The organism is Thiorhodovibrio winogradskyi (assembly GCF_036208045.1).
In the GTDB taxonomy this organism is placed as follows: domain Bacteria; phylum Pseudomonadota; class Gammaproteobacteria; order Chromatiales; family Chromatiaceae; genus Thiorhodovibrio; species Thiorhodovibrio winogradskyi.
Genome location: NZ_CP121472.1, coordinates 2,351,826 through 2,466,439, shown reverse-complemented (window position 1 = coordinate 2,466,439; position 114,614 = coordinate 2,351,826). Strand labels below are relative to the sequence as shown.

The following is a 114,614-nucleotide window of genomic DNA, read 5'->3' as shown; positions in this document are numbered from 1 at the left end:
GCTGATTCTGGTGGTCTCGGCGCTGTCGGCCTTGTTGTTTCACTGGCGCATTCTACCGCTTTTTGTGCGCGCCTTTGCCTGGGTGTTGCGCCACACCCTGGGCACCGGGGGCGCGCTTGGCCTAGCCACGGCGGCCAATGTCTTCATCGGCATGACCGAGGCGCCACTGCTGATCCGCCCCTACCTCAAGACGCTCTCACGCCCGGCGCTGTTCGCGCTCATGGTCAGCGGCATGGCCACCATCGCCGGCACCGTCATGCTGCTCTATGCCAGCATCTTGGGTGAATTGATCCCCAATGCCATGGGCCAGATTCTAACCGCCTCCTTAATGAGCGCGCCGGCGGCCCTGGTCATGGCCGGCATCATGCTGCCCGAAAGAACTTGCGACCAGGCCTTTGACGCGCGCATTGAGATCGAATCCGAGAGCGCCATGGATGCCATCACCCGTGGCACTTTGGCCGCCATTCCGCTGATGCTTAATGTGATGGCGCTGCTGATTGTGATGCTGGCGCTGGTCAGCCTGGCCAATGCGCTGCTGGGGCTGCTGCCGGAGCTGGCCGGCGCGCCCCTGAGCCTGGAGCGGCTGCTCGGCTGGCTGTTCGCGCCCATCGTCTGGCTGATTGGTATTCCCTGGGCGGAAGCCCAGAGTGCCGGCGCGCTCATGGGCACCAAAACAGTGCTCAATGAACTGATTGCCTATGTGCAGCTCTCGCAACTCCCGCCCGAGGCACTGAGCGAGCGCAGCCGCCTGATCATGCTCTATGCCTTGTGCGGTTTTGCCAACTTCGGCAGCCTGGGGATCATGATCGGCGGACTGGCAAGCATCGCCCCCGAGCGCCGCTCGGAGATCGTGGCCCTTGGGCTGAAATCCATCCTTGCCGGCACCCTGGCCACGCTGATGACTGGAGCCATTGCTGGACTGCTGCTTGTGTAAGATGAATCCCTAGTAACGCATCAGATGAAAAGCTTTTCCCTCCTCAAGACATCGCCCACACCTGTGCGCAGCCGGCTATTCCGCGATTTGCTGCTGCTGCTCGCCGTCACCCTGGGTATTTTGATTGGCGCCACTTCGCTGCTGATCAAGGACATGAAACACGACATTGCCGAGGCTCGCATTGAGGGCGCCAAGGCGCTGGTCCGCGATGAAGTCCGCGCGCTGCTCACGCCAGTACAGCAGCAACTGTTAATTATCCGCGACCGCCTGCGCAATGCGACCGCGCCACTGCCCCAAACCACCGCGGAGGCGCGTGCTCTGAATGCCCAACTGGTACCCTCGCTCAGTCATATTGCGCAAATTGCCGGCATTGTGTTCGCTAACGATCAAGGCGAAGAGTATTTCCTGCGCCGCGATGGCGAGGGCTGGCTGACACGCCTGCGCGGTCCAGGTCAAGATGCGGACTTTGCCTCCATTCACTGGAACCACCTGGACGAGCACAGTGAAAGCGAGCTGGTGCGGCTGGACTACGATCCGCGCAAGCGGCCCTGGTTCAAGGACGCACAAGAGCAACTCGAGCAAAGCCAGCTACTCGAACACAACCAAGGCGGTGATGACAATCTGGTCTGGAGCCCGCCCTATCGCTTCGAATCGCTCAACGAACCCGGGCTGACCGTCTCCAGCGCCTGGCGTGGCGGGGATACCCTGCTGGTTCTGGCCCTGGATGTGACCCTGGCACGGATTCTCGCCACCGTCGATGGTCTTGCGCTCGGATCGGGCACGGGATTTCTCTTCGACGGCCAGGGAGGTCTTTACACGGATTTTGAGTACCAAGAATCGCCCGGCCAATTACTCGACCAATCACTGGGCCAATCACTGGGCCAATCACTGGGCCAATCACGCCAAAGCCAGCAGGTTTTTTTCTCTGCCGAAACGCAACACGGCGGGCCGCTGCGCTTCAACGCCATTGCCGCCTGGCACGCCGCCGGGCAGCCGGATCAGCGCCTGGTCCGCTTCAGCAGTGGTGGGCGCGACTGGTGGGGCGGCTTTCTGCCACTCACCGGCAATACCGAGGGCGCCTGGATAGGTGTGGCAATCCCGGTCTCCGCCACCCTGGGCATGCTGCAAAGCCGCTGGTATATGCTGGCACTGACCGCCTTGGGAATTGTCGCACTGGGAGTCGGTCTGGCCGCCCTGCTGGTGCGTAAATACAGCCACCAGTTGCGCGAACTGCCCAAGCGTGGCATTAATCCGCGCGACCCGGAAGCCGACCTCCGCGCCCTCATCAGTCGCGGCGAGAACACCCATGTCGAGTTCAAGTCGACCATGCGGATGAACCTGCATACGGGCAAGGCGGGCAAGGAGATCGAACTCGCCTGGCTAAAAGGCGTCGCGGCCTTTCTGAATACCGAAGGCGGCCTGCTGTTGATTGGTATCGCCGATGACGGCGAGGTGCTTGGACTGGAGGCCGATGACTTTGCGAATGACGACAAATGCCGCCTGCATTTCAAAAACCTGGTCAACAGCCATCTGGGCGCCGAATACGCCCGCTTCCTACGACTGGAGCTCTACCGCATCGAGGACAAGACCATCGTCGCCGTGGAATGCGAGCCAGCCGACATGCCCACCTACCTACTCAACAAAGGATCAGAGTCCTTTCTCATCCGCAACGGCCCCTCGAATATCGAACTCCCCATCAGCAAGGCGCTCAATTACATCGCCGCACGATTTTGAAAAAAACACATTCTGTTCTGCAACCATGCCTTGACGGGGAAGCTTGGTTTATCAGCCTAGGGGCTGCGCGACCCTTGCGTGGTCACAGAAGCGGCAGCATGGATTCCGCTCCGCCCAGCCTCACGTGTGCCGCTTGGCAATCGTTCGCGACCAAGAACCTCATCGCCACGATTTCCCTGACACCCTTGCATGGTTCATGGCTATCGGGTGGTTTGGCGGCCCGTGCCAGCCGAGAACAGCGATGATCGCCGCTAACCAGCACGCAGTGCGAACTTGATGGCCTCGAGTCGCGCCAGGCGGATGGCCGCGCGAATCCTGGTCGGTTCGCTGGCGCGGGCGACGGCGCCGGTGTCAACGGCCGCGCAGGCTTGGGCGAGCCGCCGCCAGGTTCTGGCCTGGGGGTAGTCGCGCTCCTCGAAGCCGAGGCGACCGCGAAAGTCGGCCTCGCAGGCAATCAGCACGCGCTCGAAGCGTTCCGGGCGGCGAAACAGATCGGCGCCTTCGAAGACGCCGAGGATGGTGCTGGCGCGCAGTTCGTCGACCTTATGGATCTTGCCATGGTAGCGCGCGACCACTTGTGCCAGTTCCCGGAAGCGGGTCGGCACTGGCAGGCGTTGACAGACCTGCCCGAGCAGCTCCACGCCGCGCTCTTCATGGCCGTGGTGGCTGGGCAACACCTCGGGCGGCGTGGTGCCCTTGCCGAGGTCGTGACAGAGGGCGGCGAACCGCACCTCGGGCTCCTCGGACAGGCGCGCGGCTTGGTTGAGTACCATCATGACATGCACGCCAGTGTCGACTTCCGGATGCCATTGCTCGGGCTGGGGGACGCCCCAGAGACGGTCGAGTTCCGGGAGCAAAATTCTGAGTGCGCCGCAGTGGCGCAGTTCCTCGAAAAAACGCGCCGGCCGTGCCTCGCCCAGCGCCCGGCACAGCTCGGCCCAGACGCGGTCGGGAACCAGGGCGTCGACCTCGCCGGCGGCGACCATCTCGCGCATCAACTCGGCTGTCTCGGGTGCGAGGCGAAATCCGAGTGCGTCGAAGCGCGCGGCGAAACGGGCGACGCGCAGAATGCGCACCGGATCCTCGACAAAGGCCGGGGAGACATGGCGCAGCAGGCGGGCGTCCAGGTCGGCCCGACCGCCGAAAGGGTCGATGATGTGGCCATTGCTGTCCCGGGCCAGGGCATTGATGGTGAGATCGCGGCGCGCCAGATCCTCCTCGAGTGTCACCTCGGGGTCGGCATGGACCACAAAACCGTGATAGCCAGGCGCGCTCTTGCGCTCGGTGCGAGCAAGTGCGTATTCCTCTTTGGTCTCGGGATGCAAAAAGACCGGAAAATCCTTGCCGACCTGGGTGAACCCCTGGGCCAGCATAGTCGTCACATCGCTGCCGACGACCACGAAATCGCGCTCGCGCACCGGCAAGCCCAATAGGCCGTCGCGCACCGCGCCGCCGACCAGATAGGTGCGTGCGCCTGGGATCTGTTCGTCGGTTGTGCTCATCGGCATCCCGTCAGTGCCAGGGGTTGATTCCATGGCGTCCGGTCCCGGGCTCGGCAAGGCGCGCCGGTGCGCGTAGAATCGCGCCTGATCGCGACGCTAGGCTTGCGCGACATCTTTGTTGAGGGCATCTCCCTCGGGGCTAGACTCATGCTGAAAATCGCTCGCAATCTTGTCATTCTTGCTGTTCTGCTCTATGCGCTCTGGCCCTATGTCGCCGTCTTTCGTCTCAATAGCGCCTTGGCAGAGTTGGATGCCCGGGCGTCCACTCAGGCCCTGGCGCCCCTAGTCGATTTGCCAGCCATTCAGGCGCGCTACAAGAGCCGACTCGGCAACACAGTCGATGCCTGGCTGCCAAGGGGTGGAGACAGCGATGAGATGATCGGCTGGCTATCGACAAATCTCCAGCAGCTCGGCGACAGCGCGCTCGATCAGGCCATTACCCTCGATTGGGTGCGTGACAGCCTGCGCGAGGCCATGCTGCGCACGGCACCCGAGAAGCCGGATTCCTTGCTCGCCGCCGTCGATTTTGCCTTTTTCGAATCCTGGAACCGCTTTGTGGTTCGCATCGGTGAGTTGGGCGCGAATCCGACCCATCTGGTGCTGAGGCTTCAAGGTTACCGCTGGCAACTGACGGACATCGCGCGTTAGCCGCGACCGGCGTCACCCGCGCCAGATTACCCGCGTCAGATCAGGCGCGCTCAAACACCATCATGTAGTTCACCCCCATGTAAGGGGTGTAATGGAAGCTGCGATCAAAGGGATTGACGCGCACGCCAGTGCGGTCAAGCACCCGGAACTGGGGACCAAGACCGGTGATTACTTCCTTGGGTTTGACCAGCTTGCGATAGTGATGGGTTCCCTTGGGTAACCAGCGCAACACCCACTCGGCCCCGATGATGGCGGTCAGCCAGGCCACCAGGGTACGGTTGATGGTGGCCACCACCATGACGCCGCCAGGGCGCACCAGGCGCGCGCAGTGACCAAGGAACTCGGGCAGACGCTCGACGTGCTCGACCACCTCCATGTTCAGCACCAAATCGAATTGGGCGCGACTGGCGGAGAGCTCCTCGACCGTGGTCAGGCGGTAGTCGATATCCAGTTCGCTCCACTCGGCATGCAAGCGCGAGACATGGATGTTCTTCTCGGCGATGTCGATGCCCTGCACGCGTGCCCCCAGGCGAGCGACAGATTCACTGAGGATGCCGCCGCCGCAGCCGATGTCCAGCACCTTGAGCCCGGCGAAGGGCAGCTCGCCCCCGGCCGGACGGCCAAGCGCGGCACAGGCCTGCTGGCGGACATAGTCAGCGCGAAAGCTGTTGAGCCGATGCAAGGGCCAGAAGGGCCCCTGCTCGTCCCACCAACGGTGCGCCAGACTCTCGAAATGCGCGACCTCGCGCGGGTCGATACTAGGTGATTGCGGATTTTGGCTCGACATGGCGGTATTGCGCGCTCATAGATGGGGTGACGGACGGATGAAGAAAGCGGACGAAAGTACTGACCGGACGCGATGCAATGCAGGCTGATGATGGAAATAGCGGTTGGGGCTCTGACCTTATCGGTCAGCTAGACCATGGGAATCGCGCACTGCATCTTCAACCGGGCCCACGCCTGGCATGGGATCACCGGGCCTCCCTGAGTCGATATCAGGTTCGGGTTCAGATTCGGGGTCAGGTAGGGCATCACCTGGGCCAGGCTTATTCGGCCCGACTTCCGTTGGCCCAGCGTCAGTTGGCCCAGCGTCGGTTGGACCAGCCTCATGGCGCTCGGTATCATCCGTAAAGCCCGCCGCCAGCGACAGGATCTGCCGCATGATGGGTTGTTCATCCCACTCCCGTTCGCCAAGGGCGATCAAACGCAAGCGCCCGTCGGCATCCACCACGAAGGTGGTCGGCAAACCGCGCAGCGGCCAGGCCTGGGTGACCTTGCCGCCCGGGTCGAGCAACAGTGGAAAGCTGACTCCGAGGCTCTTGGCGAAATCGGCCACTGTGCCACCATCCTCATCGACATTGATGGCGAGGAAACGCACGCCCTTGTCGCGCAGCTCCTGCCAGGCGCGCTCCATGGCTGGCATCTCGGCGCGGCAGGGAGGACACCAGGTGGCCCAGAAGTTGACCAGAACTATCTCACCGCGCAGATCAGCGAGCGCGACCCGGGCGCCATCTGGCGTTTGTAATTCAAAGGCGGGCGCCAGGGGCGCCTCTGGCATAGGGTCAAGCAGATCACCCCGCGCCAAGGCGGTTAAAGGGATCATCACCAGTAGGGCGCTCATCAACCAGCCAAGCCTTGTCAGCGCGGGCCCCGGCTCCAGACCAAATGATCGGACCGAAGGGGCCGAAGAAATCCATCGGACATGGAAATAACAAGCCAACGTCTTGAAAGTCATGCATCAAACTCCAGCCAAGCTTCAGTGACCGGGCGCCAACGGGCACGCCTTGATCTTAAGGCCCTGGGCTCGCCCCCGGATCTGTTGATAGCGACAGTCTAACCCCTCTCCCACAACGGCAACAGGCCCAGGAGAATCGCCTCTAAGGATTTTCGCGAGGATTCCGCTTTCCAATTAGACTAAGCCTTGACGCCGGAGACTGGCCAGATCACAGACAATTTTCATGCTTCGGCATCCGCCAGGCACCACCATACCCGTTGCCCGATAAGGTCAAGCCTTGACTGATATCAGCTCCCAACCCGGTTTCAATTCCAGCGCGCCTCCTGAACCCGCGGACCAAAGGCCGCCCGCGCCCAAGGCAGCCAGGGCTGTGCGCCGCCACCGCACCCTCGGACTGCAGGCGCGCCTGACGTTGTTGTTCTTTGGCATCGCGCTCTTTGTCTCCGGCTTCACCACCCTGACACTGCTGCAAGTGGCGCGCGATCAGGTGCGCGACGATCTGCGCCAGCGATTGCTTGATCTCGCCCAGGTTGGCAGCCTAGGCATCGACGGCGAGCGCCATGCCGCCATCACCACCCAAGCCGGCATGCAGGCGCCAGAATATTTGCACATCAAAGCCATCCTGCAAGGCATCCGCGATTCGGCCGCCGACATCGGCGAAGTCTACAGCATGCGCCGCGGCCCCGATGGTGAGATTGAATTCGTGGTCGATGCCGAGGAAGATCCCGCCAATCTGGCCACGCTGGGCGAACTCTATGAGGAACCCGGCGAGGCGCTGGCCAAGCAGTTCGACACCCTGGAGGGCCCCCTGGTCGAGACCGACTTTTACACCGACCCATGGGGCACCTGGCTGTCCGGCTATGCACCCATCCGCGATCACGCCGGCACGCGGGTGGCGCTGCTCGGTATCGACATCTCCGCCGCCACCGTCCGCGCTTACGAACAACGCCTAGCCCTGATCGCCGGCGCTGTCTTTCTGCTGTCGGTACCGCTCGTGCTGCTGATCGGTTATCTGGTCGGTCGCGCCATCGCCCGCCCCATCGCCGAGCTTGAACGCGGCGTGGCGCGCGTGGGCGAAGGCGATCTCAGCGTGCGCATTGGCAGCGACCGCCCCGATGAAATCGGTCGCCTGGCGGACGCCTTCGACCGCATGGCCGACCGCCTGGCCGAGAGTCGCGCGCGCCGCACCGAGTTATTGAATAAATATCGCGGCCTGTTCGACAACGCGGTCGAGGGTATCTTTCAGACCACCGCCGATGGGCGCTTTGTGGCCGCCAACCCGGCACTGCTTGAGTTGCTCGGCTATCCGTCGCTGGAGACTTTGCAGGCGGAAGTGCGCAGCATCGCCACGGATGTCTATGTCGATCCGGGTGTGCGCGCCGAACTGATCAACCGCATGCGCAACGAGGGCCGGGTCGCCGCCATGGAGGTGGAGCTGAAAGGCCGTGACGGCCGCCCTTTCTGGGGCGAGATCAGCCTGCGCACCGGCCATGACCCCGACACCATCGAGGGCATGTTGATCGATGTGACCGCGCGCCGCGAGCGCCTCCAGAACGAGCAGGCGCGCCGGGCGGCCGAGGCGGCCAGCGCGGCCAAGAGCGGTTTTCTCGCCAACATGAGCCATGAAATCCGCACCCCGCTCAATGCCATCATGGGTCTGACCGACCTGCTGCTGCGCGGCGCGCTTGAATCCCGCCAGCAGGAATTCCTGACCAAGATCAAGCTTGCATCCAAAAGCCTGCTCGCGGTCATCAACGACATCCTCGACTTTTCCAAGATCGAGGCCGGCCATCTGGAGATTGAACAGACTGACTTCTCCCTGCACGAACTGATGGCCAACCTGAGCGAGATGTTCGCCTACCGCGCGCATGAGAAAGGCGTTGAGTTGATCGTTGCCATCGCGCCCGGCACCCCGACCGAACTCATCGGCGACCCGACACGCCTGAGTCAGATCCTGATCAACCTGACCGGCAATGCGCTGAAGTTCACCGAACAGGGCGAGGTGCAGATCACCGCCGATCTGGCGCCGGACGCAGCCTCGCCCAGCACTGGCGCTGGCACTGGCGCTAGCGAACAGGACGCCGTGCATCTGCGACTGCGGGTGCGCGACACCGGCCCCGGCATCGCACCCGAGCGCTTGGAAGCCATTTTCGAGGCCTTCGCCCAAGCCGATGGATCGGTGACCCGCCGTCACGGCGGCACCGGCCTGGGGCTGGCCATCTGCCGCCGACTCGCGCGCCTGATGGGCGGCGATGTCAGGGTCGAGAGCACCGCCGGGGAGGGCAGCACCTTTACCGCCACCGCCTGCCTGCGACGTCAGCCGAGCCGCGCAAGCATGCCGCCGCGCACGCCAACCGACCTGCGCGGTCTGCGCGTGCTGGTGGTGGAGGACAACGCCACCTCGCGCGAGATGCTGGTCGCCCAGATCGAGTCCTTTCAGATGCGGGCGATGGCGGTCGCCTCGGGCGAAGAAGCGCTCAGCGCGCTGGCTGATCCCGAGCAGCCCTTCGACCTGGTGCTGCTCGACTGGAAAATGCCGGGTCTCAATGGACTCGAGACCGCGGTGCGCATCCGCCAGGATCTCAAGCTGCCGCACACCCCCGTGGTGTGCATGATCTCGGCCTATGCGCGCGAGGATCTGCTGCAACAATCCGAGCGCTCGGTGCTCGATGCCTTTCTGCACAAACCGGTCAATCAGTCTTTTCTGTTCGACACCATTGTGTCGCTGTTCGGCCATCAAGACGCCGCCACCAGCACCCGTCCGACCCTGCTTGCCGAGGCTAGCGAGCGCCCGCCACCCGACCTCGGCGGTCAGCGCGTGCTGTTGGTGGAGGATATCGAAATGAACCGCCTGGTCGCGCTCGAGTGGCTGGAGGCCGCCAAGCTCGACACCGAGATTGCCGAGAATGGCCTGCAGGCACTCAACAAGGTTCGCGAGCACCACTACGACGCGGTGCTGATGGACATTCAGATGCCGGAACTCGACGGTCTGGAAGCCACCCGCCGCATCCGCGCCGAGTTCCCCGAGCGCCCTCTGCCCATCATCGCCATGACCGCCCATGCACTCAAGGGCGACATGGAGCGCTGCCTGGCCGCCGGCATGGACGACTATCTGAGCAAGCCAATTGATCCGGCACAATTGTTCAGCGTGCTCGAACGCTGGCTGGACACAAAGGGCGCGCCGCCGGCGGCATCACCGCCAATGACTGAGCAAGTGACCGATCAAGTGACCGATCACCCAGGATCCCTTCCCTCCTCCACCCAGCCGCGGTCAGTCGCCACAGCGGCACGGTCTCACTCAGCGACAAGCCCGGACGCTCCGGAACTCGACCAACACCCACTGCCGGGCATTGCACTCGAGGCCGGACTCGCGCGCGCCAACAACAACCGCAAGCTCTATCTAAAAATCCTGCGCAGCTTTTTCACCAGCAACGCCCAGGCCCTCGCCGAGATTACAGCCGCGCTTCAGGCTGGACAGAGCGAGGACGCGCGTCGGCGTATCCACAGCATCAAGGGCATGGCCGGAAACCTCGGGGCCGAGCCCTTGCATCAGGCGGCCCTGGCCTTGGAAACCGCCGTGGCCGCGCATCGGCGCGCGGCCCTTGACACCCCCGACTGGCGGATTTTCAGCGAACGACTCACCGAGGTAGTCGAGGGCGTGCGCCCGTTGATCAATCCGCCCAAGACTCAAACAGCGACTCCGACGTCGGCGACTCCTTCATCGGCAACCTTGGCACCAGCGACCGCAAGCCCGGAGCCGCTGCTCGACCCAGCCGCCGTTCGAATACTGCTGAGCCAACTGGCCAGGCAACTTGATGATGACCTAGGCGTCGCTGGCGAAACCCTCGAGGCCCTGCGCCCGACCCTGCTAACATATCCAGCAACCCAAGCCAGCGCCGGCAACCGCCACGCCCAGATCGCCGCCGCCATCGACGACTTCGAGATCGAAACCGCCATCGATCTGGTCCAGCAGTGTCTGGCCGAGCTGCCCGCGGCTGACAGCCACCAGACAAAGCCCTGACATAGGACATCGCACCCACCTCAGCATCCCATGAACAGCCCAGAACGCCGCCACAAGATTCTGATTGTTGACGACACCAAAGAGAACATCGAGCTGCTGATGGAACTCTTTCGCGGTGACTATCGTGTCAGCGCCGCCACCACGCCGGAGCGCGCGCTCAAACTCGCGCGCTCCGAGCCGCAGCCCGATCTGGTTCTGTTCGACATTCTGATGCCCGTGATGGATGGTTATCAGGTGTGTGCCGCCCTGAAAAACGACGAAACCACCAAGCGCATCCCGGTCATCTTCGTCACCGCGGTTTCCGAGGTCATGGATGCCGCCAAGGGCTTTGCCAGTGGCGCCGTGGATTACATTACCAAGCCCTTTCATCCGCCGGTGGTCAAGGCGCGGGTTGCCCTGCATCTGGATCTGAAAAACAAATACGATCTGCTCGAGACCTACGCCTTCATCGACGCTCTGACGGAAATCCCCAACCGCCGCCGCTTCGAACAGACCTTGGACGAGGAATGGCGCCGCGCCCAGCGCACCGGCCAGCCACTGTCACTGCTGTTGTTCGATGTCGACCACTTCAAGCCCTTCAACGATAACTACGGCCATGGCAAGGGTGATCAGTGTCTGCGCCAACTCGCGCACGCCGCCAGCAATGTCCTGCGGCGCTCGGGTGATTTCATCGCCCGCTACGGTGGCGAGGAATTCATGGTCATTCTGCCGCACGCGGATGCCGAACAGGCCACAGGCATCGCCCAGGACATCAGCGACGCGGTCGATGCCCTCGCCATTGTGCACGAGCATTCGCCAGTCGATGCCCATGTCACCATTAGCATCGGCCTGGTGACCCTGCACCCGCATCCGCCCGGTCAATCCTCGCTCACCAACGCCGCCTTGGTTGAACTGGCCGACCGCGCCCTGTACGCAGCCAAGGGCGCTGGCCGCCACCGCATCGAGCGGATCGACCCGGACGCATGAGCACAACCAAAGGCAAAGCCGTAAACAAAAGCGGTCCTCGCGCCGGCCCGGCCATCCCGTGGCTGGCTCCTCTGGCTACGATTGCGCTGCTTGGCATTGGCGGTGCGAGCTGGGCTGCGTCGCTGGCAGATGACTCGCACACATCAGATTCCAGGCGCACCCAAAGCGCCATCAAATCCCCAGCCCCCAAACTCACCGCCGATCAGGCCGCTGAGCGCGCCCGCGAGCAAACCGGCGGTCATGTCGTCAGCATTCGCCAGCATCCGGATGGCTACTGGGTGCGCATGTTGAGCGCTCGCGGCCAAGTGCGAGAGATCTGGGTACCGTCCGCCAATCGCTAAACGTAGGGAGTCCATCCGCCAGCCCGCCGGAGCGCTAATCCGCCATCCTCGCCCTACGCCAACGCCAAAACCGTTATATTGAGCGGTTTGCCGCCGCCCCAGACCGCCAGAGACATCGTGATCCCAGTCAACCTCATCGCTACTTTTCAAAATCAGTTCGATCTCAGAAGCTTCGAGCGCGGTATGCGTTACTTTCGCAATGGTCGCGTTCAGAGCCTGAACATCGACACCGAGCGCGGTACAGTCAATGGTCGAGTGCGGGGTTCCGGCAATCAGACCTATGTGACCCTGGTGCAGATCTCGGCGCCCAGCATCGGCGCCCTGGAACTCACTGGGCAATGCTCCTGCCCGGTTGGCCTCAACTGCAAGCACGTGGTGGCACTGCTGTTCGCGGCCGAAAAACGCCTGCGCGAGGGCGCGGCCAATGCCGATGAAGGACAAGCCGTTCTGCCCAGCCCAGCGGCCGCGCCGCTGCCACGCGAGCTGCTTAATTGGCTGGCTGGCGCCGAACAACTGCAGCAGCGCCTGAGCACGGATAACAGCTACTGCCTGCTGTTTCGGCTCGAACTCGCAACGGAGCAACATCGTCCGGCGCTGTTTTTGACAGCGGAAAAAACCCGCTGCTTGATCGACGGCGGTTTCGGCAAGCGCGAACCTTTTTCCCTGCTCGGGCGCTCGCAGGCAGGCTTCATCACCCCTGCCGATCATCGCATCATGGCCCTGACCGAGAGCGTCACCAGCACATCCAGCGGCCGACTCAATCGCCACCGCCTGCGCATTGCCGGTCCCGGCAGCGCCGATCTGCTGCGTCAACTTGCACTCAGCACGCGTGCCTACTGGGACTCTGGCTGTGAGTCCGGCGACCACCCCATGCAATGGCAGTCGCCACTGCGCGGCACCTTCCGTTGGGAGCTACAGGACGATGCCACCCTCGGCATCCGCCTCGACGGTGGCCCACCCGGCACCCTGGTGCTTCCCTGCGAACCGCCATGCTGGCTTGATCCGAGCAATGGCCACTGCGGTCTGCTCGAGACCGACCTCGACCCAGCCACCGCCACCCTGCTGGTGCAGGCACCCGCCGTGCCGAGCAGCGCCGCTGAGCCACTGCGCCAGCGCCTGAACGACCGTCTGCCCAATCTCAAGCTCCCGCAACCACCTGCGGTTGAGCGGCGCCGGGTCGAAGACCTCAAACCCGTGCCGATGCTCGAACTTTGGAGTGAGAACCGCGAGGTCGCGCGTGAACTGCGTCACTGGGGTATGCAGGAGCGTCCCACCTGGGTCGACGGCGCCTCTTTAAGCTTTCGCTACGGCAAACGGCTCATCCCCCATGATCTGCCGCATTCCGTGGTCGAGGAGGTGCGCGATGGCATAGTGGTGGAATGCCTGCGTGACCGCGAGCGCGAGCGCGATGCCATCATCGAACTGGGCATGCTCGGTTTCAGTTTTGAACACGAAACCCACGGTCGCCTGTCTCTGGATGAACCAGACCGCGACTGGCTGCAATTCGTGACCTACGATCTGCCCCGACTGCGCGAAAACGGCTGGGTCATCATCGTCAACCCCAGCTTCCGCTACCAACTCGCCGATGTCGAAGATTGGGAATTCCAGATCGAGGACGAGGCCCAGGATGCCTGGTTCAGCCTGTCGCTGGGCGTGGAGGTCGATGGTCAGCGCGTCGATCTGCTGCCGCTGCTGGTTGAGCTGATGCACAATTATCGCGACAGCTTCAGCGCCGCGGCCCTGGCCAACACGCCAGATGACACCAAGCTGCCGATCAAGCTCCCCGATGGGCGCTACGCCATGATGCCGCTCGCGCGCCTGCGTCCGCTGCTCACCACCCTGATTGAACTCTACGACGACAAACCGCTCGACAAAGACGGCCGCCTGCGCCTGGCGCACAGTCAGCGCGGCGAGCTGGCCCAGCTCGCGCAGGCGCTGCCGGACACGCGCTGGTCTGGTGCCGAGAAAGCCTTGGAATGGGGTCGACGGCTGCGGGACTTCGAGGGGATCGCGCCGGTCGAGCCACCGCCGGGACTGCATGCGGAGCTGCGCCCCTATCAGCGCAAGGGACTCGACTGGCTGCAATTTCTACGTGATTTTGAACTCGGCGGCGTGCTGGCCGATGACATGGGTCTGGGCAAGACCATCCAATGCCTGACTCATCTGCTGGTGGAGAAAAGCGCTGGCCGCGCCGACCGCCCCAGCCTGGTGGTTGCTCCCACCAGCCTGATGTTCAACTGGCGCCGCGAGGCCGAGCGTTTCACACCCGAGCTAAAGGTCCTGCTGCTGCAGGGCGCCGACAGGCGCGCGCGCTTTGCCGAGATTCCCGAGCACGACCTGATCCTGACCACCTATCCGCTGCTGCCGCGCGATTATCAGGAATTGGCCGCCCATCAATACCACCTGCTGATTCTTGACGAGGCACAGGCGGTGAAGAACCCGCGCAGCAAGGCGGCCGAGGCGGTGCGCATTATCAACGCTCGCCACCGATTGTGCCTGACCGGCACGCCACTGGAAAATCACCTGGGTGAACTCTGGGCGTTGATTGATTTCCTCATGCCCGGACTGCTTGGCGATGATCGGCGTTTCAAGCGGCTGTTTCGCAACCCCATCGAAAAATTCAACGACCAGCCGCGCGCGGAACAGCTGCGCCGGCGCATCGCGCCCTTCATGCTGCGGCGCACCAAGGAGGAAGTCGCCCCCGAGTTGCCGCCCAAGACCGAGATCCTGCGCGAGGTGCCTCTCGCCGGCGCCCAGCGCGATCTCTACGAGACCCTGCGCCTGGCCATGCACGAGCGAGTGCGCAAGGAGGTGGAGCGCAAGGGCCTGTCGCGCAGCGGCATTGTGATTCTCGATGCGCTGCTGAAACTACGACAGGTGTGTTGCGACCCGCGACTGTTATCGCTCGAGAGCGCCAGGAAAGTCAAGACATCGGCCAAGCTCGAGATGCTGCTGGAACTCCTCGCCGACCTGCGCGACGAGGGCCGGCGGATTCTGCTGTTCTCCCAGTTCGCCAGCATGCTCGATCTAATCGAGGGAGAGCTCGGAGCCCGCCACAAGATGCGCCCGGAGCAGGACTATGTGAAACTCACCGGCCGCACTCAACACCGGGATGTGCTGGTGGATCGTTTCCAATCCGGTGAGGTGCCGCTGTTTTTGATCAGCCTGAAAGCCGGCGGCAGCGGGCTCAACCTGACCGCCGCCGATACCGTGATCCACTACGATCCCTGGTGGAATCCGGCCGCGGAACGCCAGGCCACCGACCGTGCCCATCGCATCGGCCAGGATAAGCCAGTGTTCGTCTACAAGCTGCTGACCGAGGGCACCGTGGAGCAGAAAGTCGCCGAGCTGCAAGCGCGCAAACAGGCGCTGGCCGATGCCATGCTAACAGGCGGCGCCGGCGCCACCTCCAGCTTGAGTGCCTCGGACCTGGACATGCTGTTCGCGCCCATTGCCGAGGCGGAGAACTGAACGGGCTCCCGAGTCCGAACGAGAGTCCGACGGAGAGTCTGGGGCGATCATTCGCGGCCTAGTCCGGATCGACCCCCAAGGCGCGCAGGCGCTGTGCCAGGCGCTCGGCACGGTCCTGCTCCATCAGCGCCGACTCTTCCGCCGTTGCAATGAGCGCGCCCGAGCCATCGTAATAGCGCAGCCTCGACGACCGCGGTTCAATGCCAAGGTAGAGTCCCAGCACGCCGCTCCACAGGTGTTGCTTTCCATTGGGCCGAATCGGCCGATAGCTGTTGTTCACCAGCCGGAAGCCGGCAAACTCCAGGGTCTCGGGCGAGAACCAGAAATACTCAGGGGTGCGAAAAACGCGCTGGTAGAGATCTTTTTTCTCGTTGCGATCCACCTTGGCGGTGGAATCCGACAACAGCTCAATGATCAAATCCGGGTAGCGGCCGTCCTCCTCCCACACCACCCAGGAATTGCGCTGGCGCCGCTCGGTCTCCCGCACCAGGAAAAAGTCCGGTCCGCGAAAATCCCGGTGCTTGAGCTGTTGATGGCTGTAATACACCGTCAGATTGGCGCCGATAAAGAAATCCTGGCGCTCGCGCCAGTACCATTCCAGGCAGCTGACCAACAAGGCAAGTTGTTGATAATGTATAGAGCTTTCCATTTCCGGCTCGTCGCTTAGCCAAGCCCCGGCATTGGGCATTTGCTCGGCGAGCTTGGCCGCTGTCGCATAGGCATGCATCATGACCTCCGCTAGGGACGTTGAACCTCGGTTATGGACTGAGTATAAATCCGTTGCCATGAAAGATCATCCACCGGCGCCGCCTCCCGAGACCCTCATGCTCCCACCACATGATCGCGCCGCGGCGCGCCAACTGCTTGACCAACTGATGCAAGAGAATCCTGGCTTCGATCCCTTCGACTTCCTGCTCGCCGCCGGCTGGCTGAGTTTTACCGACTACGAGGCCTGGCGGCTTGGCCAGCGGCCCGAACTGCTCGCGCTGTTGCGCGCCGAGCCCAAGCTAAAGGCCACCGAACTGGCCGCGCTGCTCACGGACTTGCACAGCTATGCCCGCGCCCAGGGCCTGATCGGTCAGCCCCAACTGCTTGAACGCTGGGGTCGGGAACCAGGCTTGCTCAAGATCGGCGCAGGTCCCACCAAGCCACCGCTCGACGAACTGCTCGGCATCCGGTTCGAAACCGATCCGACGCGCAAGCAGCTCGATTTGTTTCACGACAGTGGCGCCACCCTGCTCGAGAACCGACTGCGCGAGGCCCTGCGCGCACGCCGGCCGGATGCCGCTGTCGATGCGCTCGAGCAATTGCGCGCGCGGCGCCCGGATCACCCCCAGCTCGGCGGCTGGCGGCAACTGGTCGACGCACCCGCGACCCTGGCCACCATGCCGGATCTCGGCGGCCGCTTCCAGGTGCTCGACGCCCTGGAGCCGGTCGCGCGCCAACTGCTCGGCCAACGCTCGAGCGCGCGCGATTACCTGGCGCCGCTGTGGACGGCGTTGGCCGAGGCACTGACTGAGGCTCGGGCGAAGGACACACAGACCCAAGCTGAGAGCACATCAACCACAGCCAGGCCGCATCCCGCCATCGCCTGGGCCCGCGCCGAACATTGGCAACAGGCACGTGCGGCTATCGAAGCCACTCCGAAGTGGAACAGCCAACTCAAACTCATGGCTCTGCATGCTCGCGTGTGCTGGCAGGACGGCGACCCGCTGAGCGCACGCGACGACTGGCTTCGGCTGTGCTGGGAACAGCCTGACCAAGCCGCGCGTCTGCTGCAGGCACAAGACTTTCCCGATGCCAACCTGGCCGCGGCCTGGCAGCGCTTCGAGGATAGCGACGCCGAACTTGACAACCAGGATTTCCCCGCCTGGCTGCTATTGACCAGCCCCGGACTGGTTCCGCCCGACCCGGACCTGGTACCCAGGGATACCGACCTGGCCGAGATTTTCGCTGCCGCCCAGGCTCTGCGCGCCGAACCAGACCAAATCGCCCGGCGCGAAACCCTGGACGCCCTCCACGCCGGCCTGCTGCGCGCATTCCTCGCCACGCGCGGGCGTTCCGGAGCCCAGAGGTCATGACGGCCGCACCGCACACCGCCTCGGAGAAAACGTCCGGCAGTATCCGCCGCATCGCCGTCGCTGGCGCTAGTGGCTTTATCGGCACTGCCCTCTGCCCGCGTCTCGCGGAGCACTATCCAGTTCGCGCCCTGACCCGCTCCCCGGCGCGCGCCGCCCGCGCGAGCGAACACCCCAAGCTGCACTGGGAGCACTGCGATCTGTTCTCGGCCGAGGCCCTGCGCCACGGACTGCGCGATATCGATATCGCTGTCTATCTGGTGCATTCCCAGGCGCCTTCCTCGCGGCTCACACAGGCCCAGCCGCGTGATATGGACTTGATTCTGGCGGATAACTTTGCCCAGGCCGCCGCCGCCAAGGGCGTGCGGCAGATCCTCTTCGTCAGCGGGCTGTTGCCACAAGGCTTTGAGTTCGCGCCCCTACTATGGAACCGCCGTGAGGTCGAGATGGTGCTGGCCGCGCGCGGCACCCCGGTCACCGCCCTGCGCGCCAGCCTGGTGGTCGGTCCCGGTGGCTCCGGCCCCGCGCTGCTAATCGACCTGGTGCGGCGACTGCCGCTGATGCTGCTGCCACCCAGCGCGCGCTCGCTCACCCGTCCGATTGCGCTTGATGACCTCATCCGCGCCCTGCTCCACTGCCTCGGCCGCCCGGAGGACTTCGCCGGCGCCTTTGATATCGGCGGCGCCGACTGTTTGAGCTATGCCGAGATGCTGCGCACAACCAGCGAGGTACTTGGGCGCAAACGCCACTTCATCCCGGTACCCTGGCTGCCGCGACATCTGGCCGCACTGACCGCGCGCTGGGCCAGCGGCGCCCCGCCCGCCCTGGTCGGCGCCATTGTCGAAAGCCTGCCGGAAAGCACCCAAATACGCGATAACTCGGTGCAGCGCGCCATCGCGCCTCATGCCCTGAGCTTTCGCGCCGCGCTCCAGCAGGTGCTGGCCGCAACCAACACCAGCGCAAGGCAGACCACTGCCGCCGCGTGCGCCCCATCCGCACCGCAGCCCCGCACAGGCCCACCCCAAAAGATAAGCCCCCGCCAGCCAGCGCGCCCGACCAGCCCGCGCGCGCCCTGGCAACCGGCCGACCAAAGTCGCATGCGCGAGCAAAGCCTGGTGCGCTCCATCCAGCGCATTCTCACCCCACCTGGTCTGGACGCCGCCTGGGTCGCTGGCAACTACTTTCGCTGGCTCGGCCGCTGCTGCCTCGGCCTGATCCGCACGCATGAAGACCAGGCCGGCCACTGGACAGTTTCCACTCGCTGGCCGCACCTCATCTTGCTGCGGCTTGAACTCCAGCCCGAGCACAGCAACCGAGAACGCCGCGTCTACCGCATCGCCGGCGGCCTGCTGGCCCGCTCCGGCACCCCCGGGCAACTCAAAAGCCAACCAGAGAGTACATCTGGGAGCGAACCATGGAAGGAATCAGGAATCCAGGCAGAGATCCAGCCGACAGAACAACCCAGATTCGAATTCCATAGTCTGCTCAACGGCCGCTACACCATGGCCGCCATCCATGACTACGCCCCCGCCCTGCCCTGGCCCATCTACCGCCTCACCCAAGCGCCCATGCACCTTTGGGTCATGCGTCGCTACCAAAACCGCCTCGCCCGACTGGTCAGCGCACGCTGATAAGAACCCATCAGCACCAGACCAAACTGCCACAGGACACCTGTCCCCCTGCGGGAACAAAAATGCACGTCAACTGGAGTCTTCCAATGCAGCAATTCCAAATTTGGGTGTTTCATGTGGTGTAGATAACCGGGCCGACAACCGGACGCTGGAAAACGAAAATTGGAATTGCTGTTTCCAATGAATGCTCCCACTGTATTTGGCCGTGATCACTTCAGCCGCTGGGATTGTTCCAGATAGCGAAAAAAGTCAGAGTCCGCGCGAAGCATCAGGGTGCTGTTAGCGCCCAGGGCCTGGTAGCTCTCCAGGGTGCGAAAGAAGGAATAGAACTCGGGATCAGCTCCAAAGGCGACACCATAGATGCGCGTCGCCTCGGCGTCCGCGTTGCCGCGAATCTCCTCGGCCTCGCGCGCGGCGACTGAGCGGATGCGACGCAAGTCCCGCTCCATGTTGCCAAGAATCTCCTGGCTGCGCCCACGCCCCTCGGAGCGGAAGCGCTCGGCGATGGACTGGCGCTCGGCGATCATGCGCTGCTCCACCTGCTGGCGCACCGAATTGATGTAGTTCACGCGCTTGATGCGCACATCGTCGAGCTCGATGCCGAGTGCCGGCATCGAGGCGCGGGCACGCGTCAGGATCTCCTGCTCCAGCAGCTCTCGGCCGAGCTTAGGCTGCATCTCCAGGTTCACATCGCCGCGCTCGGCCAGGGTCGGATCCTCGAGATCCTCGACATTGACCTCCCAGTCCTTGGAGCGCACGATTTCCTCCAGTTCGGTGGATGAGACCATGTCGCGCACCACCGAGTCGATGATGTCATCGAGGCGCGTTCGTGCCCCAGACTCGTCGCGGACACTGGTCAGGAACAACAGCGGGTCGGCAATGCGCCAGCGCGCGGTGGTGTCCACCAGGATGAACTCACGACCCAGGGTCGGAATCTGGGTCACATCGCCATCCCAGACCAGCAGGCGCTTATCGAAGTAACGCACGTCCTGCCACGGCAGCTTGACCTTCAGACCAGGTTCCGTAATCACACCACCAATGGGTTGCCCAAACTGCACGATGATGGCCTGATCGGCCTCATCAAGGGTATAGAGCATGGTGGCACTTGCGGCGAGCAATACCAGCGCCACAAGGACGGTCAGGATCGCTTTCATTGACCACCTCCGGTCTTTGTTTGGATCGGCGCGGTTGAGCGATTGAGGTCGAGCAAGGGCAAGGGGCTCATCTGGCTATCCTGCACCACCACCACCTGGCCAATCCTCGGCAGCACCATGTTGAGGGTCTCGAGATAGAGTCGCGAGCGAGTCACTTCCGGTGCCTGCTGGTATTCGGCGAGCACCGCGGAGAAGCGCGTGCTCTCGCCCTCGGCGCGATTGACCCTTTCGGTCGCATAACCCTCGGCCTCGGCGACAGTGCGCAGCGCCGCGCCCTCGGCATTCGGAATCTCCTGATTCACGCGCTTCTGTGCCTCGTTGATCATGCGCTCGCGCTCTTGGCGCGCCTCATTGACCTCGTTGAAGGCCGGTTGCACGGCCGGCGGCGGCACCACGTCCTGCATCTCGACGGTGTTGATGCGAATCCCTGCATCATAGGCATCCATCAGCGCCTGAATCTCCTCACCGGCCTTCTGCTGGATCTCGACACGCCCGACCGTCAGTACCTCGGACCCGAGCATGTTGCCGACGATGCGCCGCATGACCGACTCCGAGATATCGCGCAGCGTGCGGGTTGGCTCGCGCATCCGGTAGAGGAACTTGATCGGATCACTGATGCGATATTGCACCACCCATTCCACATCGATCATGTTGAGATCGCCGGTCAGCATCAGGGATTCGTCCTCGAACTGCTGGGCGCTGTAGGTGGTGCGCCCACCCTCTCCGGTGCCGGCGGTGCGAAAACCAAACTCCTGCTTCAATACCCGCTCGGTGGCAACAAACTGCACGGTATCGACGCCGAAAGGGATCTTGAAGTGCAGACCTGGATCATTAATGCCGATCACGGCTCCAAAGCGCTTGACCACGGCGCGCTCTTCCGGCTGCACCGTGTACCATGAGGAGAGCACCCCCCAGAGCAGCGCGAGCGCGACGATGACGGCGATGATAATCATCTTGAGCGGCCGCTTGCCCGGTCCACTGCCGAACCGGCCGAGGAAGGGGCTCACCAGAGCTTCAAGATCCGGCGGCCCAGACGGGCCACTACCTGGGGGCCTGACTGACTGAATCATGGGCTTGTCTCCTGCTGGATAAGGGAGCGGATGATCCGCATCCACCTGACCCATCATATACCCAATGAACATGGACTTTCGAACACCTGCCCACACGCGGGCTGAACAGGTGATCTTGAGTTCAAATCATGGACTTTCACAAATTGATCCCGGAAGAATCGCCTGCAGTGAACACTGTTACGTCTCTTTTTCGCGCTGACGCTGGCGATAGCGCGCTTGGCGCGCGGCATGGGTCAGGCGTCCGCGACGGCTGGGATTCAGTGCGACTGGCCAATGCGCTGGTGGACACCCCCGAACAATTCAACGGACGCGGATCTGGATGGGGCTGTCCGAGTCTGGCCGCATTGTAACCATGCTGACACTTCAATCGCTGATGAAAAGCCCTATTATCCAAGGTCGATGCAATCGTTTTTTTCTTGTCCCGACAAAATTTTGGAGCCCTTATGAATCAGCTCGACCAGCTCAAGACCATGACGACAGTAGTCGCCGACACCGGTGATTTCGAATCCATCGCCGCCTACAAGCCGCAGGATGCCACCACCAACCCGTCCTTGCTCTACAAGGCGGCGCAAATTCCGGGATACCGGCATCTGCTCGAGGATGCCCTGGCATACGGTCAGGCCAAGGGCGGCGACAGCGACGAACAAACGCGCTGGATCATGGACAAGCTGGCGGTCAACTTCGGTCAGGAGATTTTGAACATTGTTCCCGGTCGGGTTTCGACCGAGATCGATGCACGCTTATCCTTTGACACGGAAGGCACCATTGCCCGTGCCGAGCGGCTGGTGGAACTTTACCGTGAGATTGGCGTTGACCCAAGCACCCGGGTGCTGTTCAAGATTGCCTCGACCTGGGAAGGCATCCAGGCCGCGGCCGAGCTCGAGCGAAGCGGCATTCATTGCAATCTCACGCTCTTGTTCAGCTTCCCGCAGGCGGTGGCCTGTGCCGATGCCGGAGTGACCCTGATCTCGCCTTTCGTCGGGCGTATTCTCGACTGGTATAAGGCCGCCGAGCATGTGGAGGGTTATCCGGCCGATGAGGATCCCGGCGTGCTGTCAGTCAGGCGGATTTTCAATTACTACAAGCGCCATGGCTATGACACCGTGGTGATGGGCGCGAGCTTCCGCAATCGCGATGAAATTCTGGCGCTGGCCGGCTGCGATTATCTGACCATCTCCCCTGCTCTGCTGGATGAGTTGTCCGGCCTGGAGGGTCCGGTCGCGCGCAAGCTCGATGCCGCGGCGGCGCGCGCCATGGACATTGAACGGGTGAACTTTGATGAAAAAGCCTTCCGTTGGGGGCTGAATGAAGTCGCCATGGCGACCGAAAAGCTGGCCGAGGGAATTCGGCTGTTCACCGCTGATACCCACAAGCTCGAGGCCTTCGCGCGCGAGACCGAAAGCGGCGCTTGATCGGTTCTTGTTGAGGGTCGCAACCGCGCGGGACTCTCGGGCGCCGCTCTTTTTCGGTTTAGGCGCCCTGCCCGTCCGCGCTGGCCCGGGCGGCGCGCATTCGCGCTTTCATCTCGGCCACGGCACGCTCGAATCCCGTAAAAAGCGCGCGCGCGACAATGGAATGGCCAATGTTCAGCTCGCGAATGCCGGGGATGGCGGCGATGGCCGAGACATTGTGGTAATCAAGCCCGTGGCCGGCGTTGACCTGCAAGCCGAGTGACTGGCCTTGGCGGACACCCTCGGCCAGGCGCTGCCATTGGGCGGCGCGCGCCGACCGGTCCTTGGCGTCGGCATAATGTCCGGTGTGGAGTTCGATGACAGGCGCACCCACCTCGGCGGCAGCTTGAATCTGCTCCGGCTCGGCATCGATAAAAAGAGAGACCCGCACACCCGCTTCGGCCAGTTCGGTGCAAACCTCCTGCATGCGCGGCCGCTGGCTGGCCACCTCCAGCCCGCCTTCGGTGGTCAGTTCCTCGCGGCGTTCCGGCACCAGGCAGCAGTCGCTGGGACGATACTGGCAGGCGATGCGGATCATCTCCGGCGTCGCGGCCATTTCCAGGTTCATACGGCTTTGCAGACTTTGCGCCAGCAATGCGACATCGCGATCCTGAATGTGGCGGCGATCCTCGCGCAGATGCAGGGTGATGGCATCGGCCCCGGCCTGCTCGGCCAACAGCGCCGCTTGCAGGGGCTCCGGGTAGCGGGTGCCGCGCGCCTGGCGCAGGGTTGCAACGTGGTCAATGTTGACACCCAGCAGGATGGATGACCCGGCCTGATCATGCATGAATTGCTTCTCCGTGTATTGTTTTGCTGGAGGGTGTTGAGCTGTTAGGTGTTCGGCTTTTAGGCTTTTAGCTGGCCTTGGCTTCGCCAGCGCTTGGTTCCTGACTTGGCAGAGACCGAAACAGCTCGCGGCTGCGCAGCGGTTTGTTGCCCAGATGCGGCGCCAGTGCCCGTCGTAACAGCGTTTTGGCTTCGCGCCGATGTTGCGGCTCCAGTGCCTCGCCACGGACAAGACGCCCCAGAGTCTCTCCGCTGACCGATGCTGGCCCCGGTGCCAGTGCGCGCCGCAGACCTTGATCGGGGAAGAGAAGGTAATGCTCGCCTGGGCGAACCGCGACATTCTCATCGGCCAGCCGAGTCAAGTCCAACGCATAGCCCATGGCGGCCAGCAGGCTGAGTTCGAACTGACGCAGGCCAAGATCGGGCGGATCGGAGCGAGTTAAGGCGTCGAGCACCATCTGATAGGCGGAAAACAAGCTCTCCGGCGCCTCCTGACGGGGCCAGAGCCGCATCAGGAGTTCGTTCACATAAAAGCCGCAGTAGAGATTGGTACCGATCAGACCGAGCGCGCGCCCAGCGGCTTCAGCGCGGGTGAGTGTTTTGACCTCACCACGACCGGTCCAAGCAAGCCACAGGGGCTGAAAGGGTTGCAAGAGTGCCGCCTGCGTGGACTTTGACCGCTTGGCACCCTTGGCCAGTGTCGCCAGACGCCCATGCTCGGCTGTGAACAGCTCAAGCAGCAGGCTGGTGTTGGCATAGGGGCGACGGTGCAGGACGAAACCGCGTTGCAGGGAAATTTGCATGCGTCAGACAGCTCGCACATCAAAGGGGCACATCAAAGGGGCGCATCAAAGGCGCGCATCGGCGGATGTCAAATCCCGCAAAGCCGTCTCGTCGCGCGTCCAGCCCTTCCTCACCTTAATCCACAGCTCGAGATGAACCGGGGTATCGAATAGCCGCTGCATGGCCGCGCGCGCCGCCGTGGCCGTGGCTTTCAATGCCTCGCCGCGATGGCCGATAAGAATTGCCTTCTGGGAGTCGCGTTCGACCCAGATCAGGGCATTGATGCGATAGCGACTGGGTTCTTCCTGAAAACGCTCGATGGTGACCGTGGTCTGATAGGGTAATTCGTCTCCATAGCGACGCACGAGCTGCTCGCGAATCAGTTCGGCGGCGAGAAAGCGCGATGAGCAGTCGGTGAGTTGATCCTCCGGAAACCAGTTATCCCCGACGGGTAGCCGCGCGAGCAGTTCCTGCTCAAGCCGATCAAGCCCGTCCGCGGTGCGGGCGGATACGGGCACCAAGCATTGGAAAGAATGACGCTCCGCAAGTCCGTGCAGGAAAGGCAGCAGCTTTTCCTTGTGGTCGAGCAGATCGATCTTGTTAATGACCGCGATCACAGGTGCATGCGCATCGGCCAGTGCGCGCAAGGCCAGTGCATCCTCGGGACCAAATTTCACAGCTTCGACCACCAGCACGGCGAGATCGACATCGGTGATGGCCGCGCGCGCGGCGCGATTCAACTTGCGATTGAGCGCATGATCGCTGCGATCATGAATGCCTGGGGTATCGACAAAAACGAGCTGCCCACCGTCGCGCGTCTTAATGCCGACAATGGCATCCCGGGTGGTCTGCGCCTTGTGCGAGGTAATCGATAGCTTCTGCCCCAGCAGACGATTGAGCAGACTTGACTTGCCCACATTGGGACGCCCCACCAGGGCGATGGCGCCGCAGCGATTGGTATGCTCAGTCATACGCCGCCTTCAGGTCAACGCCAGCCAGCAGGGATAACATGGCCTCGGCGGCCTGCTGTTCAGCGCGTCGGCGGCTGGGCCCGGTGCCTTGGGTCTGCTCGGCGGTATCCGACAGCAGACAGCGCACCACGAAGTGGCGTTGATGCGGTTTGCCGCTCACCTCAATCACCTCATACTCTGGCAACTCGCGCTGGGCGGCCTGCAGGGCTTCCTGCAAGCGGGTTTTCGGATCCTTGGCCGGGGCGCTCTGTGCCGCCCGATCCAGGCCCTGATCGAATAAACGCAGAATCAATGCCCTGGCATCGTCAAAGCCCCGATCAAGATAGTAGGCACCAAGCAAGGCCTCGAAAGCATCGGAGAGAATGGAGTCGCGCGCGTGCCCGCCGGTGCGGATCTCTCCCGAGCCCATGCGCAGATAGTCACCAAGCGCCAGCGCTCGTGCCCGTTCGGCGAGGGATTCCTGCTTGACCAGGGAGGCACGCGCGCGTGTCAGGCGGCCCTCGTCGGCGTTTGGAAATCGCCGCCAAAGCGCCTCGGCAATCACAAATCCCAGCAAGGCATCGCCGAGAAATTCCAGGCGCTCATTGTTGTGGCGGCCCGCGCTGCGGTGCGTCAGTGCCTGCTCGAACAGCTCCGGATGTTCAGGCGGCCGGTCACTGAGGTGGTTCAGCAAGGGCGCGAGCGAGCGCTTCACGGGTGGATTTTCATTCCTAGGCTTTATTCGGGTTTGGCTTTATTCAGGCTTGGCTTTATTCGGGTTTCTTAGGCAAAACAACGGCATAGTCGAATGTCATCAGCACATCGACATTCATACCGATATGCTGCTGCACCACATAATTGGCGGTGACATCCCAGCCTTTGCCATCCTTGGTCGTTTTCACCTCGAAACTATCGCTTTTGACGGTGCGCACCTCATTAATATATAGCTGTTTATCAATGGCTGAGAGAATCGCATGCGGACCCTGCTTGCCGAGCTCCGGCTGCTCGAGCAACTTATCCAGCGCCGAGCGCACTTGCCAATACTGCATGTAGGCCGGCCCCATTTTAAACAGCAGCGTCAGGAAAAAAGCCGCGAGCGCGATCATGAGCATGACGCTGCTCATGCTCATGCCCCGCTGATAGGATCTTAAGCTACGCATGCCATGCATCCTCCTGTGGCGGTTGATACGCAGACCGTAGAGTAAAGAGAAATCATGAGTGATCATGAGTGGTCATTAGTGAATGACATTGCCAATGCGCCCGAAAGCGATTGGCAAGCCGCTGCGCTCCCCATCCCAGCTCATCCAGATGGCGAACGCCTTGCCAACCAGGTTTCGCTCGGGCACCAGCCCCCAGCAACGGCTGTCGTTGCTGTTATCGCGATTGTCGCCCATGACAAAATAGTGCCCATCGGGAATTGTAATAGGACCCTCGGCCAACACACGGCAGCCGGGGGCCAGATCGGGTACCCGGGGATTGAACAAAATATCGTGTTTGACACCGGTCAGATTCTCCATGGCCAGGCTGGCCCCGGTCAGGCGCTCCCCGGCACCAACACCCTGGTAAGTGCCAAGCGGCATGGTCGCGATGCGTTCACCATTGATGATGAGATGCTTGCCACGGTAATCAACGACATCACCCGGCACCCCGACCACACGTTTGATGTAATCGACGGATTCATCCCGGGGGAAGCGAAACACCATCACATCGCCGCGCTGTGGCTCGCCCAGGTCCCAGAATTTGGCATTCAACACCGGCCAGCGCAGCCCGTAGGAGAATTTATTCACCAGAATAAAATCCCCCACCAGCAGCGTCGGCATCATGGAGCCAGAGGGGATGCGAAAAGGCTCGACCACGAATGAGCGCAACAGCAAGACGGCCAAAATCACCGGAAAAAAGGACTTGGCGTACTCGACAAGAATGGGTTCTTTTGGCTGCCGCGCCGTCGCGTCGGTAGGAGTGATGTCAGTATCAGCACCCTGCCCCGCATGCTCGGCCAAAAGCCGCCGCTTTGGCGCCCACAGCAGAACATCGAGCAACCAGATGCCACCGGTCACGGCGGTCGCGGCGACCAAAAAGGTTGGAAAATCAAAACTCATACGCAATGATCCAAGCCGGTACAAGCCGGCGACAAAAACGATTAATTATCCTTGCCAGCCTTGAGTACCGCAAGAAAGGCGTCCTGCGGAATTTCCACCCGCCCGACTTGCTTCATGCGCCTTTTGCCGGCTTTTTGCTTCTCAAGCAGTTTGCGCTTGCGGGTCGCGTCACCACCATAGCATTTGGCGGTGACATTCTTGCGCAAGGCCTTGACCGTGCTACGGGCGATGATTTTGCTGCCAATGGCGGCCTGAATGGCCACCTCGAACATTTGCCGGGGGATGACCTCCTTCATGCGCTCGGTCAGATCACGCCCGCGCTGCTGGGAATGATCGCGATGCACGATGAGCGACAGGGCATCGACCTTCTCGCTGTTGATCAGCACCTCGAGCTTGACCAGGTCAGCGCTCTGGAAGCGCTTCCATTCGTACTCGAACGACGCATAGCCGCGGCTGACGGATTTGAGGCGGTCAAAGAAATCCAGCACCACTTCATTCAGTGGCAGGTCAAAGGTGGCCTGCACCTGGCCACCGAGGAATTGAATCTGCTTCTGCACCCCGCGTTTTTCGATGCACAGGCTGATCACGCCGCCGAGCAGATCCTGCGGCACCAGAATATGCGCCTCGATGATGGGCTCGCGAATCTCCCGCACCTTGCTGGTCTCGGGCAGATTCGCCGGATTATCCACCTTGATGATCTCGCCGTCGTTGAGTTCAACCTCGTAGACCACAGTAGGCGCCGTGGTAATCAGGTCGAGATCGTATTCCCGCTCCAGGCGCTCCTGCAGAATCTCCATGTGCAGCATGCCGAGGAAGCCGCAACGGAAGCCAAAGCCCAGCGCCTGGGAGGTTTCCGGCTCGTAGAAGAGCGCCGAGTCGTTCAGCCGCAACTTGCGCAGGGCGTCGCGCAGGTCTTCGTAGTCATCGGACATGACGGGATAAAGCCCGGCAAACACGCGCGGGCGAATCTCGCGGAAGCCGGGCAGTCGCTCGGGCGCCGGGCGCTCGGGCGACGTAATGGTGTCGCCAACGGGCGCGCCGTCGATCTCCTTGATACCGGAGATCAGATAACCGACCTCGCCTGCTTCAAGCCGTTCGCGCTCGAGCTTCTTGGGCGTGAAGACCCCAAGATTATCGGCCTGATAGACGCGCCCGGTGCTCATTACCTGAATTTTTTGGCGTTTGGTGATGCTGCCATGCATCACCCGAATCAGGGACACCACGCCAACATAGGAATCGAACCAAGAGTCGATGATCAGCGCCTGCAGTGGGGCCGAGCGGTCGCCCTGGGGCGGCGGCACCTTGGCCACCAGCATTTCAAGCAGGTCCGGGATGCCGAGGCCGGTCTTGGCGCTCACATGCAGCGCTTCCCCGGCATCCAGGCCGATGATTTCCTCGATCTCCTTGATCACCCGCTCGGGCTCGGCCGAGGGCAGATCGATTTTGTTCAGCACCGGCAGCACTTCGAGGCCAAGATCAATGGCCGTGTAGCAGTTGGCGACGCTCTGGGCCTCCACACCCTGGGCGGCATCCACCACCAGCAGCGCGCCCTCGCAGGCGGCAAGCGAGCGCGAAACCTCGTAGGAGAAGTCCACGTGCCCTGGTGTGTCGATAAAGTTCAGCTCATAGATCTGGCCATCGCGCGCCGGATAATCCAGGGTCACGCTTTGCGCCTTGATGGTAATGCCGCGCTCGCGCTCGAGATCCATGGAATCGAGGACTTGCTCCGACATTTCCCGATCCGTGAGCGAGCCGCAATGCTGAATGAAACGGTCCGCGATGGTCGATTTGCCATGATCGATATGGGCAATAATCGAGAAATTGCGGATTGCCTTGAGTTCTGCCATCAAAATATCCTTAAGGGAATGTCCTGTCACCAAGGGGGAAAGCCGCGCCCACGGGCGCGGCTCGGAGCTTGATTTTTTAGTCCCCGGTGGCGCTATCGCCCTGGTCCGGAATGCGCAGCGGATAGAACATGCGCCCGGCGCCACGCTGAATGAGCACCGCCACCGGACGGGCGGGTTCGGCCGCGGCCAGGAGTTCGCGAAAATGGGCCAGATCGCGCACATCCACGCCATCGAAGGCGAGAATCACATCGCCCGGGCGCAAGCCGGCCTGCGCGGCCGGGCCGGATTCGACGTCTTCAATCAGCACCCCGCCCTCGGCGAGCTCGAAGCGCTCGCGCTGCTCCGCGCTCAGGTCCGCCAGCACCAGGCCGATGGCATTGGCGGTGGTCTCCTCCGGCAAAGGTGCGCCGAGGTCATCGTGACCATTCTCTGGCAACTCCGCCAGCAGCACCTCCAGGCTGAGCGGCTCGCCCTGGCGCAGCAGATCCATTGTTGCCTGGTCTCCGACCTTGGCCATGCCCACCAGCGGGGGCAGATCGCCCGAGGTGACCACATCCTCGCCATCGAAGCGCAGGATGACATCTCCTGCCTGCACACCGGCCGCCGCCGCTGGACTACCGGGAACCACCTGGGCCACCAGGGCCCCGCGCGGATGCGGCAGCGCGAAGGTCTCGGCCAGCTCGCGGGTGACATCCTGAATCAGCACCCCAAGCCAACCGCGCGTCACCCGGCCCTGGGTGCGCAGTTGCTCCACCACATCCATCACCACTTCGATGGGGATGGCGAAGGATAGCCCCATGAAGCCGCCGGTGCGGCTGTAAATCTGCGAGTTGACACCAATGACCCGCCCGCTGAGATCGAACAGCGGCCCGCCCGAGTTGCCAGGATTGATGGCCACGTCGGTCTGAATGAAGGGCACATAGTTCTCGCTCGGCAAGCTGCGCCCCTTGGCGCTGACGATGCCGGCGGTGGCCGAGTGTTCGAAGCCAAAGGGCGAGCCGATGGCCAGTACCCATTCGCCCACTTTCAGATGGGTTGCCTGGCCGATCTCAACCCGCGGCAAATCGCTCGCGTCCAGCTTGAGTAGCGCGATGTCGCTGCGCTCATCAGCGCCGATCACTGTGGCGATGAACTCGCGCCTGTCACTGGTGCGCACGATGATTTCCTCGGCCATCTCGACCACATGGGCGTTGGTCACCACATAGCCATCCGAGGAGATGAGAAAGCCGGAGCCGAGCGAGCGCCCTTCCCCGCCGAATTCCGGTGTCTCTCCCTCATCACCAAAATAGCGGCGAAAAAAATCATACAGCGGACTGTCCTCGGGCAGCATATCGTTTTCGGCGCCCAGACCCGGAACCTCGCCATGGCTGTTTTGGGAGCTGCTGATGTTCACCACCGCCGGCCCGAAACGCTCGACCAGCGCGGTGAAATCAGGCAGGGAGTCAGCCCGCGCGCCGCCGCCGGCGAACAACAACACCAACCCCAGCCAGGCCGGTGCGAAAAAGGAAAGAACAACGTGCATGAAGCCGCCTCGGGATTGGAAAAAACGCCCTGCGCAAAGGAAAGGCCGGTGCCAACCGGAAAAAACACCGATTATACGTTGCCTGGGGCGCGGCCCGGAGATTTCTATGACCGAAATGATCGGCCAAAGGCCTGATTAGAGGATTCTTGGCCGCGCCCCAGTCAGTCGCGACAGCGCTCGTAAGCCTGCAGATAGGTCTCCACCGTGCGCGGCCAACTGGTGCCCTCTGGCAGGCATAAGGCCGCTGCCACCGCAGGTTCGGGCGCGGTCTGGGGACCGCCGAGCAACAGCGGCATGGCGCTGATCAACCGCTCGCGCGGATGGCGCAGCGACCACAGCGGATGCGCCTTTAACCCATGTGGGCCGAAAGCCGCCAGATTCGCCGCCAGTCGCTCCGCCAGGCTGGTCCCCCAGCCCTGCCCCTTGCCCGGATGCGGCTGGCAGTAGGATTCCCAACTCGGCAGGGCGCGCCCGCGTCGCCAGTGCTCGAAGCGGCGCAGCGCATCCAACCACAGCCAGACCACACGCGCCTGCCAGTCGAGCGGATGGCCTGTGCGAAAAGCGCTGATGTCCATATCGGCATAGGCGCCATGGGCGAGTTCATAGAACGTCATGAACTTGCGGTGATGGCGCTGATCCAGCGCTGCCAGGCGGGCAAGTTTTTCCGCGTGCGCCGGATGATAACGCCCGACCAGGGCCAGTCGCAGGTCGCCGCAAATCAGCACTGTCGTGATCAGATGGCGGAAAAACCGCTCTTGGTTGTCGCTGTCCAGATGGGTTCCCTGGCGCAGCCACTCCTGATTGCGCAGCAGACCCTGGCCTTCCTCGACCAGTCGCCACAGCCAGGCGCCCGGGGCCAGATGCTCAAATGGCCGCTCGCTCATGCGCTCGAGCACCCGCGCATCGCCGCGCAACAGCCGCCCGCTCCAGCGCAGATCGGCCTCGGGAAAGGACAGCGGTCGGACGTGCAGAAACTCCTCGCGAAACAGCCTGAATCGCACCGCCACGCCGGTCGTGGCGGTCAGGCTTGACGCCAGCTCATTGAGTGTGGCCGTGACCGCCGCGCGCAGGGGCTGGTCGCCGCGCCCGAGAATGACGGCGTATTCATAGCAGTCGGCGATTTCCTTGCCATCATGCCCGCGCAGCCGCACGCCCTCGCCACGGCCATAGGCACCGCACAGCAGCAAGGCACGGAATTCGTCTGGTGGCATCAGCGCCACCACCTGGTTGGCAATGCGTTGCTGTTGGGAAGCGATGCGCCGCTCAAACCCAATGGTGCCGGAGAGCGAAAAGCGTTTGCGCCGCTGTGCCGGCAAGGGCGCGTCGGCCATGCCGGTGCCGCGATCCTCGGTGGGAATGAGCCAGTGCCTGAGTCCTGCGATCATGTGCGCGACATCAGATGCGCGGATGATGGGTCGGGAGGCTGACCAGATGCGCGCGGTCCGATCCTGAACCCCCTTCGTTGCGGCTTTCCTCCGAGGATTGATCCCGCCCGAGCAGTACCGCTCGGTAGCGCGGGTCGGTGCGCAGACGGCGACTGTAGCCGGCCACCCAGCGCAAGCTGAGCGCGAACCCCAGCACACCACCGCCCAGAGACCATGACTGCGCACCCGACCACTGTCGCCAGTCGGCCAATTCAAGGGCCAGCGCCGCGCCCAACAGCAATCCGAGCAGCGGCACCAGATAGGCCACCAGGGCAGCACGCAAGAGCACCGCATCGGCAACGCCAATTGTCACCCGTTCTCCGGCGCGCGCGCCCATGGCGTTTACAACCCGCAATCGCACCGGACGGCGCCCGAGAAAGCGGTCAATCAAGGAGGTACCACAGGCACCCTTGACCCCGCAATGGTCGCAGGTCGCGCGCCGCTGGGGTTCCACCTCGGCAAAGCCGTCATCGGCCGCGATGACGACGGCCAGTTCCTCGATCATGGCGACTCCTGACGCTCATCACCGGCGTCGCTTGCGAAGGGGGCAGGTCGGCCTTCCCTCAGGCCGGAAGAATCGGTCTTGGAAGAATCAGTCTGGGGGTGCAAAGTCTGGGGGCCATTCTGGGAACCAGCCTGGGGACTATCAGGCCGGACATCAATCGCATCAAGCAGAGCCGCCACAGTGGTCGAGGGTACCTCGCCGACGGCGGTAATCTGGTGATCAGCAACCCATTTGCCGGCGGCGTGAATCGTGGCCATGCGCGTTTGCCCGACCAAACCGGCCTGATCGCCAGGTTCAACATAAAGGGAAACCGAGGCCAGACCATCGCTGAAGAGAAAATATTCGACCGGGGCGCCGCTGTCGGATTCAATCCACTCGTGCGCATGCAAGGAAAAACCCGCGGGTAATTGACCGAAAGACCAGCGCGATTGTTGTTGGATTGCGGTGTAGGGCGCAGTGGCCGCCGAGGCGGCGGCTGGGTCGTCACCCGCTTGGGCGTTCAAGATGGGTGATGGCTCGGCTTGCGCGGCAGCGTGCGGCTTGCTCTCCTCGCCCGAGAGCAAACGCAGGTCGGTGAACATGAGTTGCTGGACCGGGTGACCCTGCCCATCAATGAGGGCCGTGCGCAGAGGCAGCGCCGTTTTCCGGTCGATGGAGAAACGATAACCATAGCGCAGCGCGTCTCTAGGCATGACATCCACCACATCCGCTTCGCGTCCGGCAACCCGGGTCCGGTCCAGCAGGCTGAAACGATAATACATGGCCAATTGGCGCCAATCAGGTGGCGACGGCTTGCGCGCGGGACCGGGCGCGCCACTCCGATGGATAGGATTGTGCTGGCCTGGATTCTGGTGCACAGGGTTTTGGCGAGCGCGATTGAGCAGAACCGCTTGACCGCCGGAGAGCAAACAAGACACAACTCCACTGCTGCGCCCCATGGTGCGAACGGGGCCATTGAGCGTCAGCAGGCTCTCTTGCGAAACGCCATCGTTATGATAATGAACAATGCGCATGGCCGAGAGGGTATCGCCGAATTGATAGACGAAGGTACCCTCGAAATTGGTGGTGTTCAGCGCCCCTACCATGCGTTCCAATAGCGCGAAGGCGAGCTCGGCATCAGGCTCCACCATGACCGGTGGCGTGGCTGTTGACCCGAACAGTGATCGGCTCAAAACCGCGGTTATCAGAACAACTGGCAAAAGGGTTGGGACAATCGCTGGCAAAGTATGCCCGCCAGGCCAGGAAAGGTAGCTTGTCCGGGAGAAAGCCCTCGGCCTGATTCTGACATAGCCCCCTGACATGGCCTCGGCGTCCTAGGGTTGAACCTGGTAGCCGACCAGGGTGGCATAGGGCAAAAAGCCTTTGATGCCCGAGGCCGAGACACGCTCCTGGTGCCCAACCACCAGATAGTTGAGCTTGGAGGTGAGCCGCGGATGGCTTGTGGCCCAGGGCACGACCTCACCAGCCACTAGACCGCCACGCGGCAGGCTGACAACACCAGAGCCAGAGCGCGCATCGGAGGCTATGAGCTCTCGCCTGGCGGGCTCTGATCTTAACTGCCCTGATAATGGCGCGGATAATGGCGCAGGGGATAGAGAGGGAAGTTCCGCGAACTCAGGCAACGTCTTGGGCGGCAAAGTCTCTGGCATCAGACTGGTCAAACCTAGTGCCATCATTCCGGCCAGGGCGGCGCCGGTCAAAGGTAGCCAGGTGGTGGTGCGTCCCTTAAAACCCAGATTTTGCCGGCCGCCGATTCCCATGGCCTTAACGCCAAGTATTCCCGTGCCATGGGTTAAACGATCCGCTGCCCCGCTCGCTTTCTCCACTTCCGTCATGCCTGGCGCTTTGGCGGTAGCCTCCCTTTGGTCAGGGTGCTCGCAATCCAGGCGCTCGCTTACCCGAGCGGCAATCCCATGATAATCGGCGCGGACTGAATCGCCGCGCAAAGCGCCGCGAATCAAGTGATAACGCCCCCAGCGCTCGCGCAGCCCGACATCCTGATTCAATTGAGCCAGCGCGGCCTCGACCCGCGTCGGATCGGTATCCTGATCGAGCAGAACCGAGAGTTGTTCTTCCGCTAACCGTTGCGTCATGGGTGCAGCCTCATTGCCTGTGCGGATCTTGGGGTCGCTGGGTAGCGATGATGTCCACAGTTAGGCCAGTCATGAGCTGCCAGAGAACAGAAAAGCCGGCCAGGAAGACCGGTTAGAGGCATGAAGAACGCTTGTTTGAACTTAAAATGCGCTGACTTATGCATGGGGACAAATAACCGGGCTGTCAGAACTCAGAGCAATGGACGCAATTGTTTATCGATCGCCTCACGGGCGCGGAAAATCCGCGAGCGGACGGTGCCAATCGGACAGTCCATGGCCTCGGCGATCTCCTCGTAACTCATGCCTTCAAGCTCGCGCAGCACAATGGCCGTGCGCAAATCGTCCGGCAGCGCATCAAGCGCTCTTTGCACGGTGCGGGCAATTTCATCGGTGAGCAGTTCTCGTTCCGGGGTTGCGTGATCACGCAAGCGGCTTCCTGCATCCATTTGCTCCGCCGTTTCGGCGTCGATATCCTCGCTCGGCGGACGCCGACCCTGAGCAACCAGATAGTTTTTAACCGTGTTGATCGCAATACGATAAATCCAGGTATAAAAGGCGCTATCGCCGCGAAAACTCGGCAGTGCGCGATAGGCTTTAATGAACGCCTCCTGAGTGACATCCAGCACCTCGGCGCTGTCACGCAGATAGCGCGCGATCAAGCTCGCGACCCGTTGCTGATACTTGAGCACCAGCAAATCAAAGGCGCGCTTGTCGCCCTGCTGAGCGCGCACCACCAGAGCCTGATCGACTTCGCGCTCAGACACCGGATTTGCCCCGCTGGCCCATCCTTGCCAGTGCTGATGCCATTGACACCCACCCGCTTGCAAAAGTTCGCCCAACCTGTTTGCCGAGGCGGGAGGCCGCGACGGCAATGGAACCCGCCCGCGCGCGTCGCCCGAGCCAGCGCTCCCTTGGCGGGCAAAGGGTAAATCGCGCATTATACTTAATGAGAAGATCATTGGGCCAAACCATTCGCCATGCCTGGGGCCAGATTGCCATGTCCAGCACTATTTCCAGCAGCATTCGACATGATGTGCTTATCATCGGCAGCGGAGCCGCGGGTCTCAGCCTGGCGCTGCGCCTGCGCCCCGATATCGACGTGGCGGTGTTGGCCAAGCGCGCCCTGCCGGAAGGCAACACCCTCTACGCCCAGGGCGGTATTTCCGCCGTGCTGGCCGCCGATGACTCGCTCGAATCCCATGTGCAGGACACTCTGCGCGCCGGTGCTGGCCTGTGCGATCGCGACATAGTCGAACTGGTGGTCAAGCACGGTCCAGACAATATCCGTTGGTTGATCCAGCAAGGGGTGCAGTTTACTCGCGACCCGGCCAGCGAAACCGAGGACGGCTATCACCTCACACGCGAGGGCGGTCACACTCACCGGCGGGTAGTGCATGCGGCCGATGCCACCGGACGCGCCGTGGCCAACACACTTGAAAACGCTGCCCGAGAGCGCGCCAATATTCATCTGTATGAACACCACACTGCCATCGATTTAATCACCGCCAACCGCCTCGGCCGCGATGACAACCGCTGTCTGGGCGCCTATGTGCTTGACAACAAAAGTGGCGAGGTGCGCACCATGCTGGCGCGCTTCGTGGTATTGGCCAGCGGCGGCGCGAGCAAGGTCTATGTCTACACCAGCAATCCGGATGTGGCCACGGGTGACGGCATTGCCATGGCCTGGCGCGCCGGCTGCCGGGTCGCCAACATGGAGTTCATGCAGTTCCACCCGACCTGCCTGTACCACTCCAAGGCCAAGTCGTTTTTGATCAGCGAGGCACTGCGCGGCGAAGGCGCCCATCTGATGCTCCCCAACGGCGAGCGGTTCATGCCGCGTTTCGACGAGCGCGCCGAACTCGCCCCAAGAGACATCGTCGCCCGCGCCATCGACCGCGAGATCAAACGCATCGGCAGCAAGTTCGTGCTGCTTGATATTTCCCACCAGCCGGCCGATTTCATCATCGAGCACTTTCCCACCATACACGCTCGCTGCCTAGAATTGGGGCTTGATATCACCCGCGACCCCATCCCGGTGGTGCCGGCCGCTCACTACACCTGCGGTGGCGTGCTCACAGACGCTCAGGCACGCACCGATGTACCCGGGCTCTACGCCATCGGAGAGACCGCTTACACCGGGCTGCATGGCGCCAACCGGATGGCAAGTAATTCACTGCTCGAGTGCCTGGTGTTCGGCGAACTGGCCGCGACGGACATCGAGCGCCTGATGATTGCCTGGGAGCGGCCGCCCGAGGTGCCGGACTGGGATGAAAGCCGCGTCACCGAACCGGATGAAGAAGTCGTCATCTCCCATAACTGGGAGGAACTGCGCCGCTTCATGTGGGACTATGTCGGTATCGTGCGCACCAACAAACGCCTGATGCGCGCGCGCCGGCGCATCGACCTGCTCCGCACCGAGATCATCGAGCATTACAGCCACTTCCGCGTCAACAGCAATCTGCTTGAGCTGCGCAATCTGGTCGAAGTGGCCGATCTCATTGTTCAGTCGGCCTATCGCCGGCGCGAGAGCCGCGGCCTGCACTACACCCTGGACTTCCCGCACCTCGACCCTCTTCAGCGTACGCCGACCATCCTGATCCCGGATCGCTATCGCCCACGCACCCCCGGCTCGGCAGACTAAGGAAATGTCCGAAAAACCCAATCCCGCAACGCCAATCCCGCAACGCCAATCCCGCAACGCCAATCTCGCCCGCCGAGGACTGATTGAACCATGACCAACCTCCAACTCGACCACATCAAGCCGCTGCAACAGGAGCTCGAAGCCCATCCGCTTTACGCCGGGCTGCGCACTATCGCCGACCTGCGCGTTTTCATGCGGCACCACATCTACTCGGTGTGGGATTTCATGTCGCTGATCAAATACCTACAACAGCAGGTCGCGCCCGTGCGGGTGCCCTGGACGCCGGTCGGCGATCCAGCTGTGCGCTATTTCATCAATCAGCTGGTGCTCGAGGAAGAATCCGACTGCATGGATCGCGGCAATGGACCGCTCTACGGCAGTCATTTCGAGCTTTATTCCACCGCCATGCGCGAGATTGGCGCCGATCCCGAGCCCGCCCTGGCCTTTGTCGCGCGCGTCGGCCAGGACGGAATGCGTCAAGCCATGACCACCGCGCCACCACCCGCACCGGCGCGGGATTTCATGGAGACCACCTTTTGCTTTATCGACGAGGACAAGCCGCACGAGGTCGCCGCCGCGCTGGCGCTGGGGCGCGAGCGGGTGATTCCGCGAATGTTCCGCCGCCTGCTGAGCGACATGGGCATTACCGAGGCGGATGCTCCAGGCTTCCACTACTACCTCAAACGCCACATTCATCTCGATGAGGACTTCCACGGCCCTCTGTCCCTGCAGCTGCTTGAGCATCTGTGTGCGGATGATCCCGAAAAGCACGCCGAGGCCGAGGCGGCCGCCGAGGAAGCCATCTGCGCCCGCATCCGCTTCTGGGACGGCGTACTCGAGGCCATCGAGAACGCGCGCTCCTGAAATGCGCACAGCCGCGCTCATGGCCCCCGCCGCAAAGGACCCAACGGGATCCAGAGCGCAACCGTCAAGCCGTCAAGCCGGATGACCCGATACTCTTCGAGGCAAGCCCCACAGGCTCGCATTTGTTCGACACTGAGTTCGACGCCACGCAGATTCGCGGGCAGTTGCAACGACAGATTGAGGTAGCGCCCCCCGCGCTCGCAGACCTCGGCGGCGAGATTAACCGGCAGAGAACCGGCAACCAGATCACCGGGCTGAACGATCTCCGGGTCCAGATGGGTGATAAAGGCATCCACGGCCAAGCCTTGTTCAGCCGCCCAAGCACGCGCCCCCGAATGCCGGGGCACAAAAAGTGGTATTCGTGTTTAAATCATTTTTGACTCGTTACTTCGTCATGCCATTGTTACCTCTTTCATTACCCCAATAAGAGGGCGTTGATTACCCTTATTTAGCCTGACCGCCAGAGCCGTTACGCGACCAGGCGGCTCCCGCTCCGCGACCGGAGCAGCGAATGGCTCCTTGCGCCTGCTGCTTTCTTAGGACATAACGAATCATATCCCGGCTGATGCCTGGACAGACTTGCTCCAACTCGCGAATTTTGAAACAGCCTTGTGGTCTGGAAACGAGCCGATCAATGCCCTGAAGTATCCGTTCACGTTTCTCACCACGCGGACTTTTCAGCTCGCCGACGCGAGCGACGAAATCGCGATAGGCCTCCTTCATGATTGAGAGCATGTAGTGAATATAAGGCCATGGATTGTGCTCGCCCTCGTGCCATCTGTGCGAACTTTGTTCCAGGGTGTCGTAGTAGCGCTCTTTGTTTTGCTCGACCAATCGCTCCAGGCTGATGTAACGACCAACCTCGTAGCCAAGTTGTAGGCTTTGCAACAGCCACAGCAGTCGCGATACACACCCATTACCTTCTCGTCCCGCGCCCGTTTTGACGCGGCACCGGGCTTTGCGTCAGGATGACCAGGACCTTTCCATCACCTTAACAATTGGTGCGAGCGTGTCTCTGCGAATTGTCAGCGCCAGCCGGCGCACGGATATTCCCGCTTTGTATGGCGACTGGTTCATGAACCGGGTGCGTGCCGGTTGGTGCGCGGTGCCCAATCCGCTGAACAGCAAACAGGTTTCACGGGTGGACTTTGTGCCCGGTGAGACGGTAATAGTGTTCTGGACCCGCTGGCCGGCGCCCTTTCTGCGGCATCTCGATGCGTTGAGCGCGCGGGGTTATCCCTTCTATTTCCTTTACACCCTGGTGGATTATCCCCGCCCGCTCGAACCCCATGCGCCCACCTGCCAACGCAGCCTGGAGGTGTTTTTGCGGCTGTCCGAGCGGCTCGGGCCAGAGCGGGTCATCTGGCGCTATGATCCCATTGTGCTGAGCGAGGCCATGGACGCGGACTTTCATCGCGAGCGTTTCGCGCGCATTGCCGAGCGCTTGCGGGGCGCGACCCGACGGGTGACCATCAGCATCATGGATGACTACAGCAAGATGCGCGGGCGGTTGCGCGCGCTTGTCGCCGCGCATCCAGAGCTGGCCCCGCGCGCCTTTGTGGCCGAGCGCGATGGCACGCTCATCGGCGATCTGGCCCAGTTGGCCCAGGCGCATGGAATGGCAATGCAGGGCTGCGCCGAGGAGATTGACCTGCAACCCTGGGGCGTGGCGCCTGGCAAGTGCATCGACGATGACCTGATCCGCCAGTTGTTCGCACTCAAGGCGCCAGGGCGCAAGGACAAAAGCCAGCGACCCGTCTGCGGCTGTGTCGAGAGCAGGGATATTGGCATGTACGACAGCTGCACCTTCGGCTGTGTCTACTGCTATGCCACCCGCTCCTTTGACACCGCGCGACGCCAGCGCGCCGGGCATGACCCAATGGCTGAATCCCTGATCGGACACTTTCGCGCACCGACAAGCGCGAATCGATTACGGAAGACGGCATCGGGGGTGCCGATTCAGGGGGATCTTTTCGGTTGATTGAAGGATGCCTTTGAATTATTTTTCAGGCTGTCATCAATGCGCAATCAATCGCCTAACGATGGCCTCCAGTCCTACCGCTCGCCACGCTTGCGGCTGAGGCTGGCATTGTGCGGCACGAGCATATACAAGTGCGTGATATGAAGAAAACGGTCAAGACATGGTGCAAGGATTTTGGCTACACTTGGTATGGTCCGGGTGTGTACTCGGCTGAGAAGTATGATTACAAGATCCAGTTCTTAAAAGGTGTCTTTGCACTCTTCCGAACGGCCCACGGGCGATGTTTCGCGCCCAGGCAGTGCATTACAGGAAAAGGCAAAGCCTTCCTTATCTTCCCGGTCTTCTCTCAGTTTCTCGGCCACAAGGAGATCTCCAGAACCAGATTTGCTCAGGCGGTAGACTGGGTGCTCGCTTGTCTTCAAGGCAAGATCAGCCAGTTCCCCAGCGCAACTGCACTGCAACTCGGTGAACCGGAAGGTGCTTCGCGGTGCCGGTTATCTTGACCGTTAGGCCAAAAAGATCAACCACAAGGTGAAACATTTGACATCAAAGATTTGTTCTCTCCCTTATTATCGAAGAGATCAATATGCAATCCTTAGAAAAAAATCTGTTGACAAAGAAAATTTCGCTATCTCATATGACGAGATGATCGCAATAACAGAGAAATGCCGTCTGGACATGGAGAATGCCGGCTTTAAGGTCATAAAGATCGATATCGATTTAGTGGAGTTAATCGAATGGACAAGGACACGGAAGCTCCGTATAGACCCAGAATCACGGACCAATTTCACAATGAAAAAGTTAAAGGAAGTATTGTCAACTGGATCTATTGACGAGTGATTAGAAGGCGAGTTCGAATCACTTACACTTCTAACGAATAAGGTTGGATCGTTCTTAAACCTAAAAACTCAGTTAACAACGGGTTGGAACCAACTCTTGAATCGATGGCGGCCCGGTTGGCTCGTTTGGCCCGGTCGTCTCCAATACGCTGCGATTTATGTGGTATGCTGATCGGATTGATCGGCTGCCCTTTACCGGGCAGTAAAGCGGGTGCGCTGCCTTCGGACTTCGTCTGGGTATTGGTGAGGAAAAAGACATGAAAAAGCTGATTTGCATTGTTTTTGCTGTCATGGGCTCGGCCCAGGTACAAGCCGAGAGTTGCTATGATCTGTGGTACGAGCGAAATTTGATCTACGCCGAAAACGGTTATTGTTTTTCAACAAATCTGGGGCAAAGTACCTTCTCGGAATACTCTTGCTGGACCAAAAGCCCGTCATTGTCAACAGATGAACAACGGCGCGTGGCGGCATTAAAAGCGGAAGAAAAGCGTCGTGGCTGCAAGGTCAACACTGGACAAGTTCCTCAATCAAAACCTGTCGTATCCTCCGCTGGCGTCGCCATTGTTTACGATCCGCCATCAAACGTCAGGAATCGTCCAAATGGAGAAATTCTCTGTTCGGTGCGCAATCAATCAACGATCAATATTCATGGCTCGGAAAACGGATGGTATCGCACGGATGTTTGTGGCACGCCAGGTTATATTCATAAGAGTCAAATTCGGTTTTGAGCGACGCCTTGTCCGCGCTATCCCGGAAAAATCATCGTGGCTGACCAAGGGTTTGGCAGGACATTAACACCCACTGGCGGACACGGGAAGCCCCCCGGCAGGCAAGCAAGATCACCGATAAGTGCGCCGTCGCGCTTGGCGACACCGGCGCGGGGCCAGCTTTAAGATTTGCCGTGGCCAGTTCCCGCGGTCTCCAGCGCATCTTGCTGTAGTCATTCATGATACTGATGGTCATCCGCCGGGTCGCGCCCTGCAGGCTGGATATGCGCCGGTTCTGACTCCATTGTCTTTTGGTGCGGCCGGTTCGGCTTCGCGCGTTGATCGAAAAAACGCGCGGCTAGATTCGCGCGAGGCTCGGGTTTCTCAGTGAAAAAATATTCAGGAGTTTTCTCATGACTATCAGCGTTGCCCTTGATAATGAGGGATTTTTGATCAATCGTGACGATTGGAGCGAGGCAGTGGCGCAAGAGCTAGCCACCTCGGATGATTTTGAGATGAACGATCAGGTCATGGGCTTCATCCGTGAGGCGCGGGCCATGTACGACAATGACGGCGTGGTGCCGCCGATCAGAATTTTCGCCAAAAAACAGGGCGTTTCGACCAAAGAGTTGTACAACATTTTTAAGAAGGGCCCGATGAAGCTGATCTGCAAGTGGGGTGGCCTGCCGAAGCCGACTGGCTGTGTTTGACGCCCTACCCTGTTGCCGCGACTCTCGGCTGCGAGGGCGCGCGACCGCTGACGTCCTCGGGCGTGCGCCAGCGGCCTTCGATGTCGTGGCAACGCCCGTTGCGCAGGGCGATCAGGTCGCCCTCGCCGAGCGGTTCCCATAGCTCATCGGTTAGCGGCAGGCTGGCGATCAGCGCCACGTCCTGGCGCACGGTCTGCAGGCGCACGCCGGCATCCTTGAGTTCGGGCGCTGATTCCCAGCACGAGCGTTGCAGTAGGTAGAGCCCAGGCGGGCGCATGACGCCGTCGGGCTGGGTGCGACGGTGGGCGTGGATGAAGAGCGCGTCGGCATCGGCGTAGATGAAGTTGGCGGGACCGAGCTTGCGCATTTCGCGGCTAAAGTCGGCTATTACGGCCAGCCTTTGCTCCAGCGGTGGCGGCTCATCGCGGTCTTCCCACAGTGGGGCCAGGCCCTCTATCAGGATACAGAAGGCGCGCTCTGAGTCTGAATCGCCGATGGGGCGGAAGCGTGTGTTGCTCGGCGCGGGCTGCTCCAGCAGTTGCGGGAAATCGCCATTGTGCGCAAACACATGGCTGCGACCGCCTAGTTCGCGCACAAAGGGCTGGGTATTTTGCAACGAGCGCGCGCCGAAGGTGGCCAGGCGCAAGTGCGACACCGCCATGCAGGTGCGAACCCCCTGAACATCCACAAATCGCAGCAGCAGACTTTCGCACGCCGGGCGCGGTTCGCGTAGCAGCAGGCAGTCGCGTTGCTCGTAACACGCCAGCCCCCAGCCGTCCTTGTGCGGTCCCTCGACGCCGCCGTGGCGCGCCAGGCGCCCGAGCGACAAACCAAGGGTCGCCGGCACCCGGCTGGACATGGCAAAAAGTTCACACATGGACGCCCTGCCCTGCTTCCTGGCCAGCGGTTGCCGCCAACCCTGTCGCCATTGTTTCAACGCCCTCTCGCGGACGCAGGCGCAGGCGTAGATCGCCGCCAATCTGGCGCGCATCCAGCAGTTCCAGCCCGATGCGCTCATCCATGCGCTCAAGCCCCGGCAGATGAAAAAGCCCGCGTGCCGCGTCGCCCATCAGGTGCGGGGCCAAATAAAGCCAAAGTTCATCGATCCAGCCGCAGCGCAGGGCCGCGCCCGCCAGACGCGGGCCGGCTTCGATCAGCACCTCGTTGCATTCGCGGTGGGCGAGTTCCCGCAGCGCGCGACCAAGGTCGATCTGCCCAGTGCGCGATGGAATGCACGCCAGCACCTCGGCGCCGGCGGCTTCGAGCGAACTCCAGCGCGGGTGCTCGGCAGTGACCGCGGTCATGACCAAGGTCTGCCCGGGCAATGCCAACAGACGCGCGTCAGAGGGCAGGCGCAACTGGCTGTCGAGTACCACCCGCGGCGGCTGGCGCGGCGCCGATCCGGTCGCTGGAGGCCGGCCCGTCACGGGGTCGATACGCACATTGAGCGCTGGATTATCGGCCAACACAGTGCCAATTCCAGTCACAATGGCCGATGAGCGGGCGCGCAGTCGCTGCACATCGGCGCGCGCGGCGTCCGAGGTAATCCAGCGGCTCTCGCCACTGGCCATGGCTGTGCGCCCGTCCAGGCTCATGGCCAGCTTGCAGCGCACCCAGGGCAGGCCGTCGCGCATGCGGCGGATAAATCCCGGGTTCAAAGCCTCGGCCTCGGCTTGCATCAGCCCTGCCTCGACCAGCACGCCGGCCGCGCGCAGCCGCGCGAAGCCCTGCCCGGCCACGCGCGGATTGGGATCTTGCATGGCCGCGACCACCCGTGCCACCCCGGCCTTGATCAGCGCCTCTGTACAGGGCGGCGTGCGCCCTTGATGACAACAGGGCTCGAGGGTGACATAGGCCGTGGCACCCTGGGCCCGCTCGCCGGCCTGACGCAGTGCAAGCGCCTCGGCATGAGGCTCGCCGGCGCGCTCATGCCAGGCCTCGGCGATGATCTCGCCCGCGCGCACCAGCAGGCAGCCGACCCGTGGGTTGGGGTCCGTGCTGTAGAGTCCGCGTTCGGCCAGGCGCAGCGCCCGGGCCATGAAGCGCGCGTCCTCGGCGGCATCGACCTGGCTCATTTCGACTCCAGCACGCTGAGCAGGTCAAGCTGAGCACGTTTCACCTCGGGCGAGGGTTGGCGCTCCAGGCGCTCTATCTCCTCGCGAAAGGCCTCGACATCCTCGAACTTGCGATACACCGAGGCAAAGCGCACATAGGCGACCTGATCGAGTCCGCGCAGTTCGTCCATCAGGAATTCCCCGATCTCGCGTGAATGCACCTCGCTGGCACCCGTGGCCTGCAACCGCCGACCGATGCGCGCGATCACGGCCTCGATCTGATCGGCGCTGACCGGGCGCTTCTCGACCGCGCGCATGAGCCCGGAACGCAGCTTGCGACCGTCAAAGGGCACCCGCGAGCCATCGCGTTTGATCACCCGCGGCAGTTCCAACTCGGGTTTTTCATAGGTGGTGAAGCGCTCGGCGCAGACAATGCAACGCCGGCGCCGGCGCACCTGATCGCCGTCGCCATAGAGGCGCGAGTCCACTACCTTGGTGTCCTCGGCACCACAGAAGGGGCAGCGCACGGGCCGATCTCAGCGACCGGCGCCGCGCCGGGCCGAAGGAGTTTGAAACCCCAGGCTCGCGCTCAACGGGCGTAAACCGGGAAACGCTGGCACAGCGCGAGCACCTGTGACTTGACCTTCTCGATGGCGCCAGCACCACCGCGACTGTCGATGAGATCGCACATCCAGCCGGCCAGTTCGCGCGCCTCGGCCTCGCCAAAGCCGCGGGTGGTGATGGCTGGGGTGCCGACGCGAATGCCGCTGGTGACAAAGGGCGACTGCGGATCATTGGGCACGGCGTTTTTGTTCACCGTGATATTGGCCGCGCCCAGCCAGGCATCGACATCCTTGCCGGTCAGGCCTTGGGCGATAAAGCTAACCAGGAACAGATGATCGTCGGTGCCACCCGAGACCACCTCGAACCCGCGCTCGATAAAAACCCCGGCCATGGCACGGGCATTGGTCACCACCTGCTGCTGATAGCTTTTGAAGTCGGGCTCCATGGCCTCCTTGAAGGCCACGGCCTTGGCCGCGATCACATGCATCAGCGGCCCGCCCTGGGTACCAGGAAAGACCAGGGAGTTGAGCTTTTTCTCGATCTCGGGGTTGGACTTGGCCAGGATCAGGCCGCCGCGCGGGCCGCGCAGCGTCTTGTGCGTGGTGGTGGTGGTGACATCGGCGATGCCAACGGGACTGGGATAGACCCCGGCGGCGACCAGACCGGCGACATGGGCCATGTCCACCAGCAGATAAGCGCCGACCTCATCGGCGATGTCGCGAAAGCGCTGCCAGTCGACCACCCGGGAGTAGGCCGAGAAGCCGGCAACCATCATCTTGGGGCGATGGTCGCGCGCCAGGGCGGCGACCTGGTCGTAGTCGATCTCGCCGGTGTCGGGGTTCAGCCCATATTGCACCGCGTTGTAGAGCTTGCCGGAAAAATTCGGCTTGGCACCGTGGGTCAGGTGGCCGCCGTGGGCCAGGCTCATGCCCAGCACGGTATCGCCCGGCTGGCACAGGGCCATGTAGACCGCGGCGTTGGCCTGGGAACCGGAATGCGGTTGCACATTGGCATAATCGGCGCCAAACAAGGCCTTGGCACGCTCAATCGCCAGCCGCTCGGCGACATCAACGTGCTCGCAGCCGCCGTAGTAACGCTTGCCCGGATAACCCTCGGCGTATTTGTTGGTCAGCACCGAGCCCTGGGCCTCGAGCACCCGGGGGCTGGTGTAGTTTTCCGATGCGATCAGCTCGACGTGCTCCTCCTGGCGGCGCTCCTCGTCGCGCAGTGCCTGGAAAAGCTCCTCGTCGTAGCCCTGGATCTTCATGGTAGTGTCAAACATGCAGGCTCCTAAGTGGCGAAATGGATTGTTTTACTCAAAGGAATCACCCGGGCAGTGTAGCGATTTCGGCCGCGACCGTCATGGCCGCCCCCGGGACAGGATAGCCCCGGGGGGCAGATGGACACTTTTTTCACCCTGATGCCTGCTCCCGAATCGGTCCCCGATCTGCTGGTCCTTGATCTGCTGGAGCCGGGATAGACAACGCCTCGCCAGTCCCGGTCTCACGCGCATCCCACACCGGCAAGCTGATGAAAAAGCAAGCACCCTGCCCCGGGCTGGATTCAGCCCAGATGCGCCCCTCGTGGTTGTCGAGAATGGTCTGGCTGATCGGCAGCCCCATGCCCATGCCAGTCTCCTTGGTGGTGAAGAAGGGGTCAAACAAGCGCGCCATGCGTGAGGAAGGGATTCCAGGGCCGTTATCCGCGACACTCACCCAGGCTGTGCTATCGCTGACGCGGGTGGCAATGGCCAAGCGACGGGTCTCCGATGGTTGCTCGGACAGTGCATCGAGCGCATTGCGCACCAGGTTCAGCAGGACCTGCTCGATCTGTACCAGATCGACATCGACTGGAATCTCGCCCTCGGCCAGATCAAGCTCGATGCTCACTGCCAGGCGTTCGGTCTCGAATTCAACAAAACCGCAGACTTCACGCACCAGATGGTTAAGATCCGCGCGCGAGCGAATCGGCGGCTGTTTGCCCACCAAGGCGCGCAGACGGCGAATAATCTCGCCGGCGCGCTCGGCCTGGCTCGAGATCTGGCTCATGGCGGCCACCAGGGCGTCGGTCTCGCCAATGCCACCCTGCAGCCGCCGGCTGGCGCCCTTGGCGTAATTCACGATGGCCGCCAGGGGCTGGTTGAGCTCATGCGCCATGCCAGTGGCCACCTCGCCCATGGTGCTCAAGCGGCACACATGCACCAACTCGGCCTGGTGCTGGCGTGACTCCTGTTCGGCGCGGCGCACGGCGGTGATATCGCGCGCATAGACATTCACATAACCGAGATCCTGAATAGGCACAAAGAGCAGGGAAAAAATGTGGCTGCCGAAGTCGGCCTCGCGCTCCCGCGGCTGGCCCTCATGCACCGCCTCGGCCAGGGTCTCGCGCCAAAGCGGCGGCAACTGGCCTTGGGGGGTGGTCTCCCAATAAGCCAAAAGGGGCTCGCTGGCCGCATTGGCATAGACGATCAGTCCTTGTTCATTGACGCGCAGTATCGGGTTGGGGCTCTCGCTGGCAAAACGCGCCAGGCTTTTGATCTCGCGTTCGGCCTGCTTGCGCTTGGTGATGTCATGGATATAGAGGGTGTAAAAGCGCTGCTCGTCCAGATCAATGGGCACGATGGATAACTCAATGGGAAATATCAGCCCATCGCTGCGCTGGGCGTGCAGCTCGCCGCGCACATGGGTCTGATGCTCACCGAGCCGATGCCCGGCCGACTCGCTGAGCATGTCCTGAAAGCGCTCCACAACGTCCGCGGCGATAAAGCGCTCGGCAAAGGGCTCACCCAAGGCCTGAACGGGCTCGAACCCCAACATCTGCTCCGCCGTGGGGTTGTAATCAATCATGCGCCCGTCACGATTCAAGGTCACGATGGCATCGAGCGAGGCCTCCATGATGGCGGCCTTCAGTGCCTCGGTAGCGCGCATTTCGCTCTCATGCTTACGGCGCATTTCCTCGCGCGCGTGCAGTACCAGTTGGGTGAACTGCTGAATCCACTCCTCAAGCAAGAGCAACTGATTGCCACCACGGCTGAATGCCGGATGCTCTATGCCCAACGCCCGCTGGGAAAAAGACGACATGCGCACCAGCACTTTGTTCAACCGAGCAGAGACCAGATAGATCACCAGGGTAAAAACGCCAATAAAAACCAGGGCAGCAACCAAACGCTGGCGCCGCTCAAAATACACGGTATGGCGTGACATGCGTTTAATGCTGCGCTGGGGCACAAAGGTGGCGAATAGCATGTTCCAGTTGGAACCGGCATAAGCGGGCAGCGGTTGGCGGGTGACCAGGTAATTGGAGGTCCAGTCCTCCACCAGGGTTCCAGGCACCAGTTGCCAGGGCTCGTCGCTGGCCAGGATGCGTTGCGCATCGGGATCGATCAGCGCCACCACGGAGCGATCCGAAGGCACGGCACCATTGGATGCCGCGAGAAAATCGGCATTGATCGGCACCAGCACCATGAGCCGTCCCATGTTGTAGCCCCCGTTGTCCTCCACCCGGTCGCTGACCAGCAGATAGGGCTGGTTATCCAGGCGAATCAGCAATGGGCGCACCTCCTCGTCATCCCCCAGCCACTGCTGGGTGTCCTTCAGCAGCTCGGCCGGCAAAGGGTCGCTGCCGGCCTGGTAGATCTCCCGTAACTGTCCGCGGGTATCCACCAGCGCGACATGACTTGGCGCCAGCAAGGCATTGCGCCCGAAAAAATCCGGCAACCACTGGGGACGAAAGCCTTCGTAGAGGATGGGATCGACTTCTTGCTCTGGAAACCAGAACAGAGGTTCCAGATATTGCGCCAGGCGCCGATGGTTCGCCAGCAACCTGGTGGTGGCCGCATAGTTGGTCAGGTATTGATTGAAGCGCAGCAAACTTTCGCGCGAGCCAAGATCCAGCCTTGCCTGCAGCTCCTCGCCAAAAATTTTCTTCACAGCCCGGCTCTGGATTTGATCGAGAACGCCCCAAACGGCGAATCCCGCCGCCAGGCCAATCAAGATGGCAATCACTGGCATCGGCAACCGCCGCAGAATGCGAAAGACCCAGTGTTTGAGTTTGGTGAGTCGAAATTTCACTGGCTAGATGCCCTTGTGGAAATCCTAGTGGAAATGACGGAGTCTCCGGGCGCTATCCGGGACGCAAGCGACTGATACCTGCAATGGCTGAAAATTGTGCACCGAATTGGGCTCTTTGTGATGACGGCGGCGGCGAATTTGCGGACAATAGCGCGCATGTCGCTTTCAGACCAATCACCAGTCAGACCAATCTACAGTGCCAACACCCAAGCCGATTCAGCCCAAGATCCAGACCCCCACCCCAGTGCAGTGGTCGACGCTCGACGCCGCCAAGCTTGAACAAGCACGCGCCCCTGGCGTTGGGCGACGCATCCTCAGTGCGCTGTATGATCTGATGCTTGTCGCCGGTGTGCTTGTGCTCGGCTCAACGCTCGTGACTTTGCCCTATCAGGGATTGTTTGGTGGCGATCTTACGCGCGGAGTGCCGCGGCTGCTATTTCAAGCCTACCTGCTTGGCCTTTGTGTGCTCTACTATCTTTACTTCTGGTCGGCCGGGCGGCAAAGTCTTGGCATGCGCGCCTGGCGCCTGCAACTTGTGCGCCTGGATGGTCAGCCGCTTGGCTGGCAGGATGCGCTGCGCCGGCTCGGGCTCACTGTGCTGTGCATGGCGCCAGCGGGACTTGGACTCTGGTGGGCCTGGTTCAATCGCGACCGCCTGGGCTTGCACGACCAGCTCTCCGGGACTCGCCTGGTGATGCTCGCCAAGCCGAACAAAGGCGGCGGTTGAGCCGCAGGGTTTCAGCCGCTCGTGGCAAACTCGACTCGGCACTCAATCCTTCCAGCCAACTTGAAGAACAAGGTCCCACCTGATTCACGCGAACAGCAGCTGAAGTCAAACGCATGCAAGTCGAGCTTATCCCAGTCACGGATTTTCAGCAAAATTGCACCCTGCTAGTGTGCGAGAAAACGCACGAGGCGGTCATTATCGACCCAGGCGGGGAGCCCGGGCGGATTCTCGCCGCCGTTGAGCGACTTGGCGCCAAACCTCAGCGACTGCTGCTCACGCACGGGCATCTCGACCATGTCGGCGCGGCGCCCGAGCTGGCGCGACGACTGGAATTGCCCATCCTTGGCCCGCATCGTGACGACGCCTTCCTGCTCGAAGCGCTGCCGGAGCAAGCGCAGATGTTTGGCTTCCCCACGCATCGGGCCTTCACTCCCGACACCTGGCTGGAGGCTGGCGAGAGCATTCGCTTTGGCGAGGAATGCCTGACCGTCCTGCATTGCCCCGGTCACTCGCCCGGTCATCTGGTGTACTTCGACCGCTCCGGCGCCTTGGCGCAGGTGGGCGATGTGCTCTTTCGTGGCGCCATTGGCCGCACCGATCTGCCACGTGGCAACCACGAGCAACTCCTGCGCTCAATCCGGGAGGTGCTGCTGCCGCTGGGCGATCATGTGCGCTTTATTCCCGGTCATGGCCCCATGTCGTCCCTCGGCGCCGAGCGACGCGACAACCCCTTTTTGGCATCCGCCCACTGAGCCTGCATGAAATCCGGTCCCCTGCTTTTCTCTAGCCTCTGGTTGCGAGCAATCCGCATCAGCAAGGCTGCCGGGCTTGAGCCTGCGCATTGGCATCCTGTCATGGAAGGCTTATCCTTGTTGAACACTATCCCGCGTCCATCAGCATCATGCGCGCATCCATCCAAGACAGTCATTTTCTGCTGCGACGGTTCCATTCAGCCCTAGGGCTGATCCCACTCGGCGCTTTTTTGGTGTTCCATCTGTGGGAGAATTCCCAGTCGCGCTTTGGGCCCGAGCACTACAATGCCCAGGTCGAACGCATCCAGCAGCTCAATTACCTGCTCATCATCGAGCTGGTTGTCATTGCCCTGCCGCTGCTGCTGCATGCCGGCTACGGGCTGGTCATCATCGGCAGTGGCAGCGCGGAGCCGCTGCGCTACCGCTATGCGCGCAACTGGCTGTACTGGTTGCAGCGCTTGTCGGGCATCGCCATTGTTGCCTTTCTGGCATTGCATCTGGGGCTCACCCGTTTTGCCGGCCTGCTCGATCCGCAGATCGATACCAATCTCTTCCGCTACATGCAGCAATCACTGACGCAGCCGGTCACCTTCGCGCTCTATTTGCTCGGGCTCTGGTTGTCGGTCTTCCACCTGGCCAACGGCCTGGCCACCGCGGCCATCAGTTGGGGGCTAACCACCAGCGCCGCGGCCCAGCGGCGCTTTGGCTGGTTTTGTCTCGGCTTCGGGCTACTACTCGGCGCGCTCGGCACCCATGGCCTGATAGGTTTTCTTAAATGAATGCGCGTTCAGTGATTGTGGTCGGCGGTGGGCTTGGCGGATTGCTGGCCAGCCTGCGCATCGCCGCATCTGGCCACCGGGTGCAGCTCTTCTCGCTGTTTGAGGTGATGCGCTCGCACTCGGTCTGCGCCCAAGGCGGCATCAACGCCGTACTAAATACCAAGGGCGAAGGTGACAGTGTCGAGCAGCATATTTTCGACACCATCAAGGGCGGCAGTTATCTGGCCAATCAGCCGCCGATCAAGTCCCTGTGCGAGGATGCGCCAGGCCTGATCGGGACTTTCGAGCGCATGGGCGTGGCTTTCTCGCGCACGCCCGAGGGCACCCTCGATCAGCGCCTGTTCGGTGGCGTGAAGAACCGCCGCACCTGCTTCGCCGGGGCCAGCACCGGCCAGCAGCTGCTCTACAGTCTGGATCAGCAAGTGCGGCGGCTGGAGACCGAAAAACAGATCGAGAAGTTCGAGTGGTGGGAATTTCTCGCCATTGTGAAAGACCCCAACGGGCGCTGTCGCGGCATTGTGGCGATGAATCTGCGCAGTCTTGAAGTCCGTGCCTTCCGCGCCGATGCGGTGGTTCTGGCCACCGGCGGTTTCGGGCAGATCTACAGCCCCAAGACCACCTGTTCCACCAACTCCACTGGCGCCGCCGCCAGCCGGGTATTCCAGCAGGGCGCGCGCTTTGCCAATGCGGAGTTTTTCCAGTTTCATCCCACCGCCATGATTGGCGATGACAAGACCCGACTGATGAGCGAGGCCGCGCGCGGCGAGGGTGGCCGCATCTGGGTGCCGCGCCAGGCGCACGACCGCCGCGAGCCGCTGGCCATCCCGGAAGCCGAGCGCTTTTATTTCCTCGAGGAATGGTACCCAAGCTTTGGCAACACAGTGCCGCGCGATCTCGCCTCGCGCGCTATCTGGAAGGTCACGCGAGAAATGGGTCTCGGGGTGGCCGGACGCGATCAGGTCTATCTCGACCTCACTCACCTCGACTCCCATCAGGTGGAAACCCGCCTGGGTGCCATCCTGTCCATCTACCGCAAATTTTCCGGGGTTGATCCGCTCAGCACGCCCATGACCATCTTCCCGGCCGCGCACTATTCCATGGGCGGACTCTGGGTGGACTTCGAGAAAGATGCCAATACCGGCGGGTTGCGCGCCAACAGCCTACGCAATCACGCTACCAGCATTCCCGGTCTCTATGCCTGCGGCGAATGCGATTATGCCTATCACGGCGCCAATCGCCTCGGTGCCAATTCCTTACTCTCGGCTGCCTTCTCCGGACGGGTTGCGGGCGAGGCTGTCTCGGCTTATGTCTCCGGGCTTGAGCAGTCGGTCGAAAGTGATTCGCACGCGGCTTTTGATGCCGAAATTCGTTACCAGAACCAAATCAATCACCATTTTATCCATGCCGATGGCGAAGAGAACCCCTACGACCTGCATCGGCGTTTGGGCAGCATGATGATGGATTCCGTCGGTGTGGTGCGCGACAATAGCAAGCTGAACGAGACTGTTGCCACACTGGTCGAGCTCGAACAGGCTTTCGCCCGGCTCAAGCTCGGCGAGGCCAATCCCTGGGCCAACCAGACGCTGGCCTATGCGCGCCAGGTTTTTGACATGGTCAAGCTCGCCCAAGTGGTGGCGGCCAGTGCCCTTGCCCGCGACGAGTGCCGTGGCGCCCATCACAAACCATCATTCGAGGATCCGGCGCCAGAGCACAGCCAGGCGGGGCACAAGGATTTCGAGGCATTTCGCCAGCGTTGGAAAGACAACAACCAAAAATGGCTCAAAACCACCATCGCGGACTATCATCCCGACGGTCCCCGTATCGGTTACGAGCCAGTCGATACCAGTCTGATCGCGCCCGAGGAACCGCGCGATTATCGCTAGGCGCCATCCCTTTTCAGTCTCACCCGATCCAATCTCCCCAATGTCATCTACCCCAATGTCATCTACCCCAATGTCATCTAAAGGATCCGGCCATCGCTCATGTCCAGTCCAGACGCGCCTGACGTCCGCTCAGAAATCCGATCACCTGATCTAACCACCGTGCCGGATGGCGCGGCTGGCGACATGGTGGAGTCCCTCTTCACGCCCGCTCGCAACAATGACATCTTCGACCCCTCGGACGAGGATGCGGGACGCACCGAGAGGGTGGTCTTCAAAATACGCCGCCAGGACGACCCCTTCTCCGCCCCCTACTGGCAACACTTTGAGCTGTCCTGCTCGGAACGCGACAATGTGGTGGCCGCGCTGCGGCGTCTGCGCACCAATCCGGTCACCTGCGAAGGTGAGCGGGTCGACCCCGTGGTGTTCGACCACAATTGTATGGAAGAAGTTTGCGGCGCCTGCGCCATGATGATCAACGGCCAGCCACGCCCGGCCTGCTCGGCACTGATCGAGAACCTTAAACAACCCATTGTACTCGAGCCCTTACCAAAATTTCCGCTGATAAGGGATTTGCTTGTTGATCGCAACCGGATGTTCGAGCACCTCAAGCACGTCCAGGCCTGGGTGCGCATCGACGGACCCTGGGCTCTCACAGGGGCGCTCGGGGGAGCCGGGGGAACACAAAAAGAGACCTGCTTGCGCGTCTCTCAGCAGCAGTGGGCAGAGGATTACCTCTACAGCCGCTGCATGAGCTGCGGCTGCTGCCTGGCGGCCTGCCCCCAGTATGACGAGGGCCAGGACTTTGTCGGCCCGGCGGCACTCGCCCAGGTGCGACTCATGAACGCACAGCCCACGGGCAAGTTCGACCGCGGCGAGCGCCTACACCGCATCATGGGCCAGGGTGGCTTAAGTGACTGCGGCAATGCCCAGAACTGTGTGCGCGTCTGCCCCAAGGCGATTCCGCTCACCACCGCCATCGGCGAGTTAGGGCGCGCCACCACGGTGCAGGCACTTAAGGATCTCTTCGGTGGCTGACAGCAGCCGAGCGCTGAAGCATGCGGGATACCTTTGTTGATTTAATCCGCCATGGCGAACCGCGCGGCGGCACCATGATTCGCGGCGTCGGGACCGATCATCCGCTTAGCCCGCTTGGCTGGCAACAGATGCGCGAGGCCGTCGGCGATGCCGCGCCCTGGGATCAGATCGTTTCCTCACCACTCGCGCGCTGTCGGGAATTCGCCGCCGAACTAGCCTGCCGTCATCAACTGCCTTTGATCGTCGAGCCCGAACTGCATGAGATCAGCATGGGCTGCTGGGAAGGCCGCCGGCATCGGGAAATCGCTATCTCCGAACCCAAGGCATTCATTAACTTCTTTAGCGACCCGGCCGTGCATCGCCCGCCCGGTGGCGAAACGCTGGACGCACTGCTCACCCGCGTCGGCCATGTCTATGACCGCCTCATCGATCAGCACCGTGGTCGCCATCTGCTGATCTCGGCCCATGCCGGGGTTATGCGCGGCATTCTTGGCCACTTACTCAAAGCCGAGCCACGCCACTGGTATCGTATCCGCATCGACTTCGCCGGCTTATGCCGGGTCCGACATGATCGCTTCGGCGCCGGCATCCAGTACGTCAACGCCCGTCGCATGCGCGACTTGCCGCTGGATTAACCCGACCGCTTCGGTCTCAAGACTGTCGCCTAAAGATCGGCAGGCATGGTCGTCAGGGCGCCGCCACCCAGAATGCCCGTGGCCATCCAAGCAGCCACCAGCAGATAAGCAACACGCGGCAACCAGGTGGCCAACTCGTTCTCAAAGGACTCAAGCTCCTCGCGCTCCGTGCGCGCAATCCGCCCGAGCCCATCACCGAGCGTCCCGGAGACTTCCGCCGAGCGCACCAGCAGCCGGCTGTGCAGCCGGATGTAGGAGCAGGCCCCGAAGGCCTGTTCCAGAGTCGCGCCCGCCTCGACTTGTGCGTGCAGCTGCCGGAACGCCTCTTGCAGCCTGCCTGGCGGCACTGTTAGCGCGGCTGTGCCAAGCGCATCGACCAGGGGCACGCCAGAGTCGAACAACATGGCCAGCGCTTCGAGATAGAGGGTGCGCTGGCGGCGGATCAGCAGTTGCCCCAGTAAAGGCCAGGACAGCAGCCACTGGCCGATGAAGAGGCCGAGATTCGTCTCGCGCAGACGCCGGATCAGCACCATAAGCAGCCAGAGCCCGCCGAAAATTACAACCAGCAGACCCAGGGATGCACGCAAATAACCGCCCAAACTCAGCTCGCCAACAAAAAACGCCGGGAAGGGTTTGACCAAGGCCGCCAACACCAGAATAAACCCGGGCAACAGCAGCTTGCCGCGCAGACGCCGTCGGCGCGAATCCGCCGCTGTATGCCGTGCGGCAAGATCGCGATAGGCCGTCTCAAGCCGGCCGGAAACCTCGGCCGCATCCAGCACCCGGGCGTCGAGCGGACCAACCAGACCGGCGCGCGCGACGCTCTTGGCGACACTCACACCACGACCACACCAACGCGCGGCACTCTCAAGCGCGGCTTGCTCGTGCCTCGGCACGCCCTGAGCCAGACTCGAGAACGCCTGCCGCGGCGCGATCCCGGCGTGCTCAAGCGCGGCCAGACGCGAGAACAAATCAGCCAACCAGCGGTGATCCATCATCAAGCGATGCTCCCGAAAAATCGCCAGCCTTCATCGACAATCAAAGACCCTACCCCGTGGAAAAACCCACCAACCACAGCCGCAAGCGCAAACCAGGGCCGGAACGCACGCCCCGAGTCGCGAAACGAATCCGACCATCGGCATCAATGATAAAGCTTGCTGGCACGCCCACGACACCCCAGCGGCCAGCCATTTGGCCATTCGGGTCCAGCACCACAGGGAACACATGGTCGTTCTCATCCAGATAAGCGCTCACCTCATCCGCACTGCCCGAGTACATGGCCACGCTGACCAGGGTATGATCCTCGGCAATGCGGGCGATGGTCCCGTCCATTAGCCGACAAACCGGGCACCAAGTCCCCCAGAAATGAACCAGCACCGGCTTGCCACGCAGATTCGCAAGATCCAGGCGATCACCGCTAACCACCTCCACGCCCGCCAGGGGCGGCGCCATGCCAGTCGCCAAAGGCCGAGCCTGCCACCATTGCACCAGACCCACCACCGCGAGCACAATCACCAGATCGACCGCCCAAGGTCGCCACCGCGCTGATCTCCGATCTTTATCGGTGCTCTTGTCCGCGCGCATCATCACTCACTCCACCGAACGCCAAGCACAGCCGAGCCGGGGTTGAGAGAGAGCGAAACCGGCTTCTGCTGAAGCACCGTGATTGGCGTTCATTCGGCAAATTCAATTCCCGAGAATTAAATCGAACCAGGCCCCTTCTATGAGGCGTTTTTGTCAAGCCCTTTTTTCGAGAGATTATTTTGTTCAGCGCCAACATCGCAAATCAGAATGTTACATTCATTATCGCATTGCATGATTGCGCAGACCAGCCGCCATGCCGCGCTTCTCTCTCCCCGAAGGGGCGGGCGTGGTTTATCGAAACGCTCGTGCATGGCAAGGCCGTCGGGCGCTGTTCAAACGCTTTCAAATAGCCTGATCACTCACTTTGAATCGTCACTAGCTTATTCGTTCTCCTTGGCGATGGCGGCCGTTTGGTCAGCGCGTTTTGCTCGGTGTCATGAGCATTGCGAGCGTTATGACAGCCATGGGTTGTCTCGGTTTGAAAGCCGACAGATTCTGTGCGAATCCGCTCCACCTTCTATCCGTGCCGGGAAGCCCGGTCACCTGAAATTGCATGCGATGTTCGCCGCTGAAACCGATTGAAAAGGAAAGCGCCCCTTCTTTTAAAACGGCATGACCAGGGGTCAGCCCAGGGGCCTGTCGGGCGCTTTCGACAACCTTGACCGTGATCCGTCGCGTTGCTCTCTCCTCGGGCGTTGGCGCTGTGCTCGGCCGTTTGGGGGTGACTGGATGTCTTCCGCGGGCGGCGGGCCTTAGCCGGCTTTGAGCACCGCGCCGTCCGGGATCTCGCCCTGTTCGAGATAGCGCCACAGGGCGATGAGCAGCTTGCGCGCCAGGGCGACGATGCCGATGCGCCGCATGCGTTTGCCGCCCTTGGCAAAGCGCTCGCGGTACCAGCGACTCAGGGCGCTGTCGGGCTGGTAGCGCAGCCATAGCCAGGACAGCTCGACCATGAGGGCACGGATGCGTCGGTTGCCAGCCTTGCTGATGCCTTGGTCGCGCTGGTCATCACCACTGGCATAGGGCGTGGGGGTCAGCCCGGCACAGGCGGCCAGCTGCTGGCGGTTGCGAAAGCCGCGCCAGCTGAAGAATTCCATGACCAAGACCCAGCTCGAAACCCAGCCGATGCCTTTGAGCTCGAGCATGCGCGCGATTTGCTCATAGGCCGCGTCGGTGGCTTGCTCGACGCGGCGCTTTTGTTCTTGCTCGATGGCGCGGATTTGCTCATCAGCCAAGCAATAGCGCTGATATTCGCGGCGGATCTCTTCTTTGAGGTCGGCGCCGAGGGGCTCGCCGGTGGCGGTGCATAGGTGATCGAGGTTTTCGATCAGCGAGTCGTTGAGGCGCTCGATGACCAGTCCTTGGGCGACGAACAGGGATTTCATCCGTGAGCTGTGGGCGCCACGTTCGTGGATCAGCCGCTCGCGCTCGCGATCAACTCGCATCCGATCCTCGGCCTCGGCACTGGGGACGTTCACCACCGCGAGGGCTTTTTTCTCTCCGCCAAGATAACGCATGAGCTGCACCAGCAGGGCTTCGACGTCGACCCGGTCGGTCTTCACGCGCCGCTTCTTGCGGTTGACCTGGATGCTGGCCGAGTCGACCACACGGCTGTGAATCCCCCAGGATTCCAAGATGCGATGAATCCAGAAGCCATCCCGCCCGGCTTCGTAAACGCTTTCAATGACACAATCCGCGCTGAGTCCAAGCTTCCCCTGGGCGATCTCGATCTGCTCGCGCAACGCGGGAAGATCCCGCGCTTCGATGGTCTTGATCCGGATCTTCTCGCCGTTGCTGAAGCCAAGCTTCCAGGTCTTGTTGCTCAGCTCGAGGGCCAGATAGAGGGTGGTCTTCGGCGTTTGGACAGCGGCAGTGGTCATGTTCGGTCTCCTCGTGGCTCGGGGTTAATGTCGAGGCTTAGACTTGGATGGCCTACATAGTTTCTTTAATTCCCAGTCTGGAAAATAATGCCATCCAGACCCCTTTAATTCGTTCTGTTCCGCGGCGGTAGCGCAGTATGGATTCCCAGCGGCCAGCGCGAACAAACAAAACAATATTGCGGTGACACGCATCAGGATTCTCCGTTGATCAGCAGGTCTAACGTTCTTTTATCAACACACAGCAATGGCTGTTTCGCTCAGGCTGTCATGCCATTGTAGACTTGACCCCACACTTGGCAACCGAGGCAAAGTCCGCGTTTGATCACAGGTGTTGAATGAAATACTGAACAACCACAGAAATTATTGCCGACGCTCCAGCGTCCCGTGGTGATTCAGGCCGCCGGAGCGGCCGCTCTGCATTCCCACGCCGGAGCGTGGGAACGAGTGAGTCGGTAGGCTATTTACCGTAGAGATTTGTGATCAGAAGTTCGGCAAGCTTAACATTGGTTTCTTTGGGATCAAGTTCCGGGAATACCTCGGGAACCCAAGAAATCATGAAGAAATGATCACCCTTGAGAACGAGCATTCGAGTCGCGGTTTTATCTCCTAACTTCGCATCACCCATCAAGGCGGCATCCCATCTCGGGTTCTCGATCTCGGTTGCATCGCTCAGAAAGCCAACAGCTCTCTCGTATGCTTCCTGGCCATCGGCCACATTGCCTTCAAAACGCACTTTGCTATAGGGGACGCCACTCAGGTTGTAGCTTCCAATGGGTCTTCCTTTAGACTTACTGCTGGCGGCTTCGGGGAAAACGACCAAGCCGGTTGTTTTCATGATCCCTTCGACATCCTCCGCGGAGATGGCGTCTTCCATTGCCCATCCGTCGGGAAGAATAATGCCGCTATCAGACCGAGGAGCTTCCTTTTCCTGGTGCTCCGCGGAATCATTGGCGGCGGTCGTTGCCGGTGCGCTTTCCCCTTCGCCAGCACCGAAAGCAGCAACCGGGATGATGGCAAGCAGAACAATCAATAGTCTCATGATTTTCCCTCTGTTTCGTGATCACGCATGGAAGTGGTCGTTCAGCCGCGGACAGGATACAAAAAACACAGGGTTTGTAAAGCCTGCAAGCATCAGATCTGCTGCGTTATTTTCTGTAAACATAGGCAGAGAGTCTATATTGACCGGCCACTGTGAGGTCGGGGACTGGCAGCAAGGCGATCACTTCATCGCACTGATCAGCACACTGACCGCACAGGAAGTCAACGGCAGTCAACTCGGTCGCCGGCTGGCTCTATCCGTTTGAGTTCAAGCTCACCGCCGCGCCCACCCGACGCCCCCACCTGATGCTTGCCGTCCAACATCAACGCCTTTCGCCGTTCTTACCCGCAAAGGGCAGTGCGCCGCGCGCGCTCCTATGCGCTGTCGAAGAACCGCGCTGGAGTGCCGAGGAGGTGATCGCGCTGCCCTGGATATGCTCCGTGTAGGGGACTAAGTGAAATCGGTATCGCCTTGTCCTTACCCTGACTGATCCGCAAGTGTGCATGAGCATCCAAATTGCGGGAAATCGGGCTTCTGGTGAGCACGATATTTGAGGGTCTCTTTGCTAAGATGCTGGTTACACGAAGATAATCACTTTCAGTGAAGGAAGGAGTGACCATCTTCATCATCGGTGCCGGAACGACGAATCAAGAGGTTACAGTGGCTCCCGCATTTAATTGCCTTGTAGACCGGCCGCCACTCCGCACTTCTCTCCCCCCCCGAGGGGGCAGCGTGGTTCATAAGGGGTTGCCGCGCATAGAAAAGCCGTCCAGGGTTGCTCAGCCTCCTCCAAATTACGTGCAAACGAAACCCTCAAATACCGTGATCACGCACACAAGACCTCATTCGCAAGGAAGCGTGCCCAGCCTCCCCTTGCTAGAGACCTGACAGGCACCAAGCATCCCGCCCACCATCCCTTAAGTGTCAAAATTTTTTACACTCTGAAAAGCCACGCCAACAACAGCAAAAATCGACACAAGAAAAATACTATCTCTCTAATTTATTGAAGATTTTTTTTCTACGCCGTAACCTTTCCGCAACAATCACGCAACACCGTCCCGTCTCCAGGGCGCGAATTCACGGAATTAGGTGTCAGGAAATTTTACAATGGCAAAAGCCGTCCGGAAACGACACGAAACGCATGCTTGGATTCCCAATTCACTGAAAAACAAGAAAATCAAAGCCGACTAAACTTGTCTACTTTGGCGAATTTACGTTAACGGGACACTGAATTTTGGTGTTTTAGGTGTCAGAAAATTTTACAACTCTAGCCGGGCACAATTTGTCTAAACCTCCAAGCAACTGTCATTATTATAAATTTTATTTTGGCCTAACATTTGCTCATAAAAATGGCGAGGTGCACTGCGCGGGGAGGCCAATGTGATATGAGCGCTCTGACCTTCCGCACCGACCGAACTGAAGTAGCTAAAGAATCACCCTGCGCAACCATCTCAAGTTCCAACTTCCGGACTTACCATTTTTTTCACTCTGTAGCCCACCGTTTCAGAGCTGAGCCCTAAAGGTGGTCTGTCCCGGTTTTTTCTCCGGACTTACCATTTTTCGCTCTGACCCCAGGGTGTCAGCGTTAAGCATTAAGGGTGGTATGGCCCGGTTTTTCCTCATGTATGTTCAAGGAGTTACTCAAATGAAACGATTGGTGCTACCTATTGCTTCGCTTCTATCGGCCAGTGGGCTTTTCGGTGTGCAAGGTGCTTATGCAGGAGCCACTTATAGCACCGATTTCGAGAATTTTGCGCTCGGTAGCAACACGACTACGGCCCCTCTCGTTGGCGCGGTTGATGGTTGGCGGGGCAATGGAACTAGCGGGACCGTCGGCGGGACCGTCGATGCTGAAATCGTCGAGCTTTCGTCAGGCAACCAAGTGTTTAGGATTTCCAACGGTATCGGTACCAGCGGTAACTATGATTTTACGCACCCCGCGACGCCAACCATTGACGCCGCTGGCGAATCGTCTCTCACCGGTGACACAATCGACACCTTCAATTTTTCCTTCGATTTTATGTCTGCGTTCGACGGTGAGCAGGACGGTCTGCAAATCGACGTCACCCCTTTCGAGGGGGGGACTGCGTCGCGGCAGGGTATAGTTCGTATCCAAGATGGCGGTACCGACGGTTTTCGGGTCGGCTGGTGGGAGGTCAACAGCGGATTCAATTTTTTGACACTGGGCACGGGCCTTGATCGAAATGTGTGGCACAACTTATCGGTGTCAATGATTTTCAACGATGGACCCAGTAACGATGTTGTCACCTTAACCCTTAATGGAGCGTCTACGACGAGCACTAGTTGGGAGCAGTATTACAGTACTGCTGGTACACCTCAGCCAGCGTTGGCACCAGTGGATAGTGTGATTTTTCGCGTCCCAACGGCTTGTAGTTCTCTCGGCACCTGCAATAACGTCGCGGATAACGGGGTTTACTTCGATAACTTCACTCAGTCCTCGAGTTCCAGCGCGGTGCCAGTGCCACCCACCCTCACTCTAATCGGCCTTGGGCTAGCAGGACTTGGCTACTCGCTCCGCAAGAAATCCTAAATTAAAGGAATTAAAGGTGCCTGGCTCGAATTGTTTTTTGGGCCAACCATGCCGGAACTCCCGATAACCTAGCTCATTTCGCCTGGTCCCTGGCTTTCAACATCCAGCCCCCGAGGCTCACGCCTCGGGGGCTTTTTCGTCCGGCACAGAGTGCTTGCGCTGACCCAAGCGGTTGGGGTCCCATTAGCCCGACTCACCAGCTTGCAATCCGCTAACCAGCAGCGGCCAACACCAGCCACCCGATTGCCAGCGGTCACGACTGATCTCTCGTTTTCGGCCGGGCGACGGGCGCGAGGATCTCGGCGGCAGGACGCTACCGGGAAGCACCGGGTTGGAGATTGGGGAAGGATTCACGGCTTCTCCGCGCCCGTCACCAGGCCCAAAACAGTCCACAATCCCATTCAGACCCGGAAATGCTATCCTAAACCCCGTGTTATTCCTTAACCGACGCCCGTTGGCGCAAGCGACTCGCGGAGTTTTTTTCGGCACCTTAAGGGACGCGGGAGATGAGCCGTGGCAGTGGTCGGAAAGACTGAGCCGCCAGCGCCAGGCGGCAGCCTCAAACCCGGACCAAAGCCAGGACAGATTGCAACATTTGGTGGCAGGAGGATTGATCAATGCACGGCAGAACTGGCTTTATCATTCTTGTAAACCTCTTGATCGGGGTTTTCGCCTTGCCGGCGTCGGCGCAATCCTTCACCGCGGGGCAGTCCGGGGATCTCCCTGGCTGGCTGCGGGCCCATGTCGGTGAGGGCGAGGATGAAATCGCACCCTTGGTCTTGCAGCGGGCGCGCACACTCTATCAGCGCAAAATAGCCGCCGGGGCCGTGCGCAATCCCTGTTACTTCGCGATGGACGCGACCCGGCCACACGGATCGGATAATGGCGGAGAGGGGCGGCGCTTTTATATTATCTGCGAGTCCCAGCGGTCATTTCGCGCCATCTCCTCGGGTCACGGCGGCGGTCGCGCCATCGACGGCATGGCGGATTTCAGAAACGGCAAACGCTGCGCGAAGCATTTTAGCAACGCCTTGGGCTCCAGGCTGACCGCCGGAGGGGTCTATGTGACCGATGAGACAAGAAGCTCCTTTAAAGGGTATTACCAGGCTTCCTCGGGGCGGAAGGCGGCGCTGGTGCGTCCCTTCATTCCTTTCGCGGGCGAAGGCGAAACCGCGAACGCCGAGCAGCGCGCCATCGGGGGACATGCGGCGGTCTTGATCAAGGGCGCCTGCCTGTTGCGCGACCCGAGCAGCCCCCATGCCAATGCAAGCGGTTATGTTCCGCTCGGAGAGCTGGTGGACTACTCCTCGGGCCGCAGCAGCGGCTGCACCAGCTGGTCACCCCAGGGCGCGCGCGAGATCGTCAATATCACGCAAAAGCAGCCGACCACCTTGTACATCTATCCCGAGGCCGCCGATATCGAGGCCGTCGCGCGAGCGGTCGCGGCCGGCCAATCCTTGTCTCGGTTGGGACTCTATTGGAATGCATCCTGTCTGAAGGAGATCGGCACACCCCGGTTTTGGCCAAGGCAAGGACTCGAGCCGGTACTGGCGCGCTACCAGCGCAAGCAGCCTAAATCCCCGCCCGCTTCGCTGCCGCTTTGCCGCGGACACTAGGCCATCGTGGCGCGGCGACCATCCATGCCGGCGGCTTTCTCACCAAGGCATTCTAAATGACCCCTTTTAGCATCGCCCGTTTACCCAGTATTGAATTCGGCGCCGGCGCGCGCGCCAAGCTGCCGGCACTGGTGCGTCGGTTCGGACAGCGCGCACTGCTAGTCAGCGGCGGCGCATCCTTGATCGATGGTCCCTTCTGGCCCGACCTCGCGCAAGGCTTCGCCGATGCCGGCGTATTACTCAGCCAGTGCCGGATCATCGGCGAACCCTCGCCGAGGCTGATCGATGACAGCGTGCGCGCCTGGCGCGACGCCGGCATTGAGGTGGTCATCGCCATCGGCGGCGGCAGCGCGCTCGACGCCGGCAAAGCCATAGCCGGTCTGCTGCCGGGTGGCGGCTCGGTCCTGGATTATCTCGAAGGCGTCGGCCCCGAATTACCCTATCGCGGCCCGGCGCTGCCGCTGATCGCGGTGCCCACCACCGCCGGCACCGGCTCGGAGGCGACCAAGAACGCGGTACTGAGCGTGCGGGGACCGAATGGCTATAAGAAATCCTTCCGCGACGAGCAGCTGGTGGCCGCGGCGGCGGTGGTCGATCCGGACTTTCTCGCCACCTGCCCGCCGGCGGTGATTGCCGGCAATGGCATGGATGCCCTGACCCAATTGCTTGAAGCCTATGTCTCGGCGCGCGCCAATCCGCTGTGCGATGCTTTGGCGCTCGACGGGCTGCGCCGCGTGCGCGACGGGCTGCCGCCGCTGGCGCGCGATCCGGGCGACGCCGCGGCGCGCGCCAACATGGCCTATGCCGCGCTGCTCTCGGGCGTGGTGCTGGCTCAGACCGGGCTTGGCAGTGTGCATGGCCTGGCCTCGCCCTTGGGCGCCCTGTTCCCGATTCCCCATGGCGTGGTGTGCGGCACCCTGGTCGCCGCCGCCACCCGGGTCAATCTCCAGGCCTTGCGCGAGCGCGAACCCGCGCATCCGGTGCTCGCGAAATACGCCCGCCTTGGCCGCCTGCTGAGCGCGGAGCCACATGAGGAGGCATTGGTGGGCCATGATCCCGGCGCCGATGCAGCCGCCGCCGACTCACTGGTCGCGCTGCTCGAGGACTGGACGAAAGACCTGGCGCTGCCGCGCCTGGGCGCCCTGGGCGTGACGCCAGCCGATCACGCACAAATCGTAGCCTGCAGTCGCGGGTCGAGCATGAAGACCAACCCGATCGTCCTGACGGATGCCGAGATTGGCGCCATTCTGAGCGCGCGTCAGTAGCCCTTGTCTTCCAGCCCGCGCCCGCCCGGTTGCGACTGCGGATTCCCGCCCTCAACCAGCCCGAAATGCAGAGCATCCTCTGGGTATTTGTCCAGGATTATCTTTTGATCGAGACGTTGCCGGGCTAGTTCTTTGACCTCGTCGTCGATTCTCAGAACTGGGAATTCTTCGATCTTTTTGCATCGCTGTGTTGCCTGAGTTTCGTCACCTTTTGATGCCTCTTGGATTACGATGTCTGAAATGTATGCATCATAATCACTGAGCTTTCCCAGAACTCGGAGGTCGAGGCTTGGTGAGCAGCGATTACTAAGTTCTCGATGTTCGAGCCACCAAATAGATTACATCGCTAGTTTAGATGTATATTGTTGGCTTCATCACTTTCGATTGTTGCAGCTGACGCCATGTTCAGCCGAGCCGGTTGAGCGATAGCGAAGCCGGCTTCGGCTGAAGCAACTCGTTAGGCTGCTTTTCCGTGTTGCTGAATAATCCTTGTCAAAGTCCTTAACGCCTCGTTGACAGACTTTGCGTCAGGAAATATCTTTGCCACATCAGGCTCAAGCATAATAAGTTTCACACCCTCGTGATATTGCTTGGCATATTTACCGCGAACACCATCTTTCATTTTGACAAAATCATATTCATCTTCAAGTTCGTCGCTTAATTCGTTATCAATTTCCATGCTCATAAAATCGCCGCTCCCGTTTTGTTGCGAGTCTAGCGCTGATGATTCTTACGGTTTTACCGTGATGCAGGTGAGAAATAACCAGAATCCTCTGTTTATCGGAAAGCCCAATTATTACAAAACGCTCTTCATCTATTGAGTGTTTAGGATCGGGATACGTCACAGACAGGGAATCTCCGAATACAGAAGTTGCCTCTTCAAAGAAAACACCATGTTTTCTGTTATTATTCTCAGCTTTTTAGGGATTCCATTCAAAACCCATCAGTCACTCTGATTTTATTGCCTAAACGCCAATCTCAGCCGAGCAGATTAAGCGAGAGCGAAACCGGCTTCAACTGGAGCATCGTGTTAGGCCAATTCACCGAATAGATGCGGACTTGAAAATTTAACCGAACCTGACCCTTTTGATTCACTTTTGATTCAACTCGTTTGATTCACCTTTTATTCTGAGTTACTTAGTTTGTCCTGTTTTTTAATTAATCAACTTCAATAATTCCTGAGATTATGTTTTTGTGGAATTCTATCAAAATTATGTATTTATCTCTGATTATTCTTTCTATGTCGCTTACACGACAATTTCCTATGCGCAGCCATATTACCTTCGGAGGAAAGCCTTTTAATAACCTTATTTCATTAAAGTCAGAATCTTTTGTTACTATCGTGAAATCGTTATCTCTCGCAAACAACCAAATTTCTTGATCATTAGATTCATCAAGATGTTCGATCATTGCATGGCTCGAACCAGGAAAAATGTCTTCCAGTTTCTGCGCTAGCTTGTGAGAAAGATTGTTATCAAATAACAATTTCATGCACTTAGCCTTCTAATTGTATTTTCTCTTTCTGCGGCGAAGGCAAGGCAAGCAAGAATATCTTCATCATTTAGTTTTGGATAATCATCAAGGATTTCCTTATGTGTCATTCCATCTGCGAGCATATTTAAAATATCATAGACAGTAATCCTCAAACCTCGAATACAAGGTTTTCCCGACCGCTTTCCAGATTCAATTGTGATGTATTCTTTATAATTAACCATTTCAATTTACCACGCATCTGGGATCTTTTGACTTTCCTAAAAAAAAACATTTTATCCGGCGTGCGCCACACAGACGGTCCCGTCGAAGTACTGAGTTCGACACGCACGACGGATAAATGTTTGTTGGACTAATCCGCTCCCTGCACGGTGCCTGAGTTCGGCACGACCCGCGTCGACAAGAGGGGATTGTATCCTCGCTGCTGGGGCTGACGGCAACCGGGCGGCGCAAAACGTCGGCTGTGCTGGACGCCTGAGGGACATAAGTCGAGCATGCGTGCTGCGACGGGCATGAATTTAGGTGTCTTTCGCCCCCAGTATAGGCGGTTTTCCGAGTACGAGGCGAGTGTTGACCACAGGCCGGCGGCGGCCTGTCCGAGTTGACAAGGTTGGTGGTTCCGAGTCGCGATCAGCGGCGCGCGTTACCCCCGGGATCGCGGCGCACGGGTGCGAGGTGCGCACACACGCGCAGGTGTCCCTTGCGGCACGTCGGGCAGGGGTGACCGGCGTAGGTGGCGGGCTCGGTCTTTGCTCGGGCGGGCGCGGGTGGCGGTGCCGCCAATGCGCCGCGGATCGCCACCAGTCGTTTGGCCCGGCAGCGATTGGCAAGGAAGCCGAAATGGCGCACGCGCATGAAGCCTTTAGGCAACACATGCAGCAGGAACGGGCGCAGCAGCTCCTCGCCGCGGAGCGTCATCACCTTGCGCCGGTTACCGTCGGCATAGTCCTTATAGCTGAGTTCGACCGAGCTGCCATCGAAGCGCAGCAGCCGAGCGCGCGGGTCTTACCAAGCGGGTGAACTGCCATTGTCTGCGGCATTCGTTCGCGACCCATTTGTTGGAATCAGGCTATGACATTCGCACCGTGCAGGAGTTGTTGGGGCATGCGGATGTGTCCACGACCATGATCTATACCCATGTGCTCAATCGCGGCGGCCAGGGGGTGCGCAGTCCGCTCGATGGGTTGCTGTAGGGGATCACGGGAAAGCGCGCAGTCAAGCAAGATCGCAGAAAACCTTGCAAATCGGCGATGACATCACTAATTTGCAAGGCATGTACCATCCGCGCCTACAAACCGACCGCTTGCGCCTGCTCGCGCGCAGCTTTCCTGTCGTGATCGTCGGCGGCGCCCGCCAGGTCGGTAAAACCACGCTGTTGCGGCACTGTTTTCCTGATATCGATTATGTGGTTTTCGATCCCAGCCTGGATATCGAGAACGCGCGCGCCGAGCCCGACCTTTTCCTGCGCAACCACCCGCCACCCGCAATCCTTGATGAGATCCAATATGCGCCCGAGCTTGCCGGCGCCATCAAGCGGCATGTTGATCGCCAGCCGGATTTGTGTGGTCAGCATCTGTTGACCGGCTCGCAACAGTGGCAGATGTTACGCGAATTGACCGAAAGCCTGGCCGGTCGCGCGGCCTTTCTGGACCTTCACGGCTTCTCCCTGCTGGAAATCACCGACACCCAAGGGGCCTGGCTGCCGCGCTGGTTGGAGCGAAGGAATGACTTCCTCGCCGAGGCGCGGGCAGGTGCCCGTTACCCCGGCGCCTTGACCGAGTGGCTTTGGCGCGGCACCCTGCCACGCGCCCGGGTGATTGAATCGGCGGCAATCCCGGATTTCTGGCTCGGTTACCATCGCACCTACGTCGAGCGCGATCTGCGCTTGCAGGGTGAGGTCGAGGACTGGCAGCAGTTCGGCCGTTTCATCGGGCTGATGAGCGCGCTAACCGCGCAGGAGATCAACTACAGTCAGCTTGGTCGCGAGATTGGCTTGGCTGGGCAAAGCGCGCGGCGCTGGCTGGCGATGATGACCGCGACCTACCAATGGACGGAAATCCCGGCGTATTCGGGAAATGCGACCAAACGAGTGTCTGGCCGACCAAAAGGCTATATCGCCGACACCGGCCTTGCCTGCCATCACGCCCGGCTCTCGACGCCCAAGGCGCTGCCGAGCCATCCCTTGTTTGGCGCCTTGTTCGAGACCGCCATGGCGGCGGAGATGCTCAAGCAGGCCGCGACGCTGCCCGCGCGCCCGGCCTGCTTTCACTGGCGCTCGGCCGGCGGCGCGGAAGTCGACCTGATTCTGGAGCACGACGACTGGCTGTATCCCTTTGCATTCAAGCTCACCGCCGCGCCCACCCGGCGCATGGCGTCCGGCATCAACGCCTTTCGCCGCGCTTACCCGCGGGCGACCATCGCCACAGGCGCGCTGCTGTGCGCGGTCGAGGAGCCGCGTTGGATTGCCGAGAATGTGATGGCGCTACCGTGGAATTTGCTGCGCGTGGGAGACTGAGCTTAACGCGGTCGGTCATTCTTATCCGTCCCTGAATTTTGCGGCGATGCGCTGGGCGTGGCGTCATAGGAGCCGCTGGCTTTCGCTTGCAGCCTTCACTTTCGTGCGCAAACGCTGGCGACGGTGCTCACTGGCTGGGTCGGCTGGCAAACGGCTGGCATAGTCGAGGGCGCGGTGCGGGTCGCGGGCGATGTGTTCGTGAAACTTCGCCAGCGCCTCCAGCGCATCGGGCTGGTTATCGCGCGCTAGCCTCTCCCAGAGTTCCACCGCGCGCGGCCAATTGCGATCACGGCGATGCAGTTGTGCGAGCAGTCTAATCGCCTCGGGCTCGGCGGCTTGGCCGTTCACACTGGATTCCAGCAGCGCGCGTGCCAGTTCCATCTTGCCCCGCTTGATCCAGTGCGCGGCCACGCTAGCGCTGTCGGCGCCATGGCTCAGCGGTTGGCGGTAAACACTGGCCAAGGCCGGCATGAGCGCGGCGACGGAGAGCAGATCCTTGCGGTTGTGCTCGACCACGGCGGGCAGTTGTGTCAGATCGCCGTGGCGCAGCCAGTCGAGCCAGGCGGCGGGGGCTTCGCTGCCGGGGAGATCCTGGCCGCGATCAAAGGCGAGCAGGCGGGATTCGACGCTTGCCAGACGGCAGTCGGGCCAGCACCGGGCATAGGCGCGGCGCACCGGATGCAATAGGTCGAGATGCGCGAGGTGTTCGAGTTGTTGGCCGAGGTCGCGAATGCTGGGCGGACCGCCCATGGCGGCCAGACGGCAGCGAGTCACCAGCAGTGGGATGTCGAAGGATTTGCCGTTGTAGCTGACCATCAATGTGGCATCGGCCAGGGACGCGGCGATCCGTTCAAGCATCAGGGCTTCGGCGTCCAAGCGGGTGAGCAGATACTGTTCTAGTTCCAGTGTCACGTCCGGGCCGCTCTCGCCCGGCCCGGATGACAAACGCGCGGCGCCGAACAGGAACACCCAGGTGCCGGTGCCGCCGGCCAGGCCACTGGTTTCGGTGTCCAGAAAGCACCAGGTTTCGGGTGGGCCAGGCGCCAGGTCGGTCAGGTCGCTGAGTGGGTCCGAGGCGCCGCCTGCTGCCAGCGCGGGCGCGAAACGGCCATGGGGTCGGGTCGCGTCCAGTTGTTGCGATAAACGCAAGAGTCCAGGGGCAAGCTGTTCGGCGCCCAGGATATCGGCCAGGGCGCGTTCGTCGCCCCGGCGCATGGGCGGTTGAAGCGCACGCGGGCGCAGTCGCGCGATGCGTTCGGCTAGACCGGGCTCACGCCTGTCCGTGTTGGCGGGGCTACCGGATGATTGGGGCTGTTGGGACGCGATGTCGTGCGCCAAACCGAGCTGATCCGGGGCAATGGGGTTCGAATCCAACAAATCCGCCGCAACCGGATGCGAGTCGACCGGCATTGACGGCGCTGACATCGGTGCCGACTGCTGGCGCAGCCGGTCAAGCCGGGATTTCAGGCTCATGGCTTGGCCCTGGCCCTGCATTGCCATGGGTTGCGGTCAGCGCTCCGGAGGCGTCGCGTCGATTGGGTCGGCGCACAAAAAATTGAGGCGTAGAGCCGCACCAGATCGGCCTCGGCTTCCGGCGTGAAGCGAACCCGATACCTCATCCCGAGGGCTCGGCGAATTTGACCTCATCAAGCACCCCTTGAAGGCGATCCAACACGGCTGATGCCTCGCTATAGCGCCCCGACTGGCGTGCCTGATCCCGCGACTTCAACCCGCGTGCGATAAACGCTTGTTCAGCTTGGCGATAGGCGATGCTATCTCGGATCGCTTGTTCCACGAAGCCGGACTCCAGAATTCACAAATTCCGCCAAAACTTGTGCCTTGGCAAACCAAACAATCGAACATAAACTGCATTTGTCGCAGATCGCCACAGGATTTTCAAGATGAGCGTTTCCATCCGCATTGACGACAAGCTCTATGCCGCCGCCAAGTCGCAAGCCAGCGCCGAAATGCGCTCGATTCCACAGCAGATCGCCTACTGGGCCAAGGTTGGCCGTGCCGCGCTCGACAATCCTGACCTGCCCATTGAGTTCGTGCGCGATACGCTGCAGGCGCTAGAGGAATCCTCCGAGCCCTTCGACTTGCCAGGGCAATGACGCCACGACTCGCCCAACGCCCCGCTTTCAAGCGCGCGTACAAGCGGCTTCATCCCAATCAGCGCGAGGCTGTCAATGCCGCCATTCGCAGCATCCTTGAGGAGCCATCCCGTGGTCAGCAGAAAAAGGGTGATCTCGCTGGTGTTCGCGTCTTCAAACTCGATTGCATCCATCAGCGCTTCCTCCTTGCCTACATCCAGGATGAAGCCCTCTGCACCCTGCTGAGCTTGGGCTGAGTTTGGGCTGAGCTTGGGCTGAGCTTGGGACCGCATGAGAATTTATACCGCGACTTAAAAGGCTAGTGCATCGCTGCAGAATTATCGAAATTCAAGACGCCAACAGCCGCTCCGGCCTCTTGGACTCTTCAGCGCTTCCTCCGAGCAACGCCAGCACCAGCAACGCCACGGCCTTGGGATGCTGCGCGCGTTCTTCATCCCCCGGCAGAATCGGGCCGACGCAGGCCGGACAGCCGCCGGCGCAGTCGCAGGCGGCGACCAGGGCGCGGGCGTCGGCGATGAGCACCGCCGCGTCACGATAGAGGGGTTCGGATAGGCCCACACCGCCGGGGTAGTTGTCGTAGAGAAACAAGGTCGGCTCGAAGCGCCCGGTGGGGGCCAGTTCGACCGGCTGGTTGTCCGGGCCGCGCACTTGGCCGCGACCGTCGTTACCGAGGGTGGCGAACCAGGTGCCCTGCCCGTCGCCGACCGCGCGACCGAGATCGCTGACCTCGGCCATGGCGCGCAGGGCGGCGACATGGTGCAGCGCATAGGCGGCGCCGAGAAAGCCTTCGATGGCGCGCTCGCGTTGCGGCAGCGTTTGCGCCAGCGCCTCGGGATGCACCTGCCACCACACCGAGGTGGTGTGCATTTCCTGATCCGGCAGGTTGATGTTGCCGTAGCCGATGTTGTCGTGGCTGTAGTAGCGGATTTTTTTGTAGCCGGGATAGCGGCGCACCAGATGCACTTCGCCATGGCAGCTGGCGGCCTGGGCACTGCGCTGCTGGTCGAAGCGGTCGAGAATCTTCAGGCGGGTGTAGTCGATGGCATCGGTGTAATAGTCGGCGCGAGTCTTGCGCACGAAAGCCTTGCGCCCGGTCCAGTCGAGCTTTTCGACCTGATAGGGCTGGGATTGCACCATGTAGATGGCGCCTTCATAAAGCGTGCCGGGCGCGCTGCTGTAATCGACCTCGGCGATGATGGTTTGCTTGCCGGCGTCGATGTCGATGACGACAAAATTGCCCTCGGCGACCGATCGCAATGACACCGCGTTGGCCGGATAGCTGTCGGCGATCCAGTACCAGCGCCCACTTTGGTATTGCAGCAGGCCCTGGTCGCGCAAGTAGCCGAGCATTTCGGCGAGATCCTCGTTGCCGAAGGTCTCGCCTTCCTGGAAGGGCAGCTCGAAAGCGGCGCAGCGCACATGGTCCATCAGGATCAGCAATTGATCGGGCTGGATGCGCGCCTGCTCGGGCGAGCGACCGAGAAAGAACTCCGGATGGCGCACAATGTATTGGTCGAGCGGCGAACTGCTGGCGACCAGCACGCCCAGGCTGGGACGATTGCGCCGCCCTGCCCTCCCCAGCCGCTGCCAAGTAGCGGCGACCGTGCCGGGATAGCCGTTCAGCACCGACACATCCAGACTGCCGATGTCCACGCCCAGTTCCAGCGCCGAGGTGCTAACCACCACATCCACGCGGCTGGCGCGCAGGTCGCGTTCGATGGCGCGGCGCTCGCTTGGCAGATAGCCGCCGCGGTAGGCGCGCACGCGCGGCGGGCGGCGCGGATCGCGGTCGAAGACATCTTTCAGATACTTGGTGATGACCTCCACCATCAACCGCGAGCGGGCGAAGACGATGGTCTTGAACCCGGCCTTAATCGCCGAGCGCGCGACCCTGGTGGTCTGGGAGCGGGCGGAGGCGCGGATGCCGAGATCCGGGTTGATAACGGGGGGATTCCACAGCAGCAGATGCGCGGCCCCGCGCGGTGCACCGCTATCGGTGATGGCGGCGACCGGCGCGCCAATCAACCGTTCGGCGAGTTCTTGCGGATTGCCGATAGTGGCCGAGGCCATGATGAACTGGGGCTGCACGCCGTAGAAGGCACAGACGCGCTTGAGGCGGCGGAACACATTGGCGACATGGGCGCCAAAGACACCGCGATAGCTGTGCAGCTCATCGACCACGACGAAGGCCAGCGACTCGAAAAACTGCGCCCATTTGGTGTGATGCGGCAAGATGGCCTGGTGCAGCATGTCGGGATTGGATAGGACAATATCGCCCCGGGTGCGCACCGCCTTGCGCGCATCGCCGGGTGTGTCGCCGTCGAAGGTGAAGGCCTTAATGCCGAGGGTAGTTTCAGCCGTGGCGCCCGGCTCACCCTGCATCCCCTGCCCCGCCTGATTGAGTTCAGACAACTCCGCGACCTGATCCTGCGCCAGCGCCTTGGTCGGGAATAGATAGAGCGCCTTGGCCTGGCGCGAGAGCACGGCGTCGATCACCGGCAAGTTGTAGCACAGGGTTTTGCCAGAGGCAGTCGGCGTGGCGATGACCAGATGCTGGCCATCCCGCGCCAGATCCCAGGCCTCGCGCTGGTGGCTGTAGAGCCCGTTCAGTCCTCGTTGCTCCAGCGCCGCGCGCAGACGCGGATGCAGATCATCCGGCAGCTCGCCAAAGCGCGCACGGGCAGCGGGCAGGGTCAACTCGCCGGTGATGCGATCCCGGTAGCGCTCTTTGAGCCGCTCAAGATAACGCGCGAAATCCGCCGTGCCCGGCGTCGCCCGGGTGGCATTCATGGGCTGCGCCGCGACCGCGCGACCATGGGGTCTAGTACACCACCGAGGCGCCCGGCACCAGAATCTCGAACACCTCGACCACCTGCAGACTGATGTCGCCGGGAAGTTCGTCGAGCGCATCCGCCGGTAAGCCCAGCCGTTCGGCCAGTCCTTTCAGGTAGTCCGAGGCACTGGTGGCCAGCGCCTCGCCACCATCGATGGCGGTGGACTGCACGATACCGCCGACCTGCTCGGCACCCTGCACAATCAGAGCCTCCAGACGATAATCCGATGCCTGGTCGGGATCGAGCTGATAGGCCACCGCCTTCCAGATCGACTCGGGAAAACGCCAGGCGCGCAGCAGCTCGGCGCCAAGATCGGCGAAATTAAAGCCAAACACCCGTTCCTCGGCCTCGATCACCGACAGGCGTTCATCATCGATCAGCCGCAGCACCTCGGCGTAGTCGTCCGCGCAGTAACTAAAAAACACCAGCTTGCCGATGCTGTGCAGCAATCCGCCGAGAAACAATCGCTCACCCTCACGCACGCCACGGCGTTTTGACAGCTCGCGTGCCGCGATTCCGGTCGCCACGCCATGGAACCAGAAGCGCTCCATGTTGACTTTTTCTGGTGGCAGGCCGCGAAACATCTCGACCGCGAAGGTCGCGAGGATCAGATCGCGCAGCGGCCTGAAGCCTATCAGCGAGATGGCCTGGGTGACTGTCTCGATCGGGCACGGGCGGGCGTAGTAGGCGCTGTTGACCAGCCGCAGCAGGCGCGCGGACAGAGCCGGATCGTAGAGAATGACCTCGGCCAGATCCGCCGGGCGGGTGCTGGGTTCGTCGATGAGTTGATTGACCCGCAGCGCCACGTCCGGCAGGGAGAAGAGATGTTCGGTTTCTTTGATCAGGTCTTGTGGTGTCATCGTCATCACGCCCTCGGGGTCGCTTCGGGCCACGCGGGAATACGGGTTTTCCGCGGACCATGATTGGTGACTATCATAAAGCAGTCCCACGGACGCTGGCGGAATCCGTGCGCAAAAAACGCCATCACTTCGCCCAGGTCCAGCCGTTTCACCCCCTTTGCGGAGACAACTCCATGGCGTATTGGCTGATGAAGTCCGAGCCCGAGGTTTTTGGCATCGAGCACCTGCTTGCCCGCCCCAAACAGACCGAACCCTGGGATGGGGTGCGCAATTATCAGGCCCGCAACATGCTGCGCGACCAGATGCAGCCCGGCGACCAGGCGTTGTTCTATCATTCCAACTGCAAGGAGCCCGGCATTGTCGGGCTGATGGAGATTGTCAGCACAGGCTATCCCGACCCAACGGCTTTTGACCCCGCGCATCGCTATTTCGACCCCAAGAGCACGCCAGAGAATCCGCGCTGGTTTTTGGTCGATGTGCGTTATGTTCGGCATCTGGCGCGCACCATTACCCTGGCTGAACTCAAGCAAGAGCCACTGGCCGAGGCGCTTGGCGACTTCCCGCTGATTCGCAAGGGAAATCGGCTGTCCATCATGCCGGTGACGGACGCGCAATGGCAGTTAATCCTATCGTTGGAAAACTGACTACAACAGCCTGACTACAACAGCTTAATGATCTGCTGTTTCGACAACCCCAGCGCCTGGGCGCCAAGCTCCAGCGCCTGCTCGGCAAAGATATCCGCGTCTGCCCAGCGCGGATCGCTGTCGACGATCTCGGACAAGGTCTCGCTCACCACCCGCAGATGGCAGAGTCGCGGCTGGGAGGGATCGGCGGCGGATTCGCTGCAAACATAAAACCTCGGCTCGCGCTGCCCGTCCGGCACAAAGGCGAGGATGAAGCGATACGCACGCACATCCGGGCTCTCGATCTCGCTCAGGAGCGTCGCCGAATAGTCGCCGATTTGATAGCGTCCTTTTGGAATCGCCGTTTTAATCGTTGGCCGATCTTGCATCCTTCGCCTCCCAAGTCAAAAGCTTCGTTCCAAAACCGCGCGCCGGCGCATCCAAAGATAACGCGCCATGGGCCCGACCACATAGCTCAACAGCGCGCTCAGCAGTGCCATGGCCACCAGTACCCGCCCCGGCCAGAGCGCGTCCGGATAGCCGCGTCCAGCCAACGCCAGGGCAATGGCCATGATGACGGCCAAGGTCACTAGCGCCAGATGGACACTGGTGTCGATCACGCCCCAAGGCAAGCGCCTGGCGAGCCCCGCTCCCAGCCAGGCGGCCAGCAAGCCGCCCGCCAGGCCGGCGGCTACATCAACCGGCCAGTGCACGCCGAGTGCGACGCGACTCAAGCCCGCGAGCAGCGCCAACAGCAGAAACAACAGCCGCCACTCCACCCAGCGCGCGTGGTACATCAGCACGCCAAATAAAACCCCAGCCGTCACGCCATGCCCGGACGGAAAGCTGTGATGACGATGCCCGGGGCCGATCAGCTGAAAACTGCCGGCCTCCAGCACGGCCGGCGGTCGTAGCGCATCAATCAGCGGTTTGAGCCCGCGTGCATAGGCCGCGCCAATGAGCGCGGCGCAGATCAGCGTCCAGAACACCCGCGGGTGCCGACGCGAGAAAAAGAGCGTGAGCGCGAAGGCCAGATGTTCATCACCCAACAGCGTCAGGTTTTGCCACAGCCAGGGCGGATAGGCCCGCGCCCAGGTGTTCAGCTCCGCGAAGCCGGTGTGATAGCCGCCGGCCAGGTAGAGCCCCAGCGCCAGCAGCGCGAGCGCCAGCGCGGTGAGCAGCAGTTCGCGCGCGGCCTTGGCATTGGCGGCCAGATCGCGCTTAAGCCCCTGCTGCAGCGCGCTGTTCAGATCGCGCCCGAAAAAACCAAAAAGCCCCTCAGCCATGATCAGGCACCTCCACGGCCGCCGCTGGCGGCTCGCCGACCCGCATCAGCGCGACAGCCCCGCGCCGGAACAGCGTCTCAAGCTGCTCCGAGGGATAGAGCCCTTGCAGGCGCTCAAGTTTATCGATGCGGAGAAACACCAGATCTCCCGGCTCGGGCTGGCGATCAGGGGTGATTGCCCGCCGATAAACACTAAAGCTCGGCATGCTGGTCTTGTAAACCACCGTGGGCTCGTCAAGCTGACGGGCCAGCAAGGCGGCCTCCTTGACCGGCGCCTGCATCACCTCGAACACCCGTGGCACCAGCAGCCCATGGACAACCAGCGTCTGAATCACCCCCGCCAGCACCACCCGCTGCCAGAGTGCGACCCGATGCGCCCAAAACAGGCTGACCAGCAGCACCAGCGCCGCGACCATACCCAGCAGGTAGAAGCCATCAAGCACCTCGCGCCCCAGCTCGAAGAGCGCGATTTCATGCGGTTTGTCGGCTTGCTCGGCCAGGGGTCCGAGCGCCAGCGGCAGGGCGAGCAGCACCAGCCCAAAGATCAGCGCCGGTAGCAAGGCCAACCAGCGGTTGAACCCGCTTTGAGTGAGGCGCTCGCGATGTCGCGCGAGCATGATAAAGAGCGGCGTCAGCCCATAGACCAGATAATGCGGCAGCTTGGTGCTGGAGAAGGAAAACACCGCCAGCACGCAGAGAAACCACAGCAGCAGAAAGCGATCGAGCGGATCGGCCCAGATGCGCCGCAACGCCGGCAAGACCGCCAGCAACCAGCCGCTAAAGGGCAGCATGACCAGAGGCAGCATGGCGAGATAGTAGCCGGGAAAGCCCTCATGACCGTGGATGACGCCACCAAATCGCCCGAGATTGTGCTTGAAGAAAAAACTCTGGAAAAACCCCAGCCCGTTATCCAGATAAATCGCCAGATACCAGGGCGCGGCCACCGCCAGGAACACCAGCCAGCCGCGCGGCTCGAACACCGCGCCCAGCCAAACTTTGATCTCCCGCCAGCCCATGGTCAGAGCAAAGAGCAGACTAACCAGCAGTGGGAAGAAGACCGCCACTGGGCCCTTGGTCAGAAAGCCTAGGCCCAGCCACAGATACACCCGCCACAGCAGTCCACGCGACCGGGGCGAATCCGCCAGGCGCGCAAGCCGATAGCGATAGACATCGAAAAAAGCCAGAGCGATGAACAGATTCAGCACCGCGTCGGCCACCGCCGCCTTGCCGATCAGGCCGATCTCCAGCGACAGAGCCATCACCAGCGCGGCCACCGTGGCGGTTTCCCTGTCCAGTCGCTGGCGCACGAACAGCCAGAGTGCCAGCAGCCACAGGCTCGCGGCCATGGCCGAGGGCAGGCGCAGCGCGAATTCATTCAAGCCCAGCAGCGACACCGAGCCGGCCTGCAACCAGTAGATCATCACCGGCTTGTCGTAGCGCGGCTCGCCATCCTTGTACGGAGTGATGAAATTGCCGCTCGCCAGCATCTCCCGGGTCGCCTCGGTGAAGGCCCCTTCGTCCAAGTCATAGAGCGGTGGACCGCCAAGCTGCCAGAAAAACACCAGCCAGACAATCAGTGGCAGCAGCCAGGGGGAGGTCAGAAGCCCCTCGGGCAAACCCAACTTGAGTGTGCCTAGGGCCTTGTTCAGACGAGCAGCGATGGGAGGCATCAGTCCGGTCGCCTCCAACCCCAAGTGGCGCCGGACTCTTGGGGCAACACCCCATAATGGGTGCGCCCAGCGGAGGCAAAGAAGGTCCGCACCAGCATCTCGGCCAACACGCCCGTGGTCAGCAGTTGCACCGAGGCGACCAGCAGCAGAATGGCGATGAACAGCAGCGGACGCTGGCCGATGTCATCGCCGAAAATGAACTTCACCACCAGCAAATGCGCCATCAATAAGGATCCAAGCGCGCCAAACACCAGCCCGATGGAGCCGAAAAAATGCCCCGGCCGCGCACCAAAGCGCAGGAAGAAAAAGGCCGCGAGCAGATCGAGCAGCACCCGGAAGGTGCGCGAGATGCCGTATTTTGACTGACCAAACTGCCGCGCCCGATGGCTGACCGCCGTCTCGCCAATGCGCGCGGGCGAGGTGACGGACGCCACCCACACCGGAATGAAGCGGTGCATCTCCCCATAGAGGCGCACTTCCTTGATTACCTCGGCGCGATAGACCTTGAGCGAACAGCCATAGTCATGCAGGCGCACGCCGGTGACCTTGCCAATCAGCCGATTGGCGATACGCGAGGGGATTTTGCGAATAATGAGCGCATCCTGGCGGTTCTGGCGCCAGCCTTGCAGCAGGTCGAGATCGCGCTCGACCAATTCATCAAGCAGGCGCGGAATCTCCGCTGGATCGTTCTGCAAGTCCCCATCGAGCGTGGCGATAAAGGTCCCGCGCGCGGCGTCAAAACCTGCCTGCATGGCCGCCGTCTGACCGAAATTGCGCCGCAAGCGAATTACCCGCACATGCTCGCCATATTGCGCGGCAGCCTCCTCAAGCCGCGCCGGGGTCTGATCGCGACTGCCGTCGTCGACCAAAATCAGCTCCCAGGGGTGCGCATAATCAGTCAGCCCATGGTGCACGCGCTCCAGCAAGGGCGCGACATTCTCGGCTTCCTGATAGAGTGGGATAACGACCGACAGGGAGCGGTTGAACACCGGGCCACCAGAGGCTGACTCCGCGGATTCTGACTCTGCGTATGCTGACCCCACGGATGCTAACTGGATACTGTGCGTTTGGGATGACATGATTCAAGCCTGCGCGAAACATCGGTCCCGGCGCCAATGCCGGGGCCGCGGAGTATAACCCAGTCCCCGGCACGCCGATCAGCCGGCCTTGCCCGCCGCTAGCGCCTCGCTCACTCCATTACGCACAACAACCGGAGCCTGGGAGTCAGGGGAGGCTCGGCTTCAAACCCAAAGATTCAGCTTGCGGCGGACAACAAGACCTAGGGAAAATGGCCGGATGGTCATTGGAACTTAGGCTCATGGGGCATCACCGCCCCGGAGAATCGAGCTGCTGTTTTACAGACAGGATCTGGACAATCATCCGGACAACATTCATAGGGAGGAGAATCATGACGGGAAAGCCTCGGAGCATGCAGGGCGCTATTCACCGAGACATTATTCTGGGCCTGGTCGCGGCCGCCGCTGGGCTGCTGGCCGGCCAGACACTGCAACCCCTGATCATTAGCAGTCTGCCGGAGATCGGCTGGTGGACCATTGCCTCCATGCTCCTGATCGCCTCGCTGGCTCTGCCCGGAACCCTGGTGGTGCTATCCATGGCGGAACGCTATGGCGCCATGGCATTGAGCTGGACGGTCTTTTTTGTGCTGGGCGTGTTCTTTCTTGCCGCTAGCGCGTCCGCGCTGGCCCTGGCCGGCAGCGCGGCCTGGACGCTCCCCTCCTCCTATCTGCTGGTCGCCTGGGGGCTTGGCATCCTGCTCAGTGTCACCCTGTTGAAATGGTGGTTGGCGCGCATCGCCGCCAACAAGGCCGCGCGTGCCGCAAACCAATCCACAGAAGACACAGAAGACATAGAAGACACAGAAGACACGTTAAACACTTAATATTTTGGGCAATCTAAGGATACAAGTCAGGTTATGCAAAGCGAAGTGTGCTAACTGCTATTCAAACCAAGTTATCTCACCCAATTTTACCTTCGCTTAGGAGTCCAGAGCCCCGCATCCAAGCCGCGGAAGCACCTCCTTCCGGCTTAAGGTGATAGCTTTGTTGTTGGTTCAGATCCCAGTGGTTCGGGGCAGCGGCTCGGGGCGTCGGCTTATGCAGCACTCCAGGCATCGGCCCCAATCGAGCCCGGGCGGTAGCTGTTATCATGAGCACCTTTGGCATTCCCGCCCTGGGGAAATCCGTGCCACACCCGAAAACCCCATCCATCTCAGGTACGGCCCCGTCACCCGGCTGGAACCATTGATCGGTTACACACTATTTGGATAATTCTCCGCCATGCTGCGTCGCCTTCTGCTTGTTCTCATTGTGGTCGCCATCGTCGTCGGTGGTCTGGGCTTTTTAAAGTATCGCCAGATTCAGGGCGAAATCGCCATGTTCTCCCAACCGCAACCGCCAGCCACGGTTGCTGACACGCGAGTCAAGGCCATGACCTGGCAGCCGGAGTTGCATGCCGTCGGTTCGCTGCAGGCGGTGCAGGGAGTGATGGTTAGCAACCAGGTACCAGGGCAGGTGCAGCAGATTTTGTTTGAATCTGGCGACATGGTGGAGAAAAACCAGGCGCTGGTGCAGCTCGACACCGAGGTTGACGAGGCCGATCTGGCCGGCTTGGAGGCCGCGCGCAGTCTGGCCGAGACCCAGCTTGGCCGCAACCGCCGCTTGCTGGCCGATCGTGCCGTGTCCCAGGGCGATTTCGACGAGGCCAGTTCCCGCCTGCAACAGACCGAGGCCGAGGTGGCCGCCAAGCGCGCGGTGATCGAGAAAAAAACCATTCGCGCCCCCTTTGCCGGTCAACTCGGCATCCGCCAGGTCGATCTTGGTCAGTACCTGGCCGCCGGGACCAGCATCGTCGCGCTGGAGGCACTGGATCCTGTCTACGTTGACTACGCCCTGCCCGAGCGCGAACTGGCCCAAATCGCCGTCGGCCAGACCGTCGAGGCGCGGGTCGCGGCCTATCCGGATGCCTCCTTCCCCGGCACCATTCAGGCAATCAGCCCGGCGGTCGATCAGGCCACGCGCAATGTGCGGGTGCGCGCGCTGCTTAAGAATCCCGATCATCGGCTGCGCCCCGGCATGTTCGCCAAGGTCGCCACCCTGCTTCCAGAGCAGGATCAGGTGCTGACCCTGCCGCGTGAGGCCATCACCTTTAATACTTATGGCGACTCGGTGTTCATGATCCTCGACGGCGAGGGCGAGCAGGCGGGTAAACTGGTGGTACAGCGCCGCCAGATTCAAACCGGCGCGGTGCGCGACCAACGCGTCGCCGTGCTATCTGGGCTGGAAGAAGGCGATCGCGTGGTCTCCGCCGGACAGGTGAAACTGCGCAATGGTGCCGAGGTGCGAATCACCGAGGACGAACCGGCTGGCAGCGGGGATGCCGCGCAGTGAAATTCACCGACATCTTCATTTATCGGCCGGTGCTCGCGAGCGTCGTGAGCTTGCTGATATTCGTGCTCGGACTGCGCGCTATCTTCGAGATGGAGGTACGCCAATTCCCGGAGACACAAAATACCGTGGTCACTGTCACCACGGCTTACCCGGGCGCCAGCGCCGAGCTGGTCAAGGGCTTTATCACCACGCCGCTGCAACAGGCCATCGCCCAGGCCGATGGGATTGATTTTCTCAGCGCCACCAGCAGCCAGGGCGTGTCGGTGATCGAGGCCAACATGCGGCTGAATTACCCGGCCAATGATGCCGTCGCGCAAATTCAGGCCAAGGTGGCCAGTCAGCTCAATGTGCTGCCGGAGGCGGCGCAGAATCCGGTGATTGATTCGACCACCGGCGACACCACGGCGCTGATGTATATCGCCTTCTACAGTCGCGAGATGTCGCTATCGCAGATCACTGACTACCTGCTGCGCGTCGCCCAGCCCCAGTTGCAGGCGCTCGAAGGCGTTGCCCAAGCGGAAATCTTTGGCAACCAGACCTTCGCCATGCGCGTGTGGCTCGACCCCGACCGCATGGCCGCGCTGGGGATCTCTGGCGAGCAGGTGGCCACCGCGCTGCAGGCCAACAATTACCTGGCCGGCATCGGCCAGCTGCGCGGTGAGCTGGTGCAGATTGACCTCGGCACCACCACGGATCTGAGCGACGTGGCCGACTTCCGCCAACTGGTCATTCGCGAGGAAGGCGGCGCCCTAGTGCGTCTCAATGACATCGCCAGCGTGGAACTCGGCCCAGCCGATGACAACTCCCAGACGCTCTACAAGGGCATCCCGGCGATTTTTATTGGTATCGAGCAGGCGCCGGGGGCCAATCCGCTGACGGTCGCCGAGCGCGTGCACGAGACGCTGCCGAGCCTGGAAGCCCAATTCCCCGAAGGGCTCGAAGCACACATCCCCTACGATGCGAGCGAGTTCATCGAGGAGTCCATCCGCGAGGTCTTCACCACCCTGGGCGAGGCGGTGTTGATCGTGCTTTTCGTGATCTTCCTGTCGCTGGGGTCCATCCGCGCGGCCCTGATTCCCTCCCTGGTGGTGCCTTTGGCCCTGGTCGGCGGCGCCTTCCTGATGCTGCTGATGGGCTTTTCCATCAACCTGCTCACCCTGCTGGCCATGGTGCTGGCCATTGGGCTGGTGGTGGACGATGCCATCGTGGTGGTGGAGAACGTCCATCGGCATCTGGAAATGGGCAAGGACGGCATTAGCGCCGCCGTGGATGCCGCGCGCGAACTCGGGCTGCCCATTCTGGCCATGACCACCACCCTGGTAGCCGTATACGCGCCCATTGGCTTCATGGGCGGGCTGGTCGGCTCGCTCTTTACCGAGTTTGCCTTCACCCTGGCCGGCGCGGTGCTGATCTCCGGCGTGGTGGCACTCACCCTCTCGCCCATGATCGCCGGGCGGGTGCTGCATTCAAGCAAGGACTCAAGCCGTTTCGAACATCTGGTCGAGCAATTCTTTGACTGGCTCGCGCGAATCTATGGTCGCGCGCTGGCGAGTTGGCTGAAATATCCAGCGGCGACCATCCTGGTCGCCATCGTGGTGATCTGCGCCATCTATGTGATGTACGAGATGACGGAAAAAGAACTGGCGCCGACCGAGGATCAGAGCATTCTGTTCGTGATGGGCACCGCCCCCCAGACCGCCACCATCGATTTCGACGTGCGCTATGTGCGCCAGATGCAGGAGATTTTCGAGACCTTTCCCGAGTATCAGGAAAGCTTCCTGCTCGCCGGCATGGGCGGCGACACCACTATGACCTTTGGCGGCTTCAAGATGTCGCCGCCCTCGCGGCGCGAGCGTTCGCAAATGGATGTGCAGCCCCAGCTCCAGGGCGCGCTTGGGCAGATTACCGGCCTGCAGACAGTGGCCTTTCCGCGCCCCAGCCTGCCGACGCCCGGCAATGGCATTCCGGTTGAGTTCGTCATCCTCTCCGACAGCGAGATCGAGGAGATCAACGGCTTTGCCGATCAGTTGCTGGGCACCGCCATGGGCAGCGGCAAGTTCATCTTCCTGCAGAAGGACGTCGAGTACAGCCGTCCGCGCACCGTCATTGAGATAGACCGCGACCTGGCCGGAGATCTCGGCATCAGCATGCAGGCGCTCGGGCGCAGCCTCTCGGTCATGCTCAATCAGGACTATGTGAACTGGTTCAGCCTCGAGGGACGCAGCTACAAGGTCATCCCGCAGGTCAGCCCCGAGGCGCGCGCCACCACGGAAATGATCGAGAACTACCACATCCGCACCGCCAGTGGCGAACTCATCCCGCTCTCGACCCTGGTCAGCCTGCGCAACGAGGTAGTCCCATCCAAGCGCACCCAGTTCCAGCAGCTCAATTCCATCGCCCTGTCCGGCGTGATGATGCCTGGGGTCTCGCTCGGGGACGCACTCAGCTATCTGGAAGAACAGGCCGCCGAGATTTTCCCGCGCAATCTCCGCTGGGACTTCAAGGGCGAGTCGCGCCAGTTCAAGACCGAGGGCGGCGCGCTCGAAGCGACCTTCTTCCTGTCGCTGCTGATCATCTACCTTGTGCTGGCGGCCCAATTTGAGAGCTGGCGCGATCCCTTTGTCATCCTGATGTCGGTGCCCCTGTCCATCGCCGGGGCCATGGTGTTTTTGTTCTTGGGTTTCTCTAGCATCAACATCTATACCCAGGTGGGTTTGATCACCCTCATTGGCCTGATCGCCAAGAACGGAATTCTGATTGTCGAATTCGCCAATCAATTGCGCGAGCGCGACGGGCTCGACAAGTCCGCCGCCGTGCAACAGGCCTCGGCCATCCGCCTGCGCCCCATCCTGATGACCACGGTCGCCATGCTGGTGGCCATGATCCCGCTGCTCACCGCCAGCGGCCCCGGCGCCGTGAGCCGCTTCGACATCGGCCTGGTGATCACCTCCGGGCTGGGCATTGGCACCCTGTTCACGCTGTTCGTGGTGCCGGCGGTCTATGTGTTGGTCGCGGCGCCGGATGCGCATCCGCGTCATCCGGACGCGTCAATGCCAAACGCTCAGGGGTCGGCGACGCCCTAGCTGTTAGCGCCGCACCTAATCGCTTGTTGTGCCTGCCATGTCCAACCACCGTGACCGCTCACCAGCACTGGCCCAGGCCCGGCGCTCCCCCATCGCGCTTATCGCCGTGGCAAGCGCCGGGGTCGTGCTGACTCTGGCGGTCTTTGCCGTCATCATCTGGGATCTGGAGCGCGACATGCGCGACCACTGGCTCGAGCGCGCCCGGTTGATGGCCGCCATGCTCGATCCGGCGCGGGTCGCGGCACTCACTGCCACGCCGGCGGACCTTGACCGGCCTGGCTTTCAGCAGCTCTCCGCGCAGTTGTCCCAGGCGCGCGCCACCTATCCCAAGCTGCGCTATATCTATTTGATGCGCCTGGAACCCGGTTACGCCAATGCCACACCAGCGGTGCCGGTTTTCCTGCTCGATGTGCAAAACGAGGCACTCGAGGAGACCCCCCCCACCCCGCCCGGCGAACCCTTTCCCGAGGCCTCCCCCGAGCTGCTGTCCGTCTTCGCCTCCGGCCAGGGACTGGTCGAGGGACCGGTCCGCGACCGCTGGGGCCTCTGGGTGAGCGCGCTGGCGCCCCTGCCCGCCGACTCCGAGACAAGAGGCGGCGACTCTGGCTTGTACGGTGGCTCGGACAGTGGCTCGGACAGTGGCCCAGGCAGTGGCACCCCCGACATCATCGGCCTGGATATTGACGCCGGGGACTGGTATCGCACGCTGGTCCTGCGCGCTATCCCGGCGATCATCTTGACCACGGCGACCCTGATTGGCATTGGTATCCTGGTCCTGGCCTGGCGCGCGCGCGACCGTGCCGAGCACAAGTTGCGCGCGGAACGCGATTTGTTCTCGGATGGCCCCGTTTGCACCCTGTCCTGGTCCGCCAGCGAGCCCTGGGCGGTGCTGCGCGCCTCCAGCAATGCCGAGACTGTGCTGGGCCATAGTCCGGAACAACTGCAGGCAACGGATTTTCATTTCGCCGAGCTCATTCACCCCGAAGACCGCCCCCAGATTCGTGCCGATCTGGCCGAGCACATCCAGCAGGGAGCGGATTTTTTTACCCAGAGCTACCGCCTGCACCACGGCGACGGCCAGGATCGCTGGATGCGGGAGTTCACCCGCCTGATTCGCGATGCCAGCGGCAAGGTGGTGGAAATCCACGGGTATCTGTTCGACCAAAGCCCGCTACGCGACATCGAGCGCACCCTGCAACACGAGCGCCAGCGCCTGGCCGGCATTCTCGAGGGCACCCGGGTCGGCACCTGGGAGTGGCAGGTGCAGACCGGCGAGGTCGTCTTCAATGAACGCTGGGCGGAGATCATCGGCTACCGGCTGGAGGAACTAGCGCCCCTGTCCATCGACACCTGGATGCGCCTTGCCCATCCGGATGATCTGGCCGCAAGCGAGCGCCTGCTGCAAGCTCACTTCAGGGGCGAACTGGATTTTTACGAACTCGAATCGCGCATGCGCCACAAGGACGGGCATTGGGTCTGGGTGCTGGATCGCGGCCGGGTGTTCGCCTGGAGCGACGACCAACCACCCCGCCCGCTGCTGATGCTCGGCACCCATCAGGACATCACCGAGCGCAAGCAGGCGGAACTCCTGCTGCGGGAAAAGAAAGAAGAACTCGACCGCTACTTCGCCTACAGCCTCGACTTGCTGATCATTGCCGACTTGCAGGGCCAGTTCCTGCGGGTCAATCCCGAGTGGGAACGCGTGCTCGGCTACCCGGTCACGGATCTCATTGGTCGGCCTTTTTTTGCGTTCATTCACCCGGAGGACATCGCCGCGACCGAGGCTGCGGTCCGGGATCTCGACCGCGGCCAGACCGTGTTTGGCTTCGAGAACCGCTACCGCTGCCAGGACGGCAGCTATCGCTGGCTCGAATGGCGCGCGCGCGTCAATGACGGGCGCATCTACGCGGTGGCGCGCGACACCACCGACCGCCGCGCTGCCGAGCAGGCGCTGGCGCTGGCCCACGAGCGCATGAAGCTGGCCGCCGAGGCCGCGCGCTTTGGCGTCTGGGACTACGATGTCGCGAACGACCAGCTCGCCTGGGATGAATCCATGTTCCGCCTTTATGGCGTGGACCCGGCGCATTTTTGCGGCAAACTCTCCGACTGGACCGACGCGCTGCACCCCGATGACGTCGCCAGCTCAGTCTCCGAGGTTGAAGCCACCATGCGCGGCGAGCGCGATCTAGCGGTCGAGTTCCGCGTGCGCTGGCCCAACGGCGAGCTGCGCCGGCTCAAAGGCGTTGCCCTGGTGGTGCGCGATGCCAATGGCCATGCGCTGCGCATGACCGGTATCAACTACGACATCACCGACCGCTGGCGTGCCGAGCAAGCCATGCGCGCGAGCGCGGAACTGCTGGAAAAACTCTCGCGCCAGGTGCCCGGCTTCCTTTATCAGTATGCCTACCATCCGGATGGCCGTGGCTGCTTCCCCTTCGCCTCGGAGCACATCGAGGAAATTTACGAGGTCAAACCGGAACAAGTCCGTACCGACGCGACGCTGGTGCTGCAGCGCCTGCATCCCGCCGACCGGGCGCGAGTCGAGGCGTCCATTCAGGCATCCGCGCAGGACTTAAGCCGCTGGGAATGCGAATTCCGCGTCAACCTCCCCACACGCGGCCAGCGCTGGCTGCACGGCGCCGCCAACCCGGAACGCCTGGACGATGGCAGCGTGCTCTGGCATGGCCACATCGCCGATATTACCGAGTCCAAACGCACCGAGCAGGCCCTGCGCGAGGCCAACAGCGCCCTTGAGGCCTCCATTCGCCGTGCCAATGCCCTGACCGAGAAGGCCGAAAGCGCCAATCGCGCCAAGAGCGAATTTCTCGCCAACATGAGCCACGAGATTCGCACGCCCATGAACGGTGTGATTGGCATGACCAGCTTGCTGCTCGAGACGGCGCTCTCGGCACAGCAACGCCAGTATGCCGAGGTCATCCGCTCGTCTGGCGAATCCCTCATGACCGTCATCAACGATATTCTCGACTTCTCCAAGATCGAGGCTGGCAAGCTGGAACTCGAACTCATTCCTTTTGACTTAACGGAGATGCTCGAGGACTTCGCCGCCGGCTTCGCCTTGCGCGCGCACGAGAAATCGCTCGAATTCATTTGCGATCCGGCCCCGGATCTACCCACCCAAGTGCGCGGCGACCCCGGGCGCTTGCGCCAAATCCTGACCAACCTGGCCGGCAATGCAATCAAGTTCACCGAAGCCGGCGAGGTTAGCATCGGCGTGCGCCTCGCCGACTATCAGCCCCCAAGCAGTACCCCAACAAGCCTGCCAGCCACCCCCCACACTGACCGCCAGGGCCGCGCTCATCCGGAGAGGGTTCGGCTGCGCTTTGCCGTCGCGGACACCGGCATTGGCATTCCAGCCGAAAAGGTTGACGGCCTGTTTCAAAAGTTCACGCAGGTCGACACCTCCACCACCCGCCGCTTCGGCGGCACCGGACTGGGACTCGCCATCGCCCGGCAGCTCGCGGAACTCATGGATGGTGAAATCGGCGTCACCAGCGCCGTGGGGGAAGGCTCGACCTTCTGGTTCGAGATTAATCTCGAGCGCCTGCCAGAGGCACGTGACAAGGCGGCGCCAGACCCCGCGCTCGCTAGCCCGGTCGACCTGACCGGCAAGCGGGTGCTGATCGTCGATGACAATGCCACCAATCGCCAGGTGCTGCATCGGCGCCTGAGCGACTGGCGGATGCAAGCCGTCGAGAGCGCCGAAGGCGCCGATGCCCTGCGCCTGCTGTACCAGGGTTGTCATGATCAGAACCCCTTCGCGCTCGCCCTGATTGACTTGCAGATGCCAGGCATGGATGGAGCGGCACTTGGGCGCGCCATCCGCACCGATGCGCGCTTCGCCGACTTGCGTCTCGCTCTGTTGCCGTCCCTGGTCGAAGCCCGGGATCTTCAGCGTTTCACCGCCATGGGCTTCGATGCCTGCCTGCCCAAACCCATTCGTCACCAGGAACTCAGGCGACTGCTCGAGACGCTCTGTTCCAAACCGACGCATCGCCCGGTCAAGCCTCCGCCAGCGTCTCTTGTAGATTCAATGCCATATTCGCGGGCAGCTTCCATAACAGCATCGCCGAACACCCCGGAACCATCATCATCAATACCCGAGGCATCCAGCGCGAATTCGCATCCAGAGCCCGCTTCCCGCCAGTTTCCCGCGGATCTTTGCCATGCACGCATTCTGCTTGCCGAAGATCACGCCATCAATCAGCAGGTTGCCCTCGGGTTGCTGCGGCAACTCGGACTCAAGTCCGACGCCGTCGCCAATGGCGAGGAGGCACTGGCGGCACTGCGCCAGCACCCTTATGATCTGGTGCTGATGGATGTGCAGATGCCTGTCCTCGACGGTCTGGATGCCACCCGTCGCATTCGCGAGGGCAAATCCGGCGCACCTGACCCGGCAATTCCCATCATCGCCTTGACCGCGCACGCCATGGCCGGCGACCGCGAGCGCTGCCTGGCAGCCGGCATGAATGACTACTTGAGCAAGCCGCTCGCGGCCGATGCGGTGGCAAAAGCGCTGCAGCATTGGCTTTCTAAGAAAAAAACCAGCACAACAGCGCGCACAACCTAAATAAAACCGGAACAGGAGTCGCGGGCTTTTGAGCTTGGCCAGCAGCCAAAGGGCGATCAGCTTGAACACGCCAAAGGGCCAGCTTGCCTGCGGCAGAAGCCCGAGCACGACCAACCCCAGCCCAAGCGTGTCGGCTTTACTCAGAGCGTGCAATTGGCTCAAGGGATCTGGGAAACGCAGCAGACCTACCCAGCCGGCGAAGAAGAACAAGGCGCCCAGTGAAACGCACAGGACGGTGAAGACTTCCGTTAGGGCCATGTGTGTCTCGCGGGTGGAGGGCTTCGGCCAGGCGCGCCCGGCGCCGATCCCTGCCCCTGATCACCGAGACTCGCGGAACCCGCACCCAGCCCGGCAACCAAGGCCACCGCGGCAAAGGCGGCCAGCAACGCCAACAAGAGCGCGAGATCGGTCGCGCCGGTCAGATCAATGACGCTACCCAAGAGCAAGAGCGCGGCCAAGCCGCCGCTGCCGAGCAACTGAACAGCCATCAGCCGTTGGTCATCGCCAGGTCCACGCAGGATGCGAACCAGGCCAAGCAGCACCGTCAGGAGAATGAAGAGACCGGCCAGGGATAAAAAACCGCTCATGGGCAGGACTCCTGTTGTTCGGCGTGGTCCGTGGCGCGGATCGCCAGAAACAGCGCCTCATTCTCGACGAGATCCCGCGCGGCGGATGGACTGGGATCGAGGCAGTGATAGAGCATCTCGTCGGGCTGATCCGAGCCAAGGGCGACGCTGCCCGGAATCTGGCTGGTCAGTGCGCCAAACAAGGTTCGGCGCGGACCAGGGCGCAAGCGCGTGCGGTGCGAGATGAGCCCGGGTTGCGACACTGAACGAGGATCAAGCGCGCGACATGCAACATCGACCCCGCCAACAAAGGATTGCGTCATGAACCGCCTGACGTACTTGAGCAACGGCCAGGGTCGCACAGTGCCAGGCCCGGGTGGGAGCAACCTTAGACTAAGCAGCGTAGCGGCGATTGCGGCGGCCAAGCCGAGGACCCAATCAACCCCCATTGCCGCCAGCGAAAAGGCATCTGGCTCCAACAGCAAGAGCCAGAAGGCGAAGAACAATGCCGACCGCGCGACAAAGGGAACCAACGGACGCGCGGTCACTGGGACACCATCGGCCGCTAACGCGGTGCGAACGCCCGTGATGTCACGCCTCTGTCTCTTACAGCTGTGTGGCCGATTTCGTCTGTGGCGTAGCCGTGCGGTAGAGCAGCCACATTGACAGCCCGAGCACCACCAGCTCGGCGGTCAGCAGGATCAGCAAAGAGATCAGACTAATGCCATCCAGCGCGGAGATGAACTGACCGGGATTGGTGCCGATTTGCGGGGAGATGTTAAGACCCGTCTGCGGATTGGCGAGCATGACGAAAAGCATGCGCCCAGCCGACCCGAACAGCAACAGCATGGAAAAGACGATACCAATAGCACTCGCCCAGACGCCAATCCAGATGGTCTTGAGTACCCCACCACCACTGAGAGCAGGATCCGAAGCGGCAATGCGCCGGCCCAACCGCGGGTAGCGGAAGAACCAAACCGCGGTGAAAATGGTGACGATCAGGCTGCCATAGGACAGATAGTTGCTGAGATCGATGCCCTTGCGAGCAGGGGACTCGGGCGAGAACCCGAGGACCATGTAGAGTGCGAGCATCAGCGGGATAGCGAGCAAAACCAACTGGGTGATAAAACCGATCCAGCCGATTTTTTTAAAGGTCGCGCCAAGTTGCGCGGGGTTCTTCGGAGGCCAGGGTGCGACAGCCATGGGCGACTCTCCAATGATGGATGACAGGAGGGCTAGGGACACCGGCATGGTATCAGCGAGAAGCCCATCGCCATAGTCGGCCTGAACCGCCGGACTGAGCTTTTCCCGCACGATTTCTGAGCAGCAAGAGCTTTTGACTGTGCGCGAAATCAGGGCATGGACAGGCGCCTTGGCGCGACCTGGGCAGGCGGCAGCAAGAATGAAAGGTCACTCCTTGTTTATTTAAATTGCCTTTTATGCATTCAAAACCATAATGATGGTCGAGAATTTGTTATTTTAGAACACTATTATACGAATGTAACTTGAATGAGTTGACGCCAAAGGCTTCTCTACTCGTGCTACAGGGGCTGTAGCGAGTCGACTTGGGATGGCTGCCCTGGGGTACTTGCGAGGGGGATCGAAATCATTGATCCTGCCCGCTTCAGCCTGATGGTGGAACCGGTTAAGGCTATCTTGGATCAGCATCCCGCCTGGGTGCGCCGAAAGAATCACGGGGGGAATAAATTCGCCCGATCAGCCAACCGATCCTTTTTCGGAAACTTACCTGCAGCGGCCATTCAATACACCGAAGTGCCTCATACCCACGCCAATCCGGGAGACATCAGCATGAAATCGAACTTAAGTCAGCGCGTCGCGGAGCTTGTCGCCAATGGCTGGGAGCCCGTGACCACCACGGAGACCACCGCCTCCCTGACGGGACGCCGTCCCTTCGCCTGGTGGCTATTCCTGATCGTGATTTTTCTCTTCCCTCTATTCGGCGGACTGCTCTACCTCATCTTCTGGGTCGCCACGTCCAAGGCAACCGTGTTCTTGCATGTCGAAGGCGAGGACATTGCCGTCGCTGGTGACAAGTGGCTTCTGGATCTCCAGCGGGACCAGCACGAGGCCTATGTCAAAAAGCAACGCCTCATCAAGGAGCAGGGGTTCCTGAAGGTGATGTGGCCACAACTCATCGTCTCCTTCGGCTTGATCGCCCTCTGGATCTACTTGCTGAAGACCTATTGGTAACAACAGGCTAAGAAAAATTGGCCGGGAAAGACTGGCCAAGTAAAGACTGGCCGGGAAAGACAGGTCGCCGAACAGCTTCGCGAGACGTGAAACATGGACATGCAAGACGGGCTGCTGCGCATCGATTCTTTCCTCGCGGTCACCATTGGCATTTTGGTGCTCTTCGTCGGCAAGCGCATCAACAGCCGCGTGCGCCTGTTTCAGGATCTGAGCATCCCGGACCCGGTAACCGGCGGTCTGCTGTTCTCCGTGCTCTTTGCCTTGTTTTACCTGATCTTCGGCCTCGTCGTGGAACTCGAGCTGCGCGCTCGCGATGTGCTACTTGTCTACTTCTTCACCACCATTGGCATTAATGCACGGGCAGCCGATCTGCTCGCTGGCGGTCGGCCCTTCGTGATACTTCTGCTGATCACCCTTGGCTTTATGTTCGCGCAAAACCTGACCGGCATCGCTGTCGCGGGGCTGTTCGACCTACCGGCAGCGGTCGGGGTGGTGGGCGGCACCGTGTCATTGATTGGCGGTCATGGCACCACCATTGCGTGGGCGCCGACCATCGCCGAACAACAGGGCATCGCCAATGCCATGGAGATTGGTATCGCCAGCGCCACCTTCGGCCTGATTCTGGCGAGTCTGATGGGCGGTCCAATCGCGCGCTTTCTGATCACGCGCCATGGACTCACACCGTCCCCAGCCCAAGCGGGCGAGAACGAGCAGAAATACAGTCGCGATGACATTCAGGAAATCGGTCTTTCCGAGCAACAGCAGGCCGCTGGCGTCACCCACATGGACTTCCTCGCCGCCATGCTGGCCATTCATGTCGCGATTATTCTTGGCTATGTGCTCAATGGCATTATCGGGGAGTTCGGGCTCAAGCTGCCGCTATTCGTGACCTGCCTGTTCGCCGGTATCCTGCTGACTAATCTGGTGCCGACGCGGCTGTATCGCGCGCTCGGCATCGGGTGGCCGACGCGCACCCCGGCGATCGCGCTAATCGCGGACGTTGCGCTCGGCACCTTTCTGGCCATGTCGCTGATGAGTATGCAACTGTGGACGCTGATCGATCTAGCAGCGCCCATTTTCACTATCCTGGCCGCGCAGTTCGCGCTGGCCGTGGTGGTGACCATCCTGGTGCTCTTCCCCCTGCTCGGGCGCGACTACGACGCCGCCGTGGTGGCCGCGGGCTTTGGCGGCGTCACCCTGGGCTCGACACCGACGGCGATGGCCAACATGGCCACGGTGACCCAGCGTTACGGGGCCTCTCACCGCGCCTTCATCATCGTGCCGCTGGTGTCCGCCTTTTTTATTGATCTTGCCAACGCGCTGATTATTCCGTTTTTCCTGCGGACCTTTGCCTGATCGATCTGTCGAGCAGGCGCTGCTGGTTCAGGCTGTCAGAGGATTGCCCAGCGCCCCCCTTATCCGCAGGTGCCACGACAACCCACCGATACCTGAACGCAATTCAATGCGCTCAGATCCCGGCGCCTGGAATCCAGACGGCCCGTCGCGGAATGAACCAAGGTCGCGCTGTTGCATTGTTGGCGTCCATCGCTCCACTCCATGCGGCTTTTCCAGTCAACCTCCGAGCAACTGGCATTGCCGACACCGAAACGCACCCCGAGCGCATAGGTCGCGCAGCGCAGCCTTCCGTGCGTCACTTCCGCGCGCACCTGCCACTCCCCGGTTGCATTCCCGGTTGTATTTAAGGAGCCGCGTCCAAAGGACCCTGAAAACTGCCGCGGACCGCCCGCCTGGCTCGCGGGCTGCAAGGGCCGGTCCATCTGCCGCACAATGCGAGCCTGGCTCTCGGCAACTCCATCGCCAGGCGTGCCGCCGGAGTCGGGCGCCGCGGCGCAACCCAGCAAGGCGACGCACGCGGAAAGTGTGAAGAAAGCGCGCAACGGGGTGTCGCACGCGGGAGCGATGACGATATTGCAATGTTTCATTGAGAGCGCTCTTATCGAGTTGATGGCGTTGGATGACAATTCGCGTGTGCCTTTGGCATAGCATTGGGCAATGGCATCGAGCGGGTAGAGTGCCACCGACAACAGGCTCTGGTCAGGCGCCGCTGCCGCCGCTGATACGGTGCTTGGCCGCGATAAAGGCTGGGTGGGGAACATGCAGAAGCAGCGCGATCTTGCGAACAAGGTGTTCTTCGTAGCGATGCAGCGCGTCATCGGCTAGCGCCACCGCCCATAACTGCTCAATAATCCGTTCTTTTTGCTCGGCGGCATAAGCCGCGTTGATCAAAGAGGTGAACTGGAAATAATCGGTGGCATCATTGCGTTCGGCCTCGGCCAACTCGACAAGCGAGCGGGTTTCATCCTGACTTAAACCAAAGTGCTCACTGATGGCCGACTGAACGCGCGCGCATTGCTCCGGTCGGACCTCGCCGTCCATCTGGGTCATTTCCAGCAGCAGCGCGGCAACAGCGAGCTGCAGCCGATGCTGCTCAGCGGCGGCTGTTTCATCCGCGCCCGGCGTCAAGTGTTCGCGAAAGAAGGTCTTAATCTGGTTCAACATCGGCCTTACCCTAAAAAACAATAGAAAAATCAGTTTCGCCTTGCGCTAACCTTTTTCACCGGGCCGCAGAAGCGGCCGCTCTGCATTCCCACGCTAGGAGCGTGGGAACGAGCAAAGCCCTCACCCCTCACCCCTCACCCCTCACATTACCCCGGTCAACCCAATTCAGCACGCGCTCACGCTGGTAAGAATAAAAAGGATTGTGCCGCAAGCGCAACAACCACTGCGCCGGGACTTTTAGCACGCCGCGCTCGCCGCGAATCGCGAGTTGCCCCAAGAAGACCTGCCCTGGCCTTTGCGGGGGATCGCGGCCATAGAGCGGGTCATCCGGAGGAAACGGCAGATCGACATGAGACAGCGAGAGGGTATCCTCCGGCCAGGCCGCATCCAGCGACTTACCGGGCGCGGCCGAGGCGGTGAAAGGCGGCTTTTGATACAGCATCACCCGCCGACTGGCATCGGACCTGTTGGCGACCAGGGTGAGGGTAAAGGGCAAGGTTTCGTCAGCCAGAAGCTGCTCGCTGAGCGCCGCTGTGTTGGCGACGAGCAAGGGCGCTTTCAGCGCTTGACGGTTGATATCGTAGAGAAGCAGCTCGTGCGTGTCCGGCGCCAGGTGCCGCAACAGATGGTCGACCGCGGCCTGCGGCGATACCGTGGCGTCGACGACCGTCAAGAGCACCAGGGTCGCCGGAAAGCCCTCGATCGGCGCCGCGGCCGACAGGCGCCTGATCCGCGCCGCGTTCGCGCGAGTCATGCGATGGACCTGAAGACTCGCGTTGGCGGTGAAGGCGTTGTAATTGAAGGGATCGAACTCCGGCACCAGGCTGGTCCAGGCCAGTTGGCCAAGGCCTGGCAACCGGCCCATCAGGTCGAATAACCGCGTCAGCTTGGCCAGCGGCGTGATGCCGATGGCCGGAGAGACGAGCACCAGACTCGCGGGCACGGCAAGCGTCACCTCCTCGGTCGCCGCCCGCGTCATGTCTTCCATGGCGTCGAGCGTGTAGTCGAGCGCGAGCGCGGCGCCTGTTGAATACCCCATGACATGGAGCGGCTTGCCATCCAGTACATGCTCAAGGTGGCGGGTGCCAAGACGGGTGGCGGCGGCCATGTCCTCCCAGGTCACAGTCAACAGACCAGCCGGCGCGGTGCCGTGCCCTGGCATGCGCAGTCCAAGCACGCGATAACCTTTGGCATGGAGTGCCTCGCCAAGCACGCGCAGGCTGTAAGGGCCATCGGACATGCCATGGAGCAATAACACACCCCCCACAGGATCCTCGGGGACCAGTTCGAAGGTGCGATTCCAGTTTGGACGACGTTCCCTGGGGTCAGCCGCACTGCCAGGGCTGAAGCGATTCAGCCGTTGCATGGGGCCGGTTGGGGTCTTCGCGTAGATTTTTGCATTCAGCTCGTCATAGACACGCGTCTCCAGGGCCAGGTAATCGTCGAGGGTGGCAATCCGCGCTGCCTTTGCCGCCGTGAATTCCTCCTCGAGACTAACCTGGTGCCATAACTGAAGAGGCGGCTGCGCGCGCGCCCAGAGCACATAGCCACCGATGACTGTCAGCACCGCGCCCAACAGGGCGAAACCGAGACCCCCGATCAGACTTGTGCCAAAACGCTTCACGATTGACCTCTTGTGTTTCAATCGAACCAGCCTAGCAGATCCCTGGCGATAGACCACCGCGGCGGCTGCGTCGACTCAATCTCGCCAAGCATCGTGATCCCAAAAAAGGCCAGCAGCCGTCTGGGATTGACGCGCACGCGGCCCTGCATGGCGTAGGAACCGATCATGGCAAGCGCGATAATGTGCATGCCAGCGGCGAGGGTGCCGAAACGAGCGGCGATGACATCCAAGGTCACAAAAACCTGGAACAGGTCGGCCGGCATCCGCAGCATCTCAAATAGTAAGGGCAGGGCCAGAACGGTGCCGCCGAACAGGCTCGCAAGGCCAACGCCAGCGATCATCGGATAATCCGCGACATCGACTCCAGCGCCAATGAACCATCCGCCAAAGAGCACAAACAGAAGGGCCATGATCAGGCCAAGATTCGGGAAGGGGAATGCCGCTGGCACCAGGATGTCAATGGCTGATTTGGCCTCGGGATCGGGGCTGCTGGTCTCGGGGTCCGCCTCGGCAAGCAGTCGCTTGCCATCCGCGGCACCGGAAGCACGATCAGCAGGTTCGCGGTGGCAAAGGCCGTAACAAGGGGGCCGCGAAAGGCGCGCAACACATCCCCATGACGTAAAGGCGTCAGCAATGCGACGAGTCCAGGCAAAACCCACAAGCTGAGAAGCAAGGCAATGGACGAGTGCAGCACGACATAGACCTGCAGTCGCGCAAGCTGGGCCATGTCGATGGTGCCGGCCGCGGCAGCCGTGATCGCAAACACGCCGTAGGGCGCAAGCCGACCGATATAGCCCGTGACACGCATCAGGGCGACTCCCAGCGTGGTCAGGACATCGATCAGCCGATCTTTCCCTTGCACCTGGATTAAGGCCACGCCCAGCAGGATACTAGAGACCACCACTGCCGGCACGACGGCGTTGGACAACGAGTAGAAGATGTTCGACGGAATATACAGCCGCAGAAAATCCACCGGCGGCTGATCCTGGATCTGGCTGGTGCTAAAAAAGGAGGCGGAAGGCCAATCCGGGAAGGATAGCGGCGCGAGAAAGACAACGAACAGCCCGATGGCCCAGAGCAGCAGCAAGACGCTGCCAGCCCTGAGTACGAGATTCTTGGCGTCGCTCAGATCCAGCCGGCCGAGCGAGGTAATCAGCGCCACTAGCACGTAGGGGATGACGGTGATTTGCAGGGCAGCGATAAATACGTCACCACCGATGCGCAGGAAAGCGGCGTGCTCGCCAAAGAACAGGCCTGTCAGCAGGCCGCCCCCCAAACCGATAAAGACCTGCGTGGCAACGGACATGGACCGGCGCGATTCCGGCTTGGAATTGGTCATTGGAGTGAATCGGGAGTTGCTCGCAATTGGTCGCCTTGGAGTGGATCGATTTGTGGCGGATCAATGCATTATCGGCGGATGATCAAGGGCAATGTCCCTCACTGTACGCGACTCGCCTCGTCATTCGCAAAGCCCTGATCAACCCCGCGGACGTCCGTCGCGGACTGGCCGGATGGCCGCCGCGCAGCGGCAAGTCCTTGAGTCGAAAAACCTTGGCCCCTGGTCATGGCACCACCAGCCGAAAGTCGGGTGGTGGCAATGCTTAGATTTCTGGCATCTCGGCTAACAATCGCCGCGCCATGGTTCACTATCCAACCAGATGAGGCTCGTTTTTTTCATAAATTCATTGACTTAAGCGCGCTGGACACACTGGGTTGGATCTGCTCTCCTGATCTTTTATGTGGCTAGTGAGTCGGGCCGGCGATGCCGCAAACGGGACTATTTATTCTGCATTTCAGTTACTTGAGGAAAACCCAGAGGGCTCGCGGTGATTCGCCGGGTACAATATCCAAGCGACTTTGACGGCTTGCCGCGGCATTTGGCGTTGAGTACCTTAGCGCGACGCGTCAAGCACCGACCCGCGTTCTCGAGTTGAACCGCTGGCCGCAAGCGACTCAGACGCGCTTGTCAACTAGAGGCTTGAATCCTGATGGAATGCAAAAAACTGATTTCCCTCCCTATTTCCGCCACTCTTTCGCTCGTTGGTGTCCTTCTTTTCCTGACTCTGCCAATTGCGACGCCGGCGCTGGCCGTCGACAACGACGACCTCCGTTTTGAAACCACGGATGACCTGATTGCCGTTTGTTCCGCGCCAAATTCCAGTGCCGCGCAATTGGGCTGTACCGGTTTCATTGAGGCGACCGTGCAATATCACGACGCGGTCTCGGATCGGAAGAATCTCAAACGACTCGCCTGCTTCCCGAACGGCACTAGCATTGAGGATGGCCGCGTTGCCTTTTTGAGCTGGGCTAAAACAAACAAAGCCAACAAGGAACTCATGAGTGAGTTGCCTGTTATTGGACTGGTTCGCTCCCTGGCCGCGGCCTATCCCTGCCCATGATTGTGCTCAACCGAGCATCCTCCCCTGTATTGAATCTCCTAGAGAGGCAATTCGACATGAAACCCAGCCATCTGGCCATCCTCCTTGTCTCCACGCTGGCACTCACAGCCTGCGGTGAAACCACCACCAGTCGCGCCGGTAGCGGCGCCATGATGGGTGCCGCCGCCGGCGCCGCCTTGGGCTCCTTGAGCGGGAACGCCGGGCGTGGCGCCGCAATCGGCGCTGGTGCCGGCGTTCTTGGCGGCTTCCTTTTCGATCAGCATCAGCGCGGCAACATCGACTGACACTGAATAAGAAGCGCCACCCTGAGGGAGCGCTTGCTGTCTCAGGCGGGTTAGCGTCTCGATATCATGAGTTATTCAATATTCAAGCATTTCGCTTTTCTATTGACAACATTGCCGCTGATTGGATTGGCTGGAGCGAGCTCCACCCGAACGAGGAGCGCGCCCTTCGCGCACTGGTCCATGACGAACTCGACGACTGATTTCCCGACTTCATGGCCCCGGCACCCGCACGCCTGGCTCAATCAGCTTGGTGAACAACACGAATCAGCTTGGCGAACAACTCAGCGACCGGGCGGTCAGCGTCGCTTCCCCGCGGCTCCATAACCTGCCCGAGCCGGTGCTGGTCACCGCCTCTCGCCGCCCCATGCTGCGTCGGCGCTTGACCCAGAGCCACCTTGTGCTTATCACCAGTATTCTGTTACCGCTGCTCAGCTCGGCCGCGGTCGCCTCCCTCGCGTCCGCGCCGCTGGTTCATGGCGCGCAAGCCGCGACTGACGCCCCCACCGCTAGCCCCCCCCGGAACCGGAACCCGCCGAACTGCCCTTCGATCCCGCCGAGATCGGCCTTCCGGGACTGCCGCTACCCATGGAATCGGTCGAGGACTTCAGCCTGGCACTCGGGCTGATCGACGCGCGCATCGCCGAGCGGGAGACCGCTCTGCAACAGGTCGAGGCCGCAATCAAGGAGACCGAGCAAGGCGAACCGGCAACCGGGCAACCCGCGCTCGCCGCGGACGGAGTCGAGGCGACCGCCATGGTCGTCGCCGAGCAACTCGATGCGCTGCGCCAACTGCGGGTGGTGGTGCAAGGTCGGGAAGCCCTGCTCCAGCGCTTGGGGGAGGTCCGCTCTGACCTCGCCCAAGGCCGCGACCAACTCGAGGCACTCGCGCGCGACGGAGTCCCCGCCGAGCCGCCCTAGCTGATCGCCACACTGGATCAGCACCGCAGCGAACGTTCACTCGCCCGGGCGGTGGAAGAGGACGCCGAGTTCCGCATCACCACCGCCACGCGCCAACTGGCTACGGCAGAGCGCGCGTTGCGTGCCGCCATCGGTGACCGGCGCGCAGCACGCGACCGACTCGGTGTGACCGCGAGCGCGGGACTCGACGAGGCCGCGCGCGAACGCCTTGGTGCAAAACTCGACCTCGCCCGCCTGCGTGAACTGCTTGCCCGAGCGCGATTGGCCGCCGTTGATGCCGAGGTCGAGCTGGCGCGGGCCGAGGATGATCTGAGCGAGGCCCGGCAAGCCCTGCTGAGCGCGCGCATCGCCTTTCTTGAGCCGCGTGTCAAGTTCGCCCGTGACGACCTTGAGCGACGCCTCGCGGAGCTGAGGCTCATGGAAGACGACATGCGCGCGCGGATCGAGGACTTGCAGCGCGGCAGCGACAAGGCCGAGTCCGCCCTTTATCTGGCGCGGCGCCGTTTGGCCGCTGCCATCGATGAAGAGCGCCGAGCAGCCGCGAGCGAATGGGTGGCGGCGCGCCAGGCGGAGATCGAAGCCGCGCGCTTCAGCGTCGATGCGATGTTATCGGCGCTCGCGAATCTTGAACGAACCCGCGCATTGTGGGAGCTGCGTTACCAGGTCATGAACGCGTCTGATGCGGTCGATGCCCCCGAGCGGCTCCGGGAGCTGATCGAGCAAACCATGGCGACGCGCGCCGCCAAAGAGGTGCTCGAAGGGCGTCTCAACCGGCTGCGCTCCATCCAGCTCGCGCAAACGCGCCGGTTGCGCGAGCCCGACATGAGCGAGGACACGCGCGAGGCTCTCGCGGTGCGCGGCGCCGCGCACGATCTCGCCGAGTTGCACGCGCGCGAGTGGCTCGAGACCGAGGATGCGCTGATCGCGCTGCAACAATCCACACGGGTTCAGTTGGAGGCGTTGGTGGACGCGCACCAACTGTCACTGACACTTCTGCAAGCGCGGGAGACGCTCTCAACTTGGTGGGACATCGAACTCATTGTCATCGACGACCAAAGCATCGGCGCGCGGGAGCTGGTCGCTGCCCTGGCGATCTTCGCCCTGGATCACCGTCGTGGTGTCGCTGCTGGCGTACTTCAGGTATCCGATTGCCGGGCTGGTCGGCGCGCTCGGTATCGGGAGCCTGGCCATCGCCTTCGCGGTGCAGAATATCCTCGGCGATGTCTTCAGTTCGATGGCGATCATCCTCGACAAGCCGTTCCGGGTCGGTGACTTTGTCAAGACTAGCGAGACCCTTGGCGTGATCGAGCACATCGGGGTCAAGACAACCCGCATCCGCAGCCTCTCGGGTGAGTTGATCGTGGTGTCCAACAGCGATCTGCTCACCACCCGCATTCACAATTTCAAGCAGTTCAATGAGCGACGCGTCGTCTTCCGAATCGGCGTTGCCTATCAGACCCCGCAGGACATGCTAGAGCGCATCCCCGACATGCTGCGCGAGGCGGTCGAAGCGCAGCCGCTGGCGCGCTTCGATCGTGCTCACTTTTTTGAATTCGCCGATTTCGCGCTGACCTTCGAGGTGGTCTACTTCGTTCTCAGCCCGGCCTTGTGGGCGATGAGATCGAGCGCGGATTTGCCGAATTTGCTGTCGCCTATCTGCAGATAGGGCGTCTGCGCAGACGCCGCGATGGCATTGCCCCGCGGATAGACAAGAAAGAGCCCAGGCGACTCGCCTGCGACCTGCCCGCCCAAGATGAAGGTGGCCTCCGGGCTGGCACCAATCTGGCGCAGCGCCGGGCCATGCTGGTTCAGAACTGCCTGGCTCAGTTGTCCGATGTAGTTGGCCGCCTCGAACAGATAATTGGCGTTCATCAGCGTCGGGCCGGAAGGTGGCTGATGAAAACTCGGGCGTGGATGGGTGACCTGATTCAGATCGCGGCGAATCCGATCCAACACCTCTCGCGTCGTCGCCAGATTGCCTGCTGCCAGTAGCACGAAGAGCCGGTCGGGCGCAGGTTGAAACAGATGTAGCTTGCTATAGGAAGCGATGTTATCCACACCCGCGTTGGTGCGCGAATCAGACGCCAACACCAGTCCTTGATCAAGCAGAAGGCCCACGCAATAAGTCATGAGAAGTCTCCGATGAGGTAATCCCGCCGAGGCTCTCGCGGATACCTCAGGGTCTTGGCGCGATGGGTGATTGGTGACCTGCCGCGCTGGCCGTCAGCGCTCGCGCGCCGTCCGCCTGGTGCAAATCCAGCATGCCGCGCTCGATGTTCCAGGTAGCCACGGCGGCAAGCGCGGCGAGAAATGCCCGCTCCTGGACCATGGTCGCGTCCTCGCAGAGTTTGCGCGTGGTCACGAAGGGTCCCATTGTCAGCCTGTTGCCATCGACCGCGAAGTCGCCGTGGAAGCGGTTGCAGCCGGCGCTGCCCGCGACCCTGCCATCCGCGAACCCGAGCGTCAGTTGGGTGCCGAGCTCTGGGCTGACCACCGCCTCGCGCCCATTATTGTAGCCGGTGACATCCCATGCGGTGCCGGCCAGCGTGGGCGTCGCCTCCCGCTCGAATTGCAGCGCATCCGCTCCGTTCGCACCCTGGTCAGACGGCGTCAAGGTCAGGCGATCGCCGTCCAGGACGACGCTCAGTTCTCCCGCAAAGAGGACGAGAAAGCGGCTCTCCATGGCCATGGCCGGCTCGGCACAGGCCATCATGCTGCCGGCGAGGTTGCCGAGGATCAGGCGATCTTCCTCGAGTGTGTATGCTCCCATGACGCGATTGCAACCGGAGAAGCCCTGCAGTCGACCATTCTCGAAACGCACGCTGGGCGTGTCTTGATCGGCGGCCAGGCTCTGTCCCGGCAGTTCGGCCAGTCTCCAATTCATGTCCTCCAGTCCGGTGGAGGATGCGGGGGGCGCGGCGGGCGCGGGGGCCTCGGACGCCGCGGGCCGGCGACAGCAGCCGGCCAGATGGCGGCCATCCGGCAGGGAGAGGTTGACCGCATAGGGATGCTGTGTGTCGGACATCCCGTCGCTGCACGGGCTCTCACGCAGAAAGGCAACCAGATCGCCGGTGGCCTGCCCGGTTGCCTCCCCGGTTTCATCTGGGCGGTCGGCCGTGATCGCCTGGCCGCGCCACAGCGACTCCTTGCGATCGTTCAGCGCATTGAAGTTCCCCTGGTAGTCGCGCTCGGCGGCATCTGGAGTCGAGAAACGCGCCTTTCCAAGCTCGGTGAGATCAAGGCTCCAGAAGGGCTCGGTGCCGAAGCAGATCAGCGGTTCCACTTCGCTCGCCACCGCGGTCAGCGGCATGCTTGAGATGGCGAGCGTCAAAAACCAAAGGGTGCGGGCCATGGCGATTGTCCTCATATCACGAGTGTCTGATTAGAAATAATGAAAGCAGTCCAACATCACAGCCGTGTTGGGGATCGTTCCTCACCCCAATCTAGCTGACTGACTCGCATGCCGATCAGGGCCTCACATCAGGAGGCCGCGTAGATGGTGAGCACGCGTAGATGGTGAGCAATAGTTCGGCATCACCAAGCAGGCGATACACGGGCAGCCTCCCGGACAGTCGCAGGCCGCTATCGAGGATGATTCGTACCCCTTCGCCGCGTTTATCCATCAGCATTTGCCGGTCGGTCGGCAAACAAGCGCCGCCGGATCATCGGTCCATGGACCGAATAATCTCGCTGTGCAACCGCGTTGACCATGGCCTAAAAGACCGCGCCCATGTCGAACTGCGGCAAATCCTGTCGTCCCGGACTCTTGGTCGCCGCGACCCGCATATTGCGCGGCACAAAACGGCACGCATCAATCACCTGCGCATCCATCTTGTCGAGCTTGGCACCCGAGTGAAGGTAGCATGCGGCTATGATGGCTCGTCTCACGCCGAATAAGCTTGCACGACGAAATGCTGTGCCGAGAGGCCAAATGCCTGAAATCCCAGCCTTTTCTTGGCCGGGAAAACGGCAAAATGGCCGCGCCGTTACTTCTCGAGAGTCACAGGGGATGCCACACTTCATCGCTCGGTTTCTGGTGGTCGACGATCAGCCCGCGTCCTTCAATCTCTTGCTCGCCTACTTGAAGGATCGCGAGATCGATCTGTTGGTTGCCCAAAACGGCGAGGACGCACTGCGCATCGCCGCCGATGGCATGCCGGATCTCATCCTGCTCGATGTCATGATGCCGGGTGGCGACGGTTTCGCGATTTGCACGCGACTCAAGGCCGAGGAGCGGACCGCGCGGATTCCGGTGATTTTTCTCTCGGCGGCGATGGAGACCGAGGACAAGCTGCGCGGCTTCGCCGCCGGCGCGGCTGACTACATCACCAAGCCTTTCTTCGAGCAGGAGGTGCTCGCGCGTGTCTTGGTGCAACTCGGCGACCAGCAGCGGCTGCGGGCGCTGACCAGCCCGGTTGACCAGGGGCTTGGCGAAGCGTCTTTCGCATCCAGCGCCAAACGGGATCGGCGCATGCTAAACCAGGCCATCGCCATTCTGACCCGTCAGCTGACCCAACCACCGAGCGGCATTGATCTGGCCCACCAGGTCGGCACCTATCAGCAGCGGCTCACCCGGGTGTTTCGTGAGCAGGTCGGCATGAGCCCTTGTGAATATCTACAACAGTTGCGGCTGGAGCGTGGACGTGGATTACTGAACGACACTGACTTGCAAGTGCAACTCATCGCCGACCGGGTCGGCTATCGCAACGCCGGCGATTTCACCCGCGCCTTCCGCCGCCACTTCGCGATCGATGCTGCCAAGTCGCACTTGTCGACCTACAACGGGTGGAGCAAGTGTCAACCGCAACTTGCACACTTTAGGTGTCCATTGATCTCTATGCGCCCATCAAGGCCACCAGAGCCACGGATGTCTGGCCCATGGCCGCCATTGGCAATCTCTTGCGGCCCGGGCGCTTCAGCGATGAGCCGCGCATAATCTTCCTTGAGCCTTTTGACGCGAACACCCCCCGGTGCTAGTTCACGGTATGCTGCCAACGCCTTGGGTCTGGAAACCCCTGGTCACGGAACTGCTGGCCGATCCGCGCATCCGCGATTGCTGCCAGTTCTGGTTCTTCTACTACCCGACCGGTCAGCCCGTTCCGCTCTCCGCGCTAGAATTGCGACGAGCGCTCGATGACGCCGTCGCACGAACACAATTACTTGCCGCGTCTTCGAATAATCAGGAACAATCGAGGGCCAGGATCAACCCCTGACCGGATGCACGGCAAATCCAAATCACCCTGAATCAACGGCATCCAGATGCTCTGGAATGTGACCAGCGCAGGTCGTCTTCAACGGCGATGATCCAGCGTTCATCGAACGCGCTCGCCCCCTCCCACGGGCCAAAAGCTGGATGTCGCTAAAGCACCGAAACGCGGGACCAATCGCCGGCTTGATGCCCGAGGTCTGAAACGGCGGTATTAGACCAATGCAAGCTGTTTGTTCACCCTGCCAATGTCAAACAACTCGGGGTCAAATTCACCGCCAACCCACTCAAGCATCTCCTCATAATCTGGATTCTTGGGATCGGACAAGGTCTCAAGCAGTTCCTGATACCCCCAAATGCCCCCGCAGTCTTCTGGCGGACAGGCACGCATGCCCTTGATGCAGCGCGGCGGCTGCTGACCATCCTCGGCTGGCAATATTTTCTCCAAAACGATTTTATGATCCCAGCTGTCACCAAAATCATATTCATACCCCAGGGTTTCCTTCTCCGCCGAGAGCAGATCCTTTATTTTGAATTGATTTTCATCCTCGATCTCGGCATCCAGCGAAAATTCCCCATCCTGCATCCCGAAAAACCGACCACCAGAGATAAACTGATGCAGGTGATAATTCTCCCACCCCATGACAAGCTGAAGCACCTCATGGAGTTTTCCCAGTGGCAGATCGGCGGGAACAAGCAGCCTTCTCCAAATCGGTGGCTTTGTACCCTTTAGGGTCACTTTCAACTGATAAACACTTTTTGACAATTTTTCTGACATAAAGGGCTCCTATTTGATGGCTTTCGAAAGCTGCTCACGGGATACTGAAGCTTGAGCACAGCTCCCCCAGACCCAGGCCCCGGCCGTGATACTTCCATGGGCATGGGCATGACTCAGGCTCTGCCTTGCAGATCAGCAAGACAGAACGCCAGCGATTGGCGCCAGTCGGGCAGCGTCAGACCAAAAGTGGCGTGGAAAAGATGAGTGTCCAGCACCGAATAGGCTGGACGCGGCGCGGGCGCGGGATACTCGGAGGTCGGGATGGGCAGCACCTTGCATTGCAGGCAACTGGCATCGCGAATGGCCTCGGCGAAGCCGAACCAGGAGGTCGCCCCGCCACCGGTGACATGATACAACCCCTGATGATCGTCCAGACTCAAATCCCCGCGAAAGGCTCGATACAGAATCTGCGCCGTCACCTCGGCCAGCATGCGACTCCAGGTGGGGGTGCCAATCTGATCCTCGACCACCCGCAACTCAGGGCGCTCGCGAAATAACCGCAACATGGTCAACAGGAAATTGCTACCGCGCACGCCATACACCCAGGCGGTGCGCAAAATCAGGGCCGTGGCACCAGAGTCGAGCAAGGCCCGCTCCCCGGCCAGCTTGCTCTGACCATAGACACTGCGCGGCTCGGCCGGGTCATCCTCGCGATACGGCCGATCAGTCTCGCCGGAGAACACAAAATCCGTCGAATAATGCACCACCGGAATCTTCGCGTCCGCGGCAAGCTGGCCGATCAACCCGAGTGCGTCACCATTGATGGCCATCGCCAATTCGGGCTCGCTCTCGGCGCGGTCAACAGCCGTGTAGGCAGCGGCATTGATCACGGCATCTGGCCCAGTCTCTGCAAACAGCCGCCGCACCGAGGCAGCATCGGCCAAATCGACCGCCGGACCATGCACGCCATTAAGCGAGGCGGCGATCACCTGCCCAACAGGGGCCAGGGTACGACAAAGCTCCCAACCGACCTGACCGTCGGAACCGAGCAGAAGCAGACGTGGAGTATCGGGTGTGGCCATGGGACTCCTTAGGGGTTAGTTGTTAGTTGTTAGTTGTTAGTTGTTAGTTGTTAGTTGTTAGTTGTTAAATCACAGTGTATACATTCGCAACAAAGTATGGTTGACAAAGCGAAGCGTGCCCAAGTTTTCAAACCATAATCTTAACACTAATTGTTTAACACTAACCTGGTGGTTGGTGAAAAAAGCTGCTATTTTCGTAAAACTATACTGCTTTTGGCACTGGATGGCAGCCCGTTCTGTTTTAGCGAGACCAGGCTTGCGATGTGGTTTCCGCCCATCCGGCCCGCGAACAAGAGCCGACTGGGTTGCATCCTCGGCTGCCGGCATCATGTGTTACAAGCAATATCTTGCCCAGCCGGGTGCTCAAGTTTGTTACGGAGTGCTTACGTGCGACTGACCGATATCACCATCAATTTTGTTGTTTTTCAGATCGCCTGGTTGCTATGCGTGATCGCTGGCGCCCGGGATCAGCCCATGTTGGCCCTATTGGTGATGATCATCGCCGTGGGCGTGCATCTGGTGCGCGCGCCGCGGCCCTTGCCGGAGTTCCTGCTAATTTTGCTGGCAGCCTGGTTCGGTGCCCTCTGGGATGGCGCTCTGGCCGGTTTTGGCTGGCTGAGCTACCCATCCGGACAGTTCGCCACCTGGCTGGCACCCCACTGGCTGATCGGGCTCTGGGTGCTGTTCGCCACCTTGCTGAATGTCTCCCTGCGTTGGCTGAAAGGCCGCTATGCGCTCGCCGCCGGTCTTGGCGCCATCGGCGGCCCACTGGCCTTCCTGGCGGGCGAGCAACTCGGCGGGGTAAGCTTCCCCGACCCGGTCATTGCCCTGCCGGCCATCGCCATTGGCTGGTTTTTTGCCGCCCCCTTTTTGGTATGGCTGGCCATGCGTCTCGACGGCTACCGCCCGACCGTGCAATCCAACGGGTGAGTGGCCCGGTTCATCCATGATCAAGGCCGCACCCACCAACCTCGCACAGGGAGCAATCTCCGATGTTTGACCTCGGCATCTACTCCGGCGGCCTGGCCGTCGCCCTGCTGCTGGCGATGTTTGGCTGGCTGGTCAGCATCCGCAAGCAGGATGTGAGCATTGTCGATTCGATGTGGTCGCTGTTTTTCCTGCTCATGACCCTAGTCTATGCCGCAAGCGCCGACGCGCTGGGCGGACGCGCCACTTTGATCCTGTTTCTGGTCGCGCTCTGGGCGGTCCGCTTATCGCTCTTTATTACCCTGCGTAACTGGGGCGAGCCGGAAGACCGGCGTTATCAGGCAATCCGCCGCGACAATGAACCCAATTTCTGGCTGAAAAGCCTCTATATCGTCTTCGGCCTGCAGGCGATCCTGGCCTGGGTGATTTCCCTGCCACTGCTCGGCGCCGCCCTCAGCCCGGCGCCGCTGAACGCATTGGATTTGATCGGCGCGGCACTCTGGTTGTTTGGCTTCGGCTTCGAGGCCATTGGTGATCAGCAGCTGGCGAGCTTCAAGGCCGATGCGCGCAATGCCGGACAGGTGATGGATCGGGGCCTGTGGCGTTATACCCGGCACCCGAATTACTTCGGCGAGGCTTGTCTGTGGTGGGGATTCGGGCTCATTGCCCTAGCCGGCGGTGCCTGGTGGAGTCTGATCGGCCCGGCGCTGGTCACCTTCCTGCTGCTGCGGGTCTCGGGCGTGAAGTTGCTCGAATCCGACATTAGCGAACGCCGGCCCGCTTATGCGGACTATATCCGGCGCACCAATGCGTTTTTTCCCGGACAGCCGAAGGCTTGATATGGCGACTCAACCTACTCCTTGAGGCACAGCCGCCCTGCCCCAACCCACAACGAGGATGCTAAATCGCATGACTTCCCCGCCATGCCTGACAACAATCGGGCGCGCCTTGCTGCTCGCCGCCAGCACACTCATCCTGTCCGCCTGTGTTGAATCCGGAGGAGAACCCATGGACACCGTCAAGCAGGTCGATCTCGCACGCTTCATGGGCGACTGGTATGTGGTCGCCAATATCCCCACTTTCGTTGAAAAAGGCGCCCATAACGCGGTGGAGTCCTACGCGCTCAATGCGGATGGCACCATCGCGACCACTTTCACCTTCAATAAGGATGCCTTCGACGGACCGCAAAAGGTCTATCACCCCAAGGGCTTTGTGCTCGACACCAGCACCAATGCGCGCTGGGGCATGCAGTTTATTTGGCCGATCAAGGCCGACTATCGCATTGTCTATCTGGATCCGGATTATCAGCTCACCGTCATTGGCCGTGCCAAGCGCGATTATGTCTGGGTGATGGCGCGCCAGCCCGAATTCAGCGAAGCCGAATTGCAACGCATGCGAGACTTCATCTCCAGTATCGGCTACGATGCGACCAAACTCGAGCGGGTTCCGCAACAGACCGGGAGTGCGCCAGCCGAGACTGGCGAGCAAAGCCCTGACAGCTAAGCTCCAAGGCATCTCCGTGTCTGCTTGCGCAGGCGCCTTTTTTCCTGGCGCCCGTCTTGGAGCTGGCCTGACCGACCACTGGCCGGTCAAGGCGGAATCCGCGACTCCCATTCGCCGCCCATGGGCTCGCTGACCGCCTGATACCTTAGCCATGCCGACTCCGGCCACGCCCGAATCCGACTTGACCGCCACCGCACCGCCCGAGGGAGGGACAGGCCCGGCACCGGCCGCTGGCCCGATATCCGACCCGACACCGGACCAGACATCTGCTGACCACCCGACACGCGCGGGTGAAAGCAAGCTCGCGGCCAAGCGCTTTCTCGATGAACAAAAGCCGCTGGCTGGCGGCTACCTGCGCCTGGCCATCGCCATGCAACTCGCCAACGGCGGACTGCTGATCGCCCAGGCCTGGGTGCTGGCCTATGTGGTGAACGCCTTTGTCTTTGGTGGCGCAGGTCGCGCTGACCTCGCCCCCTGGATGCTGCCGCTGCTTGGGCTGTTCGCACTGCGCGCCCTGCTGAACTGGGGTGCCGAACAGACCGCCTTTCGTGCCGCGGCTGGAGTGAAGCGCAGCCTGCGCGACCGCGTCTATCGGCACATTCAGGCCGCCGGACCAAGCTGGATGGCCGGGCAGCGCAGCGGCGCCCTGGCCGAGGACCTGACCAAGGGCATCGAGGCACTGGAGGCCTATTTCGCCCGTTATCTGCCAGCCATGACGGTCACCATGCTGCTGCCGGTGGCAATCCTGGTGGTGGTGGCCCCCATCGACTGGCTCTCGAGCCTGATCATGGCGCTGGTCGCCCCACTCATCCCCCTGTTCATGATCCTGATCGGCACCCGGGTGGAGGCCATCAACCAGCATCAATGGAAGGCGCTGGCACGCATGGGGGCGCATTTTCTTGATGTGATCCAGGGGCTGACCACGCTCAAACTGTTCAATGCCAGCCGCCGCGAGGCCAAGATCATCGCCGAGATTTCCGAGGATTATCGCCGCCGCACCATGGAGGTGCTGCGGGTGGCCTTCCTGTCCTCGGCGGTGTTGGAGTTCTTCGCCACCGTCGGTATCGCCATCATCGCCGTGTTCATCGGTTTTCGGCTCTATCAGCTCGAGCTGCCGTTGCCGGATCTCATGGCCCCGCCGGAGATCGGCTTTCTGAGCGGCTTTTTCATTCTGCTGCTGGCACCCGAGTTTTTTCTACCGCTGCGCAATCTTGGCACCCATTACCACGGCCGACTCGAGGCCATCGCCGCCGCCGAGCGCATCGCCGATATTCTCGCCACGCCCCTGCCCGAGCGGCCGGCACCTGGTCGCCGGCTACCCGCCAGCAGCCCGCTGGCAGTCGCTTTCCAAGAGGTGCATTTTGCCTATGAGGAAGGCCGCCCGGCGCTGCAAGGCGCGAGCTTCCGTCTCAACCCCGGCGAGCGTGTCGCCCTGGTGGGTCCGAGCGGTGCCGGCAAAACCACCATCGCCAGTCTGCTGCTTGGTTTCAGCATGCCAGACGCGGGATGCATTCTGATCGACGGCGAGGATCTTGCCACGCTCGATCTCGACGACTGGCGCCAGCGCCTGGCCTGGCTGCCACAGCGCCCGCGCCTGTTCCAGGGCAGCCTGCTGGAGAATATCCGCCTGGGCCGCCCCGAGGCCAGCCTGGAGGAGGTGCAAGAGGCCGCCAGGCGCGCGCGCGCGGCCGAGTTCATCGACCAACTCCCCGCCGGCTACGACACCCAAATCGGCGAGCAGGGCATTGGCCTCTCGGGCGGGCAGATTCAACGCATCGCGCTGGCCCGCGCCTTTGTGCGCGATGCCCGCCTGGTGATTCTTGACGAGGCCACCGCCAGCCTGGACCCGGCCAACGAGGCCCTGGTGCAAGCGGGCATCGACGAACTGGCACGCGATCGCGCTCTGCTGATCATTGCCCACCGACTGATCACCGTGCGCCATGCCGATCGGATTCTGGTCATTGTTGACGGGCGCATCGCCGAACAGGGCACTCACGACCAACTCATCGCCCTGCGGGGCCATTACGCGCGCATGGCCCAAGGTCAGTTTGCCGGCGGCGCCCAGGTCGACTCCTCGGCCAGGGCCTTTGATACCGCCACTGGCAGCGGAGCCCCAGCATGAAGGACCTACTGCGTCTCTGGCAACTGTTCAAGCCCTATCGCGCCTGGATTCTGGGCGGCTATCTGGTGGCGTTGATCACCCTGGTGGCCAATGTCACCCTGCTGGCCATTTCCGGGTGGTTCATCACCGCGATGGCCGTGGCCGGAGCGGCCGGCCTGGCGATGAATTATTTCACCCCGGCGGCCATCATTCGCGGCAGTGCCATGGCGCGCACCGCCGGGCGTTATCTGGAACGCCTGGTTTCGCACGAGGCCACCCTGCGCCAGCTCTCCGGGCTGCGCGTCTGGTTCTACCAGCATCTCGAGCCCCTGGCTCCGGCGCGCTTGCAGGAATTCCACAGCGGCGATTTGCTCAGCCGCATCCGCTCCGATATCGACGCGCTGGACAATTTCTATGTGCGGGTGCTCATCCCGGTGCTGGTGGCCTCCAGCGCCAGTCTGGGTTTTTTCGTCTTCACCGCCCTCTATGACCTCGGCCTGGCGCTCAGCCTGCTGGCGCTGCTACTGCTTGCCGGTGTCGCCCTGCCCGCCGCCAGCCGGCACCTCGGCCGCGCGCCTGGGCGTCAGCTGGTCGAGACCGAAGCCCATCTGCGCCAAACCGCCATCGACGGCACCCAAGGCCTGTCCGAGTTGCTGGTGTTAGGCGCCGCCGACGCCCACGCCCGCCGCCTGGATGCACTGAGCGCCGAGCTGATCGGCGCCCAGGACCGCATGAGCCGCATCAGCGGCATCGCCACCGGCGGCGTGGGGCTGTGCGCCAATCTGGCACTCTGGTTTGCCATCTGGCTTGGCCTGCCATTGCTCGCGAGCGACAGCCTGGCACCGCCGCAACTGGCCATGCTGGCGCTGCTGGCGCTGGCAAGCTTCGAGGCCGTGGCGCCCCTGCCACTTGCCTTTCAGCAACTGGAGAGCACCCTGACCGCGGCACGGCGGCTGTTTGCCATTGTCGACACCCAGCCCGCCGCGCCCGAGCCCGAGGGGCCGGCGGTGACGCCCGAGCATTTCCATCTCAGTCTGCGCGGGGTGAGTTTTCGCTATCCCAAGGCCGAGCGCGCCGCCCTGAGTGACTTCGATCTGGAACTGCCGGTGGGCAAGCGCATCGCCCTGGTCGGAGCGACCGGCAGCGGCAAAAGCACGGTGCTCAATCTGCTGCTGCGCTTCTGGCTGCCGGATGCGGGGGAGATTCGCCTGGGCGACCTGCCACTGGCACGCCTGCGGGGCGAGGAACTGCGCCGTCATCTGGCGCTGGTGTCACAGCACAGCCATTTGTTCAACACCAGCATTCGCGAGAATCTGTTGCTGGCCGCGCCCGAGGCGAGCGAGCAGGACTTGGAGCATGCCTGCCGCACGGCGCAGATTCATGACTTTCTCCACAGCCTGCCCGAGGGCTATGACACCTGGGTGGGCGAGACCGGCGTGCGGCTCTCCGGGGGGCAGGCGAGGCGTATCGCCATCGCTCGCGCACTACTGAAGGACGCAGCCATTTTGCTGTTGGACGAGCCAACCGAGGGACTCGACGGCCCCACCGAACAGGCTTTGATGCTGGCCATCGACCAGGCCATGGCAGGACGCAGCACCCTGCTGATTACCCACAAGCCCATTGCACTGGCGCGCATGGATGAGATTCTGGTGCTTGATCAGGGCCAGGTGGTTGAGCGCGGCAGCCATCAGGAGTTGCTACGGGGTCAAGTCTATCCGCGCCTGCTGGGCTTCGATTCCGAGGCTTGAGGCGGTTGGCCCGGTAATCAGTAGACGCTCCATCTTGGCGCGTCGCGAAGCGGCTGGAAGCCGCTTCCACCAGATGAAACACCCAATTTTTGGAATTGCTTCCAAATCAGCGCATTTCCTCGCTCAGCAGGCTCAGGATGCGCGCCGCCGTGGGAGAGGTATCAGGGTTCCCATTGGCGTCGTGAATGGTGACCCGGGTCTGGCCCTGGTCCTCATTCAGGCGCACCTGATATTGCTCAACACCGAGATCTTTGTTGTTTTTGCTCCAGAACGCCAAACGCGAACCGAGCCCCTTTTTCTCGCGCTGGCGCTTGTTGGGATCGTCGTAACGGACGTAAAACACCCCTTCCGAGCGATTGCGATCCTCGACCGCGAAGCCGCTGCGATCAAGCGCCAAGCCAACCTGACGCCAGGCTTGCCGGAAGGATTCCGCCACGACCAGGGCGCCACCGCCACTTTGCACCAGCCGCGCACCGCGGGTCGGCGCGCTTGAACCCTGCTGCGCGAGCATGCGTTGGGCTTGTTGCTCGGATACGCCCAAGGACAGCATCAGTCGCCGCAGCATGGCCGCCTCCTTGCCCGGATCGCTCGGCGCCGGCTCCCACACAGTACTGGCTTCCTCGCCCAGGGTGTTGCGCACCAGGCGCTCTTCCATGGCACGGTGGGTCAGATAAACCTCGGTGGTGCCGGGACGGGGCCCGGTATCGATACGTACCCGGTACTGATCGCGAGTGGAGGTACTGTAGAGACCATCGACCACCTTGCGGAACATCTTGGTGACGATATCCCGGCGAACCTCGGCGCGGTTTTCAATCCAGTCGGTTTTCATCACACCGATGGATGGCTCCTGCTCGACCAGCAAAATGCCCTGCTGACGCCAGAAGGCGATCACCCGCGGCCAAACCGCTTGCGGGGATTGGTCGATCCGCAGCCAGCGCTTATCGCCCGAGCGCTCCATCTCGACACCCGCGACACTTGGCAGCACCTCGCCACTGCCGGCGATGCGCTGACGACGCTCACGCGTGCCGGTGTATTCGGAGTAGGTGGTAATACCGCTTGCCGGAGGAATGTCGAGGGCATCATCAAAAGACACGGCCGTCAGATCCGGTGGCAGCTCAAGATTTTCCCCTGCCTCGCGCTGTTGCTTGTACTCCAAGCGCTGATCGGGAAGAACCTTGTCGATTTTTTTTCCAATACCGCAGCCCGTCAGCAGGGAGGCCACCACCACCGAGGCCACCGAGGCCGAGGCCAAGCGCGCACCGAGGATGCGCGGGTTCAGATATGAAAATCTGGCTTCCATTTCAACGCTCATGGCGATTTGCCACCTCAAACAATGGGAAACGAATGCCGCTCATGGCGCACGGCTTCTGGATGCGATGAGACCGCTCGGACAAAGGCGCGAGTGTACCTCATTGA

The 114,614-nt window shown here is 61.6% G+C and carries 101 protein-coding genes and 5 pseudogenes (1 of these 106 only partly in view); 49 read left to right on the top strand and 57 right to left on the bottom strand.

The features are described 5' to 3' along the window. Together Thiowin_RS10960 and Thiowin_RS10955 are read left to right on the top strand one after the other, a co-directional pair. A protein-coding gene (locus Thiowin_RS10960; RefSeq protein WP_328987768.1) for a NupC/NupG family nucleoside CNT transporter crosses the window boundary here: on the top strand, positions 1-934 show its 3' portion. The gene continues 329 nt to the left of window position 1, outside the view; 934 of the gene's 1,263 nt are visible here — the last part of the coding sequence; its start codon lies off the left edge, out of view; it ends in the stop codon at positions 932-934. 24 nt (positions 935-958) lie between these two features. Further along, on the top strand, positions 959-2,668 hold the full coding sequence (locus Thiowin_RS10955) for an RNA-binding domain-containing protein (protein ID WP_328987767.1): 1,710 nt from the start codon (positions 959-961) through the stop codon (positions 2,666-2,668). 251 nt (positions 2,669-2,919) lie between these two features. Here the strand turns inward: Thiowin_RS10955 and Thiowin_RS10950 are convergent, their stop codons facing one another. Further along, a complete protein-coding gene (locus Thiowin_RS10950) occupies positions 2,920-4,170 on the bottom strand; it encodes a multifunctional CCA addition/repair protein (protein ID WP_328988058.1) in 1,251 nt (416 codons plus the stop codon). Positions 4,171-4,236: 66 nt separating this feature from the next. Here Thiowin_RS10950 and Thiowin_RS10945 point away from each other — a divergent pair, with 66 nt between their 5' ends. After that, entirely contained in the window at positions 4,237-4,818 is a 582-nt protein-coding gene (locus Thiowin_RS10945; RefSeq protein WP_328987766.1) for a DUF2939 domain-containing protein, read from the top strand. A 40-nt stretch (positions 4,819-4,858) separates the two neighbouring features. Here Thiowin_RS10945 and ubiG read toward each other — a convergent pair whose 3' ends face one another. Continuing rightward, entirely contained in the window at positions 4,859-5,605 is a 747-nt protein-coding gene (ubiG, locus tag Thiowin_RS10940; RefSeq protein ID WP_328987765.1) for a bifunctional 2-polyprenyl-6-hydroxyphenol methylase/3-demethylubiquinol 3-O-methyltransferase UbiG, read from the bottom strand. Positions 5,606-5,722: 117 nt separating this feature from the next. Continuing rightward, entirely contained in the window at positions 5,723-6,439 is a 717-nt protein-coding gene (locus Thiowin_RS10935) for a peroxiredoxin family protein (protein ID WP_328987764.1), read from the bottom strand. Positions 6,440-6,830: 391 nt separating this feature from the next. Between Thiowin_RS10935 and Thiowin_RS10930 the strand changes: the two genes are divergently transcribed. The 4 genes from Thiowin_RS10930 to Thiowin_RS10915 all read left to right on the top strand — a co-directional run bounded on the left by Thiowin_RS10930 (position 6,831) and on the right by Thiowin_RS10915 (position 15,352). Further along, positions 6,831-10,574, top strand: a complete 3,744-nt coding sequence (locus Thiowin_RS10930; RefSeq protein ID WP_328987763.1) for a response regulator — start codon at positions 6,831-6,833, stop codon at positions 10,572-10,574. Between the two features lie 30 nt (positions 10,575-10,604). After that, positions 10,605-11,540, top strand: a complete 936-nt coding sequence (locus Thiowin_RS10925; protein WP_328987762.1) for a GGDEF domain-containing response regulator — start codon at positions 10,605-10,607, stop codon at positions 11,538-11,540. Further along, entirely contained in the window at positions 11,537-11,881 is a 345-nt protein-coding gene (locus Thiowin_RS10920) for a hypothetical protein (protein ID WP_328987761.1), read from the top strand. The genes Thiowin_RS10925 and Thiowin_RS10920 overlap by 4 nt, the downstream gene beginning before the upstream one ends. A gap of 117 nt (positions 11,882-11,998) precedes the next feature. After that, on the top strand, positions 11,999-15,352 hold the full coding sequence (locus Thiowin_RS10915; RefSeq protein ID WP_328987760.1) for a DEAD/DEAH box helicase: 3,354 nt from the start codon (positions 11,999-12,001) through the stop codon (positions 15,350-15,352). 58 nt (positions 15,353-15,410) lie between these two features. On the opposite strand, the gene Thiowin_RS10910 is transcribed toward Thiowin_RS10915, so the two are convergent. Beyond that, complete coding sequence (locus tag Thiowin_RS10910; RefSeq protein WP_328987759.1) at positions 15,411-16,082, bottom strand: Uma2 family endonuclease; 672 nt, start codon at positions 16,080-16,082, stop codon at positions 15,411-15,413. A gap of 94 nt (positions 16,083-16,176) precedes the next feature. On the opposite strand from Thiowin_RS10910, the gene Thiowin_RS10905 reads away from it, so the two are divergent. Further along, a complete protein-coding gene (locus Thiowin_RS10905; RefSeq protein ID WP_328987758.1) occupies positions 16,177-17,433 on the top strand; it encodes a hypothetical protein in 1,257 nt (418 codons plus the stop codon). Continuing rightward, positions 17,430-19,061 carry an NAD(P)H-binding protein gene (locus Thiowin_RS10900; RefSeq protein ID WP_328987757.1) on the top strand — a complete coding sequence of 544 codons (1,632 nt, stop codon included), beginning with the start codon at positions 17,430-17,432 and terminating at the stop codon, positions 19,059-19,061. Before Thiowin_RS10905 ends, Thiowin_RS10900 begins: the two co-directional genes overlap by 4 nt. A gap of 209 nt (positions 19,062-19,270) precedes the next feature. Here Thiowin_RS10900 and hflC read toward each other — a convergent pair whose 3' ends face one another. Then, positions 19,271-20,215: a protease modulator HflC gene (hflC, locus tag Thiowin_RS10895; RefSeq protein WP_328987756.1), complete on the bottom strand. Its 945-nt coding sequence runs from the start codon at positions 20,213-20,215 to the stop codon at positions 19,271-19,273. Further along, complete coding sequence (gene hflK / locus Thiowin_RS10890) at positions 20,212-21,285, bottom strand: FtsH protease activity modulator HflK (RefSeq protein WP_328987755.1); 1,074 nt, start codon at positions 21,283-21,285, stop codon at positions 20,212-20,214. Before hflK ends, hflC begins: the two co-directional genes overlap by 4 nt. A gap of 443 nt (positions 21,286-21,728) precedes the next feature. On the opposite strand from hflK, the gene tal reads away from it, so the two are divergent. After that, complete coding sequence (tal, locus tag Thiowin_RS10885) at positions 21,729-22,697, top strand: transaldolase (RefSeq protein ID WP_328987754.1); 969 nt, start codon at positions 21,729-21,731, stop codon at positions 22,695-22,697. 58 nt (positions 22,698-22,755) lie between these two features. Here the strand turns inward: tal and pdxJ are convergent, their stop codons facing one another. The 13 genes from pdxJ to rpoE form a co-directional block, all read right to left on the bottom strand. Beyond that, the gene (gene pdxJ / locus Thiowin_RS10880; protein ID WP_328987752.1) at positions 22,756-23,523 is read right to left on the bottom strand and encodes a pyridoxine 5'-phosphate synthase; all 768 of its coding nucleotides are present in this window, start codon (positions 23,521-23,523) and stop codon (positions 22,756-22,758) included. A 67-nt stretch (positions 23,524-23,590) separates the two neighbouring features. Beyond that, entirely contained in the window at positions 23,591-24,325 is a 735-nt protein-coding gene (recO, locus tag Thiowin_RS10875) for a DNA repair protein RecO (protein ID WP_328987751.1), read from the bottom strand. 45 nt (positions 24,326-24,370) lie between these two features. Further along, positions 24,371-25,276 carry a GTPase Era gene (gene era / locus Thiowin_RS10870; protein WP_328987750.1) on the bottom strand — a complete coding sequence of 302 codons (906 nt, stop codon included), beginning with the start codon at positions 25,274-25,276 and terminating at the stop codon, positions 24,371-24,373. Beyond that, on the bottom strand, positions 25,269-25,970 hold the full coding sequence (rnc, locus tag Thiowin_RS10865; RefSeq protein WP_328987749.1) for a ribonuclease III: 702 nt from the start codon (positions 25,968-25,970) through the stop codon (positions 25,269-25,271). Before rnc ends, era begins: the two co-directional genes overlap by 8 nt. 55 nt (positions 25,971-26,025) lie before the next feature. After that, positions 26,026-26,385 (bottom strand): DUF4845 domain-containing protein, encoded by a 360-nt coding sequence (locus Thiowin_RS10860; RefSeq protein WP_328987747.1) that lies wholly within the window; start codon positions 26,383-26,385, stop codon positions 26,026-26,028. Between the two features lie 105 nt (positions 26,386-26,490). Next, the gene (gene lepB, locus Thiowin_RS10855; protein ID WP_328987746.1) at positions 26,491-27,354 is read right to left on the bottom strand and encodes a signal peptidase I; all 864 of its coding nucleotides are present in this window, start codon (positions 27,352-27,354) and stop codon (positions 26,491-26,493) included. Positions 27,355-27,395: 41 nt separating this feature from the next. After that, complete coding sequence (gene lepA, locus Thiowin_RS10850; RefSeq protein ID WP_328987745.1) at positions 27,396-29,201, bottom strand: translation elongation factor 4; 1,806 nt, start codon at positions 29,199-29,201, stop codon at positions 27,396-27,398. A 76-nt stretch (positions 29,202-29,277) separates the two neighbouring features. After that, positions 29,278-30,723 carry a DegQ family serine endoprotease gene (locus tag Thiowin_RS10845; protein ID WP_328987744.1) on the bottom strand — a complete coding sequence of 482 codons (1,446 nt, stop codon included), beginning with the start codon at positions 30,721-30,723 and terminating at the stop codon, positions 29,278-29,280. A 161-nt stretch (positions 30,724-30,884) separates the two neighbouring features. Next, positions 30,885-32,108, bottom strand: a complete 1,224-nt coding sequence (locus Thiowin_RS10840) for a hypothetical protein (RefSeq protein ID WP_328987743.1) — start codon at positions 32,106-32,108, stop codon at positions 30,885-30,887. 10 nt (positions 32,109-32,118) lie between these two features. Then, positions 32,119-32,652: a SoxR reducing system RseC family protein gene (locus tag Thiowin_RS10835; protein ID WP_328987742.1), complete on the bottom strand. Its 534-nt coding sequence runs from the start codon at positions 32,650-32,652 to the stop codon at positions 32,119-32,121. Continuing rightward, the gene (locus Thiowin_RS10830) at positions 32,649-33,782 is read right to left on the bottom strand and encodes a MucB/RseB C-terminal domain-containing protein (protein ID WP_328987741.1); all 1,134 of its coding nucleotides are present in this window, start codon (positions 33,780-33,782) and stop codon (positions 32,649-32,651) included. Before Thiowin_RS10830 ends, Thiowin_RS10835 begins: the two co-directional genes overlap by 4 nt. 183 nt (positions 33,783-33,965) lie before the next feature. Then, positions 33,966-34,745, bottom strand: a complete 780-nt coding sequence (locus tag Thiowin_RS10825) for a sigma-E factor negative regulatory protein (RefSeq protein ID WP_328987740.1) — start codon at positions 34,743-34,745, stop codon at positions 33,966-33,968. A gap of 191 nt (positions 34,746-34,936) precedes the next feature. Next, a complete protein-coding gene (rpoE, locus tag Thiowin_RS10820) occupies positions 34,937-35,509 on the bottom strand; it encodes an RNA polymerase sigma factor RpoE (protein ID WP_328987739.1) in 573 nt (190 codons plus the stop codon). A gap of 233 nt (positions 35,510-35,742) precedes the next feature. Here rpoE and nadB point away from each other — a divergent pair, with 233 nt between their 5' ends. Next, a complete protein-coding gene (nadB, locus tag Thiowin_RS10815) occupies positions 35,743-37,386 on the top strand; it encodes an L-aspartate oxidase (protein WP_328988057.1) in 1,644 nt (547 codons plus the stop codon). A 90-nt stretch (positions 37,387-37,476) separates the two neighbouring features. Next, on the top strand, positions 37,477-38,250 hold the full coding sequence (locus Thiowin_RS10810; RefSeq protein ID WP_328987738.1) for a DUF3050 domain-containing protein: 774 nt from the start codon (positions 37,477-37,479) through the stop codon (positions 38,248-38,250). A gap of 17 nt (positions 38,251-38,267) precedes the next feature. Here Thiowin_RS10810 and csx16 read toward each other — a convergent pair whose 3' ends face one another. Then, on the bottom strand, positions 38,268-38,597 hold the full coding sequence (gene csx16 / locus Thiowin_RS10805) for a CRISPR-associated protein Csx16 (RefSeq protein WP_328987737.1): 330 nt from the start codon (positions 38,595-38,597) through the stop codon (positions 38,268-38,270). 97 nt (positions 38,598-38,694) lie between these two features. Further along, the gene (locus Thiowin_RS10800) at positions 38,695-39,138 is read right to left on the bottom strand and encodes a hypothetical protein (protein ID WP_328987736.1); all 444 of its coding nucleotides are present in this window, start codon (positions 39,136-39,138) and stop codon (positions 38,695-38,697) included. A gap of 121 nt (positions 39,139-39,259) precedes the next feature. On the opposite strand from Thiowin_RS10800, the gene Thiowin_RS10795 reads away from it, so the two are divergent. The 4 genes from Thiowin_RS10795 to Thiowin_RS10780 all read left to right on the top strand — a co-directional run bounded on the left by Thiowin_RS10795 (position 39,260) and on the right by Thiowin_RS10780 (position 42,487). Beyond that, positions 39,260-40,231 (top strand): DUF1848 domain-containing protein, encoded by a 972-nt coding sequence (locus tag Thiowin_RS10795; RefSeq protein WP_328987735.1) that lies wholly within the window; start codon positions 39,260-39,262, stop codon positions 40,229-40,231. Positions 40,232-40,371: 140 nt separating this feature from the next. Further along, positions 40,372-40,734: a hypothetical protein gene (locus tag Thiowin_RS10790; protein ID WP_328987734.1), complete on the top strand. Its 363-nt coding sequence runs from the start codon at positions 40,372-40,374 to the stop codon at positions 40,732-40,734. Between the two features lie 593 nt (positions 40,735-41,327). Continuing rightward, a complete protein-coding gene (locus Thiowin_RS10785; protein ID WP_328987733.1) occupies positions 41,328-41,798 on the top strand; it encodes a YARHG domain-containing protein in 471 nt (156 codons plus the stop codon). A 392-nt stretch (positions 41,799-42,190) separates the two neighbouring features. Next, positions 42,191-42,487 (top strand): TusE/DsrC/DsvC family sulfur relay protein, encoded by a 297-nt coding sequence (locus Thiowin_RS10780; protein ID WP_328987732.1) that lies wholly within the window; start codon positions 42,191-42,193, stop codon positions 42,485-42,487. A 4-nt stretch (positions 42,488-42,491) separates the two neighbouring features. Here the strand turns inward: Thiowin_RS10780 and Thiowin_RS10775 are convergent, their stop codons facing one another. The 5 genes from Thiowin_RS10775 to Thiowin_RS10755 all read right to left on the bottom strand — a co-directional run bounded on the left by Thiowin_RS10775 (position 42,492) and on the right by Thiowin_RS10755 (position 49,115). Then, positions 42,492-43,364 carry a class II glutamine amidotransferase gene (locus Thiowin_RS10775; protein ID WP_328987731.1) on the bottom strand — a complete coding sequence of 291 codons (873 nt, stop codon included), beginning with the start codon at positions 43,362-43,364 and terminating at the stop codon, positions 42,492-42,494. Next, the gene (ribD, locus tag Thiowin_RS10770) at positions 43,357-44,562 is read right to left on the bottom strand and encodes a bifunctional diaminohydroxyphosphoribosylaminopyrimidine deaminase/5-amino-6-(5-phosphoribosylamino)uracil reductase RibD (protein WP_328987730.1); all 1,206 of its coding nucleotides are present in this window, start codon (positions 44,560-44,562) and stop codon (positions 43,357-43,359) included. The genes Thiowin_RS10775 and ribD overlap by 8 nt, the downstream gene beginning before the upstream one ends. Next, entirely contained in the window at positions 44,559-45,068 is a 510-nt protein-coding gene (gene nrdR, locus Thiowin_RS10765; RefSeq protein ID WP_328987729.1) for a transcriptional regulator NrdR, read from the bottom strand. The genes ribD and nrdR overlap by 4 nt, the downstream gene beginning before the upstream one ends. Positions 45,069-45,130: 62 nt before the next feature. Beyond that, complete coding sequence (gene glyA / locus Thiowin_RS10760; protein ID WP_328987728.1) at positions 45,131-46,387, bottom strand: serine hydroxymethyltransferase; 1,257 nt, start codon at positions 46,385-46,387, stop codon at positions 45,131-45,133. 130 nt (positions 46,388-46,517) lie between these two features. Then, positions 46,518-49,115, bottom strand: coding sequence for a PAS domain-containing sensor histidine kinase (locus Thiowin_RS10755; protein ID WP_328988056.1), 2,598 nt, complete (start codon positions 49,113-49,115; stop codon positions 46,518-46,520). A gap of 256 nt (positions 49,116-49,371) precedes the next feature. Here Thiowin_RS10755 and Thiowin_RS10750 point away from each other — a divergent pair, with 256 nt between their 5' ends. From Thiowin_RS10750 to Thiowin_RS10725, 6 genes are all read left to right on the top strand, one after another. Beyond that, positions 49,372-49,902, top strand: a complete 531-nt coding sequence (locus Thiowin_RS10750; RefSeq protein ID WP_328987727.1) for an RDD family protein — start codon at positions 49,372-49,374, stop codon at positions 49,900-49,902. A 113-nt stretch (positions 49,903-50,015) separates the two neighbouring features. Beyond that, complete coding sequence (locus Thiowin_RS10745) at positions 50,016-50,654, top strand: MBL fold metallo-hydrolase (protein ID WP_328987726.1); 639 nt, start codon at positions 50,016-50,018, stop codon at positions 50,652-50,654. A gap of 149 nt (positions 50,655-50,803) precedes the next feature. Next, positions 50,804-51,433: a succinate dehydrogenase gene (locus Thiowin_RS10740; protein ID WP_328987725.1), complete on the top strand. Its 630-nt coding sequence runs from the start codon at positions 50,804-50,806 to the stop codon at positions 51,431-51,433. Beyond that, positions 51,430-53,316: a succinate dehydrogenase (quinone) flavoprotein subunit gene (gene sdhA, locus Thiowin_RS10735; RefSeq protein WP_328987724.1), complete on the top strand. Its 1,887-nt coding sequence runs from the start codon at positions 51,430-51,432 to the stop codon at positions 53,314-53,316. Before Thiowin_RS10740 ends, sdhA begins: the two co-directional genes overlap by 4 nt. A gap of 99 nt (positions 53,317-53,415) precedes the next feature. Continuing rightward, entirely contained in the window at positions 53,416-54,351 is a 936-nt protein-coding gene (sdhB, locus tag Thiowin_RS10730; protein ID WP_328987723.1) for a succinate dehydrogenase iron-sulfur subunit, read from the top strand. A 20-nt stretch (positions 54,352-54,371) separates the two neighbouring features. Further along, positions 54,372-54,986, top strand: a complete 615-nt coding sequence (locus tag Thiowin_RS10725; protein ID WP_328987722.1) for a histidine phosphatase family protein — start codon at positions 54,372-54,374, stop codon at positions 54,984-54,986. A gap of 29 nt (positions 54,987-55,015) precedes the next feature. Here Thiowin_RS10725 and Thiowin_RS10720 read toward each other — a convergent pair whose 3' ends face one another. The 4 genes from Thiowin_RS10720 to Thiowin_RS10705 all read right to left on the bottom strand — a co-directional run bounded on the left by Thiowin_RS10720 (position 55,016) and on the right by Thiowin_RS10705 (position 59,489). Continuing rightward, positions 55,016-55,984 carry a type II secretion system F family protein gene (locus tag Thiowin_RS10720; protein WP_328987721.1) on the bottom strand — a complete coding sequence of 323 codons (969 nt, stop codon included), beginning with the start codon at positions 55,982-55,984 and terminating at the stop codon, positions 55,016-55,018. 49 nt (positions 55,985-56,033) lie between these two features. Then, entirely contained in the window at positions 56,034-56,573 is a 540-nt protein-coding gene (locus tag Thiowin_RS10715) for a protein disulfide oxidoreductase (protein WP_328987720.1), read from the bottom strand. 749 nt (positions 56,574-57,322) lie between these two features. After that, positions 57,323-58,450, bottom strand: a complete 1,128-nt coding sequence (locus tag Thiowin_RS10710; protein ID WP_328985931.1) for an IS110 family RNA-guided transposase — start codon at positions 58,448-58,450, stop codon at positions 57,323-57,325. A 457-nt stretch (positions 58,451-58,907) separates the two neighbouring features. Next, entirely contained in the window at positions 58,908-59,489 is a 582-nt protein-coding gene (locus tag Thiowin_RS10705; protein ID WP_328987719.1) for a hypothetical protein, read from the bottom strand. A gap of 1,645 nt (positions 59,490-61,134) precedes the next feature. On the opposite strand from Thiowin_RS10705, the gene Thiowin_RS10700 reads away from it, so the two are divergent. The 3 genes from Thiowin_RS10700 to Thiowin_RS10690 all read left to right on the top strand — a co-directional run bounded on the left by Thiowin_RS10700 (position 61,135) and on the right by Thiowin_RS10690 (position 64,921). Further along, positions 61,135-62,040, top strand: coding sequence for a hypothetical protein (locus tag Thiowin_RS10700; RefSeq protein WP_328987718.1), 906 nt, complete (start codon positions 61,135-61,137; stop codon positions 62,038-62,040). Positions 62,041-62,657: 617 nt separating this feature from the next. Next, the gene (locus Thiowin_RS10695) at positions 62,658-63,656 is read left to right on the top strand and encodes a hypothetical protein (protein WP_328987717.1); all 999 of its coding nucleotides are present in this window, start codon (positions 62,658-62,660) and stop codon (positions 63,654-63,656) included. A 56-nt stretch (positions 63,657-63,712) separates the two neighbouring features. Further along, complete coding sequence (locus tag Thiowin_RS10690; protein WP_328987716.1) at positions 63,713-64,921, top strand: iron-containing alcohol dehydrogenase; 1,209 nt, start codon at positions 63,713-63,715, stop codon at positions 64,919-64,921. A gap of 457 nt (positions 64,922-65,378) precedes the next feature. Here Thiowin_RS10690 and Thiowin_RS10685 read toward each other — a convergent pair whose 3' ends face one another. From Thiowin_RS10685 to Thiowin_RS25280, 5 genes and pseudogenes are all read right to left on the bottom strand, one after another. Next, on the bottom strand, positions 65,379-65,606 hold the full coding sequence (locus Thiowin_RS10685) for a hypothetical protein (RefSeq protein ID WP_328987715.1): 228 nt from the start codon (positions 65,604-65,606) through the stop codon (positions 65,379-65,381). Then, positions 65,590-65,781: pseudogene (locus tag Thiowin_RS10680) on the bottom strand (BrnT family toxin); the annotation flags it as partial. The gene Thiowin_RS10685 and the pseudogene Thiowin_RS10680, both read right to left, overlap by 17 nt. A 298-nt stretch (positions 65,782-66,079) precedes the next feature. Next, on the bottom strand, positions 66,080-66,412 hold the full coding sequence (locus tag Thiowin_RS10675) for a DUF5615 family PIN-like protein (RefSeq protein ID WP_328987714.1): 333 nt from the start codon (positions 66,410-66,412) through the stop codon (positions 66,080-66,082). After that, the gene (locus tag Thiowin_RS10670; protein WP_328987713.1) at positions 66,409-66,636 is read right to left on the bottom strand and encodes a DUF433 domain-containing protein; all 228 of its coding nucleotides are present in this window, start codon (positions 66,634-66,636) and stop codon (positions 66,409-66,411) included. Before Thiowin_RS10670 ends, Thiowin_RS10675 begins: the two co-directional genes overlap by 4 nt. Before the next feature lie 406 nt (positions 66,637-67,042). Next, positions 67,043-67,405: pseudogene (locus Thiowin_RS25280) on the bottom strand (transposase); the annotation flags it as partial. A 29-nt stretch (positions 67,406-67,434) separates the two neighbouring features. Between Thiowin_RS25280 and Thiowin_RS10660 the strand changes: the two are divergent. Together Thiowin_RS10660 and Thiowin_RS10655 are read left to right on the top strand one after the other, a co-directional pair. After that, positions 67,435-67,605, top strand: a pseudogene (locus tag Thiowin_RS10660) (tyrosine-type recombinase/integrase); the annotation flags it as partial. Positions 67,606-67,649: 44 nt separating this feature from the next. After that, on the top strand, positions 67,650-68,927 hold the full coding sequence (locus tag Thiowin_RS10655) for an ATP-binding protein (RefSeq protein WP_328987712.1): 1,278 nt from the start codon (positions 67,650-67,652) through the stop codon (positions 68,925-68,927). A 63-nt stretch (positions 68,928-68,990) separates the two neighbouring features. Here Thiowin_RS10655 and Thiowin_RS10650 read toward each other — a convergent pair whose 3' ends face one another. Both Thiowin_RS10650 and Thiowin_RS10645 read right to left on the bottom strand, forming a co-directional pair. Continuing rightward, the gene (locus tag Thiowin_RS10650; RefSeq protein WP_328987711.1) at positions 68,991-70,400 is read right to left on the bottom strand and encodes a ribonuclease H-like domain-containing protein; all 1,410 of its coding nucleotides are present in this window, start codon (positions 70,398-70,400) and stop codon (positions 68,991-68,993) included. A gap of 142 nt (positions 70,401-70,542) precedes the next feature. Next, positions 70,543-70,722, bottom strand: coding sequence for a hypothetical protein (locus Thiowin_RS10645; protein WP_328987710.1), 180 nt, complete (start codon positions 70,720-70,722; stop codon positions 70,543-70,545). Between the two features lie 106 nt (positions 70,723-70,828). Here Thiowin_RS10645 and Thiowin_RS10640 point away from each other — a divergent pair, with 106 nt between their 5' ends. Together Thiowin_RS10640 and Thiowin_RS10635 are read left to right on the top strand one after the other, a co-directional pair. Beyond that, entirely contained in the window at positions 70,829-71,041 is a 213-nt protein-coding gene (locus Thiowin_RS10640; RefSeq protein ID WP_328987709.1) for a TA system antitoxin ParD family protein, read from the top strand. Then, positions 71,038-71,277 carry a type II toxin-antitoxin system RelE/ParE family toxin gene (locus Thiowin_RS10635; RefSeq protein WP_408034188.1) on the top strand — a complete coding sequence of 80 codons (240 nt, stop codon included), beginning with the start codon at positions 71,038-71,040 and terminating at the stop codon, positions 71,275-71,277. Before Thiowin_RS10640 ends, Thiowin_RS10635 begins: the two co-directional genes overlap by 4 nt. A gap of 91 nt (positions 71,278-71,368) precedes the next feature. Here Thiowin_RS10635 and Thiowin_RS10630 read toward each other — a convergent pair whose 3' ends face one another. Beyond that, a complete protein-coding gene (locus tag Thiowin_RS10630) occupies positions 71,369-73,831 on the bottom strand; it encodes a DEAD/DEAH box helicase (protein ID WP_328987708.1) in 2,463 nt (820 codons plus the stop codon). A gap of 31 nt (positions 73,832-73,862) precedes the next feature. Next, positions 73,863-74,741, bottom strand: a complete 879-nt coding sequence (locus Thiowin_RS10625) for an HDOD domain-containing protein (RefSeq protein WP_328987707.1) — start codon at positions 74,739-74,741, stop codon at positions 73,863-73,865. 167 nt (positions 74,742-74,908) lie between these two features. Between Thiowin_RS10625 and Thiowin_RS10620 the strand changes: the two genes are divergently transcribed. Beyond that, entirely contained in the window at positions 74,909-75,379 is a 471-nt protein-coding gene (locus Thiowin_RS10620) for an EVE domain-containing protein (protein ID WP_328987706.1), read from the top strand. A 14-nt stretch (positions 75,380-75,393) separates the two neighbouring features. On the opposite strand, the gene Thiowin_RS10615 is transcribed toward Thiowin_RS10620, so the two are convergent. From Thiowin_RS10615 to Thiowin_RS10600, 4 genes are read right to left on the bottom strand one after another with little or no spacing between them, the layout of a single operon-like run. Further along, entirely contained in the window at positions 75,394-75,747 is a 354-nt protein-coding gene (locus Thiowin_RS10615; protein WP_328987705.1) for a hypothetical protein, read from the bottom strand. 15 nt (positions 75,748-75,762) lie between these two features. Next, a complete protein-coding gene (locus Thiowin_RS10610; protein WP_328987704.1) occupies positions 75,763-76,644 on the bottom strand; it encodes a phosphatase PAP2 family protein in 882 nt (293 codons plus the stop codon). Then, on the bottom strand, positions 76,637-78,313 hold the full coding sequence (locus Thiowin_RS10605; protein WP_328987703.1) for an ArnT family glycosyltransferase: 1,677 nt from the start codon (positions 78,311-78,313) through the stop codon (positions 76,637-76,639). Before Thiowin_RS10605 ends, Thiowin_RS10610 begins: the two co-directional genes overlap by 8 nt. Continuing rightward, positions 78,313-79,392 carry a glycosyltransferase family 2 protein gene (locus Thiowin_RS10600; RefSeq protein WP_328987702.1) on the bottom strand — a complete coding sequence of 360 codons (1,080 nt, stop codon included), beginning with the start codon at positions 79,390-79,392 and terminating at the stop codon, positions 78,313-78,315. Before Thiowin_RS10600 ends, Thiowin_RS10605 begins: the two co-directional genes overlap by 1 nt. A gap of 329 nt (positions 79,393-79,721) precedes the next feature. Here Thiowin_RS10600 and Thiowin_RS10595 point away from each other — a divergent pair, with 329 nt between their 5' ends. The 4 genes from Thiowin_RS10595 to Thiowin_RS10580 all read left to right on the top strand — a co-directional run bounded on the left by Thiowin_RS10595 (position 79,722) and on the right by Thiowin_RS10580 (position 89,391). Beyond that, on the top strand, positions 79,722-80,213 hold the full coding sequence (locus Thiowin_RS10595; RefSeq protein WP_328987701.1) for a hypothetical protein: 492 nt from the start codon (positions 79,722-79,724) through the stop codon (positions 80,211-80,213). 397 nt (positions 80,214-80,610) lie between these two features. Then, a complete protein-coding gene (locus Thiowin_RS10590) occupies positions 80,611-81,720 on the top strand; it encodes an efflux RND transporter periplasmic adaptor subunit (protein ID WP_328987700.1) in 1,110 nt (369 codons plus the stop codon). Next, complete coding sequence (locus tag Thiowin_RS10585) at positions 81,717-84,803, top strand: efflux RND transporter permease subunit (RefSeq protein ID WP_328987699.1); 3,087 nt, start codon at positions 81,717-81,719, stop codon at positions 84,801-84,803. The genes Thiowin_RS10590 and Thiowin_RS10585 overlap by 4 nt, the downstream gene beginning before the upstream one ends. Before the next feature lie 37 nt (positions 84,804-84,840). Further along, positions 84,841-89,391 (top strand): PAS domain-containing hybrid sensor histidine kinase/response regulator, encoded by a 4,551-nt coding sequence (locus Thiowin_RS10580; protein ID WP_328987698.1) that lies wholly within the window; start codon positions 84,841-84,843, stop codon positions 89,389-89,391. Between the two features lie 81 nt (positions 89,392-89,472). Here Thiowin_RS10580 and Thiowin_RS10575 read toward each other — a convergent pair. From Thiowin_RS10575 to Thiowin_RS10560, 4 genes and pseudogenes are all read right to left on the bottom strand, one after another. Next, a pseudogene (locus Thiowin_RS10575) lies at positions 89,473-89,649 on the bottom strand (cation:proton antiporter); the annotation flags it as partial. Next, positions 89,640-89,978 carry a sodium:proton antiporter gene (locus Thiowin_RS10570; protein WP_328987697.1) on the bottom strand — a complete coding sequence of 113 codons (339 nt, stop codon included), beginning with the start codon at positions 89,976-89,978 and terminating at the stop codon, positions 89,640-89,642. The pseudogene Thiowin_RS10575 and the gene Thiowin_RS10570, both read right to left, overlap by 10 nt. Then, on the bottom strand, positions 89,975-90,406 hold the full coding sequence (locus Thiowin_RS10565) for a Na+/H+ antiporter subunit E (RefSeq protein WP_408034210.1): 432 nt from the start codon (positions 90,404-90,406) through the stop codon (positions 89,975-89,977). The genes Thiowin_RS10570 and Thiowin_RS10565 overlap by 4 nt, the downstream gene beginning before the upstream one ends. 157 nt (positions 90,407-90,563) lie before the next feature. After that, positions 90,564-91,160: a DUF3611 family protein gene (locus tag Thiowin_RS10560; protein ID WP_328987695.1), complete on the bottom strand. Its 597-nt coding sequence runs from the start codon at positions 91,158-91,160 to the stop codon at positions 90,564-90,566. A gap of 606 nt (positions 91,161-91,766) precedes the next feature. Here Thiowin_RS10560 and Thiowin_RS10555 point away from each other — a divergent pair. Both Thiowin_RS10555 and gltS read left to right on the top strand, forming a co-directional pair. Beyond that, positions 91,767-92,168, top strand: coding sequence for a hypothetical protein (locus tag Thiowin_RS10555; RefSeq protein WP_328987694.1), 402 nt, complete (start codon positions 91,767-91,769; stop codon positions 92,166-92,168). A gap of 93 nt (positions 92,169-92,261) precedes the next feature. Further along, on the top strand, positions 92,262-93,524 hold the full coding sequence (gene gltS / locus Thiowin_RS10550) for a sodium/glutamate symporter (protein WP_328987693.1): 1,263 nt from the start codon (positions 92,262-92,264) through the stop codon (positions 93,522-93,524). 59 nt (positions 93,525-93,583) lie between these two features. On the opposite strand, the gene Thiowin_RS10545 is transcribed toward gltS, so the two are convergent. The 5 genes from Thiowin_RS10545 to Thiowin_RS10525 all read right to left on the bottom strand — a co-directional run bounded on the left by Thiowin_RS10545 (position 93,584) and on the right by Thiowin_RS10525 (position 97,618). Further along, positions 93,584-94,111 (bottom strand): hypothetical protein, encoded by a 528-nt coding sequence (locus tag Thiowin_RS10545; protein ID WP_328987692.1) that lies wholly within the window; start codon positions 94,109-94,111, stop codon positions 93,584-93,586. Between the two features lie 112 nt (positions 94,112-94,223). After that, positions 94,224-94,688 (bottom strand): tellurite resistance TerB family protein, encoded by a 465-nt coding sequence (locus tag Thiowin_RS10540; RefSeq protein ID WP_328987691.1) that lies wholly within the window; start codon positions 94,686-94,688, stop codon positions 94,224-94,226. Positions 94,689-94,815: 127 nt separating this feature from the next. Next, positions 94,816-96,312 (bottom strand): alpha/beta hydrolase, encoded by a 1,497-nt coding sequence (locus Thiowin_RS10535; RefSeq protein WP_328987690.1) that lies wholly within the window; start codon positions 96,310-96,312, stop codon positions 94,816-94,818. A 17-nt stretch (positions 96,313-96,329) separates the two neighbouring features. Continuing rightward, positions 96,330-96,722 carry a hypothetical protein gene (locus tag Thiowin_RS10530; RefSeq protein WP_328987689.1) on the bottom strand — a complete coding sequence of 131 codons (393 nt, stop codon included), beginning with the start codon at positions 96,720-96,722 and terminating at the stop codon, positions 96,330-96,332. Positions 96,723-96,724: 2 nt separating this feature from the next. Further along, positions 96,725-97,618, bottom strand: a complete 894-nt coding sequence (locus Thiowin_RS10525; RefSeq protein ID WP_328987688.1) for a cation:dicarboxylate symporter family transporter — start codon at positions 97,616-97,618, stop codon at positions 96,725-96,727. 682 nt (positions 97,619-98,300) lie between these two features. Between Thiowin_RS10525 and Thiowin_RS10520 the strand changes: the two genes are divergently transcribed. From Thiowin_RS10520 to Thiowin_RS10500, 5 genes and pseudogenes are all read left to right on the top strand, one after another. After that, positions 98,301-98,711 carry a Rap1a/Tai family immunity protein gene (locus Thiowin_RS10520; protein ID WP_328987687.1) on the top strand — a complete coding sequence of 137 codons (411 nt, stop codon included), beginning with the start codon at positions 98,301-98,303 and terminating at the stop codon, positions 98,709-98,711. 56 nt (positions 98,712-98,767) lie between these two features. Further along, positions 98,768-98,995, top strand: a complete 228-nt coding sequence (locus Thiowin_RS10515; RefSeq protein WP_328987686.1) for a glycine zipper family protein — start codon at positions 98,768-98,770, stop codon at positions 98,993-98,995. A gap of 585 nt (positions 98,996-99,580) precedes the next feature. Beyond that, positions 99,581-99,913, top strand: a complete 333-nt coding sequence (locus tag Thiowin_RS10510; protein ID WP_328987685.1) for a hypothetical protein — start codon at positions 99,581-99,583, stop codon at positions 99,911-99,913. Positions 99,914-101,027: 1,114 nt separating this feature from the next. Next, a pseudogene (locus tag Thiowin_RS25275) lies at positions 101,028-101,072 on the top strand (hypothetical protein); the annotation flags it as partial. Between the two features lie 75 nt (positions 101,073-101,147). Beyond that, positions 101,148-101,579: a mechanosensitive ion channel family protein gene (locus tag Thiowin_RS10500; RefSeq protein ID WP_328987683.1), complete on the top strand. Its 432-nt coding sequence runs from the start codon at positions 101,148-101,150 to the stop codon at positions 101,577-101,579. Here the strand turns inward: Thiowin_RS10500 and Thiowin_RS10495 are convergent. Beyond that, on the bottom strand, positions 101,498-102,043 hold the full coding sequence (locus Thiowin_RS10495; protein ID WP_328987682.1) for a hypothetical protein: 546 nt from the start codon (positions 102,041-102,043) through the stop codon (positions 101,498-101,500). The genes Thiowin_RS10500 and Thiowin_RS10495 overlap by 82 nt on opposite strands. A 46-nt stretch (positions 102,044-102,089) precedes the next feature. After that, on the bottom strand, positions 102,090-103,265 hold the full coding sequence (locus Thiowin_RS10490) for an META domain-containing protein (RefSeq protein ID WP_328987681.1): 1,176 nt from the start codon (positions 103,263-103,265) through the stop codon (positions 102,090-102,092). Between the two features lie 320 nt (positions 103,266-103,585). Between Thiowin_RS10490 and Thiowin_RS10485 the strand changes: the two genes are divergently transcribed. From Thiowin_RS10485 to Thiowin_RS10475, 3 genes are all read left to right on the top strand, one after another. Next, positions 103,586-103,810 (top strand): hypothetical protein, encoded by a 225-nt coding sequence (locus Thiowin_RS10485; RefSeq protein ID WP_328987680.1) that lies wholly within the window; start codon positions 103,586-103,588, stop codon positions 103,808-103,810. Positions 103,811-103,922: 112 nt separating this feature from the next. Continuing rightward, a complete protein-coding gene (locus Thiowin_RS10480) occupies positions 103,923-104,849 on the top strand; it encodes a response regulator (RefSeq protein ID WP_328987679.1) in 927 nt (308 codons plus the stop codon). Positions 104,850-104,898: 49 nt separating this feature from the next. After that, the gene (locus Thiowin_RS10475) at positions 104,899-105,126 is read left to right on the top strand and encodes a hypothetical protein (protein WP_328987677.1); all 228 of its coding nucleotides are present in this window, start codon (positions 104,899-104,901) and stop codon (positions 105,124-105,126) included. Positions 105,127-105,333: 207 nt separating this feature from the next. On the opposite strand, the gene Thiowin_RS10470 is transcribed toward Thiowin_RS10475, so the two are convergent. Continuing rightward, positions 105,334-105,897 carry a plasmid pRiA4b ORF-3 family protein gene (locus tag Thiowin_RS10470; RefSeq protein WP_328987676.1) on the bottom strand — a complete coding sequence of 188 codons (564 nt, stop codon included), beginning with the start codon at positions 105,895-105,897 and terminating at the stop codon, positions 105,334-105,336. Between the two features lie 113 nt (positions 105,898-106,010). After that, positions 106,011-106,919, bottom strand: coding sequence for a dTDP-4-dehydrorhamnose reductase (gene rfbD / locus Thiowin_RS10465; protein WP_328987675.1), 909 nt, complete (start codon positions 106,917-106,919; stop codon positions 106,011-106,013). Positions 106,920-107,306: 387 nt separating this feature from the next. Here rfbD and Thiowin_RS10460 point away from each other — a divergent pair, with 387 nt between their 5' ends. The 5 genes from Thiowin_RS10460 to cydC all read left to right on the top strand — a co-directional run bounded on the left by Thiowin_RS10460 (position 107,307) and on the right by cydC (position 113,198). Continuing rightward, positions 107,307-107,849, top strand: coding sequence for a DUF2878 domain-containing protein (locus tag Thiowin_RS10460; protein WP_328987674.1), 543 nt, complete (start codon positions 107,307-107,309; stop codon positions 107,847-107,849). A gap of 62 nt (positions 107,850-107,911) precedes the next feature. Further along, positions 107,912-108,685 carry a DUF1295 domain-containing protein gene (locus Thiowin_RS10455; protein WP_328987673.1) on the top strand — a complete coding sequence of 258 codons (774 nt, stop codon included), beginning with the start codon at positions 107,912-107,914 and terminating at the stop codon, positions 108,683-108,685. 70 nt (positions 108,686-108,755) lie between these two features. Continuing rightward, complete coding sequence (locus Thiowin_RS10450) at positions 108,756-109,349, top strand: lipocalin family protein (RefSeq protein WP_328987672.1); 594 nt, start codon at positions 108,756-108,758, stop codon at positions 109,347-109,349. Between the two features lie 151 nt (positions 109,350-109,500). Further along, positions 109,501-111,471 (top strand): thiol reductant ABC exporter subunit CydD, encoded by a 1,971-nt coding sequence (gene cydD, locus Thiowin_RS10445; RefSeq protein WP_328987671.1) that lies wholly within the window; start codon positions 109,501-109,503, stop codon positions 111,469-111,471. Beyond that, complete coding sequence (gene cydC, locus Thiowin_RS10440) at positions 111,468-113,198, top strand: thiol reductant ABC exporter subunit CydC (RefSeq protein ID WP_328987670.1); 1,731 nt, start codon at positions 111,468-111,470, stop codon at positions 113,196-113,198. The genes cydD and cydC overlap by 4 nt, the downstream gene beginning before the upstream one ends. A gap of 106 nt (positions 113,199-113,304) precedes the next feature. On the opposite strand, the gene bamC is transcribed toward cydC, so the two are convergent. After that, a complete protein-coding gene (bamC, locus tag Thiowin_RS10435) occupies positions 113,305-114,498 on the bottom strand; it encodes an outer membrane protein assembly factor BamC (RefSeq protein ID WP_328987669.1) in 1,194 nt (397 codons plus the stop codon). Between the last annotated feature and the right edge of the window lie 116 nt (positions 114,499-114,614).

What these genes read in the sequence shown, in the direction of transcription:
- Thiowin_RS10450 (WP_328987672.1), top strand. Translation starts at nt 108,756, where the DNA reads ATGACTTCCCCGCCATGCCTGACAACAATCGGGCGCGCCTTGCTGCTC.
- Thiowin_RS10475 (WP_328987677.1), top strand. Translation starts at nt 104,899, where the DNA reads ATGCTGCCAACGCCTTGGGTCTGGAAACCCCTGGTCACGGAACTGCTG.
- Thiowin_RS10555 (WP_328987694.1), top strand. Translation starts at nt 91,767, where the DNA reads ATGAAATCGAACTTAAGTCAGCGCGTCGCGGAGCTTGTCGCCAATGGC.
- Thiowin_RS10925 (WP_328987762.1), top strand. Translation starts at nt 10,605, where the DNA reads ATGAACAGCCCAGAACGCCGCCACAAGATTCTGATTGTTGACGACACC.
- lepA (WP_328987745.1), bottom strand. Translation starts at nt 29,201, where the DNA reads ATGGCAGAACTCAAGGCAATCCGCAATTTCTCGATTATTGCCCATATC.
- Thiowin_RS10725 (WP_328987722.1), top strand. Translation starts at nt 54,372, where the DNA reads ATGCGGGATACCTTTGTTGATTTAATCCGCCATGGCGAACCGCGCGGC.
- Thiowin_RS10640 (WP_328987709.1), top strand. Translation starts at nt 70,829, where the DNA reads ATGAGCGTTTCCATCCGCATTGACGACAAGCTCTATGCCGCCGCCAAG.
- hflK (WP_328987755.1), bottom strand. Translation starts at nt 21,285, where the DNA reads ATGATTCAGTCAGTCAGGCCCCCAGGTAGTGGCCCGTCTGGGCCGCCG.
- Thiowin_RS10515 (WP_328987686.1), top strand. Translation starts at nt 98,768, where the DNA reads ATGAAACCCAGCCATCTGGCCATCCTCCTTGTCTCCACGCTGGCACTC.
- Thiowin_RS10455 (WP_328987673.1), top strand. Translation starts at nt 107,912, where the DNA reads ATGTTTGACCTCGGCATCTACTCCGGCGGCCTGGCCGTCGCCCTGCTG.
- Thiowin_RS10615 (WP_328987705.1), bottom strand. Translation starts at nt 75,747, where the DNA reads ATGCAAGATCGGCCAACGATTAAAACGGCGATTCCAAAAGGACGCTAT.
- Thiowin_RS10620 (WP_328987706.1), top strand. Translation starts at nt 74,909, where the DNA reads ATGGCGTATTGGCTGATGAAGTCCGAGCCCGAGGTTTTTGGCATCGAG.
- Thiowin_RS10710 (WP_328985931.1), bottom strand. Translation starts at nt 58,450, where the DNA reads ATGACCACTGCCGCTGTCCAAACGCCGAAGACCACCCTCTATCTGGCC.
- Thiowin_RS10590 (WP_328987700.1), top strand. Translation starts at nt 80,611, where the DNA reads ATGCTGCGTCGCCTTCTGCTTGTTCTCATTGTGGTCGCCATCGTCGTC.
- Thiowin_RS10605 (WP_328987703.1), bottom strand. Translation starts at nt 78,313, where the DNA reads ATGCCTCCCATCGCTGCTCGTCTGAACAAGGCCCTAGGCACACTCAAG.
- Thiowin_RS10755 (WP_328988056.1), bottom strand. Translation starts at nt 49,115, where the DNA reads ATGCCAGTGATTGCCATCTTGATTGGCCTGGCGGCGGGATTCGCCGTT.
- Thiowin_RS10935 (WP_328987764.1), bottom strand. Translation starts at nt 6,439, where the DNA reads ATGAGCGCCCTACTGGTGATGATCCCTTTAACCGCCTTGGCGCGGGGT.
- Thiowin_RS10570 (WP_328987697.1), bottom strand. Translation starts at nt 89,978, where the DNA reads ATGAGCGGTTTTTTATCCCTGGCCGGTCTCTTCATTCTCCTGACGGTG.
- Thiowin_RS10705 (WP_328987719.1), bottom strand. Translation starts at nt 59,489, where the DNA reads ATGAGACTATTGATTGTTCTGCTTGCCATCATCCCGGTTGCTGCTTTC.
- Thiowin_RS10860 (WP_328987747.1), bottom strand. Translation starts at nt 26,385, where the DNA reads ATGAGCATGAGCAGCGTCATGCTCATGATCGCGCTCGCGGCTTTTTTC.
- Thiowin_RS10495 (WP_328987682.1), bottom strand. Translation starts at nt 102,043, where the DNA reads ATGACTTATTGCGTGGGCCTTCTGCTTGATCAAGGACTGGTGTTGGCG.
- ubiG (WP_328987765.1), bottom strand. Translation starts at nt 5,605, where the DNA reads ATGTCGAGCCAAAATCCGCAATCACCTAGTATCGACCCGCGCGAGGTC.
- Thiowin_RS10745 (WP_328987726.1), top strand. Translation starts at nt 50,016, where the DNA reads ATGCAAGTCGAGCTTATCCCAGTCACGGATTTTCAGCAAAATTGCACC.
- Thiowin_RS10695 (WP_328987717.1), top strand. Translation starts at nt 62,658, where the DNA reads ATGCACGGCAGAACTGGCTTTATCATTCTTGTAAACCTCTTGATCGGG.
- Thiowin_RS10490 (WP_328987681.1), bottom strand. Translation starts at nt 103,265, where the DNA reads ATGGCCCGCACCCTTTGGTTTTTGACGCTCGCCATCTCAAGCATGCCG.
- Thiowin_RS10920 (WP_328987761.1), top strand. Translation starts at nt 11,537, where the DNA reads ATGAGCACAACCAAAGGCAAAGCCGTAAACAAAAGCGGTCCTCGCGCC.
- Thiowin_RS10510 (WP_328987685.1), top strand. Translation starts at nt 99,581, where the DNA reads ATGGAATCGGTCGAGGACTTCAGCCTGGCACTCGGGCTGATCGACGCG.
- hflC (WP_328987756.1), bottom strand. Translation starts at nt 20,215, where the DNA reads ATGAAAGCGATCCTGACCGTCCTTGTGGCGCTGGTATTGCTCGCCGCA.
- Thiowin_RS10560 (WP_328987695.1), bottom strand. Translation starts at nt 91,160, where the DNA reads ATGGCTGTCGCACCCTGGCCTCCGAAGAACCCCGCGCAACTTGGCGCG.
- sdhA (WP_328987724.1), top strand. Translation starts at nt 51,430, where the DNA reads ATGAATGCGCGTTCAGTGATTGTGGTCGGCGGTGGGCTTGGCGGATTG.
- Thiowin_RS10950 (WP_328988058.1), bottom strand. Translation starts at nt 4,170, where the DNA reads ATGAGCACAACCGACGAACAGATCCCAGGCGCACGCACCTATCTGGTC.
- Thiowin_RS10630 (WP_328987708.1), bottom strand. Translation starts at nt 73,831, where the DNA reads ATGAATGCCACCCGGGCGACGCCGGGCACGGCGGATTTCGCGCGTTAT.
- cydC (WP_328987670.1), top strand. Translation starts at nt 111,468, where the DNA reads ATGAAGGACCTACTGCGTCTCTGGCAACTGTTCAAGCCCTATCGCGCC.
- Thiowin_RS10775 (WP_328987731.1), bottom strand. Translation starts at nt 43,364, where the DNA reads ATGTGTGAACTTTTTGCCATGTCCAGCCGGGTGCCGGCGACCCTTGGT.
- glyA (WP_328987728.1), bottom strand. Translation starts at nt 46,387, where the DNA reads ATGTTTGACACTACCATGAAGATCCAGGGCTACGACGAGGAGCTTTTC.
- Thiowin_RS10580 (WP_328987698.1), top strand. Translation starts at nt 84,841, where the DNA reads ATGTCCAACCACCGTGACCGCTCACCAGCACTGGCCCAGGCCCGGCGC.
- Thiowin_RS10905 (WP_328987758.1), top strand. Translation starts at nt 16,177, where the DNA reads ATGCTCCCACCACATGATCGCGCCGCGGCGCGCCAACTGCTTGACCAA.
- Thiowin_RS10715 (WP_328987720.1), bottom strand. Translation starts at nt 56,573, where the DNA reads ATGATGCGCGCGGACAAGAGCACCGATAAAGATCGGAGATCAGCGCGG.
- Thiowin_RS10485 (WP_328987680.1), top strand. Translation starts at nt 103,586, where the DNA reads ATGGACCGAATAATCTCGCTGTGCAACCGCGTTGACCATGGCCTAAAA.
- Thiowin_RS10835 (WP_328987742.1), bottom strand. Translation starts at nt 32,652, where the DNA reads ATGATCGAGGAACTGGCCGTCGTCATCGCGGCCGATGACGGCTTTGCC.
- cydD (WP_328987671.1), top strand. Translation starts at nt 109,501, where the DNA reads ATGCCGACTCCGGCCACGCCCGAATCCGACTTGACCGCCACCGCACCG.
- nadB (WP_328988057.1), top strand. Translation starts at nt 35,743, where the DNA reads ATGTCCAGCACTATTTCCAGCAGCATTCGACATGATGTGCTTATCATC.
- Thiowin_RS10900 (WP_328987757.1), top strand. Translation starts at nt 17,430, where the DNA reads ATGACGGCCGCACCGCACACCGCCTCGGAGAAAACGTCCGGCAGTATC.
- Thiowin_RS10825 (WP_328987740.1), bottom strand. Translation starts at nt 34,745, where the DNA reads ATGACGCAACGGTTAGCGGAAGAACAACTCTCGGTTCTGCTCGATCAG.
- sdhB (WP_328987723.1), top strand. Translation starts at nt 53,416, where the DNA reads ATGTCCAGTCCAGACGCGCCTGACGTCCGCTCAGAAATCCGATCACCT.
- Thiowin_RS10675 (WP_328987714.1), bottom strand. Translation starts at nt 66,412, where the DNA reads ATGAAATTGTTATTTGATAACAATCTTTCTCACAAGCTAGCGCAGAAA.
- Thiowin_RS10565 (WP_408034210.1), bottom strand. Translation starts at nt 90,406, where the DNA reads ATGGGGGTTGATTGGGTCCTCGGCTTGGCCGCCGCAATCGCCGCTACG.
- gltS (WP_328987693.1), top strand. Translation starts at nt 92,262, where the DNA reads ATGGACATGCAAGACGGGCTGCTGCGCATCGATTCTTTCCTCGCGGTC.
- Thiowin_RS10780 (WP_328987732.1), top strand. Translation starts at nt 42,191, where the DNA reads ATGACTATCAGCGTTGCCCTTGATAATGAGGGATTTTTGATCAATCGT.
- Thiowin_RS10545 (WP_328987692.1), bottom strand. Translation starts at nt 94,111, where the DNA reads ATGAAACATTGCAATATCGTCATCGCTCCCGCGTGCGACACCCCGTTG.
- Thiowin_RS10700 (WP_328987718.1), top strand. Translation starts at nt 61,135, where the DNA reads ATGAAACGATTGGTGCTACCTATTGCTTCGCTTCTATCGGCCAGTGGG.
- Thiowin_RS10600 (WP_328987702.1), bottom strand. Translation starts at nt 79,392, where the DNA reads ATGTCATCCCAAACGCACAGTATCCAGTTAGCATCCGTGGGGTCAGCA.
- era (WP_328987750.1), bottom strand. Translation starts at nt 25,276, where the DNA reads ATGACTGAGCATACCAATCGCTGCGGCGCCATCGCCCTGGTGGGGCGT.
- Thiowin_RS10525 (WP_328987688.1), bottom strand. Translation starts at nt 97,618, where the DNA reads ATGTCCGTTGCCACGCAGGTCTTTATCGGTTTGGGGGGCGGCCTGCTG.
- Thiowin_RS10595 (WP_328987701.1), top strand. Translation starts at nt 79,722, where the DNA reads ATGACGGGAAAGCCTCGGAGCATGCAGGGCGCTATTCACCGAGACATT.
- Thiowin_RS10955 (WP_328987767.1), top strand. Translation starts at nt 959, where the DNA reads ATGAAAAGCTTTTCCCTCCTCAAGACATCGCCCACACCTGTGCGCAGC.
- ribD (WP_328987730.1), bottom strand. Translation starts at nt 44,562, where the DNA reads ATGAGCCAGGTCGATGCCGCCGAGGACGCGCGCTTCATGGCCCGGGCG.
- Thiowin_RS10625 (WP_328987707.1), bottom strand. Translation starts at nt 74,741, where the DNA reads ATGACGATGACACCACAAGACCTGATCAAAGAAACCGAACATCTCTTC.
- Thiowin_RS10610 (WP_328987704.1), bottom strand. Translation starts at nt 76,644, where the DNA reads ATGGCTGAGGGGCTTTTTGGTTTTTTCGGGCGCGATCTGAACAGCGCG.
- Thiowin_RS10785 (WP_328987733.1), top strand. Translation starts at nt 41,328, where the DNA reads ATGAAAAAGCTGATTTGCATTGTTTTTGCTGTCATGGGCTCGGCCCAG.
- Thiowin_RS10540 (WP_328987691.1), bottom strand. Translation starts at nt 94,688, where the DNA reads ATGTTGAACCAGATTAAGACCTTCTTTCGCGAACACTTGACGCCGGGC.
- Thiowin_RS10740 (WP_328987725.1), top strand. Translation starts at nt 50,804, where the DNA reads ATGCGCGCATCCATCCAAGACAGTCATTTTCTGCTGCGACGGTTCCAT.
- pdxJ (WP_328987752.1), bottom strand. Translation starts at nt 23,523, where the DNA reads ATGCATGATCAGGCCGGGTCATCCATCCTGCTGGGTGTCAACATTGAC.
- Thiowin_RS10790 (WP_328987734.1), top strand. Translation starts at nt 40,372, where the DNA reads ATGAAGAAAACGGTCAAGACATGGTGCAAGGATTTTGGCTACACTTGG.
- Thiowin_RS10830 (WP_328987741.1), bottom strand. Translation starts at nt 33,782, where the DNA reads ATGGTGGAGCCTGATGCCGAGCTCGCCTTCGCGCTATTGGAACGCATG.
- rfbD (WP_328987675.1), bottom strand. Translation starts at nt 106,919, where the DNA reads ATGGCCACACCCGATACTCCACGTCTGCTTCTGCTCGGTTCCGACGGT.
- Thiowin_RS10670 (WP_328987713.1), bottom strand. Translation starts at nt 66,636, where the DNA reads ATGGTTAATTATAAAGAATACATCACAATTGAATCTGGAAAGCGGTCG.
- Thiowin_RS10720 (WP_328987721.1), bottom strand. Translation starts at nt 55,984, where the DNA reads ATGATGGATCACCGCTGGTTGGCTGATTTGTTCTCGCGTCTGGCCGCG.
- tal (WP_328987754.1), top strand. Translation starts at nt 21,729, where the DNA reads ATGAATCAGCTCGACCAGCTCAAGACCATGACGACAGTAGTCGCCGAC.
- Thiowin_RS10685 (WP_328987715.1), bottom strand. Translation starts at nt 65,606, where the DNA reads ATGAGCATGGAAATTGATAACGAATTAAGCGACGAACTTGAAGATGAA.
- Thiowin_RS10845 (WP_328987744.1), bottom strand. Translation starts at nt 30,723, where the DNA reads ATGCACGTTGTTCTTTCCTTTTTCGCACCGGCCTGGCTGGGGTTGGTG.
- Thiowin_RS10470 (WP_328987676.1), bottom strand. Translation starts at nt 105,897, where the DNA reads ATGTCAGAAAAATTGTCAAAAAGTGTTTATCAGTTGAAAGTGACCCTA.
- Thiowin_RS10690 (WP_328987716.1), top strand. Translation starts at nt 63,713, where the DNA reads ATGACCCCTTTTAGCATCGCCCGTTTACCCAGTATTGAATTCGGCGCC.
- Thiowin_RS10500 (WP_328987683.1), top strand. Translation starts at nt 101,148, where the DNA reads ATGGCGATCATCCTCGACAAGCCGTTCCGGGTCGGTGACTTTGTCAAG.
- bamC (WP_328987669.1), bottom strand. Translation starts at nt 114,498, where the DNA reads ATGGAAGCCAGATTTTCATATCTGAACCCGCGCATCCTCGGTGCGCGC.
- Thiowin_RS10650 (WP_328987711.1), bottom strand. Translation starts at nt 70,400, where the DNA reads ATGAGCCTGAAATCCCGGCTTGACCGGCTGCGCCAGCAGTCGGCACCG.
- lepB (WP_328987746.1), bottom strand. Translation starts at nt 27,354, where the DNA reads ATGAGTTTTGATTTTCCAACCTTTTTGGTCGCCGCGACCGCCGTGACC.
- Thiowin_RS10810 (WP_328987738.1), top strand. Translation starts at nt 37,477, where the DNA reads ATGACCAACCTCCAACTCGACCACATCAAGCCGCTGCAACAGGAGCTC.
- Thiowin_RS10530 (WP_328987689.1), bottom strand. Translation starts at nt 96,722, where the DNA reads ATGGCCCTTCTGTTTGTGCTCTTTGGCGGATGGTTCATTGGCGCTGGA.
- Thiowin_RS10910 (WP_328987759.1), bottom strand. Translation starts at nt 16,082, where the DNA reads ATGATGCATGCCTATGCGACAGCGGCCAAGCTCGCCGAGCAAATGCCC.
- Thiowin_RS10840 (WP_328987743.1), bottom strand. Translation starts at nt 32,108, where the DNA reads ATGATCGCAGGACTCAGGCACTGGCTCATTCCCACCGAGGATCGCGGC.
- recO (WP_328987751.1), bottom strand. Translation starts at nt 24,325, where the DNA reads ATGCAAATTTCCCTGCAACGCGGTTTCGTCCTGCACCGTCGCCCCTAT.
- Thiowin_RS10480 (WP_328987679.1), top strand. Translation starts at nt 103,923, where the DNA reads ATGCCACACTTCATCGCTCGGTTTCTGGTGGTCGACGATCAGCCCGCG.
- Thiowin_RS10520 (WP_328987687.1), top strand. Translation starts at nt 98,301, where the DNA reads ATGGAATGCAAAAAACTGATTTCCCTCCCTATTTCCGCCACTCTTTCG.
- Thiowin_RS10635 (WP_408034188.1), top strand. Translation starts at nt 71,038, where the DNA reads ATGACGCCACGACTCGCCCAACGCCCCGCTTTCAAGCGCGCGTACAAG.